The organism is Pseudomonas entomophila, assembly GCF_013523165.1.
Taxonomy (GTDB): Bacteria; Pseudomonadota; Gammaproteobacteria; order Pseudomonadales; family Pseudomonadaceae; genus Aquipseudomonas; species Aquipseudomonas entomophila_A.
Window position 1 is genome coordinate 114,072 of sequence record NZ_JAAMQI010000004.1, and the last position, 115,343, is coordinate 229,414.

96 protein-coding genes and 1 pseudogene (2 of these 97 cut by a window edge) are annotated in these 115,343 nt (G+C 65.1%); 46 read left to right on the forward strand and 51 right to left on the reverse strand.

Features of this window, described 5'->3' with window-relative positions; all coding sequences use genetic code 11:
* Positions 1–223 carry the beginning of a type 1 glutamine amidotransferase domain-containing protein gene (locus G7Z99_RS04520; protein ID WP_181092393.1) on the reverse strand. Its footprint begins 314 nt before the window's first position, so only the first 223 of its 537 coding nucleotides appear in the window; its start codon is at positions 221–223; its stop codon lies off the left edge, out of view.
* A 195-nt stretch (positions 224–418) separates the two neighbouring features.
* On the opposite strand from G7Z99_RS04520, the gene G7Z99_RS04525 reads away from it, so the two are divergent.
* Together G7Z99_RS04525 and mutM are read left to right on the forward strand one after the other, a co-directional pair.
* A complete protein-coding gene (locus G7Z99_RS04525; RefSeq protein ID WP_181092500.1) occupies positions 419–1,231 on the forward strand; it encodes an HDOD domain-containing protein in 813 nt (270 codons plus the stop codon).
* Positions 1,232–1,234: 3 nt separating this feature from the next.
* Positions 1,235–2,047 carry a bifunctional DNA-formamidopyrimidine glycosylase/DNA-(apurinic or apyrimidinic site) lyase gene (gene mutM / locus G7Z99_RS04530; RefSeq protein WP_181092394.1) on the forward strand — a complete coding sequence of 271 codons (813 nt, stop codon included), beginning with the start codon at positions 1,235–1,237 and terminating at the stop codon, positions 2,045–2,047.
* Between the two features lie 40 nt (positions 2,048–2,087).
* On the opposite strand, the gene G7Z99_RS04535 is transcribed toward mutM, so the two are convergent.
* Together G7Z99_RS04535 and coaD are read right to left on the reverse strand one after the other, a co-directional pair.
* Positions 2,088–2,339: a YfhL family 4Fe-4S dicluster ferredoxin gene (locus G7Z99_RS04535; protein WP_181092395.1), complete on the reverse strand. Its 252-nt coding sequence runs from the start codon at positions 2,337–2,339 to the stop codon at positions 2,088–2,090.
* 109 nt (positions 2,340–2,448) lie between these two features.
* Complete coding sequence (gene coaD / locus G7Z99_RS04540) at positions 2,449–2,928, reverse strand: pantetheine-phosphate adenylyltransferase (RefSeq protein ID WP_181092396.1); 480 nt, start codon at positions 2,926–2,928, stop codon at positions 2,449–2,451.
* Positions 2,929–3,225: 297 nt separating this feature from the next.
* Between coaD and G7Z99_RS04545 the strand changes: the two genes are divergently transcribed.
* Positions 3,226–4,080: a sulfurtransferase gene (locus tag G7Z99_RS04545; RefSeq protein ID WP_181092397.1), complete on the forward strand. Its 855-nt coding sequence runs from the start codon at positions 3,226–3,228 to the stop codon at positions 4,078–4,080.
* Positions 4,081–4,247: 167 nt separating this feature from the next.
* Here the strand turns inward: G7Z99_RS04545 and G7Z99_RS04550 are convergent, their stop codons facing one another.
* The 6 genes from G7Z99_RS04550 to G7Z99_RS04575 all read right to left on the reverse strand — a co-directional run bounded on the left by G7Z99_RS04550 (position 4,248) and on the right by G7Z99_RS04575 (position 11,555).
* Positions 4,248–5,240: a hydrolase gene (locus G7Z99_RS04550; RefSeq protein ID WP_181092398.1), complete on the reverse strand. Its 993-nt coding sequence runs from the start codon at positions 5,238–5,240 to the stop codon at positions 4,248–4,250.
* A gap of 64 nt (positions 5,241–5,304) precedes the next feature.
* Positions 5,305–6,705: a M16 family metallopeptidase gene (locus G7Z99_RS04555; protein WP_181092399.1), complete on the reverse strand. Its 1,401-nt coding sequence runs from the start codon at positions 6,703–6,705 to the stop codon at positions 5,305–5,307.
* On the reverse strand, positions 6,698–8,047 hold the full coding sequence (locus tag G7Z99_RS04560) for a M16 family metallopeptidase (RefSeq protein WP_181092400.1): 1,350 nt from the start codon (positions 8,045–8,047) through the stop codon (positions 6,698–6,700). Before G7Z99_RS04560 ends, G7Z99_RS04555 begins: the two co-directional genes overlap by 8 nt.
* Before the next feature lie 88 nt (positions 8,048–8,135).
* The gene (gene rsmD, locus G7Z99_RS04565) at positions 8,136–8,726 is read right to left on the reverse strand and encodes a 16S rRNA (guanine(966)-N(2))-methyltransferase RsmD (protein ID WP_181092401.1); all 591 of its coding nucleotides are present in this window, start codon (positions 8,724–8,726) and stop codon (positions 8,136–8,138) included.
* Entirely contained in the window at positions 8,726–10,207 is a 1,482-nt protein-coding gene (locus tag G7Z99_RS04570) for a M16 family metallopeptidase (protein ID WP_181092402.1), read from the reverse strand. The genes rsmD and G7Z99_RS04570 overlap by 1 nt, the downstream gene beginning before the upstream one ends.
* Positions 10,200–11,555, reverse strand: coding sequence for a M16 family metallopeptidase (locus G7Z99_RS04575; protein WP_181092403.1), 1,356 nt, complete (start codon positions 11,553–11,555; stop codon positions 10,200–10,202). The genes G7Z99_RS04570 and G7Z99_RS04575 overlap by 8 nt, the downstream gene beginning before the upstream one ends.
* 231 nt (positions 11,556–11,786) lie before the next feature.
* On the opposite strand from G7Z99_RS04575, the gene ftsY reads away from it, so the two are divergent.
* The 4 genes from ftsY to rpoH all read left to right on the forward strand — a co-directional run bounded on the left by ftsY (position 11,787) and on the right by rpoH (position 16,035).
* Positions 11,787–13,382: a signal recognition particle-docking protein FtsY gene (ftsY, locus tag G7Z99_RS04580; protein ID WP_219854066.1), complete on the forward strand. Its 1,596-nt coding sequence runs from the start codon at positions 11,787–11,789 to the stop codon at positions 13,380–13,382.
* Complete coding sequence (gene ftsE, locus G7Z99_RS04585) at positions 13,379–14,050, forward strand: cell division ATP-binding protein FtsE (protein WP_060395313.1); 672 nt, start codon at positions 13,379–13,381, stop codon at positions 14,048–14,050. The genes ftsY and ftsE overlap by 4 nt, the downstream gene beginning before the upstream one ends.
* The gene (gene ftsX, locus G7Z99_RS04590) at positions 14,047–15,072 is read left to right on the forward strand and encodes a permease-like cell division protein FtsX (RefSeq protein ID WP_181092404.1); all 1,026 of its coding nucleotides are present in this window, start codon (positions 14,047–14,049) and stop codon (positions 15,070–15,072) included. The genes ftsE and ftsX overlap by 4 nt, the downstream gene beginning before the upstream one ends.
* 108 nt (positions 15,073–15,180) lie before the next feature.
* Positions 15,181–16,035, forward strand: a complete 855-nt coding sequence (gene rpoH / locus G7Z99_RS04595) for an RNA polymerase sigma factor RpoH (protein ID WP_181092405.1) — start codon at positions 15,181–15,183, stop codon at positions 16,033–16,035.
* Positions 16,036–16,108: 73 nt separating this feature from the next.
* On the opposite strand, the gene mtgA is transcribed toward rpoH, so the two are convergent.
* Complete coding sequence (gene mtgA, locus G7Z99_RS04600) at positions 16,109–16,846, reverse strand: monofunctional biosynthetic peptidoglycan transglycosylase (RefSeq protein ID WP_181092406.1); 738 nt, start codon at positions 16,844–16,846, stop codon at positions 16,109–16,111.
* A 64-nt stretch (positions 16,847–16,910) separates the two neighbouring features.
* Here mtgA and G7Z99_RS04605 point away from each other — a divergent pair, with 64 nt between their 5' ends.
* The 4 genes from G7Z99_RS04605 (at position 16,911) to trmB (ending at position 19,162) form a co-directional block, all read left to right on the forward strand.
* The gene (locus G7Z99_RS04605; RefSeq protein WP_181092407.1) at positions 16,911–17,282 is read left to right on the forward strand and encodes a DUF423 domain-containing protein; all 372 of its coding nucleotides are present in this window, start codon (positions 16,911–16,913) and stop codon (positions 17,280–17,282) included.
* 102 nt (positions 17,283–17,384) lie between these two features.
* On the forward strand, positions 17,385–17,585 hold the full coding sequence (gene thiS, locus G7Z99_RS04610) for a sulfur carrier protein ThiS (RefSeq protein WP_060395308.1): 201 nt from the start codon (positions 17,385–17,387) through the stop codon (positions 17,583–17,585).
* A gap of 53 nt (positions 17,586–17,638) precedes the next feature.
* Positions 17,639–18,433, forward strand: coding sequence for a thiazole synthase (locus G7Z99_RS04615; protein WP_181092408.1), 795 nt, complete (start codon positions 17,639–17,641; stop codon positions 18,431–18,433).
* 9 nt (positions 18,434–18,442) lie between these two features.
* The gene (gene trmB / locus G7Z99_RS04620; RefSeq protein WP_181092409.1) at positions 18,443–19,162 is read left to right on the forward strand and encodes a tRNA (guanosine(46)-N7)-methyltransferase TrmB; all 720 of its coding nucleotides are present in this window, start codon (positions 18,443–18,445) and stop codon (positions 19,160–19,162) included.
* A 66-nt stretch (positions 19,163–19,228) separates the two neighbouring features.
* Here trmB and G7Z99_RS04625 read toward each other — a convergent pair whose 3' ends face one another.
* The 8 genes from G7Z99_RS04625 to G7Z99_RS04660 all read right to left on the reverse strand — a co-directional run bounded on the left by G7Z99_RS04625 (position 19,229) and on the right by G7Z99_RS04660 (position 25,682).
* Complete coding sequence (locus G7Z99_RS04625; protein WP_181092410.1) at positions 19,229–19,555, reverse strand: DUF3392 family protein; 327 nt, start codon at positions 19,553–19,555, stop codon at positions 19,229–19,231.
* A gap of 10 nt (positions 19,556–19,565) precedes the next feature.
* Positions 19,566–20,732 carry a radical SAM family heme chaperone HemW gene (gene hemW / locus G7Z99_RS04630; protein ID WP_181092411.1) on the reverse strand — a complete coding sequence of 389 codons (1,167 nt, stop codon included), beginning with the start codon at positions 20,730–20,732 and terminating at the stop codon, positions 19,566–19,568.
* Complete coding sequence (gene rdgB / locus G7Z99_RS04635) at positions 20,729–21,325, reverse strand: RdgB/HAM1 family non-canonical purine NTP pyrophosphatase (RefSeq protein WP_181092412.1); 597 nt, start codon at positions 21,323–21,325, stop codon at positions 20,729–20,731. The genes hemW and rdgB overlap by 4 nt, the downstream gene beginning before the upstream one ends.
* A gap of 105 nt (positions 21,326–21,430) precedes the next feature.
* Positions 21,431–22,051 carry a methionine biosynthesis protein MetW gene (metW, locus tag G7Z99_RS04640; RefSeq protein WP_181092413.1) on the reverse strand — a complete coding sequence of 207 codons (621 nt, stop codon included), beginning with the start codon at positions 22,049–22,051 and terminating at the stop codon, positions 21,431–21,433.
* A 7-nt stretch (positions 22,052–22,058) separates the two neighbouring features.
* Positions 22,059–23,198 (reverse strand): homoserine O-succinyltransferase MetX, encoded by a 1,140-nt coding sequence (gene metX, locus G7Z99_RS04645; RefSeq protein WP_181092414.1) that lies wholly within the window; start codon positions 23,196–23,198, stop codon positions 22,059–22,061.
* Positions 23,199–23,537: 339 nt separating this feature from the next.
* Positions 23,538–24,128 (reverse strand): YggT family protein, encoded by a 591-nt coding sequence (locus tag G7Z99_RS04650; protein ID WP_181092415.1) that lies wholly within the window; start codon positions 24,126–24,128, stop codon positions 23,538–23,540.
* Positions 24,129–24,138: 10 nt separating this feature from the next.
* Entirely contained in the window at positions 24,139–24,957 is an 819-nt protein-coding gene (gene proC, locus G7Z99_RS04655; RefSeq protein WP_181092416.1) for a pyrroline-5-carboxylate reductase, read from the reverse strand.
* Positions 24,958–24,995: 38 nt separating this feature from the next.
* Positions 24,996–25,682: a YggS family pyridoxal phosphate-dependent enzyme gene (locus G7Z99_RS04660; protein WP_181092417.1), complete on the reverse strand. Its 687-nt coding sequence runs from the start codon at positions 25,680–25,682 to the stop codon at positions 24,996–24,998.
* A gap of 66 nt (positions 25,683–25,748) precedes the next feature.
* Here G7Z99_RS04660 and G7Z99_RS04665 point away from each other — a divergent pair, with 66 nt between their 5' ends.
* Positions 25,749–26,753, forward strand: a complete 1,005-nt coding sequence (locus G7Z99_RS04665) for a type IV pilus twitching motility protein PilT (protein ID WP_181092418.1) — start codon at positions 25,749–25,751, stop codon at positions 26,751–26,753.
* Between the two features lie 57 nt (positions 26,754–26,810).
* Here G7Z99_RS04665 and G7Z99_RS04670 read toward each other — a convergent pair whose 3' ends face one another.
* A complete protein-coding gene (locus tag G7Z99_RS04670) occupies positions 26,811–27,440 on the reverse strand; it encodes a C40 family peptidase (protein WP_181092419.1) in 630 nt (209 codons plus the stop codon).
* Between the two features lie 163 nt (positions 27,441–27,603).
* On the opposite strand from G7Z99_RS04670, the gene G7Z99_RS04675 reads away from it, so the two are divergent.
* Entirely contained in the window at positions 27,604–28,020 is a 417-nt protein-coding gene (locus G7Z99_RS04675) for an NINE protein (protein ID WP_181092420.1), read from the forward strand.
* A gap of 103 nt (positions 28,021–28,123) precedes the next feature.
* Here G7Z99_RS04675 and G7Z99_RS04680 read toward each other — a convergent pair whose 3' ends face one another.
* The 3 genes from G7Z99_RS04680 to G7Z99_RS04690 form a co-directional block, all read right to left on the reverse strand.
* The gene (locus G7Z99_RS04680; RefSeq protein ID WP_181092421.1) at positions 28,124–28,831 is read right to left on the reverse strand and encodes an SPOR domain-containing protein; all 708 of its coding nucleotides are present in this window, start codon (positions 28,829–28,831) and stop codon (positions 28,124–28,126) included.
* Position 28,832: 1 nt separating this feature from the next.
* Positions 28,833–30,569, reverse strand: a complete 1,737-nt coding sequence (gene argS / locus G7Z99_RS04685; RefSeq protein WP_181092422.1) for an arginine--tRNA ligase — start codon at positions 30,567–30,569, stop codon at positions 28,833–28,835.
* Between the two features lie 195 nt (positions 30,570–30,764).
* Entirely contained in the window at positions 30,765–32,984 is a 2,220-nt protein-coding gene (locus tag G7Z99_RS04690) for a primosomal protein N' (protein ID WP_181092423.1), read from the reverse strand.
* A gap of 165 nt (positions 32,985–33,149) precedes the next feature.
* Between G7Z99_RS04690 and rpmE the strand changes: the two genes are divergently transcribed.
* The 3 genes from rpmE to G7Z99_RS04705 all read left to right on the forward strand — a co-directional run bounded on the left by rpmE (position 33,150) and on the right by G7Z99_RS04705 (position 35,613).
* Positions 33,150–33,365, forward strand: coding sequence for a 50S ribosomal protein L31 (gene rpmE, locus G7Z99_RS04695; protein ID WP_060395291.1), 216 nt, complete (start codon positions 33,150–33,152; stop codon positions 33,363–33,365).
* A 2-nt stretch (positions 33,366–33,367) separates the two neighbouring features.
* Complete coding sequence (locus G7Z99_RS04700; protein WP_181092424.1) at positions 33,368–34,189, forward strand: thermonuclease family protein; 822 nt, start codon at positions 33,368–33,370, stop codon at positions 34,187–34,189.
* Positions 34,190–34,344: 155 nt separating this feature from the next.
* Positions 34,345–35,613 carry a malic enzyme-like NAD(P)-binding protein gene (locus G7Z99_RS04705; protein ID WP_181092425.1) on the forward strand — a complete coding sequence of 423 codons (1,269 nt, stop codon included), beginning with the start codon at positions 34,345–34,347 and terminating at the stop codon, positions 35,611–35,613.
* A 124-nt stretch (positions 35,614–35,737) separates the two neighbouring features.
* On the opposite strand, the gene G7Z99_RS04710 is transcribed toward G7Z99_RS04705, so the two are convergent.
* Positions 35,738–38,188 carry a penicillin-binding protein 1A gene (locus G7Z99_RS04710; protein WP_181092426.1) on the reverse strand — a complete coding sequence of 817 codons (2,451 nt, stop codon included), beginning with the start codon at positions 38,186–38,188 and terminating at the stop codon, positions 35,738–35,740.
* A gap of 170 nt (positions 38,189–38,358) precedes the next feature.
* Here G7Z99_RS04710 and pilM point away from each other — a divergent pair, with 170 nt between their 5' ends.
* From pilM to G7Z99_RS04765, 11 genes are all read left to right on the forward strand, one after another.
* Positions 38,359–39,258: a type IV pilus biogenesis protein PilM gene (gene pilM / locus G7Z99_RS04715; RefSeq protein ID WP_181092427.1), complete on the forward strand. Its 900-nt coding sequence runs from the start codon at positions 38,359–38,361 to the stop codon at positions 39,256–39,258.
* Complete coding sequence (locus G7Z99_RS04720; protein ID WP_181092428.1) at positions 39,255–39,791, forward strand: PilN domain-containing protein; 537 nt, start codon at positions 39,255–39,257, stop codon at positions 39,789–39,791. Before pilM ends, G7Z99_RS04720 begins: the two co-directional genes overlap by 4 nt.
* Positions 39,788–40,798, forward strand: coding sequence for a pilus assembly protein PilP (locus tag G7Z99_RS04725; RefSeq protein WP_181092429.1), 1,011 nt, complete (start codon positions 39,788–39,790; stop codon positions 40,796–40,798). The genes G7Z99_RS04720 and G7Z99_RS04725 overlap by 4 nt, the downstream gene beginning before the upstream one ends.
* The gene (locus G7Z99_RS04730; protein WP_258196961.1) at positions 40,743–41,978 is read left to right on the forward strand and encodes a type IV pilus secretin PilQ; all 1,236 of its coding nucleotides are present in this window, start codon (positions 40,743–40,745) and stop codon (positions 41,976–41,978) included. Before G7Z99_RS04725 ends, G7Z99_RS04730 begins: the two co-directional genes overlap by 56 nt.
* Positions 41,979–41,982: 4 nt before the next feature.
* On the forward strand, positions 41,983–42,501 hold the full coding sequence (gene aroK / locus G7Z99_RS04735; RefSeq protein ID WP_181092431.1) for a shikimate kinase AroK: 519 nt from the start codon (positions 41,983–41,985) through the stop codon (positions 42,499–42,501).
* A 91-nt stretch (positions 42,502–42,592) separates the two neighbouring features.
* Positions 42,593–43,705, forward strand: a complete 1,113-nt coding sequence (gene aroB / locus G7Z99_RS04740) for a 3-dehydroquinate synthase (RefSeq protein ID WP_181092432.1) — start codon at positions 42,593–42,595, stop codon at positions 43,703–43,705.
* Positions 43,705–45,312 (forward strand): AAA family ATPase, encoded by a 1,608-nt coding sequence (locus G7Z99_RS04745; RefSeq protein ID WP_181092433.1) that lies wholly within the window; start codon positions 43,705–43,707, stop codon positions 45,310–45,312. The genes aroB and G7Z99_RS04745 overlap by 1 nt, the downstream gene beginning before the upstream one ends.
* A 373-nt stretch (positions 45,313–45,685) precedes the next feature.
* A complete protein-coding gene (gltB, locus tag G7Z99_RS04750) occupies positions 45,686–50,131 on the forward strand; it encodes a glutamate synthase large subunit (protein ID WP_181092434.1) in 4,446 nt (1,481 codons plus the stop codon).
* Between the two features lie 119 nt (positions 50,132–50,250).
* Complete coding sequence (locus G7Z99_RS04755; RefSeq protein WP_181092435.1) at positions 50,251–51,669, forward strand: FAD-dependent oxidoreductase; 1,419 nt, start codon at positions 50,251–50,253, stop codon at positions 51,667–51,669.
* A 173-nt stretch (positions 51,670–51,842) separates the two neighbouring features.
* Entirely contained in the window at positions 51,843–52,907 is a 1,065-nt protein-coding gene (gene hemE, locus G7Z99_RS04760) for a uroporphyrinogen decarboxylase (protein ID WP_181092436.1), read from the forward strand.
* Between the two features lie 111 nt (positions 52,908–53,018).
* Complete coding sequence (locus G7Z99_RS04765) at positions 53,019–53,366, forward strand: YgiW/YdeI family stress tolerance OB fold protein (protein WP_181092437.1); 348 nt, start codon at positions 53,019–53,021, stop codon at positions 53,364–53,366.
* A gap of 231 nt (positions 53,367–53,597) precedes the next feature.
* On the opposite strand, the gene G7Z99_RS04770 is transcribed toward G7Z99_RS04765, so the two are convergent.
* Positions 53,598–54,851 (reverse strand): MFS transporter, encoded by a 1,254-nt coding sequence (locus G7Z99_RS04770; RefSeq protein ID WP_375139135.1) that lies wholly within the window; start codon positions 54,849–54,851, stop codon positions 53,598–53,600.
* Between the two features lie 110 nt (positions 54,852–54,961).
* Here G7Z99_RS04770 and G7Z99_RS04775 point away from each other — a divergent pair, with 110 nt between their 5' ends.
* A complete protein-coding gene (locus G7Z99_RS04775) occupies positions 54,962–55,843 on the forward strand; it encodes a LysR family transcriptional regulator (RefSeq protein WP_181092438.1) in 882 nt (293 codons plus the stop codon).
* A gap of 61 nt (positions 55,844–55,904) precedes the next feature.
* Positions 55,905–56,188: pseudogene (locus G7Z99_RS19835) on the forward strand (helix-turn-helix domain-containing protein).
* Positions 56,189–56,212: 24 nt separating this feature from the next.
* Here G7Z99_RS19835 and selO read toward each other — a convergent pair.
* The 6 genes from selO to betI all read right to left on the reverse strand — a co-directional run bounded on the left by selO (position 56,213) and on the right by betI (position 67,538).
* The gene (gene selO / locus G7Z99_RS04780) at positions 56,213–57,673 is read right to left on the reverse strand and encodes a protein adenylyltransferase SelO (RefSeq protein WP_181092439.1); all 1,461 of its coding nucleotides are present in this window, start codon (positions 57,671–57,673) and stop codon (positions 56,213–56,215) included.
* 119 nt (positions 57,674–57,792) lie between these two features.
* Positions 57,793–61,107, reverse strand: coding sequence for a mechanosensitive channel MscK (gene mscK / locus G7Z99_RS04785; RefSeq protein ID WP_181092440.1), 3,315 nt, complete (start codon positions 61,105–61,107; stop codon positions 57,793–57,795).
* 35 nt (positions 61,108–61,142) lie between these two features.
* Positions 61,143–62,885, reverse strand: a complete 1,743-nt coding sequence (locus G7Z99_RS04790) for a potassium/proton antiporter (protein ID WP_181092441.1) — start codon at positions 62,883–62,885, stop codon at positions 61,143–61,145.
* Positions 62,886–63,528: 643 nt separating this feature from the next.
* Positions 63,529–65,220 carry a choline dehydrogenase gene (gene betA / locus G7Z99_RS04795; RefSeq protein WP_181092442.1) on the reverse strand — a complete coding sequence of 564 codons (1,692 nt, stop codon included), beginning with the start codon at positions 65,218–65,220 and terminating at the stop codon, positions 63,529–63,531.
* 148 nt (positions 65,221–65,368) lie between these two features.
* The gene (betB, locus tag G7Z99_RS04800; protein WP_181092443.1) at positions 65,369–66,841 is read right to left on the reverse strand and encodes a betaine-aldehyde dehydrogenase; all 1,473 of its coding nucleotides are present in this window, start codon (positions 66,839–66,841) and stop codon (positions 65,369–65,371) included.
* Between the two features lie 31 nt (positions 66,842–66,872).
* Complete coding sequence (betI, locus tag G7Z99_RS04805) at positions 66,873–67,538, reverse strand: transcriptional regulator BetI (protein ID WP_181092444.1); 666 nt, start codon at positions 67,536–67,538, stop codon at positions 66,873–66,875.
* Between the two features lie 422 nt (positions 67,539–67,960).
* On the opposite strand from betI, the gene G7Z99_RS04810 reads away from it, so the two are divergent.
* Positions 67,961–69,964 (forward strand): BCCT family transporter, encoded by a 2,004-nt coding sequence (locus G7Z99_RS04810; RefSeq protein WP_181092445.1) that lies wholly within the window; start codon positions 67,961–67,963, stop codon positions 69,962–69,964.
* A 139-nt stretch (positions 69,965–70,103) separates the two neighbouring features.
* Positions 70,104–74,756, forward strand: coding sequence for a dermonecrotic toxin domain-containing protein (locus G7Z99_RS04815; RefSeq protein ID WP_181092446.1), 4,653 nt, complete (start codon positions 70,104–70,106; stop codon positions 74,754–74,756).
* A 16-nt stretch (positions 74,757–74,772) separates the two neighbouring features.
* Here the strand turns inward: G7Z99_RS04815 and G7Z99_RS04820 are convergent, their stop codons facing one another.
* From G7Z99_RS04820 to gpmI, 4 genes are all read right to left on the reverse strand, one after another.
* Entirely contained in the window at positions 74,773–75,537 is a 765-nt protein-coding gene (locus G7Z99_RS04820) for a divergent polysaccharide deacetylase family protein (protein WP_181092447.1), read from the reverse strand.
* Between the two features lie 8 nt (positions 75,538–75,545).
* A complete protein-coding gene (locus G7Z99_RS04825) occupies positions 75,546–76,859 on the reverse strand; it encodes a S41 family peptidase (protein WP_181092448.1) in 1,314 nt (437 codons plus the stop codon).
* Between the two features lie 90 nt (positions 76,860–76,949).
* Positions 76,950–78,257 (reverse strand): murein hydrolase activator EnvC family protein, encoded by a 1,308-nt coding sequence (locus tag G7Z99_RS04830; RefSeq protein ID WP_181092449.1) that lies wholly within the window; start codon positions 78,255–78,257, stop codon positions 76,950–76,952.
* A 150-nt stretch (positions 78,258–78,407) separates the two neighbouring features.
* Positions 78,408–79,943: a 2,3-bisphosphoglycerate-independent phosphoglycerate mutase gene (gpmI, locus tag G7Z99_RS04835; protein WP_181092450.1), complete on the reverse strand. Its 1,536-nt coding sequence runs from the start codon at positions 79,941–79,943 to the stop codon at positions 78,408–78,410.
* Positions 79,944–80,150: 207 nt separating this feature from the next.
* On the opposite strand from gpmI, the gene G7Z99_RS04840 reads away from it, so the two are divergent.
* From G7Z99_RS04840 to secB, 3 genes are read left to right on the forward strand one after another with little or no spacing between them, the layout of a single operon-like run.
* Complete coding sequence (locus G7Z99_RS04840; protein ID WP_181092451.1) at positions 80,151–80,564, forward strand: rhodanese-like domain-containing protein; 414 nt, start codon at positions 80,151–80,153, stop codon at positions 80,562–80,564.
* A gap of 1 nt (position 80,565) precedes the next feature.
* Positions 80,566–80,820 carry a glutaredoxin 3 gene (grxC, locus tag G7Z99_RS04845; protein ID WP_181092452.1) on the forward strand — a complete coding sequence of 85 codons (255 nt, stop codon included), beginning with the start codon at positions 80,566–80,568 and terminating at the stop codon, positions 80,818–80,820.
* A gap of 40 nt (positions 80,821–80,860) precedes the next feature.
* A complete protein-coding gene (secB, locus tag G7Z99_RS04850) occupies positions 80,861–81,343 on the forward strand; it encodes a protein-export chaperone SecB (protein WP_181092453.1) in 483 nt (160 codons plus the stop codon).
* 255 nt (positions 81,344–81,598) lie between these two features.
* Here the strand turns inward: secB and trmL are convergent, their stop codons facing one another.
* The gene (trmL, locus tag G7Z99_RS04855) at positions 81,599–82,054 is read right to left on the reverse strand and encodes a tRNA (uridine(34)/cytosine(34)/5-carboxymethylaminomethyluridine(34)-2'-O)-methyltransferase TrmL (protein WP_181092454.1); all 456 of its coding nucleotides are present in this window, start codon (positions 82,052–82,054) and stop codon (positions 81,599–81,601) included.
* On the opposite strand from trmL, the gene G7Z99_RS04860 reads away from it, so the two are divergent.
* A complete protein-coding gene (locus G7Z99_RS04860; RefSeq protein ID WP_181092455.1) occupies positions 82,053–82,490 on the forward strand; it encodes a hypothetical protein in 438 nt (145 codons plus the stop codon). The genes trmL and G7Z99_RS04860 overlap by 2 nt on opposite strands.
* A gap of 212 nt (positions 82,491–82,702) precedes the next feature.
* On the opposite strand, the gene ntrC is transcribed toward G7Z99_RS04860, so the two are convergent.
* The 4 genes from ntrC to glnA form a co-directional block, all read right to left on the reverse strand.
* Positions 82,703–84,133, reverse strand: coding sequence for a nitrogen regulation protein NR(I) (gene ntrC / locus G7Z99_RS04865; RefSeq protein ID WP_181092456.1), 1,431 nt, complete (start codon positions 84,131–84,133; stop codon positions 82,703–82,705).
* Positions 84,130–85,215, reverse strand: coding sequence for a nitrogen regulation protein NR(II) (gene glnL, locus G7Z99_RS04870; protein ID WP_181092457.1), 1,086 nt, complete (start codon positions 85,213–85,215; stop codon positions 84,130–84,132). The genes ntrC and glnL overlap by 4 nt, the downstream gene beginning before the upstream one ends.
* Before the next feature lie 254 nt (positions 85,216–85,469).
* Entirely contained in the window at positions 85,470–86,012 is a 543-nt protein-coding gene (locus G7Z99_RS04875) for a chorismate mutase (RefSeq protein WP_181092458.1), read from the reverse strand.
* Between the two features lie 146 nt (positions 86,013–86,158).
* Complete coding sequence (glnA, locus tag G7Z99_RS04880) at positions 86,159–87,565, reverse strand: glutamate--ammonia ligase (protein ID WP_181092459.1); 1,407 nt, start codon at positions 87,563–87,565, stop codon at positions 86,159–86,161.
* A gap of 330 nt (positions 87,566–87,895) precedes the next feature.
* On the opposite strand from glnA, the gene thiI reads away from it, so the two are divergent.
* Positions 87,896–89,350: a tRNA uracil 4-sulfurtransferase ThiI gene (gene thiI / locus G7Z99_RS04885; protein WP_181092460.1), complete on the forward strand. Its 1,455-nt coding sequence runs from the start codon at positions 87,896–87,898 to the stop codon at positions 89,348–89,350.
* Between the two features lie 127 nt (positions 89,351–89,477).
* A complete protein-coding gene (gene typA, locus G7Z99_RS04890) occupies positions 89,478–91,298 on the forward strand; it encodes a translational GTPase TypA (RefSeq protein WP_181092461.1) in 1,821 nt (606 codons plus the stop codon).
* Positions 91,299–91,453: 155 nt separating this feature from the next.
* Here typA and G7Z99_RS04895 read toward each other — a convergent pair whose 3' ends face one another.
* From G7Z99_RS04895 to G7Z99_RS04950, 12 genes are all read right to left on the reverse strand, one after another.
* A complete protein-coding gene (locus G7Z99_RS04895; protein ID WP_181092462.1) occupies positions 91,454–92,803 on the reverse strand; it encodes a TolC family outer membrane protein in 1,350 nt (449 codons plus the stop codon).
* Positions 92,804–92,823: 20 nt separating this feature from the next.
* A complete protein-coding gene (locus tag G7Z99_RS04900) occupies positions 92,824–94,338 on the reverse strand; it encodes a DHA2 family efflux MFS transporter permease subunit (RefSeq protein WP_181092463.1) in 1,515 nt (504 codons plus the stop codon).
* Entirely contained in the window at positions 94,335–95,402 is a 1,068-nt protein-coding gene (locus G7Z99_RS04905) for an HlyD family secretion protein (RefSeq protein ID WP_181092464.1), read from the reverse strand. Before G7Z99_RS04905 ends, G7Z99_RS04900 begins: the two co-directional genes overlap by 4 nt.
* A gap of 56 nt (positions 95,403–95,458) precedes the next feature.
* The gene (locus G7Z99_RS04910) at positions 95,459–96,268 is read right to left on the reverse strand and encodes a DUF3050 domain-containing protein (RefSeq protein ID WP_181092465.1); all 810 of its coding nucleotides are present in this window, start codon (positions 96,266–96,268) and stop codon (positions 95,459–95,461) included.
* Positions 96,269–96,317: 49 nt separating this feature from the next.
* Positions 96,318–97,163 carry a fatty acid desaturase family protein gene (locus G7Z99_RS04915; RefSeq protein WP_258196955.1) on the reverse strand — a complete coding sequence of 282 codons (846 nt, stop codon included), beginning with the start codon at positions 97,161–97,163 and terminating at the stop codon, positions 96,318–96,320.
* Between the two features lie 98 nt (positions 97,164–97,261).
* Positions 97,262–98,089: an SDR family NAD(P)-dependent oxidoreductase gene (locus G7Z99_RS04920; protein ID WP_181092467.1), complete on the reverse strand. Its 828-nt coding sequence runs from the start codon at positions 98,087–98,089 to the stop codon at positions 97,262–97,264.
* Positions 98,086–99,228: an acyl-CoA dehydrogenase family protein gene (locus tag G7Z99_RS04925; RefSeq protein WP_181092468.1), complete on the reverse strand. Its 1,143-nt coding sequence runs from the start codon at positions 99,226–99,228 to the stop codon at positions 98,086–98,088. Before G7Z99_RS04925 ends, G7Z99_RS04920 begins: the two co-directional genes overlap by 4 nt.
* A gap of 4 nt (positions 99,229–99,232) precedes the next feature.
* On the reverse strand, positions 99,233–99,676 hold the full coding sequence (locus G7Z99_RS04930) for a type II toxin-antitoxin system RatA family toxin (RefSeq protein WP_181092469.1): 444 nt from the start codon (positions 99,674–99,676) through the stop codon (positions 99,233–99,235).
* Entirely contained in the window at positions 99,673–100,851 is a 1,179-nt protein-coding gene (locus G7Z99_RS04935) for an aspartate aminotransferase family protein (protein WP_258196956.1), read from the reverse strand. The genes G7Z99_RS04930 and G7Z99_RS04935 overlap by 4 nt, the downstream gene beginning before the upstream one ends.
* Positions 100,852–100,955: 104 nt before the next feature.
* Positions 100,956–102,029: an SDR family oxidoreductase gene (locus tag G7Z99_RS04940; RefSeq protein ID WP_181092471.1), complete on the reverse strand. Its 1,074-nt coding sequence runs from the start codon at positions 102,027–102,029 to the stop codon at positions 100,956–100,958.
* 181 nt (positions 102,030–102,210) lie between these two features.
* Positions 102,211–102,936, reverse strand: coding sequence for an AraC family transcriptional regulator (locus G7Z99_RS04945; protein WP_181092472.1), 726 nt, complete (start codon positions 102,934–102,936; stop codon positions 102,211–102,213).
* Between the two features lie 243 nt (positions 102,937–103,179).
* A complete protein-coding gene (locus tag G7Z99_RS04950) occupies positions 103,180–103,584 on the reverse strand; it encodes a YkgJ family cysteine cluster protein (protein ID WP_060395248.1) in 405 nt (134 codons plus the stop codon).
* 180 nt (positions 103,585–103,764) lie between these two features.
* Between G7Z99_RS04950 and G7Z99_RS04955 the strand changes: the two genes are divergently transcribed.
* The 9 genes from G7Z99_RS04955 to mdoH form a co-directional block, all read left to right on the forward strand.
* Positions 103,765–106,215 carry a glycogen/starch/alpha-glucan phosphorylase gene (locus G7Z99_RS04955; RefSeq protein ID WP_181092473.1) on the forward strand — a complete coding sequence of 817 codons (2,451 nt, stop codon included), beginning with the start codon at positions 103,765–103,767 and terminating at the stop codon, positions 106,213–106,215.
* A 222-nt stretch (positions 106,216–106,437) separates the two neighbouring features.
* Entirely contained in the window at positions 106,438–107,448 is a 1,011-nt protein-coding gene (locus G7Z99_RS04960) for a class 1 fructose-bisphosphatase (protein ID WP_181092474.1), read from the forward strand.
* Between the two features lie 3 nt (positions 107,449–107,451).
* Positions 107,452–108,048: a DUF924 family protein gene (locus G7Z99_RS04965; RefSeq protein WP_181092475.1), complete on the forward strand. Its 597-nt coding sequence runs from the start codon at positions 107,452–107,454 to the stop codon at positions 108,046–108,048.
* A gap of 391 nt (positions 108,049–108,439) precedes the next feature.
* The gene (gene bamE / locus G7Z99_RS04970; RefSeq protein ID WP_181092476.1) at positions 108,440–108,697 is read left to right on the forward strand and encodes an outer membrane protein assembly factor BamE domain-containing protein; all 258 of its coding nucleotides are present in this window, start codon (positions 108,440–108,442) and stop codon (positions 108,695–108,697) included.
* Positions 108,694–109,266: a lipocalin family protein gene (locus G7Z99_RS04975; protein ID WP_181092477.1), complete on the forward strand. Its 573-nt coding sequence runs from the start codon at positions 108,694–108,696 to the stop codon at positions 109,264–109,266. Before bamE ends, G7Z99_RS04975 begins: the two co-directional genes overlap by 4 nt.
* Before the next feature lie 134 nt (positions 109,267–109,400).
* Entirely contained in the window at positions 109,401–110,372 is a 972-nt protein-coding gene (gene pip / locus G7Z99_RS04980) for a prolyl aminopeptidase (RefSeq protein ID WP_181092478.1), read from the forward strand.
* Positions 110,369–110,806, forward strand: coding sequence for a D-aminoacyl-tRNA deacylase (gene dtd / locus G7Z99_RS04985; RefSeq protein WP_181092479.1), 438 nt, complete (start codon positions 110,369–110,371; stop codon positions 110,804–110,806). The genes pip and dtd overlap by 4 nt, the downstream gene beginning before the upstream one ends.
* 262 nt (positions 110,807–111,068) lie before the next feature.
* Positions 111,069–112,793 (forward strand): glucan biosynthesis protein G, encoded by a 1,725-nt coding sequence (locus G7Z99_RS04990; RefSeq protein WP_308812278.1) that lies wholly within the window; start codon positions 111,069–111,071, stop codon positions 112,791–112,793.
* On the forward strand, positions 112,786–115,343 hold the 5' portion of the coding sequence (gene mdoH / locus G7Z99_RS04995; protein WP_181092481.1) for a glucans biosynthesis glucosyltransferase MdoH. 19 nt of this gene lie beyond the right edge of the window; only the first 2,558 of its 2,577 coding nucleotides appear in the window; its start codon is at positions 112,786–112,788; its stop codon lies off the right edge, out of view. The genes G7Z99_RS04990 and mdoH overlap by 8 nt, the downstream gene beginning before the upstream one ends.

Below are 115,343 nucleotides of genomic sequence, written 5' to 3' on the forward strand. Positions count from 1 at the left end.
CGTCGTAGACGTTGGCCTGCGCAGCGTCGAAGGTGGCATCGACGGCGAAGTCATCTGCAGGTTTGTCGTGGTTCCAGCCTTTCACCTGGCCGGCTTTCTCGCTCAGAATGTCGACGGTGGCGCCTGCTTGCAGCAAGGCGTCGCGTGGACCGGTAAGCTCGACTTGTTCGAAACCATCGGTGACCAGGAAGGCCACGCGCTTACCGCTCAATGAAGTCGTCATGAATTGCTCCTCGGTTTTCAATGGGACCTCAAAGACAGGCCCGCGCCGAGGTCTGAAAGTTCCTGAAACTCAAGTGAGCGGTTAGTGCGCGCCTGGCGTCAGAGGTTAGAATCGCGTGTCATTACCGAGTAGCCGTTCATGTCCCATCAGGAACTCACCGCCGAGCAGATCCAACAGGCCTTGCAGGGCATCAGCATCCCGCCGCAGCCGCAGATTCTGGTCGACCTTCAATTCGAGCAATACATGCCCGATCCAGACCTGGGGGCGATCGCCAAGTTGATCTCCCAGGACCCGGGGCTGTCCGGCGCGCTGCTCAAGCTGGTCAATTCGGCGCATTTCGACCTGTCCAACAAGATCGGCTCGATCCAGCGTGCGGTGAACCTGCTGGGCAGCCGGTCGATCATCAACCTGATCAACGCCCAGTCGATCAAGGGCGAGATGAGCGACGAAACCATCGTCACCCTCAATCGGTTCTGGGACAACGCCCAGGACGTGGCCATGACCTGCCTGACCCTGGCCAAGCGCACCGGGTTGCAGGCCGTCGACGAAGCCTACACCGTCGGGCTGTTCCACGATTGCGGCGTACCGCTGATGCTCAAGCGCTTTCCCACGTACATGACGGTGCTGGAAGAGGCCTACGCCAGTGCCACTGCCGACTACCGCGTGGTGGACACCGAAAACCGGGCCTTCAACACCAACCATTCGGTGGTCGGCTATTTCACTGCCAAGTCCTGGCGCCTGCCCGAGCACCTGACCGCGACCATCGCCAACCACCACAACGCGCTGGCGGTGTTTCGCGATGAGTCATCGCACAATACCCAGCTCAAGAACCTGCTGGCCGTGCTGAAGATGGCCGAGCACATCTGCGCTTCCCACCAGGTGCTGGGCAACCAGGTCGTCGACCACGAGTGGAACGCCATCGCGCCGCTGGTGCTGGACTACATCGGCCTGTCGGAGTACGACTTCGAGAGCCTCAAACAGACCCTTCGTGAACTGAGCGGACGTTGACCCATGCCGGAATTGCCAGAAGTCGAAACCACACGACGCGGGATCGCACCCTTCCTCGAAGGTCAACGCGTGCAGCGGGTGGTCGTGCGTGACCGCCGACTGCGCTGGCCGATCCCCGAGGATCTGGACGTTCGCTTGTCCGGCCAGCGCATCCTGAGCGTGGAGCGGCGCGCCAAGTACCTGCTGATCAACGCCGAGGCCGGGACGCTGATCAGTCACCTGGGCATGTCCGGCAACCTGCGGCTGGTGGAGCTGGGCCTGGCGCCCGCGCGCCATGAGCACGTGGACATCGAGCTGGAGTCGGGGATGGCCCTGCGCTATACCGACCCACGGCGCTTCGGCGCCATGCTCTGGAGCCTGGATCCGCACAATCATGAACTGCTCGCGCGCCTGGGCCCGGAGCCATTGACCGACCTGTTCGACGGCGAGCGCCTGTACCAGCTGTCCCGAGGCCGGGCCATGGCGGTCAAGCCGTTCATCATGGACAACGCCATCGTGGTCGGCGTAGGCAACATCTATGCGACCGAAGCGCTGTTCGCTGCGGGTATCGACCCACGCCGTGCAGCGGGCGGCATCTCACGGGCGCGCTATCTCAAACTGGCCGTGGAGATCAAGCGCGTGCTGGCAGCTGCCATCGAGCGGGGCGGTACGACGCTGCGCGACTTCATTGGCGGCGATGGGCAGCCGGGGTATTTCCAGCAGGAGCTGTTCGTGTACGGGCGTGGCGGCTTGCCGTGCAAGGTCTGCGCGACGCCGCTGCGTGAGGTACGCCTGGGGCAGCGGGCGAGCGTCTACTGCCCGCGCTGCCAGCGCTGAGCACGGGGTGTCTTGAAGGCGGTATGCCCGGCAGGCCGCGTCAGGCCTTGCCGGTGATCCGGCGGTACTTGGCCATCAGCTCGTCCTGACTCTCGGGATGAGCCTCGTCCAACGGGATGCAGTCGACCGGGCAGACCTGCTGGCATTGGGGTTCGTCGTAGTGGCCGACGCACTGGGTGCACAGGTTCGGGTCGATCACGTAGATCTCTTCGCCTTGCGAGATGGCGGCGTTCGGGCACTCAGGTTCGCAGACGTCGCAATTGATGCAATCGTCGGTGATGATCAGGGACATGGAGACTCCGGCCGGGGCACTCGGGCCCGGGCATGTAGATACCGATGCGCGCAATTGTGCCGTATTCGCGCCCGCAGTGCACGCGGGCGCGACGTTCAGGCAGGTGGCGTCACTTCCTGAAGCGCTCGGTCAGCGCCTGGGCGACGGCCGGATGCACGAACTTGCTGATGTCTCCGCCCAGCGCGGCGATCTCGCGCACCAGGGTCGAAGAGATGAACGAGTAGCGCTCGGAAGGCGTGAGGAACAGGCTTTCGACGTCCGGGGCCAGTTGCCGGTTCATGTTGGCCAGCTGGAACTCGTATTCGAAGTCCGACACCGCGCGCAAGCCGCGCAGCAGCACGTTGGCCCCTTGCTCCTTGGCGAAGCTGGCCAGCAGCGTCGAAAAGCCGATGACCTCGACGTTGGGCAGGTGCCGGGTGACTTCCCGCGCCAGCTCGACCCGCTGCTCGAGAGGGAACAGTGGGTTCTTCTTGGGGCTGGCCGCCACTGCGATGATCACGTGATCGAAGAGCCGCGAGGCGCGTTCGACCAAGTCGCCATGGCCTCGGGTGATAGGGTCGAAAGTACCCGGGTACAACACTCGGTTCATCGCGTCATCCTGGCTGGAGTGCGTGGGGGACTCGGATGGTAGCGCAGCGACCGCGCCCGGCCAAGTCGCGTGGCTCGCTGTCGGTACGTCAGGCCGTTGAATGCCCTCCGTAGAGCCGCGTGTCGAGCGGACGTTACGACCAACGTCTAGAGGGAGCGATGAAATCACCTTCGAGGCTTGGCAGTGCGCCGCAGGGCGTGTCACCGTACGGCCTGCCGCCCCAGGGATGCAGGCCCCGCCGCGCTGGGTACGATGGATGCCTGCGGCCCGGGCACTTTCGCCCTTCAGGAGACTGACATGCCCCTTGCGCACCTGATCACCGCCGAGCGCCTGGCCGAACGCCTGGAAACGCCCGGGCTAGTGATACTCGATTGCCGCTTTGCACTGGAAGACCGCGACCATGGCCCGCGCAGCTATGCGCAAGGGCATATCGCTGGCGCCCATTATGCTGATCTCGAGCGGGACCTGAGCGGCCCGGTGAGCAAGGGCCGAACGGGTCGACACCCACTCCCGGACCCGCAGCGCCTGGTCGAGCGCCTGCGCGCATGGGGCGTGGACGATGACAGCGAGATCGTGCTGTACGACGACGGCCCTGGCGCTTATGCCGCGCGGGCCTGGTGGCTGCTGGCCTGGCTGGGCAAACGGGAGGGCGTCAGCCTGCTGGATGGTGGCTTGAAAGCCTGGCATGCGGCGCACCTGCCGCTGAGCCTGGACCCGCCCGGCAAACGGGTGGGAACGTTCACAGGAGAACCTGACCCCAGCCTGCTCATCGATGCCGAGCGCTTGAGCAAGCACCTGCAGCGTCCGGAGCAGACCTTGCTCGATGCCCGTGCCCTGCCGCGGTTCCGGGGCGAGGTCGAACCCATCGACCCGGTGGCCGGGCATATCCCCGGCGCGCAGTGCGCCGCGTTCACCGACAACCTGGGGCCGGAGGGGCGATTCCTGCCCGCCGACCGCCTGCGCCAGCGCTTCGAGACCTACCTGGCAGGGCGCCCGCCGGAGTCTGTGGTCGCCTATTGTGGTTCGGGCGTCACCGCCTGCCACAACCTGTTCGCACTGGCTTTGGCAGGCTATCCGCTGGGCCGCCTGTATGCCGGCTCGTGGAGCGAGTGGATCAACGAGCCGACACGCGCCATCGCCACAGGAGACTGACTGGCCCTCTAGAGAGCAGGTTTGCTCGCGAGGCAGGCGGCGCCTGACCGGGCGCTATCGCTGGCAAGCCAGCTCCCACCGGCCCTCATTCCAAGCCGCTGCCTGGCATCAGCCTGCTGACAGGCCTCTGTGGGAGCGGGCTTGCCAGCGAGGCAGGCGGCGCCTGATCAGGCCTGCTCGAGCAACCACTGTGGAATGCGCCGTTCCAGGTAGTAAGTGGGGCGCCGTACGCTACCCTCGACGAACCCCACGTGTCCGCCACGCTCATGCAGCTCGAAGGACGTGCCGGGCGCCAGTTCCTCCGCCGTCGGCAAGCTGTGGGCGAAGATGAAGGGGTCATCGTGCGCCTGGATGATCAGGGTCGGGGTCTCGATCTGGCCCAGGTAATAACGGCTGGAGGCCCGCCGATAATAGTCTTGGGCGCTGTCGAATCCATTGAGCGGTGCGGTGACCTTGCCGTCGAAATCCCAGAACGTGCGCATACGTCCGAGTGGTCCCAGGCGCTCCAGTGCCGCCAGCCCGTCCATCTGGCCCTGTTGGCGCAGGTAGTCGTGCTTGGCCGACAGGTGCGCTGACAGTTCGCGCATGAAGTGCGCCTGATACACCCTGGAAAACCCCAGCGCGATACGGTCGGCACATTGATCGAGGCGAAAGGGCACCGACACCGCCACCGCGGCGCGCAAGCCACTGTCCGAGCCTTGTTCACCCAGGTACTTGAGCAGCACGTTACCGCCCAGCGAATACCCCACGGCGTACAACGGGGCCAGGGGGCGTGCGCTGCGCAGGTGGTCGACGACCTGCGCCAGGTCTTCGCTGATCCCCGAGTGGTAGCTGCGCGCCAACCGGTTCGGCTCGCCCGAGCAGCCGCGCCAGTTGACGGCCACGCTGACCCAGCCGAGGGCCGCCAGGGCGCGTTGCAGGCCGATGACGTAGGGCGATTGCGAAGACCCCGTCAACCCATGCAGCACCACGACCACGGGGGCCTGCGCCGAATGCGGGCCATGCCAGTCCAGGTCGAGGAAGTCCCCGTCGGCCAGCCATAGACGCTCGCGCGTTCGGGTCAGTCCGGGCTGGCGCCGGATGAACGGCCCCCACAGCGTCTGCAGGTGGGGGTTGCTCAAGCCGATGGCAGGGCGGAAAGAGGATGACTCGACGGGCATGCAGTGGACTCCAGGCGATGCGTGGCAGCATCCCATGGATCGACCCGCCGAGCGAGTGAGCGGTTCAGGGCAACGGCACCTGTGGCACGTCCGGTCCTGCGCTGACCGCTACCTGGCGTGCCCGATGGACGTGCAGGGCGAAGGCCTCGCGCACCTGCCGGGGCTCCACGGCTGCCAGGCGATCCAGGTAGGTCGTGAGGTAGGTTTCATCCAGGCCTTGCTGATTGACATAAGCCAGCAGGTTCACCAGACGGCCGTTCTCAGCCACCTGCTTGAGCCACTGGCCAGCGATCTGCTGGCGCGCGATGCCCACTTCCCGCTCGCTGGGGCCTTCTTCGACGAAACGGTCCACCAGCGCCTCGACCAGCGTCTGCGATGCATCGGTGTACTGAGGCGCGACATCCCAGTAGATGCCCAGGAATCCAGCCGCACGCAGCTGCTGCGGGACCGAACGGATGCCATAGGTCAACCCGCGGCGCACACGCAGCTCCTGCATCAGGCGTGAGTTCAGGCCCTCGCCCAGTACCTGGTTGCCCAGCAGCAAGGCCAGGTCCGCATCGGAGCCCGGCACTGTGTCGATCGGGCAGGCGATCGCGATCTGGCTCGTGGCGCCCGCCTGCTCCAGATGAACGATCTCCTGCTCGCGGGGCTGTACCGCGGGCAGCTCGATGGAGGCCCAGTTCTGGTTGAGCCCCAGGCTCAGCCGGTGCGCGATCGCCTGCGCACGCTCGCGTGACAGATCGCCGACGATCGACACCTGCAGGTTGCGCGCCGAATAGGCACGTCGATGGTAGGCCCGCAGATCGTCCACGGTCAGGCGCGACAAGCTGTCTGGCACGCTGCCGTAGTAATGGGCATACGGATGCCCGGCGAACAGGTGGCTGGGCACGGCGGCCCTGACCCGGTGATAGGCGAGCTGCCGCCGACCTTGTTGATAGGCGCGGAACTGGCCCTTGACCGTGGCCAGCAGGGCAGGCGCGAAGGCCGGGCGCGCCAGCACGTCTTCGAACAAGCCGAGCGCCGTTTCACTGAACGTGGCCTCGCTCAGGGTGCGCAGTGTCAAGGTGGCATGGTCGGCGTCGATGGTCTTGCCCAGCAGGGCGCCGGAGCCCTCCAGTGCCTGGGCGAAGGCTGCCGCGTCATGGCGCTGGGTGCCTTTGTCGAGCATGTGCAACGTCATGGCCGCCAGGCCTGGCAGGTCGCCGTCGTAGGCAGCGCCCGCCGCGAAGCGCACGGTCACGTCGATCATCGGGACGGTGGACGACGGCACGAAGAGCACGCGGCTGCCCGCGTCGGTCTGCCAGGCCTGCACGGGAATATCGAGGCGTTCCAGCCTGTCGAGGTCCAGGTGGGCGGCCGACGTCAGCAGGGCCAGTGGGTTCTCTTCGGCCAGTGCGGCTGGACGAGGGGAACAGCGCGCGTCGGCAGTCGACGACGCTGGGGCGCAGGGCGGCACGTTACTCATGAGGAGTGTCCTCGGTCATCAGGTAGGTGATGGTGCGTCGTTCAGCGGTCAGGTAACGCTGGGCCACTGCGCGAAGCGTTTCGCCTTGGAGGCCATTGATCAGGGTGGTCTGGTCGACATGTTGCAGGGGGTCCAGGGCAACGGTGGCGCGCAGACCGACCAGGCGAGCCTGCCCATCGATAGCGTCTTGGGCATAGATGCGCGCGGCCAGCTGGCGCGCCTTGGCCCTGGACAGTTCCGCTGCGGTAGGTGGTGCCGTGCCCAGTGCCTCGACGATGTCGAGGATGCGCGCCGCCGCCTGCGCCGGCGTGGCGATCGCCGGGTTGGAGAACGCGCTGATGGTCAGCAGCGAGTCGCCGCGCATCAAGGACCGGTAGGCAACGGAAAGGGCCTGCAGCACCCCCTCCTCGAGGACCAGTTGTGTATACAGACGAGAGCCCTTGCCATTGCCCAGCCACTCGGTCAGCAGGCTCAGCGCCACGGCCTGCTCCGGGGCATCGGCTGTGCCCAGGCTGGGAACGTTGAAACTCATGACCAACCCAGGGCGCAAGCCTGGCAGCGTCACGGTCTGGATGCGTGCATCGGTCGTCGCCTCGTAGCGTGGCCTGGGCCGCTCGGGCAATGCACGTGCAGGCAGCATGGCGAAATGACGCTCGACCATCGCCCGCAGGCTGTCCAGCTCGGCATGGCCTGCCACGACCAGCGTGGCGTTGTTGGGGTGGTACCAGGTCTTGTACCAGTCGCGCACGGCAGCCAGGTCGAGCTGCTCGATCTCCTCCGGGTGTCCGATCAGGGGGGCCGCGTAGGGACTGGCCCCATGGGCCAGGCTGTTCGCGCGTTCCAGGGCCAGCGCCACGGGGTTGTCATCGACCTGTGCCCGGCGCTCGGCCAGGACCACGTCACGTTCGGTCGTCCACTGGGTGGGCGCAAGGGTCGCCGTGGCCATCGAATCGGCCATGGCCTCCAGGATGACCTCCATGCGGCTCGACGGCAGCGTTGCGTGAAACACCGTGGCGTCTTCGTAGGCGAAGGCGTTCCAGTCCGCGCCCAGGCGCGACAAGGTTTGCGTGTAGTACCCTGCGGGCAGCTTGGCGCTACCTTTGAACACCAGGTGCTCGAGGTAGTGTGACATCCCGGAGCGCCCTGGCGGTTCATCGCTCGAGCCGACGTGGTACCACAGCTGGACGGCGACCAAGGGGGCACGATGGTCTTCGAGCAGATAGACCTGGAGGCCGTTATCCAGCGTGAATCGCTGAGGCTGGCGAGCCGAGGCACCGCCTGGCAGTGAGGCGCCTTCGCCCAGAGGGGCGAGCAAGGCAGGCAGTAGAGGGGATCGAGGCATGGCCGAAGCTCCTGAGGGGGTCCCCCAGGAGTGTCGACAGGACGGGCGTGCCGCCTGCGTTAATTAGTTATGCAGGGGCGATGGAGCGTCAGTGCTTTTGCCACAAGGCGTAGTAGACCTGGCCGGTTTTCTTTTCCCGGTGCAGGCGCCAGCGCTCGGGCATGGACAAGGTGGACGGCGCCGCCTCGCTCTCGGTATAGATCCAGGCATGCTCACGCAGCCACTCGCGTTCGTCGAGCAACGTGCAGACGGTGGCGAGCAGACCTTCGTGGAACGGCGGATCGAGGAAGACCACGTCGAACGTCTGTTTCACCGGACCCTCCAGGTAGCGCACCGCATCGGTCTGCAAGAGTTGCCCGCGCGGGCAGCGCAGCACTTCCAGATTGTCCCGCAGGTTGGCGATGGCGGCAGGGTTGGTGTCCAGGGCCACGGCATCCGCCGCGCCTCGAGACAGCGCTTCGAGCACCAGGGCACCGCTGCCGGTGAAGGCATCGAGCACGCGCGCGCCCTCGATGCTGGGCGCCAGCCAGTTGAAGACGGTTTCACGCACGCGGTCCGGGGTGGGCCGCAGGCCCGCACCCTCCGGGACGTTCAGGCGGCGGCTGCGCCATTCGCCAGCGATGATCCGCACATGGCCCTGGCCTCGGACAGGGCGGGCGGGTTGAGACGATCGTGCCATCAGTGCTCCGGTACGCCGAGAGGTTGCTCGGCAGGTGTGTCGGTAGGGGCGGGCAGCGGCTTTTGGGGCACCTTCGGGCCCACGGTGACGATGACCAGCTTTTCGGCGCTCAGGTGACGACGCATCGCGTCCCGAACCTGCGCCACGGTCAACGCCTGCGACTGCTGCATGAAATCTTCCAGCCAGGTCAGCGGCAGGTTGTAGAAGCCGATCACGCCCAGCTGCCCGACGACGCTGGCATTGCTGGCGTTCGACAGCGGGAAGCTGCCGGCCAGCTCACGCTTGGCGGCGTCCAGCTCCTGCTGGGTCGGGCCGTCCTTCAGGTAGGTGGTGAGGATGTCGCGCACCAGGCCCAACGTGCCCTCGCTCAGCTCGGCGCGGGTCTGCAGGTTGATCATGAACGGACCACGCACCTGCATCGGGCTGAACATCGAATAGACGCCGTAGGTCAGGCCACGCTTCTCGCGCACCTCGCTCATCAGGCGCGTGCCGAAACTGCCGCCACCGAGGATCTGGTTGCCCAGCGACAGCGCTGGCCAGTCCGGGTCGGCGCGGTCGATGCCCAGTTCGGCCAGCATCAGATGCGTCTGCTTGGACGGGAAGTCGAGATGCGTCATCCCGGCCTTGGGTTCGCTTGGCATGGCAGGCGCGGGCAGGGCAGGGCCCTTGGGCAGGGACGATGACACGCGCGCAGCGACCTGCTCGGCCTGCTGGCGGTCCAGGTCGCCCACGATCGCGATCACCGCGTTGCCGGCCGCGTAGGCCTTGGCATGGAACGCGCGCAGTTGCTCGAGGGTGATCGGCGGTACGCTCTCGGGCGTTCCGTCGCTCGGGTGCGCGTAGGGGTGCGATGCGTAGAGGTGGCTGAACAGCGCCTTGCTGGCGATCTTCTCGGGGCTCTGCTTCTCGTACTCGAAGCCGGCCAGGATCTGGTTCTTGATCCGGGCGAGGGAGTCCTGCGGGAAGGTCGGCTGGCCGACCACCTGTGCGAACAACGCCAAGGCCGGTTCGCGTTTGTCGGCAGCGCTCAGGCTGCGCAGCGAGACGATGGCCATGTCGCGGTACGCGCCGTTGCCGAACTCGGCGCCCAGCCCCTCGAACCCTTGGGCGATGGCCGTGACGTCCTTGCCGGGTACGCCTTCGTTGAGCATCGCGTTGGTCAGCGTGGCCACGCCTGGCGTGTCGCCATCCTGGCTGCTGCCTGCGGCGAAGGTCACTTGAAGGTTGAACATCGGTAGCTCGCGGGCCTCGACGAACAGCACCCTGGCCCCTTCCTGGGTCTTCCAGGACTGGATGTCGAAGGTGCGTCGAGCGGGGGCCTTGCCGTCCAGCTCGGCCAGCGAGTGCAGGGCGCCACCAGGGCGCGGCGCGTCCGGCTTGGTGCTGTCGGCCTGGGCCGGGCCGACCAGCAGCAGAGCCAGGGCCAGGGTGAGGCCGCCCAGGCCCAGGGGTAACGAGCGCAGTGCGCGACGATCATTCATGGGCCGATGCCTCCGGCAGGACGTGGGCGACGCTCAGGCGTTCGCGGGTGAAATAGGTACGTGCGGCGTTCTGGACGTCCTGAGGCGTCACCTGCTTGAGGGCGTCGAGTTCCTGGTCGATCAGCTTCCACGACAGGCCGACGGTCTCCAGCTGGCCGATGGTGGTGGCCTGGCTGCTGATCGAGTCGCGATCGTAGACCAGCCCGGCGATCACCTGCGCGCGCACGCGCTCGAGCTCTTCGGCACTGGGCGGCGTGGTCTTGAGCTCATCGAGCTGTTGCCAGAGCCCCTGCTCGACGTCGGCCAGGGATTTGTGCTTCTGCACGTTGGGCGTGGCCGAAATCATGAACAGGCTGTCGCCACGCGTGAAGGCGTCATAGTTCGACGAGGCGCCGGCGACCAGTTCCTGGCCGCGTTCCAGGCGCGCCGGCAGGCGGGCGCTGTAGCCACCGTCCAGCAGGGCCGAGATCAGGCGCAGGGCATGCACCTCGCGCGGGTCCTTGGCGGTGGCCAGGCCCGGTACGTTGAAGCCATAGAGCAGCATCGGCAGTTGAGTCTGCAGGTGCAGGGTCAGCTGCCGCTGGCCGGCATCGGCCAGTTCGATCGGCAGCTTGGCCGGCGGTACCTCACGCTTGGGAATCGCGCCGAAGTACTGCTGCGCCAGGCCCTTGACCTCGTCGGCCGTCACGTCGCCGACCACCACCAGGGTGGCGTTGTTGGGGGCGTACCAGGAGGCGTACCAGTGGCGCAGTTCCTCGACCTTCATGCGCTCGAGGTCGGCCATCCAGCCGATGGTCGGCGTATGGTAGCCGCTGGCCGGGTAGGCCATGGCGCGGAACCGCTCGAAGGCCTTGCCAGCCGGCCTGTCGTCGGTGCGCAGGCGACGTTCCTCTTTGATCACCTCGATTTCACGGCTGAACTCATCGGCCGGCAGACGCAGGCTGGACATGCGATCGGCCTCCAGCTCCAGGGCGACCGGCAGGCGGTCGCGCGCCAAGACCTGGTAGTAGGCGGTGTAATCGTCGCTGGTGAAGGCGTTTTCCTCGGCGCCCAGGTCACGCAGGACCCGCGAGGCTTCGCCAGGCCCGAGCTTGGCGCTGCCTTTGAACATCATGTGCTCGAGGGCGTGGGACAGGCCGGTCTGGCCTGGCGTCTCGTAGCTCGACCCGACCTTGTACCAGATCTGGGACACCACCACGGGCGCGCGATGGTCCTCGCGCACGACCACCTTGAGGCCGTTGTCCAGGGTGAATTCATGGGTGGGTTGAGCGGTGGCGGCATGGCCCGTCAGGGGCAAGCAGAGCGCGCTGAGCAACAGGCCAGCGGCGCGGCGAGCGAGAGCATTCATACGTTGTTTAACCTGTAGGGCGGCCAGCGCGGACTTAGCGTCCGTGGGCCAGGAGGTGCTAGGATACTGATCCGCTTGCCTGGCGACCATGCCTGTTGCCGTTCTCGCCCCGCAGGCCTCACGACAAAACATTGCGCATGAACCAGGCGGATTCAAAATAGTCTGTTCTGCATTTGAAGAATTCCGATGCGCCACTGGTGGCGGATCGCTTGCCTGAGATAGCCGTCTCCCATGTTTGGTTCCAACGACGACAAGAAAGCCCCGGCCGATGCTGGTGGTAAAAAAGGCCTGTTCAGCTGGTTTCGCAAGAAGCCGCAGACCCCTGTCGCCGAGCCGTCGGCACCCGAGCCTGTAGCCCCATCGGCCGCCGAGGCGCCGGCCGTCACCGCGGATGCACCGACGGTGGCGCCGACCGAGCCGCCTGCCATTCCCCCCCGTGCCGAGCCGTTGCCAGAGGCCCCTGTGCAGGCGATGCCCGAGCACATCGACCCTGACGAGCCGCCGACCGGCAGCCTGGTGCTGCCCGTGGCCGAGGAACCGGTTGCGCTGGTGAGCGACCTGACGCCGCAGCCACCGCCGCAGATCCCCGAGCGCCCGGCGTCCGTGTTCGTCGAGCCTACCCCGGTGGAGCCCTCTCCGGTGGCCGTCGAGGTGGCGCCAGAGACGCTGGCCGCATCGCCCGTACCGACGGCGCGCATGCCCGAGCCGGCTGTCGTGCCTCCCGTTCCGGTGGCGCCCGTGCCTGTTGCCTCCCCGCCGCCTGTGCCTGCAGCGCCCACGCCGCGTGAGCCCTCGCCAGCGGCACCCGCGCCCGTCGTTCCACCTGCGCCTGCCGCAACGCCTGAGCCGGAGGTCGAGCCGGCCCCTGCTGCGCCGGCACGTCAGGAGGAGGCCAAGACCGGTTTCTTCGCCCGCCTCAAGCAAGGCCTGAGCAAGACCAGCGCCAGCATCGGCGAGGGCATGGCCAGCCTGTTCCTGGGGCGCAAGGCGATCGACGACGACCTGCTCGAGGAAATCGAAACACGCCTGCTGACGGCCGACGTCGGTGTCGAGGCGACCTCGGTGATCGTCCAGAGCCTGACGCAGAAGGTCGCACGCAAGCAGTTGGCCGATGCCGATGCGCTGTACAAGTCCCTGCAGGACGAACTGGCCGGCCTGCTGCGCCCTGTCGAGCAGCCCCTGCGCATCCAGTCGCAGAACAAGCCGTTCGTGATCCTGGTCGTCGGGGTCAACGGCGCCGGCAAGACCACCACCATCGGCAAGCTGGCCAAGAAGCTCCAGCTCGAAGGCAAGAAGGTCATGCTGGCCGCCGGCGACACCTTCCGCGCCGCAGCGGTCGAGCAGTTGCAGGTCTGGGGTGAACGCAACAGCATTCCGGTCATCGCCCAGCACACCGGTGCCGACTCGGCCTCGGTGATCTTCGACGCCGTGCAGGCCGCCAAGGCGCGCAACATCGACGTGCTGATCGCCGACACCGCCGGGCGCTTGCACACCAAGGACAACCTCATGGAGGAGCTCAAGAAGGTTCGCCGCGTCATCGGCAAGCTGGACGCCGACGCGCCCCACGAGGTGCTGCTGGTGCTCGATGCCGGTACTGGCCAGAACGCCATCAACCAGGCCAAGCACTTCAACCAGAGCGTCGAACTGACCGGCCTGGCGCTGACCAAGCTCGACGGTACCGCCAAGGGCGGCGTGATCTTCGCCCTGGCCAAGCAGTTCGGGTTGCCGATCCGCTTCATCGGCGTGGGCGAAGGCATCGACGACTTGCGCACCTTCGAGGCCGAGCCGTTCGTCAAGGCGCTGTTCGCCGAGCGAGAGCACCCATGATTCGCTTCGAACAGGTTGCCAAGCGCTACCCCAACGGCCACATCGGCCTGCACGAGCTGAGCTTTCGTGCGCGCCGCGGCGAATTCCTGTTCGTGACCGGCCACTCCGGCGCCGGCAAGAGCACCTTGCTGCGCCTGCTGTTGGCGATGGAGCGACCGACCAGCGGCAAGTTGCTGCTGGCCGGGCAGGACCTGGGCCAGATCACCAATGCACAGATCCCGTTCCTGCGGCGCCAGATCGGTGTGGTGTTCCAGAACCACCAGTTGCTGTTCGATCGCACGGTCTTCAACAACATCGCCCTGCCATTGCAGATACTCGGCCTGTCCAAGGACGAAATCGCCAAGCGTGTCGATTCGGCGCTCGAGCGGGTCTCGCTGAGCGACAAGGGCGAGCTGTTCCCGGCGGACCTGTCCACCGGGCAGCAGCAGCGCGTCGGGATCGCCCGTGCCATCGTTCACCAGCCGGCCTTGCTGCTGGCCGACGAACCGACCGGTAACCTCGACCCGCGCCTGGCGGCCGAGATCATGGGCGTGTTCGAAGACATCAACCGGCTGGGCACCACCGTGCTGATCGCCAGTCACGACCTGGCCCTCATCGCCCGCATGCGCCACCGCATGCTGACCTTGCAGCGCGGCCGACTGATCGGCGACGGGGAGGCCGGACAATGAGCGAGATTCGTAGCCCCAAGGTGTCCGAGCGCGTCGCGCCGAAGGCCGCCGATGCCAAGCCTGCCAAGAAGCGCGGCTCGCACGACGACGATGGGCCGGAGTTCAAGGCCCTGCTGCGTGCCTGGGTGGAAAGCCACCGGGCCAGCCTGGCCGACAGCCTGCGGCGCCTGGGCAAGCAGCCGATCGGCAGTTTCTTCACCTGCCTGGTGATGGCCGTGGCGCTGAGCATGCCCATGGGTCTGTCGCTGCTGCTGAAGAACGTCGAGCGCCTGGGCGGCTCCTGGCAACGCGCCGCGCAGATTTCCCTGTACCTGAAACTCGACGCCACTGGCGCCCAGGGCGAAGCCCTGCGGTCGCAGATCGCTGGCATGCCGGGCGTCGCGGATGCGCACTACGTCAGCCGCGAGCAGGCGCTGGACGAGTTCCAGCAGCAGTCGGGGCTTGGCGAAGCATTGCGCGAGCTGCCGGACAACCCGCTGCCTGGCGTGGTGGTGGTGACCCCGACCGAGGTCGACAAGCCGGCGCTCGAGGCCTTGCGTCAGCGCCTGGCGGAACTGCCGCGGGTCGAGGTCGCGCAGCTCGACCTGGTCTGGGTCGAGCGCCTGGCCGCGATCCTCAAGTTGGGCGATCGCTTCGTCTTCGGCCTGGCCGTGCTATTGATTTCCGCCTTGCTGTTAGTAATTGGTAACACTATTCGTCTACACATCGAGAACCGCCGGATCGAGATCGAAGTGATCAAGCTGGTGGGCGGTACCGACAGCTACGTGCGTCGGCCTTTTCTGTACATGGGCGCGCTCTATGGCCTGGGTGCGGGCGTGCTGGCCTGGGGTATCCTGGCCTTCGCGTTGAACTGGCTCAACGATGCCGTGGTGGGGCTTTCCGACCTCTACGGCAGCGACTTCGCCCTGGCAGGTGTGCCAGGAGCCGATGGACTTTCACTCTTGATCGGTGCTGTACTGTTGGGGTATATCGGTGCATGGATCGCCGTGGCTCGTCACCTGAACGAGCTGGCGCCACGTTAAGTCTGTTCGCCAACATTAAGCCTTTTTCACGACCGGAACTTGCCCTGCGGGTTCTGGTCAATGTTGGCAGTGCCATGAGCACATTTTCAGTGAGTCGGAGGTTCTTGAATGACCACTTCGTTGCAACCTGCCTATGCCCTGGTGCCCGGTGCGAACCTGGAAGCCTACGTGCACACGGTCAACAGCATCCCGCTGCTGACGGTCGAGCAGGAGCGTGAACTGGGCGAGCGTCTCTACTATGAGCAAGACCTGGAAGCCGCTCGGCAGATGGTGATGGCGCACCTGCGCTTCGTCGTGCACATCGCCCGCAGCTATGCCGGTTACGGGTTGGCCCAGGCCGACCTGATCCAGGAAGGTAACGTCGGCCTGATGAAGGCCGTGAAACGCTTCAACCCGGAAATGGGCGTGCGGCTGGTGTCCTTTGCCGTGCACTGGATCAAGGCCGAGATCCACGAATTCATCCTGCGCAACTGGCGCATCGTCAAAGTGGCGACCACCAAGGCGCAGCGCAAGCTGTTCTTCAACCTGCGCAGCCAGAAGAAGCGTCTGGCCTGGCTGAACAACGACGAGGTCCATCGCGTCGCCGAGAGCCTGGGCGTGGAACCGCGCGAGGTGCGCGAGATGGAAAGCCGCCTGAGCGGTCAGGACATGGCGTTCGATCCGGCGGCCGAAGCCGACGACGACAGCGCCTTCCAGTCGCCTGCGCACTACTTGGAAGACCACCGCTACGACCCGGCCATGCAGCTCGAGGACGCCGACTGGAGCGACAACTCCAGCAGCAACCTCCACGAGGCGCTCAATGGCCTGGACGACCGCAGTCGCGACATCCTGTACCAGCGCTGGCTGGCTGAAGAGAAGGCGACCCTGCACGAGCTGGCGGACAAGTACAGCGTCTCGGCCGAGCGTATTCGGCAGCTGGAAAAGAACGCCATGAACAAGGTCAAGGCGCTGATCGCGGCCTGATCGTTCGGGCAGCAGGACGAAGGGGAGCAGGCCGGGTATCGGCCTGCTCCCCTTCGTCGTTTCGGGTGGTCGCTCAGCGTTCGTTGGCCAGTTCGCTTGAGCGCGATGGGCGCGTGCCTTGCAACTGCAGCAGATAGGCGGAACCGCCAAGCTGGCTCATCTGCCGCTGGATCCAGCTGGCCCGGCCTGCCACGTATGTGCTGGGTCGGCTGGCGCTCCAGCGCAGCGGGCTGGGCAGCACGGCGGCCAACTGGCTGGCCTGCTGGCGAGAGAGCCGGTCGGCGTCGACCTTGAAGTGGTACTGCGCCGCAGCCTGGGCGCCGAAGACGCCAGGGCCCCATTCGACGCTGTTGAGGTAGACCTCCAGGATCCGTTCCTTCGACCAGAACAGCTCGATCAGCCCGGTGAACCAGGCCTCCAGGGCCTTGCGGGGCCAGCTGCGCCCCGGCCACAGGAACAGGTTCTTCGCCACCTGCTGGCTCAAGGTACTGGCCCCGCGCAGGCTGCCGCCCTGTTCGTTGTGCAACAGCGCTGCGCGGATGGCCGGGATGTCGAAGCCGTGGTGCTCGGCGAACTTCTGGTCTTCACCGGCGATCACCGCCAGCTTCAGCGGGTCGGCGATGCGCTCCAGGGGGCGCCACTCGCGCTGCAGGTCGATGGGCGCGTCGCCGAACCATGACTGCACCTTGCGCTCGACCATCAACGCGGTGCCAGGCGGCGGTAGCCAGCGCAGCAGGATCACCAGCACGACGCTGGCGGCGGCGAACCAGAGCAGGACGAAGGCGAGTCGGCGAAGCAGGGAGGTCAGCATGGCGGTGACTTGGCCGGACGGATGGAACCGGCCATTATACAGACCCCTTTGAAGGAGTCGCCCCATGCTTCGCAGCTTCCTGATGCTCGCCGCATTCTTCGGTTTCACCGGCGTCGCGCTGGGCGCCTTCGCCGCCCACGGGCTGAAGAACCGACTGAGCGCCGAGTACCTGGCGATCTTTCACACCGGTGTGCTCTACCAGCTGGTCCATGCGCTGGCCCTGTTGGGTGTCGCCGTGCTGTGCGCCCACCTGCCAGGGCGACTGATGGGCTGGGCCGGTGGCCTGTTCACGCTGGGCATCGTCCTGTTCTCCGGCAGCCTGTACCTGCTGACCCTGACCGGCGTGAGCAAGCTGGGCATCATCACGCCCTTCGGCGGCCTGTGCTTGCTGGGCGGTTGGTTCTGCCTGGGGCTCGCGGCCTGGCGCCTGGTGTGAGCCAGGGAGCCGGCCCGTGGGACGAATGGCGTGGGGCGCCCTTGGGTTCAGGTGCGGATCGGGGCTAGAATGCGGGCCCCAAAGAACAGTGGTGCTCGTGCCATGCGCATTCAACTGAACGGTGAACCCTACGACGTCCCGGAGGGCGAGAGCGTCTCGGCCCTGCTGGCTCGGCTCGACCTGGCCGGTCGCCGGGTCGCCGTGGAACTCAACCAGGACATCGTGCCGCGCAGCCTGCATGAAGGCACGCTGCTCACCGAAGGCGACCACGTCGAGGTGGTTCACGCCATTGGCGGCGGCTGAGCCGGCGGACGCCGACGGCCCGCAGGCCCTGCAACCTTTTCAGAGGAACAATGATGAGCAACCTTCGCAGCGACACGCCGTTCACCCTGGCCGGCCGCACCTTCGGCTCGCGCCTGCTGGTCGGCACGGGCAAGTACCGTGACTTGGAAGAGACCCGTCTGGCCATCGAAGCCTCGGGGGCCGAAATCGTCACCGTGGCCGTGCGTCGCACCAACATCGGCCAGAACCCGGGCGAGCCCAACCTGCTGGACGTGCTGCCGCCGGACCGTTACACCATCCTGCCGAACACCGCAGGCTGCTATGACGCCGTCGAAGCCGTGCGCACCTGCCGTTTGGCCCGCGAACTGCTCGATGGGCACAACCTGGTCAAGCTGGAAGTGCTGGCCGACCAGAAGACCCTGTTCCCCAACGTCATCGAGACCCTCAAGGCCGCCGACGTGCTGGTCAAGGACGGTTTCGACGTGATGGTCTACACCAGCGACGATCCGATCATCGCCCGCCAGCTGGCCGAAGCCGGCTGCATCGCGGTGATGCCGTTGGCGGGCCTGATCGGCACCGGGCTGGGCATCTGCAACCCCTACAACCTGCAGATCATCCTCGAAGAATCCAAGGTGCCGGTGCTGGTCGATGCCGGCGTCGGCACCGCGTCCGATGCCACCATCGCCATGGAAATGGGCTGCGAGGCCGTACTGATGAACTCGGCCATCGCCCACGCCCAGCAACCGGTGATGATGGCCGAAGCCATGAAGCATGCCATCGTCGCCGGGCGCCTGGCCTACCTGGCCGGTCGCATGCCGAAAAAACTCTATGCCAGCGCGTCCTCGCCGCTGGAAGGCCTGATCAAGTAAGAGCCCCTGATGACTGAATCGCAAGAAACGCTGATCCCCGAAGACGGCGAAGCGCGCCCCCAGCGCCGTATCAAGAGTTTCGTGATGCGCGCCGGGCGCATGACCGAAGGCCAGCAGCGCGGCCTGGACCAGGGCGGGCCGCTGTACATCCTGCCGCTGGCGGACAGTGTCGTGGACTACGACCAGGTGTTCGGGCGCTCGGCGCCGCGCACCCTGGAGATCGGTTTCGGCATGGGCCATTCCCTGCTGGAGATGGCCGCCGCCGCGCCTGAGCAGGACTTCATCGGCGTCGAGGTGCATCGGCCCGGTGTCGGTGCACTACTCAATGGGGTGCTGACCCAGGGGCTGACCAACCTGCGCGTGTACGACTGCGACGCCATCGAGGTGCTCAACCGCTGCGTGGCGGATGACAGCCTCGACCGCTTGATGCTGTTCTTCCCCGATCCGTGGCACAAGGCGCGCCATCACAAGCGCCGCATCGTCCAGGCCGGCTTCGCCGAACTGGTGCGTCGCAAGCTCAAGGTCGGCGGCGTGTTCCACATGGCGACCGACTGGGAGCCGTATGCCGAGTACATGCTGGAGGTGATGCAGGCCGCACCGGGCTATCGCAACCAGGCGGCCGACGATGCCTACGTGCCTCGTCCGCCGGAGCGGCCGATCACCAAGTTCGAGCGCCGCGGCGAGCGGCTCGGTCATGGTGTCTGGGACTTGAAATTCGAGAAGGTCTAGGGCGGCAAGGACGCTGATCGATCGGCGCGGTCAGCGACGGGTCGGGGAAGTGCACCGCCAGGTGCTTCAGCCCCGTCGGTCCGCGACGACCCCGATCAGCACGACCACCACCAGCAAGACCGGCCCCAGCGCGTAGTTGCCGAACTGCGCCAGCCCCTTCTCCACCCACGGTGTCGCATGGATCAGTGCGGCGCCGCAGCCAACCAGCATCAGGGCCGCCATGGCCGGCACCCGCAGCGCGCCGTTCACCCCACCCAGGCGTTGCTCTACCGCGCCCTTGAGGTCTGCGCCGAACAGCACCAGCATACAACCGACCAGCGCCAGCGAAATCTCCGACAGGTGACCGCGACTCCAGTGCGACACGTTCGAGAGCAGGTCCAGCATCACATCCATGGAAGGTTCCTCAGGTCAGGAAGTACTGCAACAGGTCGTTCAGGAACAGCTGTCCGCGTGGCGTGGCGACCAAGCGCTGCGGTTCGACCCGTAAAAGCCCCTTTTGTTCGGCCTCGCGCCGTGCGCTATCCAGCTGCGCAAGCGGCACGCCTGTCCGCTCCGTGAACAGCTGAGCGTCGACGCCGTCGGTCAGGCGCAGGGCGTTCATCAGGAATTCGAACGGCAACTCGTCCAGGGGCAGTCGTTTTTCCCCTGCCTGGAACGGCTTGGCCGGGTTCAGGTAGTCCTTGGGCAGGCGCGTCTTCCAAGTGCGCAGGATACGCCCGTCCAGGTAGCTGAGCTTGCCGTGCGCCCCGGCACCGATACCGATGAAATCGCCGAAGCTCCAGTAGTTGAGGTTGTGCCGGGCGGCCCTTCCTGGACGCGCGTACGCCGAGACCTCGTACTGAGCGAAGCCCTGCTCGGCCAGCAACGCCTGGCCGGCCTCCTGGATGTCCCAGAGGATGTCGTCTTCCGGCAGCGCGGGAGGCTGGTTCCAGAACACGGTATTGGGCTCCAGGGTCAACTGGTACCACGACAGGTGGGTAGCGCCCAGGTCGATGGCCTGGCGCAGATCGCCCAAGGCTTCTTCGAGCGACTGCCCAGGCAGCCCGTGCATCAGGTCGAGGTTGAAGTTGTCGAACCCGGCCGCCTGTGCCATGCCGGCAGCGCGTACCGCCTCGCCGCCGTCATGGATGCGCCCCAGGGCCTGCAGCTTGGCCTGCTGGAAGCTCTGCACGCCGATCGACAGGCGATTGATGCCCAGTTGCCGGTAGGCCTTGAACTTGTCCTGCTCGAACGTCCCTGGGTTGGCTTCCAGAGTGATTTCGATGTCCGGGCTGAAGGCGATGCGGGCTTCGATGCCACGCAGCAGCCGGCCCAGCGCCTCGGCACTGAACAGGCTGGGCGTACCACCCCCGAAGAAGATCGACGTCAGCGGGCGACCTTGGGCGGCCGGCAGGTCCTGCTCGAGGTCGGCCAGCAGCGCATCGACATAGGCCTGCTCGGGCAACTCGGGGCCGGCCGTGTGCGAGTTGAAGTCGCAATAGGGGCACTTGCGCACGCACCAGGGGATATGGATGTACAGCGCCAGCGGTGGCAGGGTCATCAGCGCGGGTGTCGAAACGTTTGCCGTCATGCCAGCCCCAGGCGCTGACGCAGCAGGGCCATGGCGCGTGCGCGGTGGCTGAGCTGGTTCTTCTCGGCAGGGCTCAGCTCGGCGCTGGAGCAATCGCGTTCCGGTACCCAGAACAGCGGGTCATAGCCGAAGCCGTGCTCGCCGCTGGCCTGGAACAGGATGCGCCCGTGCCAAAGCCCTTCGCAAAGGATCGGCAGCGGGTCGTCGGCATGCCGTACCAGGGCCAGCGCGCACACGAACTGCGCGGTGCGCTGTGCCTCGGGCACATCCTTGAGGGCCGCGAGCAGCTTGGCGTTGTTGGCAGCATCGCCCTGGCCATCGGCATAGCGGGCCGAGTAGATGCCCGGCGCGCCGCCCAGGTGGTCGACCGCCAGCCCGGAGTCGTCGGCCAGCGCCGGCAGACCAGAAAGGCGCGCGGCATTGCGTGCCTTGAGGATGGCGTTCTCGACGAACGACAGGCCGGTCTCTTCGGGTTCGACCTGGCTGAACTCGCCGACCGAGCGCAGCTGCACGGAGGCGCCGAGCATGGCTTGCAGTTCCTTGAGCTTGCCAGCGTTGTGGCTGGCCAATACGAGTTGCGGGAAATTCATCATGGGCCTGGAAGTCTGTCTGGGTTGAAGCGCAGGACGCACCGCGCGGCAATGACGCGCGGGGTCTGCAGTGTCGGAAGGCGAGCCCGTGTGCCGACGGGCGTCGGCTCAGACCGCGACCTTGTGCCCCTGAAGGCCTGGGCTGCTCAGCCGGTAGATGCCGATTTCGCCAAGCAGGTTGGGCCACAGCCGGCTGGCCCAGCCGTGTCGATGCAGGCGGTCGACGGCCAGGCGATCGATGATCCTCGCTTGACGTTCGACGCACAAGCTCTCGAAGTCGGCGAAGGTGCAGAAGTGGATGTTCGGCGTGTTGTACCAGGTGTACGGCATGAAGTCCGAGACCGGCATGCGGCCCTTGGTCGCCAGGTACCAGCGGCAGCGCCAGTGGCCGAAGTTGGGGAAGGTGATCACGCACTGGCGACCGACCCGCAGCATCTCTTCGAGGATGCGATCGGGGTACTCCACCGCCTGCAATGCCTGGGTCATGATCACCACGTCGAAGCTGTCGCTGGCGAAGTTGCCCAGGCCCTTGTCCAGGTCCTGCTCGATGACGTTGACGCCCTTGGCCACGCACGCTGCGATGTTGTCCGGGTCGATCTCCAGGCCATAGCCGGTGACCTGCTTGTGTGCCTGCAGCGATGCCAGCAGCTCGCCATTGCCGCAACCGAGGTCGAGTACCCGGCTACCGGCGGGAATCCACTGTTGGATGATTTCCAGATCGGCTCTCATGGGGTCCTCAGATGTCGATGCGGTTCATGTAGTTCGAGAACCCCTGCATGTAGCGCGGGGACGGGATCAGGAACGCGTCGTGGCCGTAAGGGGCATCGATCTCCAGGTAGCAGACGTTCTTGCGCGCGGCCATCAGGGCATCGACCATCTCCCGCGAGCGGGCAGGCGAGAAACGCCAGTCGGTGCTGAAGGAGATCACGCAGTAGTTGGCCTTGACGTGGGCCAGGGTCGCTGCCAGGTCGCCACCATGAGCCGCCGCCGGATCGAAGTAGTCCAGTGCCTTGGTCATCACCAGGTAGGTGTTGGCATCGAAGCGTCCGGAGAACTCTTCGCCCTGGTAGCGCAGGTAGCTTTCCACCTGGAACTCGACGCTGTGGAAGTCGTAGTTGAGCTTGTCGCTCTTGAGTTCGCGGCCGAATTTCTCGCCCATCGAATCGTCGGACAGGTAGGTGATGTGGCCGACCATGCGCGCCAGCATCAGGCCGCGCTTGGGAATCACGCCCTGGTCCTGGAACGAGCCACCATGGAATTCCGGGTCGGTCAGGATGGCCTGGCGGGCCACCTCGTTGAACGCGATGTTCTGCGCCGACAGCTTGGGCGCCGAGGCGATGTTCACGCAATGGCGCACCCGGTCGGGGTAGGTCATGGTCCATTGCAGCGCCTGCATGCCGCCCAGGCTGCCGCCGACCACGGCGGCCCACTGGGTGATGCCCAGACGGTCGGCCAGGCGCGCCTGGCTGTGTACCCAGTCTTCCACGGTCAGCACCGGGAAGTCGGCACCGTAGGGCTTGCCGCTGGCCGGGTTGAGGCTGCTCGGGCCGGTGCTGCCGTTGCAGCCGCCAAGGTTGTTGAGGCTCACCACGAAGAAGCGTTCGGTGTCGATCGGCTTGCCAGGGCCGATGCAGCTGTCCCACCACCCAGGCTTGCGGTCTTCAGGCGTGTGATAGCCCGCTGCGTGGTGATGGCCCGACAGCGCATGGCAGATCAGCACCGCATTGCTGGCGCTGGCATTGAGCGTGCCATAGGTTTCGTAGACCAGCTCGTAACCGGCCAGCGAACGACCGCAGGCCAGGGTCAGGGGGTCGTCGAACCGCGCCAGTTGCGGCACGACCAGACCGACGGAATCTTTGGGGAAGGCAGTGGACATCGACCCTGCTCACGCGTGAATGAGGCGTAAGTCTAAAGACCCCTCCCGGCAGCGGCAAGGCGCATGAGGGGGATGGGGCGCGATGAGACCACGGGCGGCGGCCGGGCGGCCGATCGCGGGCAAGCCCGCTCCCACACGGGCCAGTCATTCTGCTGAGGGCAGGTCGTTGCTTGGAGCAGGCGTTGATAGCGAACGGGCCTGATCAGGCGTCGTCTGCATCGCGGGCAAGCCCTGCAAGACCGCGCTTGCCTGGAAGGCCGCGGTGGCGCTACGGGTGTGGGAGCGGGCTTGCCCGCGATCGGGCTGCAACGCAGCCCTTTCAGCGGGTCATTGGCCGATTCAGATCATCCGCCACAGCTCTTGCGGCATGCCGGCATAGGCAGCCAGGGGCGGCATGACGAACGACTGGATCACCTGGATCGCCAGGAAGGCGAAGATCGGCGAGATGTCCATGCCGCCCAGGCTGGGCAGGATCCGGCGGAAGGGCGCCAGTACCGGTTCGCTGATCTGGTAGGCCAGTTCGGCGGCCGGGTTGTGGCTGTTCGGGGCGATCCACGACACGATCACCATGACGATCATCGCCACCCAGAAGATCTTCAGGAACAGCGAGGCGATGCCGAGCAGCGCCCACATCAGCAGGTGCGGGACATCGCCGAAGGTGCCATAGCTGACCATCAGCACGAAGGCCATCAGCAATGCCTGGATGACGATCGCCAGCAGCAGCGAGGAGGTGTCGAGGCCGGCGATGCTCGGCACGATCCGGCGGATGGGCTTGAGCAGCGGCTGGGTAGCCCGCACCGCGAACTGGCTCAGGGGGTTGTAGAAGTTGGCCTTGACCAGTTGCAACACGAAGCGCAGCAGGACGATCACCAGGTACAGGCTGACCAGGGTTTGCACCACGAAGATCGCGGCGCCAGACAGTGCATTCATCGAGGGCTCCTCATTTACCCAGTTGTTCGGCCAGTTCGGCAGAGCGGTGCGCAGCGGCCTGCAGGGCCTGTTCGACCAGGGCCTCGAAGCCGTTGTCTTGAAAGGACCGGATCGCCGCTTCGGTGGTGCCGGCCGGCGACGTGACGCGCCGGCGCAGCTCGGCGGCATCGACGTCGCTGGCCACGGCCATGTGCGCCGCACCGAGCGCGGTCTGCAGCGTCAGCTGCGAGGCGGTCTCGCGTGACAGGCCAAGCTTCTCGCCCGCTGCGGTCATGGCCTCGATCATCAGGAAGAAGTAGGCCGGGCCGCTGCCCGACACGGCGGTCACGGCGTCGATCTGTTGCTCGTGATCCACCCAGACGACCGTGCCGACCGCCGAGAGCAGCTGCTCCGCCTGTTGACGCTGCAGGTCCGATACCTCGGCGGTGGCGTACAGGCCGCTGACGCCCTGGCGCAGCAGAGAGGGCGTGTTGGGCATGCAGCGCACTACCGGGCAGTCGCCCAGCCAGGCCTGCAGGCTCTGGCAGGTGATCCCGGCAGCGATCGAGACGACCAGCTGGCCGGGTTGCAGGTCAGGCTGCAAGCGTTGGCACACGGCCTTCATCACCTGGGGCTTGACCGCCAGCACGATCACGTCGGCACCGGCGATGGCCTGGGCATTGTCTTCGAACACCTCGATGCCCTGCTCGGCCTGGATGCGCGCACGGGTCTCGGCGCCCGGGTCACTGGCGCGCAGGCGCGATGCCTCCACGCCTTGGGCGCGCATGCCGCCGATCAGGCTCGCCGCCATGTTGCCCGCGCCGATGAAAGCGATACGTGTAGTGCTCATGTCAGGTCCTTGAAGGAAAGAGTGAGTAAAGCATGGAATCAGGCGTGCCCGTAGTCGCGTGCCCCGAACAGGGCGGTGCCGATGCGTACCCAGGTCGCACCTTGGGCGATCGCCGCTTCCAGGTCGTGGCTCATGCCCATCGACAAGGTGTCCAGTGCCAGGCCGAGGCCATCGCGCAGCGTGCGCAGGCGTGCGAAGGCAGCGTCTTGGGCCGCGCGATCGTCGGTGGGCTCGGGGATCGCCATCAGCCCACGCAGGCGCAGGCCGGGCAATGCCGCGACGGCAGCGGCCAGCGCTGCCAGCTCGTCCGGGCTGCACCCGGACTTGCTGTCCTCGCCACTGACGTTCACCTGCAGGCAGACGTTCAGTGCCGGCAGGTGCGCCGGCCGTTGCGCCGACAGGCGCTGCGCGATCTTCAGGCGGTCCACGGAATGCACCCAGTCGAAGTGTTCGGCGATGGCGCGTGTCTTGTTCGATTGAATGGGGCCGATGAAGTGCCAGGTCAAGGTCAGATCGGTCAGCGCCTGTTGCTTGTCCAGGGCTTCCTGAAGGTAGTTCTCGCCCACGTCGCGCACGCCGGCCGCGTAGGCCTGGCGCACCGTTTCGGCGGGTTTGGTCTTGCTCACCGCCAGCAGCCGAACCTCGGCAGGGTCGCGGCCCGCAGTGGTCGCGGCGTGCTCGATGCGGGTGATGAGGGCGGAATACGTGTCTGCTAGTGTGGACATTGGATCGCTGCCGACGGCCTGAGGGTCTGCGGCATTCTACCTGCTTGCTCGCCGTTGAGGAGTCTCATGGACGTGACTGTACTCGTGGGCCAAGCCGCCGCCGCCGGCGCTTGCGACCTGCACCTGGCTGCCGGACATCCCCCTTGCGTACGCGTGGACGGCGACCTGCGCCGACTCGACCTGCCACCGCTGGCCGACGCTCAGGTGTTCGCCAGCCTGTGCCCCTGGCTCCAGGATGACCAGCGTACACAGTGGCGCGAGGGTGACGAGCTGGACCTGGCCCTGACCTTGCCCGACGCACGGCGAGTACGGGTGAACCTGTTCCGCCAGCAATGCGGCCCTGCCGCCAGCCTGCGCTTGCTGCCCTCGGAGGTGCCCAGCCTCGAAGCCCTGGCACTGACCAATGTGTTTCGTCCTGTTTCGCAGTGGCTGGATGGGCTGCTGCTGGTCGGCGGCCCCACCGGCAGCGGCAAGTCCAGCACCCTGGCGGCACTGGTCGATCACCTGAATCGAACGCGCCCGGCCCATGTGATCACGCTGGAAGACCCCATCGAAATCCTTCACCACAGCCAGCGCAGCCTGGTCACGCAGCGCGAGGTGGGCCGGCACACCCGTGACTTCGCCCAGGCCTTGCGCAGCGCCTTGCGCCAGGACCCCGACGTGATCCTGTTGGGCGAGTTGCGTGACCTGGAGAGTATTCGTTTGGCCTTGCGGGCCGCGCAGACCGGTCATCTGGTGCTGGCGACCGTCCACGCTCGCTGTGCAGTGAGCAGCCTCGATCGCCTGGTCGATATGTTCGACGCGCAGGAGAAAACCTTGGTGCGCAGCCTGTTGGCCGAGTCACTGCGCATGGTCGTGGTGCAGCGATTGGTCAAGCGCAAGGGCGGCGGGCGCGTGGCCGCGCGCGAGGTGCTGGTGGCCACGTCTGCGGTGCGCAACCTGGTTCGAGAAGGACGTTTGGCGCAGCTGCAATCGGTCATGCAGACTGGCGCAGGGCAGGGGATGCAGACCCTGGAAGACGCCTTGTGCGCCTTGCAGGCGCAAGGGCTGGTCGACAGGCAGGAGGCATGAACGAAACGAGGCGCCACAGGGGCGCCTCGGATACCGCACGTGGCAAGGCCTTTGCCTTCAGCGCTTGACCACCTGCAGGCCTGCGGTACCGGTGTCCTTCGGCAGGACCCGCTTGGCGACCACGTAATGCTGCTTCCAGTAGGGCTTGTTCAGCGTGTCGATGCTGACCCGCTTGCCGCGACGTGGCGCATGGATGAAGCGGTCGTTGCCCAGGTAGATGGCCACGTGGTTGACCCGGCGGCTCTTGATGTTGAAGAAGATCAGATCGCCCGGCTTCAGGTCGCCGCGTGCTACCTTCACACCATGTCCCTGGGCCATGGCGCTGGAGGTGCGTGGCAGGTTCACGTTGGCGACGTCGTCGAAGGCGTATTTCACCAGGCCGCTGCAGTCGAAGCCTTTGCTCGGGCTGCTGCCGCCCCAGCGGTAAGGCGTGCCGATCGCGTTGACCGCGCGCTTGAGCACGGCGCTGCTCTGCTTGTTGGCGGAGGCGACGGTCGGACCGGCCTTGAGCTTGGCGGCGTTGCTCGGCTTGGCACGAAGCGGCGCATGGGCGACCTTGGCCGACGTGCCGTAATGGACGGTATAGCCGGTAAAGCCGTTGGGAAGACGTTGCTCACGGTTGGTGGCGTGGGCGGCCAGGGGCAATAAGAGACAGAGGGTCAGCCATGTCTTGAACAAAGGTGGCATAGGTGAAGCTCTTGTGGGTGTCTGTTTAGGCGGGCAACTCTATAACACCTTCTGATCAAATAATGATCCGTTGGTCGATCCAAGACCGCCATACGTCGGCAAGGTTCACAAAAGTCACATGAACGTTTAGAAATTTTTAGGATTACACAGCGAGATTTTACGAATGAATGGTTATCAGCACACCGCACCCCACGACACCCACAGCAAGGTCATGGGCTACCTGCTCTGGATCTTCGGCTTCACGGGCGCGCACCGTTTCTACTACGGCAAGCCCATCACCGGCACGATCTGGTTTTTCACCCTGGGCCTGCTCGGCATCGGCTGGATCATCGACTTCTTCCTGATTCCTGCCATGGACCGGGAAGCCGACATGCGCTTTCAGCCAGGGTCTGTGAACTACAGCCTGGCCTGGATCTTTCTGACCTTCCTCGGCATCTTCGGCGTGCATCGGCTGTATCAGGGCAAGTGGATCAGCGCCCTGGTCTACCTGCTGACCGGCGGCGTGTTCCTGCTGGGCGTGCTCTACGACTTCTGGACGCTCAACGGACAGGTGTCTCAGGTCAACGGGCAGCGACGCTAGGCGCAGGCGCCAGCGGCAGGTGAAGCGGCGGGGCGGGGGAGAGGGGCATGGGGCAAAGCCTCGTCGCTTCGCCCCATGCTGTAGCTTGCAGCGCGTTGCCGCCTTACTGGCGAATCTGGCGCTGCTGCAGCAGGAGGTTGTTGAAGCCGGCGCCGCCCAGCTGCTTCTGGGCCACGGTCAACTGCTCGCGGTTGCTGAACGGGCCGACCAGCACGCGGTACCAGGTCTCTTCCTTCACGGTGCCGGACTCGACCTTGACCGCCTGACCGAGCAGGATGATCTGCGCGCGGACCTTGTCGGCGTCGGCCTGCTTGCGGAACGAGCCGGCCTGGAGGAAGTACTGGGTGGTCGCGGCAGGCTTGAGCACCGGTGGCGCAGGCGGTGGCGTCTGCCCGGAGAGGGCGGCCTGGGCACGCGCGGTGTCGATCTTCGCCGCTTCCTCGGCGGTAACCGGCTTGGTCGGCGGCGGTACAGGCTGGGCAGGCACCGGTGGCGTCTTCTCAGGCACGGCCTCTGGCGGCACGATGACTTCCGATTCCGGGAGCAGCGTGTAGAAATCGTACTTGGGCTTGACCGGCTGCTCGGGCGAAGGCGGCGTCTTGGCCGCTTGCGCGGCTCTCTCGGCCTGCTGCTGCTCGGGCTGGGTGCGCTTGACGTCGCCGCTGCCGGGCTCGAGCTTCATCAGGAACACCACGAACGCACCGATCGTCAGTCCTGCCGCCAGCCATACCCATCCAGGGATGGGCTGTTTGGCAGGGGCTTGAGTCCGGCTGGCGCCACGCTTGGGTGCAGGCTTCTTCTTGGCGGCCACCTTACATGCGCTCCAGGGTTTCCAGGCCTAGCAGCTCCAGGCCCTGTTTGAGGGTCCGTCCGGTCAGCGCCGCCAGGCGCAGGCGGCTCTGTTGCTGCTCGGGCGTTTCGGCAGCGAGGATCGGGCAATTCTCGTAGAAGCTCGAGAACAGGCCGGCGATGTCGTACAGGTAGGCGCACAGCACGTGCGGCGTGCCCTTGTCGGCGACGCTGTTGAGCACTTCGCCGAACTGCGCCAGGCGGGCGCCGAGGTCCTGCTCCTGAGGCGCCTGCAGGACGATACGGCCTTCGACATCGTCGAACTGCTTGCCCAGCTTGCGGAAGATGCTGGCGACGCGGGTGTAGGCGTACAGCAGGTAGGGCGCGGTGTTGCCATCGAAATTGAGCATCAGCTCGAAGTTGAAGCTGTAGTCGCTGGTGCGGTGCTTGGAGAGGTCCGCGTATTTGACCGCGCCGATGCCGACGACTTCGCCGATCTGGCGCAGGGCCTGCTCGTCCAGGTCGGTGTTCTTTTCCTTGACCAGCGCGTAGGCGCGCTCCTTGGCTTCCTGGAGCAGGTCCACGAGCTTGACGGTACCGCCATCACGGGTCTTGAACGGACGGCCGTCGGCGCCGTTCATGGTGCCGAAGCCCATGTGCTCCATGCGCATCGGATGGCCGACGAAGCCGGCCCGGCGGGCGACCTCGAACACCTGGTTGAAGTGCAGCGCCTGGCGCTGGTCGACGAAGTACAGCGCACGGTCGGCCTTGAGCACGTTGCTGCGATAGCGCACGGCTGCCAGGTCGGTGGTGGCGTACAGGTAGCCGCCGTCGGCCTTCTGCACGATCACCGGCAGCGGCTCGCCTTCAGCGGTCTTGTACTCGTCGAGGAACACGCATTGCGCGCCCTGGCTCTCGACCAGCAGGCCCGTGGCCGCCAGGTCCGCGACCACGTTGGCCAGGTCGGCGTTGTAGGCGCTTTCGCCCATGACGTCGGCCATGCTCAGCTTGACGTTGAGCTGTTCGTAGGTCTTCTGGCAATGCGACAGCGAAATGTCCTTGAAGCGTGTCCACAGCGCCAGGCAGTCAGGGTCGCCGGCCTGCAGCTTGACCACCAGACCGCGGGCGCGGGTGGCGAATTCCTCGGACTCGTCGAACCGCTTCTTGGCCGCGCGGTAGAAGTTTTCCAGGTCCGACAGCGCGTCGCTGGTGATGGGGTTTTCCTGCAGGTACGCCAGCAGCATGCCGAACTGGGTGCCCCAGTCGCCGACGTGGTTCTGACGGATCACCTGGTCACCGAGGAATTCCAGCACACGGGCGACGCTGTCGCCGATGATCGTCGAGCGCAGGTGGCCGACGTGCATTTCCTTGGCCAGGTTCGGGGCCGACAGGTCGACCACCACCTTCTCGGCAGGGCCTGCCTTGCGCACATTGAGGTGCGCATCGGCCAGTGCAGCGTCCAGACGATTGGCCAGGGCCTGGGTGTTCTGGAAGAAATTGAGGAAGCCGGGGCCGGCGATCTCGACCTTGCTGACGTCTTCACACGCCGGCAGCGCAGCGATCAGCTTCTCGGCCAGGTCGCGCGGCTTCATGCCGGCAGGTTTGGCCAGCATCATGGCGATGTTGCTGGCGAAGTCGCCGTGGGTCTTGTCCCGGGCGTTCTCCACCTGGATCGACGGCGTCAGCCCATCAGGCAGCACACCGTCGGCGACGAGTTGGGTGAGGGCTTGCTGGATCAGCTGGCGAATGGTGTCTTTCATCAGGTTCTCTTTCGACCGCACGCGCGGCGGGCGCTTCGAGGCGCAGGTGGAAAAACTGGGCATTATCCGGTCGCAGGCGGCAGGCGGCAAGTCGTAAGCGGTAAGTGGCAGGCGGCAAGCTGAACGGCCCAGGCGGTGAGCCCGGCTCGATCCGCCGGGCAGCGCCGCTTTTGCTTGCAGCCTGCAGCTCGCTCCTCAGTAGAGATCCACAGGGTCCACATCGAGCGACCAGCGCACCTGGCGGCCTGATGGCATCTGTTCGAGCTCCAGCAGCCAGCTGGCGAGCAGGCGGTGCAAGGCAGCCCTGGCGTTGGCTTGCAGCAGCAGTTGCGCCCGGTAGCGACCGGCGCGGCGCTCCATGGGCGCCGGCACCGGCCCGAGCAATTCGATGCCGCCGGCGCCCTGCACGGCGAGCAGGCGCTCGGCGGCCGTGCAGGCTTCGTCGAGGAAGGCTTCGGCCTGACCCGGCTTGTGCGCCTCGGCACGCAGCAGGGCCAGGTGCGAGAAAGGCGGCAGACCCGCGGCGCGGCGTTCGCTCAAGGCCTGGTCGGCGAAAGCGAAGTAACCTTGCTCGGTGAGTTGCACCAGCAAGGGGTGCTCGGCCAGGTGCGTCTGCACGATCACCTTGCCCGGCTCTTCGGCCCGCCCGGCGCGGCCGGCCACCTGCACGATCAGCTGCGCCATGTGCTCGCTGGCGCGGAAGTCGCCCGAGAACAGGCCGCCGTCGGCATCGAGGATCGCCACCAAGGTCACGCGGGGGAAGTGGTGGCCCTTGGCAAGCATCTGGGTGCCGACCAGGATGCAGGGCTGGCCTCGCTGGATGGTGGCGAACAGGTTCTGCATGGCATCCTTGCGGGCGGTGCTGTCGCGGTCCACACGTAGCACGGGGTACTCCGGGAACAAGGTGCTCAGGCGCTCCTCGGCGCGCTCGGTCCCCGCGCCGACCGGGCGCAGGTCCACGTGGTTGCACTGGGGGCACTGGTGCGGGATGCGCTCTTCATGGCCGCAATGGTGGCAGCGCAGCAGCCCCGAACGCTGGTGCACGGTCATGCGCGCATCGCAGCGTGGGCAGCCGGACAGCCAGCCGCAGTCGTGGCACAGCAGGGTCGGTGCGAAGCCGCGCCGGTTGAGGAACACCAGCACCTGCTGACCGGCCGCGAGGGTCTGGCCGATCGCCTGGTGCAGCGGGCCACTGATGCCGCTGTCCAGGGGGCGGCTCTTGACGTCCAGGCGCAGGAAGCGCGGCTGTCGGGCGCCGCCGGCGCGTTGCTGCATGCGCAGCAGGCCGTAGCGGCCACCGTGGGCGTTGTGCAGGCTTTCCAGTGACGGGGTGGCCGAGCCTAGCAGGATCGGCACGTCTTCCTGGCGCGCACGCACCAGCGCCAGGTCCCGGGCGTGGTAGCGCAGGCCTTCCTGCTGTTTATAGGAGCCGTCGTGCTCTTCGTCGATGATGATCAGGCCGGGGTGCTTCATCGGCGTGAACAGCGCCGAGCGTGTACCGATGATGATGTCCGCCTCGCCGTCGCGCGCCGCCAGCCAGGCGTCGAGCCGCTCGCGGTCGTTGACCGCCGAGTGCAGCAGGGCGATGCGGGCGTTGAAGCGCTGCTCGAAGCGCGCCAGGGTCTGCGGCCCCAGGTTGATCTCGGGGATCAGCACCAGTGCCTGCTTGCCGGCCTCGAGGGTTTCGCGGATCAGTTGCAGGTACACCTCGGTCTTGCCGCTGCCGGTCACCCCGGCCAACAGAAACGCCTGGAACCCGCCGAACGAGGAGCGCACGGCGTCGAACGCGGCGCGCTGCTCGTCGTTCAGCGGCAGCTCGGGTTGGGCGAGCCAGTGCTCGTGGCGCGTGGCAGGCAGGTGACGGCGCAGCTCGATCTCCACCAATTGCTTGGCCAGCAGCAGGTCGAGGCTGTCCTTGCTCAGGCCCAGCTTGCTCAGGACCGCATGGGCCACGCCGTGGGGATGCTGCGCCAGGGTCTGCAAGGCCTCGCGCTGGCGCGGTGCACGGGCGATGCGCGGATCGTCCAGGCGTGCGCCGGGGGCGATCTGCCAGAACCGCTCCTGGCGCATTTCGGCCGGTTCGCCCTGGCGTAGCAAGGTCGGCAGGGCCCAGTTGAACGTGTCGCCCAGGCTGTGCTGGTAGTACTGGGCCGTCCACAGGCACAGCTTGAGCAGGGACGCGGGCAACGGCGAGACCGGATCGAGCAGTGCCGTGGCCGGGCGCAGCTTGTCGGCCGGCACGTCGCTGGTGTCGGCCACCTCGACCAGGACCCCGATCAGTTCTCGCCGCCCGAACGGCACGCGCAGGCGCATGCCCGGCACGAAGGTCTTGCCCGAGGCGCCTGGCGGCGCGCGGTAGTCGAACAACCTGCGCAGCGGCGAAGGAAGGGCAAGGCGCAGGATGACGTCGGGCACGCGGCAGATCTCTGAAAAGGAAGCGAATGGCCTGGCGAGCCTAGCACGACGGTCGGTGGGTGCGGCAACTTGCGCTGGCGCATGGCTCTGCTATCATACGTCGCCTGATTCCGTGCGGTATTCAACAATGGTGTTGGATGGCGGCACGCAGCCGAGGAAGTGACCATGAAAGCAGATATCCATCCGAATTACGAAGTTGTAGAAGTTACCTGCAGCTGCGGCAGCAAGTTCGAAACCCGTTCGACCCTGGCCAAGCCGCTGGCGATCGACGTGTGCTCGCAGTGCCACCCCTTCTACACCGGCAAGCAGAAAGTCCTGGACACCGGTGGTCGCGTACAGAAGTTCGCCGACCGCTTCGGCATGTTCGGTACCAAGAAGTAAGCATGCGCCTGGCGAACCCCCTGGGCTTCGCACCGCTGCACAAGAAGGCGCCCCTCGCGGGCGCCTTTTTCATGGCCGTGATCTGGGGTGCGTCGGTCCGGGCCGAGGTGCACTGCACCCCGCCGGGCCTCTTGCAGCCGGTCACCGTTCGCCAGGTGGTGGACGGCGATACCTTGAGGTTGACCGATGGGCGCAGTGTTCGCCTGATCGGGATCAATGCGCCCGAAATCCGTCGGCGTGGCCAGCGTAGCGAACCACTCGCCGACGCAGCCCGGCAGCGCCTGCGGGCGTTGGTCAAGGCCAGTGGCGGGCGTCTCGGCCTGGTGGTAGGCAAGGAGCGCAGCGACCATTATGGCCGGCTGCTGGCCCATGCCTATGGCCGCGACGGTCGGAATCTCGAGGCCCGGTTGCTCAGCGAAGGCCTGGGTTACCGCGTGGCTATCGCGCCCAACGTGGCGCTGACCCGCTGCCATCGGCAGGCCGAGCGTCAGGCGCGGGAGGCGGGTGCCGGGCTGTGGCGACGACCGGTCGTGCGCCAGGCCGCCGGGCTGCGGCGTCCCGGCTTTGCCGTGGTCACGGGCCGTGTCGTGCAGGTCCGGCGTCAGCGTTCGGGCGTGTCACTGACGATCGATGATCGGTTGGTGGTGACGGTGCCTGCCAGGCTCCAGCGGCGGTTGTCGGTGAGCACGCTCGAGCGCCTCGAAGGCCGCCAGGTGGAAGTGCGTGGCTGGGTCCGCGAGCGCGTCGCTGCCGGTTCAGGCAGGCGCGGCGGGCCACGCTGGACGGTGTCGCTGACCGATCCGAGCATGCTCGAGGTGCGCTGACGGGCAGTGCCGACGGCCTCAGGGCAAGCGAGGCACCTAGCGTAAAGTCGTAGGACGAAGGTCTTGACACAAGTGACCGGGCAGTCTTGTCGCCCCTTGGCTCTTTGCGTATCCTCGGCGGTCCGTCAGAACAGTCCAATTAGCGGAAAGCCCTCATGTCAGATCTCAAAACCGCCGCCCTCGAATACCATGCCCAGCCTCGCCCAGGGAAACTGAGCGTCGAACTCACCAAGCCGACCTCCACCGCCCGTGACCTGTCCCTGGCCTACAGCCCAGGCGTCGCCGAGCCGGTACGCGAGATCGCCCGTGACCCTGAGCTGGCTTACCAGTACACCGGCAAGGGCAACCTGGTGGCGGTGATCTCCGATGGCACCGCCATCCTGGGCCTTGGCGACCTGGGCCCGCTGGCCTCCAAGCCGGTCATGGAAGGCAAGGGCGTGCTGTTCAAGCGTTTCGCTGGCGTGGACGTGTTCGACATCGAAGTCGATGCCGAAAGCCCGCAAGCCTTCATCGACACCGTCAAGCGCATCTCCATCACCTTCGGCGGCATCAACCTGGAAGACATCAAGGCCCCGGAGTGCTTCGAGATCGAGCGCGCGCTGATCGAACAGTGCGACATCCCGGTCTTCCACGATGACCAGCACGGCACCGCGATCGTCACCGCGGCCGGCATGATCAACGCCCTGGAAATCGCCGGCAAGCAACTGGACGACGCGAAGATCGTCTGCCTGGGCGCTGGTGCTGCCGCGATCTCGTGCATGAAGCTGCTGGTCAGCATGGGCGCCAAGGTCGAGAACATCTTCATGATCGACCGCAGTGGCGTCATCCACGCCGGCCGTGAAGACCTCAACCAGTACAAGGCCCAGTTCGCTCACGCCACCGACAAGCGTACCCTGGCCGATGCCCTGGCAGGCGCCGACGTGTTCGTCGGCCTGTCCGGCCCGAACCTGCTGAGCGCCGAAGGCCTCGCGTCCATGGCGGCGAACCCGATCGTCTTCGCCTGCTCCAACCCGGACCCGGAAATCAAGCCCGAGCTGGCGCACGCCACCCGTGACGACGTGATCATGGCGACCGGCCGCTCCGACTACCCGAACCAGGTCAACAACGTACTGGGCTTCCCCTTCATCTTCCGCGGTGCCCTGGACGTGCGCGCCAAGCGCATCAACGAAGAGATGAAGATCGCCGCCGCCATCGCCCTGAAGGACCTGGCCAAGCTGCCGGTGCCCAAGGACGTCTGCGACGCCTATGGCGTCGAGTCGCTGAGCTTCGGTCGCGAGTACATCATTCCCAAGCCGATGGACGCACGCCTGATCACCGTGGTGTCGGATGCCGTGGCCAAGGCCGCCATCGAGTCCGGCGTCGCCACCCTGCCGTACCCGAAGCACTACCCGCTCAAGAGCGTGGATGACGTGTTCAACGGCTGATCAGTCGACCCGTCATGAAAAAAGCCCTGGTGCGTGAGCGCCAGGGCTTTTTCGTTGGTGGCCGGTCGGTCCTGAAGGGTGGGGCGAGGGGCGACCGGGCCCGAAGGCCCTGGAGCGCACGCCGTCAGAACAGGTCCATCGGCGTCGCTTCGTCGGCCGGCAGAGGGCTGCCCGGCGCCACGCCATTGCCCAGTTCGCCCGACGACGGCGGCGAGTCCTCGGCCTTGAACAGCTCGAAGTAGGCGTTGGGCGTGTCCGGCCTGGCTGCGCGACCACTGACCGGATCGACGCGCAGGCTCAGGATGCCTTCGGGCTCTGCCGGGGCATGGCTGGGCTTGCCCTTGAGCGCCGCCCCCATGAAGTGCATCCAAATCGGCAGCGCCACGGTGCCGCCGTATTCGCGTCGGCCCAGGGTCTCGGGCTGGTCGAAGCCGGTCCAGACCGTGGTCATGTAGTCGGCGTTGTAGCCGGAGAACCAGGCATCCTTGGACTCGTTGGTGGTGCCGGTCTTGCCGGCCAGGTCGTCACGGCCCAATGCCAGGGCGCGACGCCCGGTGCCGCGCTTGATGACGTCCTGCAGCATGCTGGTCAGGATGTAGGTGGTGCGACCGTCGATGATCCGCTCGGCCACCTGGGGCGGTTGTGCGGCAGCGGCCGGCTGGGCATTGGCCGGTGCAGCTTCCCCTGGCAACTGGACGTTGAACGGCTGTTCCGGCGCGGCGATGCCTGCCTGGTCCTGCTGAACGGACGGCACGCGCGCGGGGTTGGCGGTGAACAGCGTGTCGCCCGAGCGGCTTTCGATGCGTTCGATCAGGTACGGGCTGATCTTGTAGCCGCCGTTGGCGAACGTGCTCCAGCCGGTGGCGATCTCCATGGGCGTCAGCGTCGCGGTGCCCAGTGCCAGGGACAGGTTGCGTGGCAGGTCCTGCTTGTTGAAGCCGAACTGCGCGATGTAGTCGATGGTCTTGTCCACGCCCATCGCCTGCAGCAGGCGGATGGACACCAGGTTGCGCGACTTGTACAGCGCCTCGCGCATGCGGATCGGGCCCAGGAACGTGTTGGTATCGTTCTTCGGGCGCCAGACCTTGTCCACGGACGGGTCGACGAAGACGATCGGGGCGTCGTTGACCAGGCTGGCGGCGGTGTAGCCGCTGTCGAGCGCCGCGCTGTAGATGAACGGCTTGAAGCTCGAGCCCGGCTGACGCTTGGCCTGCATCGCGCGGTTGTAGTTGCTCTGCTCGAACGAGAAGCCACCAACCAGGGCGCGGATGGCACCACTGGTCGGGTCCAGGGTCACCAGGGCGCTCTGCGCGCCGGGCACCTGGCTGAATTTCAGGGTACCGTCGGCCAGCCGTTGCACGCGGATCAGGTCGCCGGCCTGGGCGACGTCGGCCGGTGAGGTGGGTGCGCGCCCCAGGCTGTTGACGTTCAGGTGCGGGCGAGCCCACTTCAGGGTCTCCCACGGCACCTGCTCTTCCTTGCCGCCTCGGGTCAGCACCAGCAGGCCGGTCTTGGTGACCTGCATCACGATGGCCGGTTCCAGGCCGCCCAGGTTGCGCTGCTTGCCCAGGACACGCTGCCATTCGGCGAAGGTCTTGCCCGGATAGCGCGCCTCCGGGCCGCGATAGCCATGGCGCTCATCGTAGGCCGTCAGGCCATCGAGCACGGCACTGTTGGCCATCTCCTGCAAATCGCTCGGTACCGTGGTGGTGACGCGGAAGCCTTCGGTATAGGCCTCGCTGCCGTAGCGGCCGACCATTTCCGCGCGTGCCATCTCGGCGATCCAGGGCGCGTTCACCTCCGGCGTCGGGACGTGGTAGCTGGCATTGAGCGGCTCGGCCAGGGCGGCCTGGTAGCTGGCCTGGTCGATCTTGCCCAGGCGGTACATGCGCCCGAGAATCCAGTCGCGACGCTCCTTGGCGCGCACCGGGTTGGCCAACGGGTTGAAACGCGAAGGTGCCTTGGGCAGGCCAGCGATCATGGCCATCTGCGCCAGGCTCACGTCGCGAATCGACTTGCCGTAGTACACCTGCGCGGCGGCCTCGATCCCGTAGGCACGGTTGCCCAGGTAGATCTTGTTGACGTACAGCTCGAGGATCTCGTCCTTGGTCAGCTCGCGCTCGATCTGCAGGGCCAGCAGGATCTCGGTGGTCTTGCGCGAGAAGCTGCGTTCGCTGCTCAGGAAGAAGTTCTTCGCCACCTGCATGGTGATCGTGCTGCCACCGGTCTGGATGTGCCCGGATTTGACCAGCTGGGTGGCCGCGCGCATCAGGCTGCTGGGGTCGACCCCGTAGTGGTTGAGGAAATTGTCGTCCTCGGCTGACAGAAGCGCCTGAATGAACTGTGGGGGGATTTCATCGAAGCGGATCGGCGAGCGGCGCATTTCGCCAAATTCGGCGATCAGCTTGCCGTCGCTGCTGAAGACCCTCAGCGGTATCTGCAACTGGATGCTTCGCAGCGCATCGACCGAAGGCAGGCTCGGGCTAAGGTAGAGAAACGCACCGCTCACACCGAGTACCAGCGCACAGATGACAGCGACGAAAGACCACCAGAAGAACTTCAGCAGGCGTATCAAGGCTTTTGGGTGTCCAGGTTGGGAAGTGGAGGGCGCGCGAGGGCCGGCGAACAGGAAAAATCGCTGGGCATTATAAGCATTTTTCACCGGGCGGGGTGACCGGCCGACGGGCTCGGTCTGTGCCTCGAGAGGTGTGATGCCTGAACCCGAATACGCACAAGGACGTCACGATGCTCGGATGCTTCGGCAGGGGATGCAGTTCCATCGTGGGACTGGAAATGGAGGCCGACGGTGTGCGCATGGTCCGCGCACGTCGGCGCCATGGGCGCGTTCATCTGCAAGGTTGGGCGATCGAACCCTGCGTCGACATGGGCACCGCGACACGCGAGACGTCCGTGGCCGATGCCATGGCCACGGCGCTGCGGCGGGCCCGCCAGCGCGTCGGCGAGGGGCGTCTGGTCGTGTCCTTGCCCGCCAGCCAGGTGATCGTCAAGCCGCGCCGGGTGCCACGAGGGCTGGATGAAGAGGCCATGGAAGCCTGGCTGTTGGCCGATGCGGACCGCTTCGTGCCCTTTGCCCTGGACGAGGTCGCCCTGGACTTTTGCATCGCCGACGCTGCGTGCTCCACCTCGGAAGACCTCGGGGTCTGGGTGGCGGCCTGCCGGCAGGCGCAACTCGACCAACTGGCGAGCCGCCTGGGCGGCGCAGGGCTCACGCCCTCGGTCGTGGACGTCGACGCAGTGGCCTTGTGGCCGCTGACGACCGGGTTGCCCGGGCAGCGACCTGCACTGCTGCGGCTGCAGAAACGCTGGGCAACCCTGTATGCATGGCCTGGCGAGCAGGCCCCGCAGTCCCAGGTGTGGGCCATGGACGAGCAAGGCAGCTGGCGCCAGGCCGCCCGCCACTGGCTCGCGCCGCGCCTGGGTTGGCCGGGCGTGGATGTCGTGGGCGTCATCGGCGTCGAGGAGCCGCGCCTCGAGGCGATCGCCGCGCAATTGGCGGTCCCCTGCCATGCCATCGACCCCTGGGCAGGCTTCGTCCTGGACGTCGAATCACCGCCGCCCGACAGCGAGGCCAGGGCCTGCCTGGCCTTGGCCAGTGGTCTCGCCGTGCGGGGGCTGATGCGATGACGGGTTTCAACCTGCTGCCGTGGCGCGCGCAACGACGCCGTGCCGCCCTGCGTCAGAGGCTGGTCGCGCTGGCCGGTGCCTGCCTGTTGGCCGTGATGATGCTGACGGTCTGTGCGCATCACCACCGTCAGCGCCTTCAGCAGCAGCAAGAGACCAACGCGGCCTGGGTCGTACGCCTGGAGGCGCTCGAGAGGTCCCGGCAGCAGGCCGCCGAGGTGAAGGCTACGCTCGAGGACCTGACGCGACAGCTGGCCGAGCTGTCCGCGCTGCGTGCCGACGGCGATGGTCTGCCGGCCCTGCTCGGGCCACTCGAGGACGCGCTTCCCGCGGGCCTTCGCCTGACGGCGCTGGTGTTCGAGCAGCGACGCCTGCAGGTGTCCGGGCAGGCGCCCTCGGGCCTGCTGGTTGCCGAGCTGATGCAGGCGCTCCAGGCCCTGCCGCAGGTGGGCTCGGTGACCTTGCAGGACCTGCAGGCGCAGGGCGATACCCAGGTCTTCAGTGTGTCGCTGGACGCGTACGGGAGTCGCTCGTGAGTCTGTGGCGTCGCGGGGTGCAGTCGCTGCTCACGCTGCCCTGGCCACTCAGGCTGCTCGGGTGGGGTGGCGTTCTGCTGGCGATACTGGGCGTGGGTTATCCACTGAGCATCGGCCCTGTCCTGGAGCGGCTCCAAGGCGCCCGCGCGGTAGGTGAGTCGCTCGAGGCACGGTACGCCACCGAACGCGCTGCCCTCGAGTCGTTGCAGATGCTCGACGAGCAGGTCCGGCAGGCCAGGCAAGCACTGCACGAGGCGCATTGGCGACTGGCGGGCGGTGACGGTACCAGCGAACTGATCGCGCAACTGGCCAGTCACGCGCACCGGTACGGGCTGCGTTTCGAACGACTCGACGTCAAGGCTGCACACCTTGGCGAAGGGTACCGTGTCGTCCCCGTGCACCTCGAGGTCACGGGCGCCTACCCGAGGCTGCGCCGTTGGCTCGACGCCTGGCTCGACCAGCTGCGGCTGCTGCGGTTGGAGCGCCTTGACGCGCGGCCGGTCGACCCGGCATCGACGATGTTGCGCTGGCAGCTGGTGGTGCATGCCTACCAGAGCGAGATGGCCTCGCTGCCCGTGCCCGCCACGCTGGCGCACCAGCCTGCCCGTGCAGACGAGCCGTGGACAGGCCGCGATCCCTTTCAGGTCACCCTCCCTCCTGAAGGGCAGGGCCTGGCTGACGTGCCGCTCGAACGATTGAACATGGTCGGTGTGCTGGCGCGACGTGGCCAATACCAGGCGGTCCTCGACGCAGACGGGTACCTGCACCGGGTCGCCGTGGGGGACCGTCTGGGCGGCGGAGGTGGGCGCGTGCTGAGCATCGATGCACGGCGCGTGGTGGTCGGCGAGCCTGTGGGCGAAAGGCGGGAGGATCAGCTCGCACGCCAGCGCGAGCTGCGATTACGTGACGGCATAACCAGGGATGGAAGGGATGAGCGTACATGGATGGGCAATGGGCGCGGTGATGATGGGCGCGATGGCGACGAGTCAGGCCGACGGTCGGGATGAGCCATTGTCCCTGCATTTTCAAGACGTGGAGGTCCGCGCGGCCCTGCAGGTGCTGGCGGACCACGCCGATATCAATCTGGTGGCCAGCGACACGGTGCAGGGCCATGTCACCCTGCGCCTCCAGGATGTGCCCTGGGAGCAGGCGCTGGACCTCATCTTGAGCAGCAAGGGCCTGGGGCGTCGACGCCAGGGCAACGTGTTGCTGGTCGCGCCGCTGGCGGAACTGGCCGAACAACGGGGCGGTGTCGAGGTGGGCAATCACCTGGAGCCTCTGGAGCGCGCGCTGGTGCCCATTCACCACGCCAAGGCCAGTGAACTGGCCAGCCTGGTCATGGCTGCCTTCGAGGAGGAGGGTGTGCTGGCGGGGCGGGGTGGCATCGGGGTGGATGAACGCACCAATACGCTGGTGGTGACGCAACCCGCCGCGCGCCTGGCGCAGATCCGTGCGCTGGTGGCCCAGCTCGACGTGCCGATGCGCCAGGTGATGATCGAAGCCCGTATCGTCGAGGCGGACGTGGACTTTCAACGGGCCCTGGGCGTGCGCTGGGGCGGGCCGCTGTATGGCGAGAAGGCCAGGCTGGGCAGCGAGCTGTTCGTCGACCTGGGCGTCCAGCAGGCGACTGCCGGGCTCGGTCTGGGGCTGCTGCGTGGTGACGTGCTGCTCGACCTCGAACTCAGCGCCATGGAAAAGAACGGCCATGGCGAGATCGTGTCGCAGCCCAAGGTCTTCACGGCCGACAAGGAGACCGCACGTATTCTCAAGGGCGCCGAGATCCCCTACCAGGAGACCAGCGGCAGCGGCGCCACGTCGGTGTCGTTTCGCGAAGCCTCGCTGTCGCTCGAGGTCACGCCGCAGATCACCCCCGATGACCGGGTCGTCATGGCGGTGCGCGTCACCAAGGACGAACCCGACTACATCAATGCGCGCAACGATGTGCCGCCGATTCGCAAGAACGAGGTCAATGCCAAGGTGCGCGTCGGCGACGGCGAGACCGTCGTGATCGGCGGCGTGTACTCCACGGTGCGAAACAATGTCGTCGACAAGGTGCCATTTCTGGGCGATCTGCCGTATGTTGGGCGGCTGTTCCGACGTGAAGCGGTCCAAGAAAAAAAATCCGAGCTGCTGGTCTTCCTGACTCCGCGTATCATGGACGACCGGGCGATTGTCGTGAGTCGTTGATTCTGTGCAAAATTTGATACTCGTAGGCCCCATGGGTGCAGGCAAAAGCACCATCGGGCGGCTGCTGGCCAAAGAGCTGCGCCTGTCGTTCAAGGACTCCGACAAGGAGATCGAGCAGCGCACCGGCGCCAATATCCCATGGATCTTCGACAAGGAAGGCGAGCCTGGTTTTCGTGATCGCGAAGAGGCAATGATCGCCGAACTGTGCGCGCTCGACGGTCAGGTCGTGGCCACCGGCGGCGGTGTGGTGATGCGCGAGGCCAATCGGCGCGCCCTGCACGCAGGCGGCCGCGTCATCTACCTGCATGCGTCGGTGGAGCAGCAGGTCGGACGCACGGCACGGGATCGCAATCGCCCGCTGCTGCGCACCGCCAACCCCGAAGCCACGCTGCGCAACCTGTTGGAGATCCGCGATCCGCTCTACCGGGAGATCGCCGACCTCATCGTGGAAACCGACGAGCGGCCACCCCGCATGGTGATGCTCGACATCCTCGAGCGCTTGCAGAAGTTGCCGCCCCGATAACCCGGTACTATCCTCGGGCCGGTAAAACAGACCAGACGTCAGTGCGCGGGTCGTGCGAACGATGCCGCGCCCAGTTCAATCGTGGGGATACATGCAGACACTAAAGGTCGACCTGGGCGAGCGTAGCTACCCGATCTACATTGGCGAAGGCCTGCTGGACCAGGCCGCGCTGCTGGCACCACACATCGCCGGACGCCAGGTGGCGATCGTCTCCAACCAGACCGTCGCACCCCTGTACCTCGAGCGCCTGAGCACGACCCTGGGGGCCTATTCGGTGCTGCCGGTGGTGCTGCCCGATGGCGAAGCCTTCAAGAACTGGGAAACGCTGCAACTGATCTTCGACGCCCTGCTCGGTGCGCGGCACGACCGGCGCACCACCGTCGTGGCCCTGGGCGGCGGCGTCATCGGCGACATGGCCGGCTTCGCCGCCGCCTGTTACCAGCGCGGGGTCGATTTCATCCAGGTGCCGACCACCCTGCTGTCGCAGGTCGACTCCTCGGTCGGCGGCAAGACCGGCATCAATCACCCGCTGGGCAAGAACATGGTCGGTGCGTTCTACCAGCCTCAGGCGGTGCTGATCGATACCACCAGCCTGTCGACCCTACCCGCGCGCGAACTCTCGGCAGGCCTGGCCGAGGTCATCAAGTACGGGCTGATCTGCGACGAGCCTTTCCTCGGCTGGCTCGAGACGCACATGACGGCCCTGCGCCAGCTCGACCCCCAGGCGCTGACCGAGGCGATCCGTCGCTCCTGCGCAGCGAAAGCCGCGGTGGTCGGGGCCGACGAGCGCGAGTCCGGCGTGCGTGCCACCCTGAACCTGGGGCACACCTTCGGCCATGCCATCGAGACGCACATGGGCTATGGCGTCTGGTTGCACGGCGAGGCCGTGGCCGCCGGGACCGTCATGGCGCTGGAGATGTCCATGCGCCTGGGGTGGATCGACCGCCAGGCACGCGACCGCGGTATCCGCCTGATGCAGGCGGCAGGGCTGCCCGTCGTGCCGCCGACGCAGATGACGCCTGCACAGTTCATGGAGCACATGGCGGTCGACAAGAAGGTCCTCGACGGCCGCCTGCGCCTGGTGCTGTTGCGCCAGCTCGGTCAGGCCGTGGTGACCGACGACTATCCGACAGAGATTCTTCAAGCCACGCTGGCGGCGGATTACCGCGCGATCGTGGCTCAGGTTGAGGGTGTGACCGCGTAATGACCAGCTTGCATGCCGATGAGGCCTTTCTCGAACACTATCAATTGAGCCATGACCCGTTCGCCGCGCGCGTGCCGGGCTTCAAGTTCTTCCCGGCGCAGCGCAAGCCGGTGCTCGGCCAGCTTCACCACCTGGCGCGCTACAGCCAGCTGCTGCTGGTGGTCACCGGGCCGATCGGCAGCGGCAAGACCCTGCTGCGTCAGGCCCTGGTGGCCAGCACCAACAAGCAGGCGGTGCAGAGTATCGTGGTGTCGGCGCGTGGCGCCGGCGACGCGGCCAGTGTCCTGGGGCACGTGGCGCAGTCCCTGGGCATCGCGCAGCCGGAAGTGCAGAGCATCCTCGCCCAGGTCGTGCAACTGGCCCTGACCGGCCAGGAAGTCTACTTGCTGGTGGACGACGCGGAACAACTCGACGAGTCGGCACTCCAAGCGTTGCTGGAATTGACGGCGGGCACGCCCGAGGCGCGCCCGCACGTGTTCCTGTTCGGCGAGCCGTCGCTGATCGCGGGGTTGGACGAGCTCAGCGAGGGCCAGGAGCGGTTCCATGTCATCGAGCTCGAACCCTACAGCGAGGACGAGACCCGCGAGTACCTCGAGCAGCGCCTGGAAGGCGCTGGTCGTGGCATCGACGTGTTCACCCGCGAGCAGATCGTCGATATCCACGAACATTCCGATGGCTGGCCTGGCACCATCAACCAGGTCGCCCGGGACACATTGATCGAAGCCATGATCGCCAGCCGAAGTTCGGCCAAGCGACCAGCCATGGGGTTCCCTATGCCTAAGAAGCACGTACTGGCACTGTCTGCCGTCGTCGTGGTGGCCGTCGCAGCCGCCGTCCTGATGCCCAAGAAAAGCGACACGCCTGCCCAGGCACCTGCCGAGCAGGCGCAATTGCCACTTGGGCAAGGCCAGCCGACTGCCGTCCAGTCCAACAATGGCAAGCCGGCCATCGAGTTCTCGGGGTCGTCGCAATCGCTGCCGATGAATGGGCAGTCGCCAGTGGTGCGCGAGCCGCTGGCCGAAGCCGCCGGCATGGGCGAAGGCGAAGAGGGCACTGCCGCGGGTTCGACCGCGCCGCAGCCCTCCACGCCGCCTACCGTGACCACCACCGCTCCGCCCCAGGGCATGGCGGCAGGCCCTGCGCCTACCCCGGTGCAGCCTTCCAGCCCCGCGCCTGCCCAGCAAGCTGCCGTGGCACCGACGCCCAAGCCTGCTCCCCAGGCGCCTGCCAAGCCCGTGGCGCCGGCTGCCAAGCCGGCTGCACCGGCCACCCAGGTCGCGGCCGCCAAACCGGCTGAAAAGCCCGCCAGTGGCGGGGCTGGCAGCAGCTGGTACGCCGGGCAGAAGTCGGGCAACTACGTGCTGCAGATTCTCGGCACCAGCTCCGAGGCCTCGGCTCAGGCGTTCGTCAAGGCGCAAGGGGGCGAGTACCGCTACTTCAAGAAAACCCTGCAAGGCAAGCCGCTGTACGTGGTGACCTACGGCAGTTTCGCCAACCGCGATGCAGCCGTGGCGGCCATCAAATCCTTGCCAGCCAAGGTCCAGGCTGGTAAACCTTGGCCACGTACCGTCGCCAGCGTCCAACAAGAGCTGTCGACCTCCCGCTGATACCTTCCGGACGGCACCACCCCAGCCGTCCTGTCGCTGAGCGATTCCGGATGTGAACGAGCCTGCCGTGCCCCACACGGCAGGCTCGTCTGTCCCAGGCTGTTGGCCATGAGCCCTCATGCAGCCCGTGTTCGATGCCTCGATCTTGCTTTCGAGAGTGCTAACACACAAAAATCGCGACAAGCATTCAAAAATGCGACATAAAGCGTAAGTGAGTCGTCACTATCGTTTGTGAGCGCGATCGCCGCTGTGCCACAATGCCCATCCATTACCCCCGCACAAAAAGCTGGCAAATGATCAGCGCGGATGGTAAGTGTTTGTTTAAAAAAGAGATTTGCCTTGGTTGAGAGGCGAACCTGGTGAGAATGTGTCTATGAAAACAGGTCTGTATCGTCCCGAAGAATTCAAGGATAACTGTGGTTTCGGCCTGATTGCCCACATGACGGGCACCCCAAGCCACCACCTGCTGCAAACCGCCATGCAAGCCCTGACGTGCATGACCCACCGTGGCGGGATCAACGCTGACGGCAAGACGGGCGACGGCTGTGGCCTGCTGATGCAGAAGCCCGACGCCTTCCTGCGTGCCGTGGCGACCGAGCAGTTCGGCGTCGCGCTGCCAGCGCAGTACGCCGTGGGCATGGTGTTCTTCAATCAGGACCCGGCCAGGGCCGAGGCGGCTCGCGCCAACATGGACCGTGAGATCCTGGCCGCCGGCCTGCAGCTGGTCGGCTGGCGCAAGGTGCCGATCGACACGCGTGTACTGGGCCAGCTGGCGCTGGAACGTCTGCCGCAGATCGAGCAGGTCTTCATCGGTGGGGAAGGGCTGAGCGATCAGGACTTCGCCATCAAGCTGTTCAGCGCACGTCGTCGCTCGTCGGTGGCCAACGCGGCCGACACCGACCACTACATCTGCAGCTTCTCGCACAAGACCATCATCTACAAAGGGTTGATGATGCCGGCGGACCTCGCCGCCTTCTTCCCGGACCTGGGTGACGAGCGCCTGCAGACCGCCATCTGCGTGTTCCACCAGCGCTTCTCCACCAACACCTTGCCCAAGTGGCCACTGGCGCAGCCGTTCCGTTTCCTCGCGCACAATGGCGAGATCAACACCATCACCGGCAACCGCAACTGGGCCATGGCCCGGCGCACCAAGTTCGCCAACGACCTGATCCCGGACCTCGAAGAGCTCGGCCCGTTGGTCAACCGCGTGGGCTCCGACTCCTCCAGCATGGACAACATGCTCGAGCTGATGGTGACCGGTGGCATCGACCTGTTCCGTGGCGTGCGCATGATCATTCCGCCGGCCTGGCAGAACGTCGAGACCATGGACGCCGACCTGCGCGCCTTCTACGAATACAACTCCATGCACATGGAGCCGTGGGACGGCCCGGCCGGTGTGGTGATGACCGAAGGCCGCCACGCAGTGTGCCTGCTCGACCGCAACGGCCTGCGCCCGGCGCGCTGGGTCACCACCACCAACGGCTACATCACCCTGGCGTCCGAGATCGGCGTGTGGGACTACAAGCCCGAGGATGTCGTGGCCAAGGGCCGGGTCGGCCCTGGCCAGATCTTCGCCGTCGACACCGAGACCGGGCAGATCCTCGACACCGATGCGATCGACAATCGGCTCAAGTCGCGCCATCCGTACAAGCGCTGGTTGCGCCAGCATGCCCTGCGCATCCAGGCCAACCTGAGCGACGACCCAGGCGTGGCCAGCTACGACGTCGACCAGCTCAAGCAGTACATGAAGATGTTCCAGGTCACCTTCGAGGAGCGTGACCAAGTGCTGCGCCCGCTGGGCGAGCAGGGCCAGGAAGCGGTCGGCTCGATGGGCGACGACACACCCATGGCGATCCTGTCGCGGCGCGTACGTTCGCCGTTCGACTACTTCCGCCAGCAGTTCGCTCAGGTCACCAACCCGCCGATCGACCCGCTGCGCGAAGCGATCGTCATGTCGCTGGAGATCTGCCTGGGGGCCGAGCGCAACATCTTCCAGGAGTCCCCCGAGCACGCCTCGCGGGTGATCCTCAGCTCGCCGGTGGTATCCCCGGCCAAGTGGCGTTCGCTGATGGCGCTGGAGCGCGAAGGCTTCGACCGTCAACTGATCGACCTCAACTACGAGCAAAGCATCGGCCTGGAAGCGGCCATCCGCAACATCGCCGACCAGGCCGAGGAGGCCGTCCGTGGCGGCAAGACCCAGCTGGTGCTCAGCGACCGTGCCATCGCCCCGGGCAAGTTGCCGGTCCATGCCTCGCTGGCCGTCGGCGCGGTGCACCACCGGCTGACCGAGCAGGGCCTGCGCTGCGACAGCAACATCCTGGTCGAAACCGCCACGGCGCGCGACCCGCATCACTTCGCCGTGCTGATCGGCTTCGGGGCGTCGGCGGTCTATCCGTACCTGGCCTACGAAGTGCTGGCCGACCTGATCCGGACCGGGGAAGTGCTGGGCGACCTGGACGAGGTGTTCAAGTACTACCGCAAGGGCATCTCCAAGGGCCTGCTCAAGATCCTGTCGAAGATGGGCATCTCGACCATCGCCTCCTACCGGGGCGCGCAGCTGTTCGAAGCGATCGGCCTGTCGGACGAGGTGGTCGGCCTGAGCTTCAAGGGCGTGCCGAGTCGTATCAAGGGCGCACGCTTCGTCGACCTCGAAGGCGACCAGAAGCTGCTGGCGGCCGAAGCCTGGAGCGCGCGCAAGCCGATCCAGCAGGGTGGCCTGCTGAAGTTCGTCCACGGCGGCGAATACCATGCCTACAACCCGGACGTGGTCAACACCCTGCAGGCCGCCGTGCAACAGGGCGACTACGTCAAGTTCAAGGAATACACCGCGCTGGTCGACCAGCGCCCGGTATCGATGATCCGCGACCTGCTCAAGGTCAAGGTCGCCGAGCAGCCGATCGCCCTGGAGCAGGTCGAACCGCTGACCGAGATCCTCAAGCGCTTCGACTCCGCCGGCATCTCCCTCGGTGCATTGTCACCCGAGGCGCACGAAGCCCTGGCCGAGGCGATGAACCGCCTGGGCGCACGCTCCAACTCCGGCGAGGGCGGCGAAGACCCGGCGCGCTACGGCACGTTGCGCAGCTCCAAGATCAAGCAGGTGGCCACGGGCCGTTTCGGCGTCACGCCGGAATACCTGGTCAACGCCGAAGTGCTGCAGATCAAGGTGGCCCAGGGCGCCAAGCCCGGTGAGGGCGGTCAGCTGCCAGGCGGCAAGGTCAATGGTCTGATCGCCAAGCTGCGCTACGCAGTGCCGGGCGTGACGTTGATCTCGCCGCCACCGCACCATGACATCTACTCGATCGAGGACTTGGCCCAGCTGATCTTCGACCTCAAGCAGGTCAACCCGCAGGCGCTGGTGTCGGTCAAGCTGGTCGCCGAGGCGGGCGTCGGCACCATCGCCGCCGGTGTGGCCAAGGCCTACGCCGACCTCATCACCATTTCTGGTTACGACGGCGGTACGGGCGCGTCGCCGCTGACCTCGATCAAGTACGCCGGGGCACCGTGGGAGCTGGGCCTGGCCGAGACGCACCAGACCCTGCGCGGCAACGACTTGCGCGGCAAGGTGCGGGTACAGACCGACGGCGGGCTGAAGACCGGCCTGGACGTGATCAAGGCGGCCATTCTCGGCGCCGAGAGCTTCGGCTTCGGCACTGCGCCGATGATCGCCCTGGGCTGCAAGTACCTGCGCATCTGCCACCTGAACAACTGCGCCACCGGCGTGGCGACGCAGAACGACAAGCTGCGCAAGGACCACTACATCGGCACCGTCGACATGGTGGTTAACTTCTTCACCTTCGTCGCCGAAGAAACCCGCGAATGGCTGGCGCGCCTGGGCGTGCGCAGCCTGGGCGAGCTGATCGGCCGCACCGACCTGCTGGACGTGCTGCCAGGCGACACCGAGCGCCAGCACCATCTGGACCTCAGCCCGCTGCTGGGCAGCAGCCACGTGCCGGCCGACAAGCCGCAGTTCTGCCAGGTCGAGAACAACCCGCCGTTCGACAAGGGCGAACTGGCCGAGCGGATGGTCGCCCTGGCCCTGCCAGCGGTACGCGACAAGGCCGGTGGCACCTTCGACCTGAACATCTGCAACTGCGACCGTTCGATCGGTGCACGGGTGTCTGGCGAGATCGCGCGTCTGCACGGTAACCAGGGCATGGCCGCCGCGCCGGTCACCTTCCGCTTCAAGGGCACGGCCGGGCAGAGCTTCGGCGTGTGGAACGCTGGCGGGTTGCACCTGCACCTGGAAGGCGATGCCAATGACTACGTCGGCAAAGGCATGACCGGTGGCAAGCTGACCATCGTGCCGCCTGCCGGCAGCCCCTTCGAGACGCAACACAGCGCCATCATCGGCAACACCTGCCTGTACGGCGCCACCGGTGGACGGCTGTTCGCCGCCGGGACGGCAGGCGAGCGCTTCGGCGTGCGCAACTCCGGTGCTCACGCGGTCGTGGAAGGCACCGGCGATCATTGCTGTGAATACATGACCGGTGGCTTCGTCTGCGTCCTGGGCAAGACCGGTTACAACTTCGGCTCTGGCATGACCGGCGGTTTCGCCTACGTGCTCGACCAGGACAACACCTTCGTCGACAAGCTCAACCACGAACTGGTGGAAATCCAGCGCATCAGTGGCGAGGCGATGGAGGCCTACCGCTCGCACCTGGCGCGCGTCCTGGCCGAATACGTCCAGGAAACCGGCAGCGAGTGGGGGCGTGAGCTCTCGGAGAACCTGGAGGACTACGTGCGGCGCTTCTGGCTGGTCAAGCCCAAGGCGGCCAACCTCAAGCACCTGCTCTCCAGCACCCGCGCCAACCCACAGTAAAGGCCGCTGCACGGGTGAAGCCTCGCGCGGCCAGCGGCCGTGCGAGCGCCCCCGGCTCTCGTGATCGATGTGCGGCTCGCAGCGTGACGCTCGCGGCTGCTGTAAAGAGGTGTTGAAACATGGCTGAACGTCTGAGTAACGACTTCCAGTTCATCGAAGTAGGGCGCAAGGATCCCAAGAAGAAGCTGCTGCGCCAGCGCAAGAAGGAGTTCGTCGAGATCTACGAACCCTTCAAGCCGCAGCAGACCACCGAGCAGGCGCATCGCTGCCTGGGCTGTGGCAACCCGTATTGCGAATGGAAGTGCCCGGTGCACAACTTCATTCCCAACTGGCTCAAGCTGGTGTCCGAAGGCAACATCCTGGCGGCGGCCGAGCTGTCGCACCAGACCAATACCCTGCCGGAAGTCTGTGGCCGGGTCTGCCCGCAGGACCGCCTCTGTGAAGGCGCCTGCACCCTGAACGACGGCTTCGGCGCGGTGACCATCGGTTCGGTGGAGAAGTACATCACCGACACCGCCTTCGCCATGGGCTGGCGCCCGGACATGTCCAAGGTCAAACCGACCGGCAAGCGGGTCGCCATCATCGGTGCCGGCCCGGCGGGCCTGGGCTGCGCCGACGTGCTGGTGCGTGCCGGGGTGACCCCGGTGGTGTTCGACCGCAACCCCGAGATCGGCGGGCTGCTGACCTTCGGCATCCCCGAGTTCAAGCTCGAGAAGACCGTGCTGAGCAATCGCCGCGAAGTGTTCACCGGCATGGGCATCGAGTTCCGCCTGAACACCGAGATCGGCAAGGACGTCACCCTGGAGCAGTTGCTCGCCGAGTACGACGCGGTGTTCATGGGCATGGGCACCTACACCTACATGAAAGGCGGCTTCCCGGGCGAGGACCTGCCGGGCGTGCACGATGCGCTGGATTTCCTGGTCGCCAACGTCAATCGCAACCTGGGCTTCGAGAAGGCGCCGGAAGACTTCATCGACATGCAGGGCAAGACGGTGGTGGTGCTGGGCGGTGGCGACACGGCGATGGACTGCAACCGCACCTCGATCCGCCAGGGCGCCAAGGCCGTCACCTGTGCCTACCGCCGTGACGAGGCGAACATGCCCGGCTCGCGCAAGGAAGTGAAGAACGCCAAGGAAGAGGGCGTGAAGTTCCTCTACAACCGTCAGCCGATCGCCATCGTCGGTGAGGATCGGGTCGAAGGCGTGAAGGTGGTCGAGACCCGTCTCGGCGAGCCGGATGCCCGTGGCCGCCGCAGCCCCGAGCCGATTCCAGGGTCCGAGCAGATCCTGCCGGCCGACGCCGTGGTGATCGCCTTCGGCTTCCGGCCCAGCCCGGCGGCCTGGTTCGAGCAGTTCGACATCCGCACCGACAGCCAGGGCCGCGTCGTGGCACCGGAGCAGGGTCGCTTCAAGCACCAGACCAGCCACCCGAAGATCTTCGCTGGCGGCGACATGGTGCGCGGGTCCGACCTGGTGGTGACGGCGATCTTCGAGGGGCGCACGGCGGCCGAGGGGATTCTGGACTACCTGGAGGTCTGAGAAGCGGCAAGCTGATCGTGTGGGGGCAGCAATGGACGTTCCCCCACCGCGGTCCCCGCTTGTAACGTGTAGCCATCCCTCCAATGTGTTGAACCAACCTGCCTTACGGCGTTCGCCGTGCCTTTTTGTCGTGCGTCTGAGAAAATACCCCCACTCTTTTCCCGGATGCCGACATGACTGCCCTGAAGAACGACCGTTTCCTGCGCGCGCTGCTCAAGCAACCCGTGGACGTGACCCCTGTCTGGATGATGCGCCAGGCCGGCCGCTACCTGCCGGAGTACCGCGCCAGCCGCGCCAAGGCCGGTGACTTCATGAGCCTGTGCAAGAACCCGCAGTTTGCCTGCGAGGTCACCCTGCAGCCGCTGGAGCGCTACCCGCTGGATGCCGCGATCCTGTTCTCCGACATCCTCACCATCCCCGATGCCATGGGCCAGGGGCTGTACTTCGAAACCGGCGAGGGGCCGCGCTTTCGCAAGGTCATCAACACCCGTGCCGACATCGAGGCGCTGCCGGTGCCGGATGCGCACCAGGACCTGGGCTACGTCATGGACGCGGTCAGCACCATTCGTCAGGCGCTCGATGGCCGTGTGCCGCTGATCGGTTTCTCCGGCAGCCCCTGGACGCTGGCGACCTACATGGTCGAGGGCGGCTCGTCGAAGGACTTCCGCAAGACCAAGGCGATGCTGTACGACGATCCGCAGGCCATGCACCTGCTGCTGGACAAGCTGGCCCAGTCGGTCACCCAGTACCTCAACGGGCAGATCGAGGCTGGCGCCCAGGCGGTCCAGATCTTCGATACCTGGGGCGGCAACCTGTCGTCGGCGGCGTATCAGGAATTTTCCCTGGCCTACATGCGCAAGATCGTCAGCGGCTTGATCCGCGAGCGTGAAGGGCGCAAGGTGCCGGTGATCCTCTTCACCAAGAACGGCGGCCTGTGGCTCGAAAGCATTGCTGACGCCGGTGCCGATGCCCTGGGCCTGGACTGGACGTGCGACATTGGCGAAGCCCGACGTCGCGTGGGTGAGCGGGTCGCCCTGCAGGGCAACATGGACCCGACCGTGCTGTACGCCAAACCCGAGGCCATTCGCCAGGAAGTGGGCCGTATCCTGGCCAGCTACGGTCGCGGCACGGGCCATGTCTTCAACCTGGGGCATGGCATCACGCCGGAAGTCGATCCCGCGCACGCCGGGGCGTTCATCGAGGCGGTGCACGAACTGTCCGCGCCTTACCACGCCTAAGACGGCCCTGAAACGCTCTGTCAGCGCAGCGCATGTGGCAGGGCGGATTAAGCTTGGTTTCAGCCTGTCTGGGTAAGCTGGCCCCATTCCCACCCAGACAGGATCCGAACCATGAAAGCACGTTACCTCACCCTGCTGCTCGCTCCACTCTTCAGCACTGCCGTCCTGGCCGCGGGCTACACCGGCCCTGGCGCTCAGCCCGTCACCAGCGTGGCCGCAGCCAAAGAGGCCGCAGACGATACCCCTGTCGTGCTGCAAGGCTTCGTGACCAAGAAGATCAACAACGACGACAAGTACGAGTTCAAGGACAACACGGGGACCATCACCGTCGAGATCGACGATGAAGACCTGCCCACGACCCCCTTCAACGACAAGACCAAGGTCAAGCTGACCGGCGAGGTAGAGAAGCACCTGGTCAATCGCGAAGTGGACGTGGATACGGTCGAGTTCGTCAACTGAACAGGCGTGGTGCGGCAAGGAGGGATGACGCCATCGTGCCTTGCCTCGCCGGCCTCGAAACCTGCGAAGACCTGCTTCGAACGCGGTGGCTTCATCGCGGGCAAGCCCGCTCCCACAAACTGCTTGCGCAGCCATGCCTAGACCGACGGCTACAGAGATCTGGGTGGGAGCTTGCCAGCGATGAAGCCTTTACGGTCCAGCTTCATTTACCAGACCAAAGCCCCGCCAGCATCAAGCCGTCTTTGGCGCCAGCCGGCTCAGGTGCAGCGCCACCAGCAAGGCCACGCTCAGCAATGCGCCGATGAACAGCCCGACCCCACTCCAGCCTCCCCAGTGCCAGAACATCCCGCCTGCCGTGCCCGCCACGCTCGAACCGGCGTAGTAGCTGAACAGGTACAGGGAAGAAGCCTGCCCCTTGGCCTTCAGCGCACGGCGTCCGATCCAGCTGCTGGCGACCGAGTGCGCGCCGAAGAAGCCGAAGGTGAACACCAGCATGCCGACGATGATCAGCGGCAGCGGGCTGGCCAGGGTGATCAGCATGCCGCCACCCATCACCAGGATACTGGCCCAGAACACCTTGCGTCGGCCCAGCCGGTCGGCCAGGGCGCCCACCTGCGCCGAGCTGTAGATGCCCGACAGGTACACCACCGAGAGGAGCCCGACCCAGGCCTGGTTCAAATGGTAGGGGTCGGCCAGCAGGCGATAGCCAATGTAGTTGAACAGCGTCACGAAGGCGCCCATCAGCAGGAAGGCCTCGAGGAACAGCCACGGCAACCCGGCGTCCTTGAAGTGCATCGTGAACCCGTCGAGCAGGCTCCGTGGCCGTAGCGGCTGAGGGCGGAAGTTACGCGACTCGGGCAGCACCTTCCAGAACACCGCCGCCGCGATCAGCCCCAGCCCGCCGATGATCAGCATCGCCGTGTGCCAGCTGACGAAGTCGATCAGCACGCCGGCGATCAACCGCCCGCTCATGCCGCCGATGGCGTTGCCGCCAATGTACAGCCCCATGGCCAGGCCGATGTGACCCGGATGGATCTCTTCACTCAGGTAGGTCATGGCCACGGCCGCCAGCCCGCTCAACGACAGCCCGACCAGCGCACGCGTGACCAGCACGCTTTCCCAGGTCGGCATCAGCGCACTGGCCACGGTCGCCACGGCGGCGCAGACCAAGGCGAAGAGCATCACCGGCTTGCGCCCGATCCGGTCGGAAATCGGCCCGGTCACCAGCAGACCGATCGCCAGCATGGCGGTGGAGACCGACAGCACCAGGCTGCTCTGCGCCGCGTTGATCGAAAACTCTCGCGACAGCAGCGGCATCATCGGCTGCACGCAGTACAGCAGCGCGAACGTGGCGAACCCACCGCTGAACAGCGCCAGCACTGTGCGCATGAAGGCCGGTGTGCCTTTCTCGATCCACACCTCAACGCGCGGTTCGGAGGTGAACGGAGCAGCGTGGGCAGGCAAAGCAACGGCAGCGGCTTTCACGACGAACACCTCAGGTATGAGCGACAGAAAAAATCATATAGCTGGCTAATGATTAGATCCAATATATTGTTCGACCTATTTGATAGGTTTTACGACTCATTGAGGTGGGCATGGAATTGCGTCATCTGCGGTATTTCATCGCGGTCGCCGAGGAGCTGCACTTCGGTCGCGCCGCGCAGCAACTGGGCATTTCCCAGCCGCCGCTGAGTCAACAGATTCAAGCCCTGGAACAGGAGGTCGGTGCCCGCTTGTTCGATCGCAACAACCGACGGGTCGAGTTGAGCGAGGCCGGACGGCTGTTCCTGGAGGAAGCACGGCAGGTGCTGGCGCAAGTCGAACGGGCTGCCGACGTCGCACGTCGGGCCCAGCAAGGCGAGTTGGGCGAGTTGAAAATCGGCTTCACCTCCTCGGCGCCCTTTACGTCCCGCATCCCCAAGGCGCTACGTACGTTCCGGCAACAATTTCCGGCCGTGCACCTCGATCTCAAGGAAATGAGCAGCCGTGAGGTGGCTGACGGGGTATTCGACGCAACGCTCGACATCGGGTTGATGCGACCGATGCCCTTGCCGGAAGGGTTGATCGTCACGTCGCTGTTCGATGAGCCCTTGATCGCTGTGCTCAATGCCAGCCATCCCCTGGCAGCGAGCGAGGAAGGCCTGTCGATGACGGCACTGGCCGAGGAGCCCTTCGTGTTCTTTCCCCGCAGTTATGGCAGCGGGCTGTACGCTCAGTTGTTGAGCCTGGCCCGCCAGGCTGGATTCACGCCACGCATCGCCCAGGAAGCCGGGGAGGTGATGACGATCATCGGGCTGGTCGCCGCAGGTTTGGGCGTGTCGGTGCTGCCTGCGTCCTACCAGCGCATGCGCATCGACGGTGTGGTTTATCGGACGCTGACCGACGAAGGCGCCGTGAGTGCCGTCTGGCTGGTACGCCGGCAGGGCGCCTTGTCTGCCATGGCCAATGCATTCGTGGAGCTGCTTGCAGGAGGCTAGAAGATCAAGAAAGATGATGATGCGTCCAGGCACCACGATGAGACAGACAGGGAGACGATCAGTGAAGAGTAAACCAATCCGTACAGAGGAGGACCTGCATGCAGCCTTTCAACGGCTCGAAGCGATTTTCCAGGCTGAGGCAGGCACGCCAGACGCTGACGAAATGGAGGCCTTGGTAACCTTGATCGAAACCTATGAGCGCCAGCACTCTCCGCTCCGCTCCACGTCCCAAGCGGCCGCGTCTACGCAGCTCTGAGCGCAAGACACGGCCTCAGCCTGGCCATGATCAAGCGTCTGCACGACGGCTTGCGGATACCGTACGAGTCCCTGCTGGCCAGCGCATGACCGCCGACGCCGCCGCGCCGAGCCTCACGACGAACAACTGATCTCCAGGTGCTTGCCCCAGGTCGGTGGCCGCTCGGCATAGGCCTGCATCCCGGGTTGCTCCTCGAAAGGCGTGCTCAGCACGTGATGCAGGCGTCGGACCTCGGTGTAGTCCCCCGCTTCGGCCGCTTCGATGGCCTGCTGCGCCAGGTAGTTGCGCAGCACGTACAGCGGGTTCACCGCATGCATGCGTGCGCGGCGGCCGGTCGCGTTGTCCGGCTCACGGGCGCAGCGCGCCAGGTACGCCTCGCCCCACTGGTCGAAACCGGCCAGGTCGACGAAGTCATCGCGCACCACGCGCAAGGCCTCGGCCACAGGCTTATCGCCCAGCTGGCGGAAGAACAGGTGGTAGTCCACGGCGCCTTTCTGCATCAGCTGCAGGAGCCGTTCGATCAGTTCCAGGTCATCCGGCTCGGCGACCGTGAAACCCAGGCGGCGGCGCATCAGGTCCAGGTAATGCGTCTGGTACAGCGGCAGGAACAGCTCCAGTGCCTGCTTCAGCGCCTCGACCTCGACGAAGGGCGTGAGGGCCTGGGCCAGAGCGCTGAGGTTCCAGTGAGCGATCGGCACCTGGTTGCTGTAGCTGTAGCGACCCCGGTCGTCGGAATGATTGCAGATGAAGTTGGCGTCGAAATCGTCGAGGAAGGCATACGGGCCGAAGTCGAAGGTGATGCCCAGGATCGACATGTTGTCGGTGTTCATCACCCCGTGGCAGAACCCATACGCCTGCCAGCGGGCGATCAGCTCGGCGTTGGCTTCGACGATGGCGTTGAACATCGCCAGGCACGGCTGCTCGGCCTCCAGGCACTCGGGGTAGTGGGCCTGCAGCACATGGTCGAGCAGCGCCTGCGCCTGCTCGGGCTGACGGGTGTAGTAGAAGTACTCGAAGTGCCCGAAGCGAATGTGACTCTCGGCCAGGCGCAGCATCATCGCCGCGGTTTCGGCCGTCTCGCGCCATACGGTCGTGCTCGAGCCGACCACGCACAGGGCGCGGCTGCTGGGGATGCCCAGCGCATGCAGGGCTTCGGAGGCGAGGAACTCGCGGATCGACGAGCGCAGCACCGCGCGCCCATCACCCATGCGCGAGTAGGGCGTCTGCCCGGCGCCCTTCAGATGCAGGTCCCAGTGCTCGCCCGCGTCGTTGACCACTTCGCCGAGCAGCAGCCCACGGCCATCGCCCAGGCGCGGGGTATAGCCCCCGAACTGGTGGCCGGAATAGACCATCGCGCGCGGATCGGCCTCTTCCCACAACTTGTGCCCGCTGAACAGCTCGGCGAACAGGGGGGTACCGGCCTCACTGGGGGCCAGGTCGAGCAACGCCATCGCCGCTTCGCTGGCCACGACCAGGCGCGGCTCGGCGATCGGCTCGGGCAGGACCTGGGTGGAGAACGCATCGCCCAGGCGGGCGAAGCGGTTGTCGAACGTCAGTTGATCGAGCGTTTTCAAGGGAGTGCTCCTTACAGGGTGCGAGGGCGGCCACCGCGACGAGCCCAAGGACCCCGCACCAACCTGCCCGATGTCGCCCAGCGTCATGTCACCGCGCGTGCATGGTCAGTGGACCGGGCTCAGACCGGTCCGGTGCCATCGACCTGACCGACGTCGCCACCCCGTGCGATGAGTTGCTGCCGGGTGCCTTGGGTGTCCATCAGGAACACTTCCACCTGGCGCACGGAGATTTTGATGCCATGGGCGCGGAATTCGCGGTCGATGTAGCGGTTGATTTCGTCGAGGGTCGGGTTGCGGTCGCCCAGGTCGCGCACGTGCATGCGCAATTCGTGTTCCAGGGCGTTCTCGCCGAAATTGAGGAAGTACACCAGCGGCTCGGGGTCCTTGAGCACGCGTGGGTTCTCGTGCGCGCCCTTGAGCAGCAGGTCGCGTACCAGTTCCAGGTCCGAGCCATAGTCGATCCCCAGCTTGAGCGTGACCCGGGTGATGGTGTCGGTCAGCGACCAGTTGATCAGTTGCCCGGTGATGAAGGTCTTGTTGGGGACGATGATGTCCTTGCGGTCGAAGTCGGTGATGGTGGTGGCGCGGATGCGGATCTTGCTGACCGTGCCCGACAGGTTGCCGATGGTGATGGTGTCGCCGATCCGGGCCGGGCGTTCGAACAGGATCATGATCCCGGAGATGAAGTTGGCGAAGATCTCCTGCATGCCGAAGCCCAGCCCCAGGGACAAGGCGGCGACCAGCCATTGCAACTTGTCCCAGCTCAAGCCGAGGGTCGACAGGGTGCTGACGAACCCGATCCCGGCGATGGCGTAGGACAGCAGGGTGGTGGTGGCGTAGGCGCTGCCCTGGGCCAGGTTGAGTCGTGACAGCACCAGCACTTCGAGCAGGCCGGGCAGGTTGCCGGCCAGGGCGAAGGTGATGCCGACGATCACCATTGCGCTGAGCAGGTCGCCCAGGCTGATCGGCACCATGCTGGCGGTCGCGCCAGTGCCGCTGGTGTACTCGTAGAGCGTGATGTTGTTGAGGTAGGAGAACACCGTGATCAGGTCCGACCAGACCCAGTACAGGCCACCGATGAAGCCGCCGAGCAGCGCCAGGCGGATCAGGCGCAGCGACTGCTGGTTGACCTGCTCGATGTCCAGCTTGGGCTCTTCGCTGATGAGGTCGCCCTCCTGGCTGTCCTTGGCCGCCTGGCGCTTGCTCAGGGCACGCTGGTAGGCCAGGCGCCGGGCCGCCACGCCCAGGCCGCGCACGAAGGCGGCTTCGATGACCAGCCAGAACAGCAGCAGGTAGAGCGTGTAGATGAGCCGGTCGGTCAGCTTGAGGGCGGTGTAGTAGTAGCCGAAGCACACGGCCACGAACAGCGCGATCGGCAGGGCGGTGAACGCGACCCCCACGGCCTTGCGGAACAGCGAGGCGTCGCGGTGGGCCGGGCTGCTGAGCAGCAGGCGGCTGAGCAGCCAGGCCATCAGCGCGTAGCAGGCCAGCACCACGCCGATGCCCAGCACGTCCTCGGCCAGGGCCGAAGGCTGGTGCTCGGCCACCGCCACGACGCCGACCAGGGCCAGCACCACCGTCCCCAGCCGTCGCACCCAGCCGCGCAGGAATTCGACCTGTGGCTTGTACCAGCGAAAGTGCACCTCGGCCACGCCGCCGGGCGAGAGGATGCGGTAGGCGGTGTAGAACACCAGCCAGGCCTGCGCCAGTTGCCACAGCGCCGCGCCCAGGTTGGCGTTCTGCCCGCGTGCATCGATCTGCAGGGCGTACCCGCACAGGGCCAGACCCAGCGCGACGGGCAACGCCAGCAGGATGTTGATCAGGATCGCCTGCGGCGTGTGCCACTGGCTGTCACGCTTGAAGTGACCGATGTCCTGGTGCACCGCACTCAAGCGCTCGTACAGGTACGTGCGCCGCCACAGCAGTGCCGCGATCAGCACCAGCAGCGGCAGGAACAGCAGCGGTCGCTGGGTCAGGCCATCGGACAGCTCCTTGAACCCGGACGCCCAGGGCAGGCTGGCGACCTGGTCGACGAAGCGTTCCGGCACGTAGCGCAGCCATTCCCAATCCAGCGGCTTGTTGCTGGGGATCCAGAACATCTGCTCGTCGAGGGTAGTGCGCAGCCCCTGGGCCGTGCTGAGCAATTGCTTCTGGTTGAGCTGCAGGGTGATCGACTCGTTGAGCAGGGCGCTGAGCTCGCGGTTCAGCCGTTCGAGCAGGTCGCTGCGGGTGATGGCGACTTCCAGCAACGCCTTGCGCAGGGCCGGCGTGACCTCTTCTTCGGGCTGGCCGGCCAGCAGGCGCTCGACGTAGCTGCCGGGCGTGCTCATCTGCTCACGCTGCTGGTTGACCTCGAACTGGTACAGGCGGATGTCGGCGATCTGGTCGGCCAGGTCGCGGTCGAGCTTGAGGTGCGGCAGCGCCTGTTTCTGCTTGTAGAGGATCTTCGACAGCAACAGGCTGCCCTTGAGCACGTTGATCTGCTCGTCGAGCGCCTGGTCGGCCTGGGTCAGTACATCCAGCTGCTGCTTGGTCTGCAGGTTCTGCTGGGTCAGCTCGTTGAGCCGATCGGTGCTCTTGAGCAGGTAGTCCGACAGGCGCAGGTTGGCGGCGCTCTCGGTGGCCAGCAAGGTGCTGCCACCGGCCTTCTGCGCTTCGATCGACTGCTGGGTGACCGTCTGCTGCGACTGCGCCAGGCGCTTGGCATTGATCAGCGACTGCAAGTCCTGGATTTCCTGCTCCAGGCGCGTGGCGCGCTCGATCAGCAGGTCATGCCGGGCATTGCCCAGGTCTTGCAGCAGGCTGTTGCCGGCCAGCTCCTGGCGGCGCAGCAGGGTCAGGGCATTGAGCGAGGCCAGCTCGGCACTGAGCTGGTTGCGCTGGTCGGCGTTGAGCGCCTTGCCGTTGTCCTTGCCGGACTTGAGGCTGCTGTTGATCTGCTGGATGCGGGTCTGGTTGCTGCTGATCTCGGCCTGGGCGCGCTCCGGTCGGGTCTGCGAATTGATGATCAGGCTGTTGGCTTCGGACAGGGCCTTCTGCAGGTCGCCCTGCTGAGTGCTGCGCTCGGCCAGCATCTGTTCGAGCTGCGGCACGCTGGCATTGGCATAGCGCTCGGCGACCGCCACGTTCGGGCTCTGCTTGAGCTTGAGCAGTGCCTGCTGGCTGTCACGGATCTCGCCAGGGGCCTGCTCGAGCTGCTGCTTGAGCGCGGCGAGCTTGTCGTCACTGTCCTGCTGGTTACCCAGCAGTGTCAGGGTCTGCTCGAGCACTTGCTGCAAGGCTTTCTGGTCGGCCTCGGGCAGCTTGCGCTCGGCGATCTTGTCCAGGCTGCTCTGGACGCCTTGGGTCGTGAGCGCCTCGGCGGCCAGGCCGAGGGCCGGAAGGGAAACGCACAGCCCCAGGAGGGCTGCGCGGAGAACTGCGCGCAGGGACATAGTCAGGATCTTGCAGAGCGGGGCGGAGACGGATTCTAGAGGAACAGACCGGGGGTCGGTCGAGCACCTTCGGGGAATTTGACGCCCACCTTGAGGATCTTGTTCCCCTCCATGGCCGCCACGGTCCACAGCGTGCCGGCCCATTCGATCTGATCGCCCACCACCGGCGCGCCTCCGACCTTCTGTCGGATGAACTGCGCCAGCGGCATGTGAGGGTCCTGGGCGTCGAGCTTGAGGCCGTACAGCGCTGCCACGGCAGCCAGTTCGGCGTCGCCTTCGAGCACGAAGTCGCCGAAAAAGCGCAGGTCCTGCCCACGTTGCGGCGGTTTGCTGAACAGCTTGCCCAGGGCCGGCAGGTGGTGCTCATGACCGATCACGCACAGCAGGTCGTCGACCTGCAGCACCGTGCTGCCCGAGGGGTGCAGCAGTTGCTCGCCACGGAACAGCGCGGCGATGCGTGTGCCTTCGGGCATTTTCAGTTCGCGCAGCGCTGCACCGATGCACCATTTCTCGGCACCCAACCGGTAGACGAACAGCTCCCATTCGCTGGTGATGTTCACTTCCAGGGCCGAGCGCGAGATCGGTGCCGGGTCGGGTGGCACGGTCACCTTGAGCAGCTTGGCCATCCACGGCAGGCTGGTGCCCTGCACCAGCAGCGAGACCAGCACGATGAAGAAGGCCAGGTTGAAGAACAGCTGGGCGTCCGGCAGGCCGGCCATCAACGGGAAGACCGCCAGGATGATCGGGACCGCGCCGCGCAGCCCGACCCAGGAGATGAACCCTTTTTCGCGGCCATGGAACGCCTTGAACGGCAGCAGCGCGACCGCCACCGAGAGCGGACGCGCGAAGAGGATCATCCACAGCGCCAGGCCCAGTGCCGGCAGGGCGATGGGCAGCAGGTCGTGGGGCGTGACCAGCAGGCCGAGCACCAGGAACATGCCGATCTGCGCCAGCCAGGCCATGCCGTCGAGCATGTGCAGGATGCCGTGGCGGCTGCGGATGGGGCGGTTGCCCAGCACAAGGCCGCACAGGTAGACGGCCAGGAAGCCGCTGCCGTGCAGGGCATTGGTCAGGGCGAACACCACCAGGCCGCCGGCGATCACCAGGATCGGGTACAACGCACTGCCCAGGTGAATGCGGTTGACCAGCTGCAGCATCAGCCAGCCACCGCCCAGCCCCACCAGCCCGCCGATGCCGAACTCGCGGATCAGGTGCGTCAGCAGGCTCCAGTGCAGGCCGGTCTGGTGGCTGGCGATCATGTCGATCAGGGTCACCGTCAGGAACACCGCCATCGGGTCGTTGCTGCCCGATTCGATCTCCAGGGTGGCAGTGACCCGCTCGTTGAGCCCCTTGCCGCCCAGCAGGGAAAACACCGCTGCCGCATCGGTGGAGCCGACGATGGCGCCGATCAGCAGCCCCTGGATCAGGCTGAGGTCGAACAGCCAGGCCGCCGCCATGCCAGTCAGGCCGGTGGTGATGAGCACCCCGACCGTGGCCAGCGACAACGCCGGCCACAAGGCCACGCGAAAGCTCGCCACCCGCGTGCGCAGGCCGCCGTCGAGCAGGATCACCGCCAGCGCCAGGTTGCCCACCAGGTAGGCGGTCGAGTAGTTGTTGAAGATGATGCCGCCGCCATCCACGCCGGCGACCATGCCGACCGCCAGGATGATCACCAGGATCGGGATACCCAGTCGTGACGAGAGGGAGCTGACCAGAATACTTGCACTCACCAGCAAAGCGCCGATCAAGAACAGGCTGTTGATGGTGCTCGCATCCAAAATGCAGGTACTCCGTGGTGGTGAGGCGGGAAGACCTGATTGACAAGCAGGTCGTGTGCCAATCGATTCTAACCTGATGAATTGGCAGGGTGTAAGGGGCGTGCAGGGGACACGGAGCGTGGCACGCGGCGAGAGAGCGAGCTGCGAGAGGGGTAGGCGTGATCGCGTGTCGGCTGGGGCCAGGATCGGACTGGACCGACGCCTCATGCGCCATGCAGCTACGCTTCGCTGTGGCGAAGACACCTCCCAGGACGACCCGGATGCGCTGTATTCTCAGCGCCGCGATCTTGGTGTGAGGGATCATTGCCTATGGTCATCCGCTTCATGCGCTACCGCATGACTACCCTGTGGGCTTGCCCGCGATGCAGGCGGCGCCTGATCGGGCGCTATCGCCGGCAAGCCAGCTCCCACTGGTCCTCATTTCAAGCAGCTACCTGGCATCAGCCTACTGATTGGCTCCCTGTGGGGCTTGCCCGCGATGCAGGCGGTGACGGATCGAACGCCAGCACTGGCAAGCCCGTGCCTACACGGGCCGTTGCAGCCTGCCAGCACCTTTGGGCCTGAACACCTCCGTCGTGGTGCCAGGATCGATCCGGCAAGTCAGATCGAGGGGCCCGCAAGCGCCCTCGATCCACAGGCGTTTTCAGCCCTGTGCGACCTCACGCATCGCCTTGCCCTTCACCGGGGCGCCCTCGGCAACGTAGTACTTGGCCGTGCTGCGAGGCAGGGGTGCGCGGTTGCGGATGCGGTCGGCGATCTTCTCGGCGATCATGATGGTGGTCGCGTTGAGGTTGCCGGTGATGATGATCGGCATGATCGACGCATCCACCACGCGCAGGCCCTGCATGCCATGGACACGGCCCTGGCCATCGACCACCGCCATGTCGTCGTCGCCCATCTTGCACGAGCAGGACGGGTGATAGGCGGTTTCGGCGTGTTCACGGATGAATTTGTCCAGCTCTTCGTCCGTCTGCACGTGCTCGCCCGGGCTGATCTCGCGACCGCGGTACTGATCGAGCGCTGGCTGGGCCATGATCTCGCGCGTCAGGCGGATGCCATCGCGGAACTCCTGCCAGTCCTGCTCGGTGGCCATGTAATTGAACAGGATGCTCGGGTGCTGGCGCGGGTCCTTGGATTTGACATGCACGCGACCGCGGCTCGGCGAGCGCATCGACCCCATGTGTGCCTGGAAGCCGTGCTCCTTCACGCCCTTGCTGCCGTTGTAGTTGATGGCCACGGGCAGGAAGTGGTACTGGATGTTCGGCCATTCGAATTCAGGACGGCTGCGAATGAACCCGCCTGCCTCGAACTGGTTGCTGGCACCGATGCCGGTGCCGTTGAACAGCCATTCGGCACCGATGGCCGGCTGGTTCCACCACAGCAACGAAGGGTACAGCGACACCGGCTGGGTGCAGGCGTACTGCAGGTACAGCTCGAGGTGATCCTGCAGGTTCTCGCCCACACCCGGCAGGTCGTGCACGACCGGGATGTCGAGGCTCTCGAGCAGGGCGCGTGGACCGACGCCGGAGCGTTGCAGCAATTGCGGCGAGGCGATGGCGCCAGAGCTGACGATCACTTCCTTGCGGGCACGGGCTTCGACGCGCTCTTCGCTGTCGCCGACCAGGTAGGACACGCCGATCGCGCGCTTGCCGTCGAACAGGATGCGGTCGCTCAAGGCGTGGGTGACGATGGTCAGGTTCGGACGCTTCTTGGCCTGGTCCAGGTAGCCGCGTGCGGTGCTGGAGCGGCGACCGTTCTTGGTCACCGAACGGTCCATCGGCCCGAAGCCCTCCTGCTGGTAGCCGTTGAGGTCGTCCGTGCGCGGGTAGCCCGCCTGCACACCGGCTTCGACCATGGCATTGAACAGCGGGTTGTTGCCCGGCTTGGGCGTGGCCACGCTGAGCGGGCCATCGCCGCCGTGGTAGTCGTTCGGGCCGATGTCGCGGGTCTCGGCCTTGCGGAAGTACGGCAGGCAGTCGAGGTAGGTCCAGTCTTCCAGGCCTGGCAACTTGGCCCAGCCGTCGAAGTCCATGGCGTTGCCGCGGATGTAGCACATGCCGTTGATCAGCGACGAGCCGCCCAGGCCCTTGCCGCGACCACACTCCATGCGACGGTTGTCCATGTGCGGCTCGGGGTCGGTCTCGTAGGCCCAGTTGTAGCGACGGCCCTGCAGTGGGAACGCCAGCGCGGCCGGCATCTGCGTGCGGAAGTCGAAACGGTAGTCCGGGCCGCCTGCCTCGAGCAGCAGCACGGTGGTGCCTGCGTCTTCGGTCAGGCGCGTGGCGAGCGTGTTACCGGCCGAGCCGGCACCGACGATGATGTAATCATATTCCATGAGGTTTCTCCGAGGGGGAGCGGCAAGCGTCAAGCGTCAAGCTGCAGGCAGAAGCAGTTGCGCGACACTCGCGAGTGAATGGGGCCATCAGTGGCGGCGGCATGACACCGCCGGCACTGTCTTGCAGCTAGCGCTGAGCCGCAGCCGTTCAGAACACCGACGCGTAGTCGCCCAGCTCGACCTGCACCGACTTGATGCGGGTGTACTGCGCCAGGGAACTGATGCCGTTCTCGCGGCCGACACCGGACTGCTTGTAGCCACCGACCGGCATCTCGGCCGGCGATTCACCCCAGGCGTTGATCCAGCAGATGCCCGCCTCGAGCTTGTGGATGATGCGGTGGGCGCGGCTGAGGTCCTGGGTGCAGACACCGGCGGCCAGGCCGTAGTCGGTATCGTTGGCGCGACGGATGACTTCGTCTTCGGTCTCGTAGCTGAGGATGCTCATGACCGGGCCGAAGATCTCTTCCTGGACGATGGTCATGTCGTCGCGGCAGTCGGTGAACACGGTCGGGGCGACGAAGGCGCCCTTGGCCAGGTCGCCCTCTTGCAGGCGCTCGCCGCCGCACAGCAGGCGAGCCCCTTGTTCCTTGCCCTTGGCGATGTAGCCCAGCACGCTTTCCATGTGGGCGAAGCTGACCAGCGGGCCGAAGTTGGTGTTCTCGTCTTCCGGGTTGCCGACGCGAATGCGCGCCACGCGCTCGAGGATCTTGGCCTCGAAGGCCTCTTTGAGCGATGCCGGGACGAACACGCGGGTACCGTTGGTGCAGACCTGGCCGGAGCTGTAGAAGTTGGCCATCATCGCGATGTCGGCGGCGCGATCCAGATCGGCGTCTTCGCAGATGATCAGCGGCGACTTGCCGCCCAGTTCCATGGTGACTTCCTTGAGCGAGGAGCTCGAGGCGCTGGCCATGACCTTCTTGCCGGTGGTGGTGCCGCCGGTGAAGGAGATCTTCTCGATGCGAGGGTGCTCGGTCAGCAGGCCGCCCACGTCGCGACCGCTGCCGGTCAGCACGTTGAACACGCCCGCAGGCAGGCCGGCTTCGGTGTAGATCTCGGCCAGCTTGAGGGTGGTCAGCGAGGTGACTTCGCTCGGCTTGAAGATCATCGCATTGCCGGCAGCGAGGGCCGGGGCGGATTTCCACAGGGCGATCTGGATCGGGTAGTTCCACGCGCCGATGCCGGCGGTCACGCCCAGCGGTTCGCGACGGGTGTAGACGAACGAGCTGTCACGCAGGGGGATCTGCTCGCCTTCGATGGCGGGCACCAGGCCGGCGTAGTACTCGAGCACGTCAGCGCCGGTGACGATGTCGACGTAGCGGGTTTCCGAGTAGGACTTGCCGGTGTCGAGGGTTTCCAGCATGGCCAGCTCGTCGTTGCGCTCACGCAGGAGGTCGACGGCACGGCGCAGGATGCGCGAACGCTGCATGGCGGTCATCGCCGCCCAGACCTTCTGGCCGCGCTCGGCGCTTTCGACTGCACGTTCGACGTCAGCCTCGTTGGCCCGCTGCACGTGAGCGAGCACTTCGCCCGTGGCCGGGTTGATGGCTTCGAAGGTGGCGTCGGTGCTGGCGTCGACATAACCGCCGTCGATGTAGAGTTTTTGCGTTCCGAAACGGGCCATAGTGTCCTCGCAAGTGCAATGGGGTGAATGGCTAGCCGCGTCGCGCGCCCGCCCATCTGGCGTTCGCGTCGCGCGGTTCTCCAGCGGCGGAGGGCATGTGGCCCGCGTCCTGCTGGGTAGCCAGTTGTAGATCCATGTATTGATAAGCGATGCGTACCGCCTGATCGGTGTCGAACGAGTCGCCCGACAACGCACCACGCAGCCACAGTCCGTCGATCAGTGCGGCCAGGCCGCGGGCTGCGACACGTGCCTGGTCCAGCGGCAGCACGCGGCGGAACTGGCAGCACAGGTTCGAGTACAAGCGGTGATCGTTGACTCGCTGCAACCGATGCAAGGTCGGTTGGTGCATGCTCGAGGCCCAGAAGGCCAGCCAGGTCTTCATGGCAGGTCCGGTGACCTGGCTGGCGTCGAAGTTGCCTTCGATGATCACCTTCAGGTGGGCACGCGGGCTGTCGTCCGTCAACGCCCGACGGCGCTGTGCGACGCCGTGGTTGAGCATGCTCAGGATATGGCGCATGGTCGCTTCGATCAGGCCGTTCTTGTCCCGAAAGTAGTGACTGATGATGCCATTCGACACCCCGGCCAGGCGGGCGATCAGCGCGATGCTGGCGTCTCCCATGCCGACCTGATCCACCGCCGTCAAGGTGGCGTCGATCAACTGCTGGCGACGAATGGGTTGCATACCGACCTTGGGCATCTCGTACTTCTCCTCAGGCCTGCGAGCGGGCGGCAAGCCGCTGTCTCGACGAGGACCAGTCTATTTTGTTTTGATTGAACGTTCAATCAATAAAGAATAAGCTCTGCGACAATTTGTGCCATTGACAGGTGTCAACGACGCCCGAGACGGTGCAGACGATTGCGATAAAAAGATCGTGAAAGCCTTGTGGTACGTGGCGTTGACAGGCCCGAGCAGCAAGCGGAACACAGCATCACCTGCGGTCATCGACCGCGCGACGAAGGTTCCGAGCGCAACGGGAAGGGTCAAGGCATCACGGCATACAGCGCAAACGCTCGATTTTCGGATCCCTTTTATAACACTTGAAGCCGTGGGGCTATTGCACCTATGGCTCGACCCCTGACTGTTAGCCTTCCCTTGCGCCTGCCCGGAGCTTTCGTGCAATGAGTTCTGCCTCCCTTACCAACCCCCCCGCCGAGCGCGTGCGGGTCAACAGCGTGGTGTTCTACACCTCGGCGTTGCTGATCCTTTCACTGACCGTGCTGCTGATTGCCGTACCCGAGACTGCAGGTCGCCTGCTGGGCGTGGCCCAATCCTGGCTGACCCGCTCGTTCGGCTGGTACTACATGCTGGTGATCTGCGGTTATCTGGTGTTCGTCGTCGCTCTGGCGTTCTCCGATTTCGGCAAACTCAAGCTCGGTGGCAAGGACGATCACCCGGACTTCAGCTACGGCGCCTGGGCCGGCATGCTGTTCTCATCGGGCATCGGCATCTCGCTGTTGTATTTCGGCGCCTCCGAACCACTGGACCACTACCTCAACCCGCCCGAAGGCACGCCAGGCAGCCTGGAAGCCGCGCGTCAGGGCCTGCAGCTGACCTTCCTGCACTGGGGGCTGCATGGCTGGGCCATCTATGCGTTGGTGGGGCTGGCCGTGGGGTACTTCGCCTACCGCCACAACCAGCCCCTGGCCTTGCGCTCGGCCCTGTTCCCCCTGTTCGGTGAACGCTGGGTCAAGGGCGGGGCAGGGCATGCCGTGGACATCTTCGGCATGTTCGTGACCCTGTTGGGCCTGGTGACCAACCTGGGCATCGGCTCGATGCAGGTGGCCTCGGGGCTGGAGTACCTGTTCGGCATGGACCACAGCAAGACCAACCTGCTGGTGGTCATCCTGGTGATGAGCGGCGTGGCGACCCTCGCTGCGGTGTCCGGCGTGGAAAACGGCATCCGTCGCCTGTCCAACCTGAACATCGTGCTGTTCAGTGGCCTGTTGCTGTTCGTGCTGATGAGCGGCCAGACCCTTCACCTGCTCAATGGCTTCGTGCAGAACCTTGGCGACTACCTCAACGGCTTCGTGCTCAAGACCTTCGACCTCTATGCCTATCAGCCCGACGGTGCCAAGTCCGAACGCTGGCTGGGCCTGTGGACCGTGTTCTACTGGGCCTGGTGGATTTCCTGGGGCCCGTTCGTGGGCATGTTCATCGCACGGATCTCCAAGGGCCGTACCGTGCGCGAGCTGGTCGCCGGCGTCCTGCTGATTCCGTTGGGGTTCACCCTGGCCTGGCTGTCGATCTTCGGCAACACCGCGTTGGACCTGGTGATCAACCAGGGGGCGGTGGAGCTGGGCAAGACCGCGGTCGAACAGCCATCGATGTCGATCTACCACCTGCTGGAGTACTTTCCGGCCGCACGCATCGTCGTGGGCGTGGCGGTGTTCGTCGGCTTCGTGCTGTTCCTGACCCCGGCCGACTCGGGTGCGGTGATGATGGCCAACCTGTCTTGCAAGGGCGGCCACGTCGATGAAGACGCGCCCAACTGGCTGCGGATCTTCTGGTCGGTGGTCATCACGCTGGTCACCATCGGCTTGTTGTTCGCTGGCAACTTCGAAGCGATGCAGACCATGGTGGTGCTGGCCGGGCTGCCGTTCTCGGTGGTCCTGGTGCTGTTCATGTTCGGTCTGTACAAGGCCATGAAGCAGGACGTGCAGATCGAGCAGGAGCGCGCCGAACTGGCTGCACGGGGTCGTCGCGGTTTCAGCGAGCGCCTCACGCAGTTGGACCTGCAGCCCACGCAGGCGGTGGTTCAGCGCTTCATGGACAAGCACGTCAGCCCAGCCCTGAAGGAGGCGGCCGTGCAACTGGGTGCGCTTGGCTATGCAGTGGAGAGCCGGTTGGGCAGCGCCCGCGCGCTGATGGGGTTGCGGGTGATGATGGATGAGGGGAACCCCTTCGTCTACGAAGTGAGCCTGGACGGCTACCAGGCGCCTGTCGGCGACACCCCGCCTGACGCCGAACCCGAGGTTCGCCAGCGCTTCTACCGTGCCGAGGTCTACCTGCACGACGGTAGCCAGGAGTACGACCTCATGGGCTTTACCGGTGAGCAGATCACGCGCGATGTGCTCGACCAGTTCGAAAGCCATCGGCAGGTCCTGGGGCGCGTCTACAGCTGACGCCACCTGAACGCCCGCTCTGGCGAGAGGGCGTTCAGGCCGTGCCGGTCGCTTCCAGGCATCGGTCACGCCTTATGTACCACCGCCGCGTCAGGTGCGCTTCGTAGCGTGTGCCGCTTCTACCCAAGGAGCCGCACACATGACCAACCGACCAGACGTCGTTCCCGATTACCAGCGTGCCGTCGCCGCCGAGTTCGCCGCACGGCCTACCCTGCGCCAGCTCATCGCGCGACAGGCGCTGGCCGTGCTCAGCGAAGCCCACACCTCGGTGGCCGCTGCAGGCCTGCCGGATGCCGAACCGCTCGTGCTGCTGATCCCCCAGCCGCATCAGTGGTCTCGCGCGTCACTGGTGGACACGTTGCTCGAGGCGTTGTTGCAGGGCGTCCCCCTGGAGCGTCTCGGTGAGCGCGACGGGGAGTTCCTGATAACGTCGAGCCCCGACTACCCATTGCGCGATCACCAAGGCCAGGCGCTCGAGGGCGCGACGTCCATCCGCGGGCAGATGGGTGCCCTCGACGAGGCCGTGCAGGCACTCATCGAAACCTTCTGCCAGGCGCAGCGCGACTATTGGGCGGCGCCAGGCAGCCTGGGGGCCAGCCGCGACCAGTGGTTGCAATTGACGCTCAAGTCGGCCCTGTTGCAGAACCTGCCCTTGCACGGCCTGGATGCACGGCAGGCGGCCTGCGTGCGTGGCGTGCTCCGAGGGGGCACTGGGCGCCCGACCGTCTTCGCCATCGAGGTCGAACTTCAGGACGCGGGAACGTCTCGACGTGTGGCCCTGCCCAACCTGCTGATCAGCGGCGAGTATGACGAACGTCAGGTACTGCTGTGGTGCGCGCCCTCCAGTACGGTGCAGGCCTTCGATTCGTTCGATGCATTCGTGCAGCGGCTGCACGAGGAGCTGGCCGAGCCCTATCGGTTCGACACGCTGACCTGGCATCGATACGTACTCGAGGGCAATGTCTTCGCACAACAGACCGCCCTCATGCTCGACAGCCTGCTGCAAGCGGCACGCAGCGTGTGGTACTGGCAGAGTGCCGATCTGCCAGCCCTGGAGGCGCTTTTCGCTCAGCTGACCGATCCGGCGGCGTTTTTCATCAGCGGTTACCAGGTCGCGTCGTCGTCTGACATGACCCTGCCGCCTGGCTTGCGAGCCGTGACGGATGCGGAGGGGTTCCTCTGTCAGGATGCGTTGTTCGAACTGGCGTTGGCGCAGGCCGAATCGCTGGGCACGACGTCCCGCGATCAGCTTCAGGACCTGCGTGAATACACGCGCCAGGCACTGCGTGAGGCGCTGCTCGGCGACCACCCCGATGACGCCAACTATTTCCCGGACGACCTGGTCCTGACCCTGAGCCTTGCACGGGGCACGCCAGGCGGGGCGGCCACAGGGCCTGGCGACAGCGCCGTCGACACGTTCGAGATGACCCTGACCGACTACGCCATCGGCGACCTTGGAGACGCACGGGACGCCACGCTCAGTGCAGTCGCTCACCGGAATGGTCAATTGATCATGCCCTGGCTGACCCTCGACTACCTCGACGCCCTGGTCAGTCGTGTAGACGTCGGCCGTCGTTACCCCGCCCATGTGGCACGCTTCATGGACGCGCCTGCGGGCAAGCCGGAACGCATTGCGTGTTTCGCCAGGGAATGGCGCAGTGCGCTGCTGTTCAGTGCCCTGCAAGGCAAGCTGGCGGGAACGCTCGACGCGGCGGCCTTGCAGTGCGTGACCGACTACTGCCGCGGCTGGCTCGACCCTGAGCTGCCGAGGATGGCGCTAATGCCGCTGGCGTTCAAGGCCGGTGAAGAGGACGACGGCGTCGATGTGGTGCGTGGCATGTACGTGCTGTTTTGCGCCGAGCCGACGTACGTGCTGCTGTACCGGCCGCTCTACGAGAATGCACCGCTCATGGTCTTCGAGACCTTCGACGCCCTCATGTCCGCGATCGCGCGCGAAGGCGCATTGCAGACCAGTGTGCTGGACTGGCTTCCCGACCAGGCCCGGCGTGTCTACGACAATGGGGGGTTTCTCGAGCCTCATCGGTTGACACCGATCCTCGACGAGGCAGGTTTTCTGCTGCCCGTGAAGCCTGCCGTCCTGCACAAACGCCTGTGGCGACAAGACGTCGACACGCGGCTGTACGAAGCCAACCGTGATCTGCTGGTGGCGCTGGCTGACCGCCGGTCGTGGTCCACTGCGGAGAAGCACTGGGCTTCGCTGGTCAGAGGGGCATGGTTGCTGTTCGATACAGTCAGCCTGGTCGTGCGCGGTCCGGTGGCGACCGTAGCCTGGCTGGCGCAAGGCATAGCGGCCTTGGGCCAGGACCTGCCGGTGCTGGCGCACGGCACGGGCGCGCAGCGCGTGGCAGCGATCGTCGACCTGATCGTCAACCTGGGCCTGGCAGTGGCTCACCTGAAGCTCCCTCGTGAGACACCGGTCCTTGCGCAGCCCGTGCTGGCAGCGAGCACCGGCAGGCTGGCCAGGCCCGAGGTCAGCGTTCCGCAGCGTACGGCCCTCGTACGGGCAGGGCACCTCGATGCGCCGTACGCCTTGGCGGCAAGGGGGGAGGCGAGCGTGGATTTCTCATGGCGTGGCGCACACGGCTTCAACGTCCTGACGCCGACCCAGCGTGCACGGCTCAGGGCCATGCGCTCGTCCGTCGATCTGCGCGATGCGCCTGAGCAGGCAGGCCTGTACAGGGTCGGTGATCGACACTACGTCTCGATGAGGGGCGATGCGTACGAGGTCCAGGTGTCTCAGGAGGGGGTGCGCATCCTCGATACGCAGGGAGAGAAAGGGCCTTGGCTGCAGCGAACCGAGGGTGTCTGGCGCGTCGATTCGGCGCTGGCGCTGCGCGGTGGCATGCCCAAGAGCCGTGTCGAACTCAGGCGTGAGCAGAATCGAGCCCGCTTGATGGCGCTCCAGGAACAGGAGAACACACTGACAACGCAGCGCAATGCACAGGCCAAGGTGTTCGAGGCGCACCGGCGCCTGTTGTTGGAGAAGGAAGATAGCATCGGCGAATTGGAGGCGATAGCGCATCCGGATGAGCTTCAGGCACGCGAGCTGGCGTTGCTCAAGGACCTGCGCCAGCGGATCCGAGAAACCGTGACGTACGACATGAAAGCGTTGGTCGACCTCGACGTGAAGAACGATCAGGTGGCAGGCGAGATCTTCGACCTCAGGCATGTCGACGCTTCCCTGGAGGAAGCCATCGCCCTGCATCGCAGGGCAGTACGCCAGGAATTGATCGGTAACTGCAAGCTGCTCTATAACGAACTGGCGTCGCTCATCAATGAGGCGGGTGCGCAGACCCTGAGCGATACCATCGCGATCCTGCCTGAGGAGGCGTCGGAGATCGAGCAATACAGGCGTTTCCGTACGACGCTGGAAAAGGTCGTGAAATGGGAGGCGGATGCAATCAGCGTTTCCCAGCACTTCGATCGTCTGCTGGAGGCGACGCTCAATGACCCGACCATCAGCTTCAAGGACCCTGATACCGGCGTCAAACTGGACAAGACCGTCTACCTGAGCGGGGTCATCGAACAGCGCAAGGTCAATGCCGTGGACTTGGAAGTTCGTCTACTGCTGGATCTGGGCGAACTGAGTCTCGATCGTCTGGCGGGAGGCGATGAGCAGACGCTTAAAGCCTTCCAGGCCTATCTGACTGGCGAATCGCTGCAAAGCGCCGCTGCCGCGCATGGGGATCTAAGCCAGAGTGAATTGAGCGTGGAAGAGCGTATCAGCGTATTGACCAGCGTCGTGGAGGCCTATGAAGAGGCGGCTGCTTCGGCAGATTACCTGCGCAGTATCTCCACCACGGTGGTACGCCTTGAAACGCTCGAGGAGTACCGCACCGTGCTGAACCGGCTCAAGGAGCAGGCCGAGCATGAGTTGGCACAGGCCGTGCGCGAGAAGGAACTCGCTTTGCCTCGCACCCGTCAGCCCAGGGTGTATGCCAGCCGAGGTGGAAAGCGCCGCGTGGTCAAGACCCAGCGGGGGCGCAGCGTGGTGGGGACCGAGGTCGAAATCGACGGCGTGCCGGTGATCGAGCAGCGCGATGCGCGCACTGACCAGGTGATCAAGACGTTCCGGCGCCAGGGTTCTCAGTGGGCAGAGGAGGTCAAGCCAGACCCGGCCGCCACTTCGGAGTCGCCTGAGACCGCCCCCGCGCCTGATGCGCTGCGCCAGCGTGGCAGGGCGCTGGTCGGTGAGGTCGAATCGATCATCCGTCTGGCTCGCCAGTACGTCAGGTCCGATGAGCCGCACGGTTTGTCTTCGGTCATCGATCTGCACGTCGAAAAACTGGAGGAGGTTCAGGCCAGGCTGCCTCGTACCGACCAGGACGCTGCCCTGCACCTGGAACTGAGCGAAAGCCGTGAACGCTTGCAGCATACGCGCCGTGATCTGTTGGTCGGCCTTTATCTGGCCACCAGTCATCCCTCGGCCAGCAGCTTGCGGTTCCTGGTCGAGCATGGCGCCGTGCGTGTCGAGCGTGCGGGGCCCCGCAAGCCGTTGTCAGAACACGACTACCTGGACGTGTACGAGATTCGACGTCAGCCTGTTTCCGGTCAGACGAAGGGCAGTGGGTTGTGGGAGGCGCACTTCCATTATCCTGAAGCGACCACCCCGGGCCCTGCCTTCAGCAAGGGTCACCTCAAGCTCTGGTCCCAGCGCAAGCTGGGCCGCGAGGCGCAACTGCGCGCGGCGACCACTGGCAAGGACCTGCTGGCGATCTACCGGGGCGATCTGAAGCCCCATGAGGTCGACGGGCTGATTCCTTTCGACTGAGTCGACCGTCCAGGCGTCAGCGACCTGGGTAGACACCCTGCCGGCCATGGGCGGGCATGGCCAGGTTGCTGCGTTGCGCGATCATCTGGTGGAGGTCGATCCACACCACCCCCTGACGCCCGAGCAAAGGCAGCTCCCTTTCCAGCACCTCGAGCGTTTGCGGGTAGGGGTGCCCGATCAGCACGACGGAGCCCTGGCGACGGGCCAGGGCGATGCCTTGACGCAACTGCGCCGCGATCGCCTCGGGAGTGCGTACGTCGTCCAGGAAGACATCGCGCGAGACGTGCGCCAGGCCGATGGCCTGGGCCTTGGCCGCCGCCACCGTGGCTGCGCTGGTGCGGCTGTCGACGAAGAACAGGCCGCGGCGCTGCAGTTCGCCCATCAGCCAGGCCATCGGTGCAGGCTGCGACGTCATGCGACTGCCCATGTGGTTGTTGAGCCCGGCAGCGTAGGGGACCTTCTCCAGGGCGCGATCCAGGCGTGCAGCCAGCACCTCGATCGCCGTTCCTGGGTGCCAGGCATAGGGACCGGTCGCCGGATCCATGGGCATGTGCAGGATCACGGTCTTGCCAGCGGCATGCCCCTGCCGCGCGAAGTCGGTGGCGTGCGGGGTATCGGGCATGATCGCCAAGGTCACCGGCCCTGGCAGGGCGAGTACCCGGTTGTCGCGCGCGACGTTCTGCCCGAGGTCATCGATGATCAGCGTCAGGTACGCCTTGTCCGGCGCCGCCTGGACGGCACCGGCCAGCAACCCGAGCAGAGCGAGCAGAAGCGCACGCATGGGCGCGGTCAGGCGCCCTTGGTGATGTTCAGGCCCTTGAGCAGGCTCAAGGCCTGACTCAGCTGGAAGTCATCGTCCTGGGGGCGTGTCTTGCGCGCACCGCCCGAGGGACGGTCGGCGCCGCCGTTGCCATTGCCCAGATGACCTTGCAGATCGGCTTCCTTGAAGTTCTCGGTGTCGGCCTCGGCGGTGAGCTTGGCCTGACGCACCTCGATGTCCGGCACGATGCCCTGGGCCTGGATCGAACGCCCGTTGGGGGTGAAGTACAGGGCCGTGGTGAGCTTCAGGGCGCGGTCGTTGTTCAGCGGCAGCACGGTCTGCACCGAGCCCTTGCCGAAGCTGTCGGTGCCCATCAGCACGGCACGCTTGTGGTCCTGCAGGGCGCCTGCGACGATTTCCGAAGCCGAGGCACTGCCGCCGTTGATCAGCACCACCAGGGGCACACGCTCGCTGGCGTCGGCCGGGTCGGCAGAGAAGCGCAGCTCGGAATTGGCGATCCGGCCCTTGGTGTAGACGATCAGGCCCTTGGTCAGGAAGTGATCCGCCACTTCGACCGCCGACTGCAGGACGCCACCTGGGTTGTTGCGCAGGTCCAGCACGATGCCGCGCAGCTTCTTGCCGTTGTCCTTGCGCAGCTTGGCCAGGGCCTTGCCGACTTCCTCACCGGTCTTGACCTGGAACTGCGTGATGCGGATGTAGCCGTAGTCGCTCTCCATGAGCTGGCTCTTGACGCTCTTGACCTGGATCACGGCGCGCGCCAGGGTCACGTCGAACGGATTGCCACCGTTGCGAATCAGGGTCAGGGTGATCTTGTCGCCGATCTTGCCGCGCATCTTGTCGACCGCCTCGGTCATGGACTGGCCGCGCGTGGGCTGGCCGTTGATCTTGACGATCAGGTCCCCGGCCTGGATGCCGGCGCGCGAGGCAGGCGTGTCGTCGATCGGCGAGACGACCTTGAGGAAGTTGTCCTCCATCCCGACCTCGATGCCCAATCCACCGAACTCGCCGCTGGTGCTTTCCTGCAGCTCCTGGAAGTCTTCAGGGCCGAGATAGGCCGAGTGCGGGTCCAGGTTGCTGAGCATGCCCTTGATGGCGTTTTCCAGCAGGGTCTTGTCGTCCACCGGTTCGACGTAGGCCGCCTTGATCCGGTCCATCACCTCGGCGAAGGTCCGCAGCTCGTCCAGCGGCAGCGGCCCCTGGGGCGTGACTTCGGTGGTCGGCACGGCGACACGAGCCGCAGGCTCGGCGGCCAGCAACGCAGGCGCACCGACCGCCAAGGCGACGGTCAGGGCCAACTGGGAAAGGCGAGGCGAATGCAGCATGTCGAACGAACTCCTGATCCTGGTAGCGCCCCTCTGGGGAGCATCGGCGCCGTGAAACGACACTGCACCGCACGATGAACGAACCGCCGGCTAGCCTCGACACCACTGGGTCGGGTCGCTCGGACGGCCTTGTTGACGGATCGCGAAGTACAAGCCCGCGCTTTCCTGCCCACCGCTGTCGCCGACGGTGGATATGGCTTCACCCGCTTTGACGATATCGCCAGCGCTCTTGAGCAGGCTCTGGTTGTGACCATACAGGCTCAGGTAGCCGTTGCCATGGTCGAGGATGACCAACAGCCCTGCGCCACGCAACCACTCGGCGAACACCACACGGCCCCCATGCACGGCGCGGACCCGCGTGCCGACCGGCGCACCGATCATCACACCGTCCCACTTGGCCCTGACATCGCCGCCGCGTGCATCGCCGAAACGTGCCAGCAGTCGACCATCGACCGGCCATGGAAGTTTTCCACGAGCGGCAGAAAAAGCCCCGCCATAGCTGGCGCCGGCACTGCTGACCACGGGGCCGGCAGACGGGCGTGGCGCGACGGGGGTGGGCGCCGGGGCGGTGTCCTGGGCCTCCCGGCTGGCCTGGGCACGGGCTTGTGCTTCACGTTGGCGGCGTTCGGCCTCCTGCTGCGCGAGCAGGGCACGCTGGCGCGCCTCTTCGGCTTCTCGCGCCTGGCGCGCCAGGGTCTCTTCAATGGTCTTGAGCACCTTGCCCAGTTCGGCCTGGTCCTGCTGACGCGCCTGAAGCTTCTGGTCACGGTCCTTCATGTCGGCGTTGAGCTTGGCCAGCACCTGGCGCCGCTCGCTGCGCACCGCCTCGAGTGCCTGGCGCCGGCTGTCGAGGTTGCCCCGTTCGGCCAGCAGTTGCGCCTGCTGTCGGGCGATGTCCTGCTCGACGCCTGCCAGTTGCTTCAAGGTCTGGTTGAAGGCATGCAGTTGCGTCAGGCGTGCCTTGCTCAGGTAATCGTAATAGGTCAGGGTGCGGGCGAAGCGCTCGGGGTTCTGCTGGTTGAGCAGCAGCTTGAGGTATTCCTCACGGCCGTTCTGGTAGGCCGAGCGCGCCTGGATGGCGATCAGGCGCTGCTGTTCGGTGCGGGCGGTCTGGAGTTTTTTTTTCTCGAGATCAAGGCGCTCCAGCTCGCCCTCGGTCTTTTTTAGCGACTCCTGCAGGGCCTCCACCTGCTTTTCCAGCGTGCCGATATCGGTTTCGGTGGCCTTGAGGTCTTTTTGCACCCCGGACTTTTCCGCTTCCAGTTTACGCAGGACCTTTTGCAGCTCGACGATATCCTGGCGAGTGGCGTCCAGCTGTTGCTGGGTCTGCGCGCGTTCGTCGGCGAAGGCCGGGCTCAGCAGGCAGGTCAGGACTAAGGGGATCAGGGCGCGAAGCATGGGGTGGGCATACCGGGGATGGAGATCGACCTAGTATGCCCGCCATGGCGCACAAAAAAAATGCTTGCCGGCATCCAGGGCGCGGGTGATGCCATCGCCAGCCGGCGTCGACGGCCTGGGCCGCCTCCGCTGGCTGGCGAACGGCACGGCTCAGGCGTCGATCAGGATCGACGTGCCGGTCATCTCGGCCGGCTGTGGCAGGCCCAGCAGCTTGAGCATGGTCGGCGCCACGTCGGCCAGGACGCCGCCGTCACGCACCTTGAGGTTGCGCTTGCCGACGTAGATGAACGGTACCGGCTCGGTGGTGTGCGCGGTGTGCGCCTGGCCGGTGCATTCGTCTTCCATCTGCTCGACGTTGCCGTGGTCGGCCGTCACCAGTGCTTCGCCGCCGACCTTGTCCAGCGCCTCGACGATGCGGCCCACGCAGGTGTCGAGTGCCTCGACCGCCTTGACGGCCGCTGCGAACACGCCGGTGTGGCCGACCATGTCGCCGTTGGCGTAGTTGACGATGATCACGTCGAACCGCTGCTGCTCGATGGCCTCGACGATGCGGTCGGTGACCTCCGGCGCGTTCATTTCCGGCTGCAGGTCGTAGGTCGCGACCTTCGGCGACGGGATCAGGATGCGCTCTTCGCCTTCGAAGGGCTCCTCGCGGCCCCCGGAGAAGAAGAAGGTCACGTGGGCGTATTTCTCGGTCTCGGCGATGCGCAGCTGGGTCTTGCCGTGCTTGGCCAGGTACTCGCCCAGGACGTTGTCCAGGCTGGCGGGTGCGAAGGCTGCGGGGGCCGGAATCTTGGCCGAGTACTGGGTCAGGCCGATGTAGGCCGCGAGCTTGGGCAGGCGCGCCCGCGGGAATTCGTTGAAGTCCGGCTCGACGAACGCGCGCGACAGTTCACGCGCACGGTCGGCCCGGAAGTTCATGAAGATCACCGCGTCGCCGTCTTCGACCGTGACCGCCTCGCCAACGCGTGTGGCCTTGACGAATTCGTCGCTCTCGTCGCGCGCATAGGCGGCTTGCAGGCCGGCCAGGGCAGTGTCGGCGCTGTAGTCGGCAGTGCTGTCGACGATCAGGTTGTAGGCCGCGCTGACACGGTCCCACCGGTTGTCGCGGTCCATCGCGAAGTAACGACCGATCAGGCTGGCGATGCGGCCCTTGCCCAGGCGGGCGAAAGTGGCGTCCATCAGCTCGATGGACGCCTGGGCGCTGCGCGGTGCGGTGTCGCGACCGTCGAGGAAGGCATGCAGGTAAATCGTCTCGGCGCCGCGCTGGGCGGCCAGCTCGACCATGGCGACCAGGTGATCCTGGTGACTGTGAACGCCCCCGTCCGACAGCAGGCCAAGCACGTGGACCGCCTTGCCGGCGCCGACGGCCTTGTCCACGGCCCCGGTCAGCACCGGGTTTTCGAAGAACTCGCCATCGCGGATCGCTTTGGTGACGCGGGTGAAGTCCTGGTACACCACACGCCCGGCACCCAGGTTCATGTGTCCGACTTCGGAGTTGCCCATCTGTCCATCCGGCAGGCCGACGTCCATCCCGGAACCCGAGATCAGCCCATGGGGCAGGGTGGCGCGCAGGCGATCGTAGACCGGCGTGTTCGCGGCATGGATGGCGTTGTACTCGGGGCTCTCGCTGTGCCCGAAGCCATCCAGGATGATCAGGACCAAGGGTTTGGGCGTACTCGTCATCGGATCCCACTCACAATTGTCAAAGAGGATAAGGACACGCATTTTAGGGCAAATTCACCCGGGCTGACGAACATTCGTCCGCCGGGGCGTCGATCGGGTCGCTTCGCCGGTGGGTGACAAGATCTTTCAAGGCGTCCGTCGGGCTTTGGTGGGTCAGGGGCGGTGTGTATACTGGCCGACATTTTCACTCGCCTGGAACACCCACCGATGGTTGCCAACCTGATTCAATTCGCTACCAACCACTTCATCCTGGTGGCGATCTTCGTCGTTCTGCTGATCCTGCTGCTGCTCAACGAAATGCGCCGCGGCGGCCAGAGCCTGAGCAACGGCCAGCTGACCGCCCTGGTCAACGCCGACAAGGCCGTGGTCGTCGACATCCGCACCGCCAAGGAATACGCCGCAGGCCACATCGTCGGCGCCTTGAACATCCCGCAGGACAAGCTGGTCGGTCGTGTGGGCGAGCTGGAAAAGCACAAGGCCAAGACCCTGATCCTGGTCGACAGCATGGGCCAGCATGCCGGTACGCACTGCCGTGAACTGCTCAAGTCCGGCTTTACTGCCGCCAAGCTCAGTGGCGGTGTGTCCAGCTGGAAAGCCGACAACCTGCCTTTGGTGAAGTGATATGAAGCCCGTCCTCATCTACTCCAGCGATTATTGCCCCTACTGCATCCGCGCCAAGCAGCTGCTTACCCGTAAAGGCGTCGACTTCGAGGAGATCAGGGTCGATGGCAAGCCGCAGTTGCGCGCCGAGATGAGCCAGAAAGCCGGTCGCACCTCGGTGCCCCAGATCTGGATCGGTGACACCCACGTCGGCGGTTGCGACGAACTCCACGCCCTCGAACGCGCCGGTCGGCTCGACACGCTGCTCGGGGCGTGATGCCTCCACTGTTCCACCTTCTTCAGGATAAGGATCTGCCATGACTGACCAACAGACCACCGGCGCGGCCGAAGACACTTCCCCGCAGTTCTCCATGCAGCGCATCTACGTGCGTGACCTGTCGTTCGAGGCCCCGAAAAGCCCGGCGATCTTCCGCCAGCAGTGGGAGCCGAGCGTCGCGCTGGACCTGAACACCAAGCAAAAAGCCCTGGAAGGCGACTTCCATGAAGTCGTGCTGACGCTGTCGGTCACCGTCAAGAACGGTGAAGAAGTCGCATTCATCGCCGAAGTTCAGCAGGCAGGCATTTTCCTGATCAAGAACCTCGATGCGGCTTCGATGAGCCACACCCTGGGTGCGTTCTGCCCGAACATCCTGTTCCCCTACGCGCGCGAAACCCTCGACAGCCTGGTGACCCGTGGCTCGTTCCCGGCCCTGATGCTGTCGCCGGTCAACTTCGACGCGTTGTACGCGCAAGAAATGCAGCGCATGCAGGAAGCCGGCGAGGCGCCGTCGCTGCAGTAAGGCACGACCCTCGGCCCGAGACGCTCGTCTCGGGCCGATACCCCTTTGTATCTGCCTTCCGGGCTTCATCACGTTGATCGTTCAGCGAAGCGACTACCGCCATCGCGGGCAAGCCCGCTCCCACAAGGCCAATCAGTAGGCTGATGCTGGGGCAGTGGCTTGGAATGAGGGACGGTTGGACTTGCCAGCGATAGGGCCGGCGACTTCACTGCCTCGCTCGTTCACTGCCGTGAACCCGTCGAACGCCGCTGCGCCTCACGCGAAGCCTTGCTGCCGCCATGCCTCATACACCGCCACCGCCACGGTATTGGACAGGTTCAAGCTCCTGCACCCAGGCTGCATCGGCAGTCGCACCCGCTGTTCGGCCGGCAGGCTGTCGAGCACGTCGGCCGGTAGCCCGCGGCTCTCCGGCCCGAACAGAAACGCATCCCCTGGCACGTAGGCCACCTCGTGGTACGGGTGCGACGCCTTGGTCGTGAACGCGAACACACGTGGCTGTCCCAGGCTTTCCAGGCACTGCGCCAGGCTTTCGTGACGCTTGAGCGTGGCATACTCGTGGTAGTCCAGCCCGGCACGGCGCAGGCGTTTGTCGTCCAGCTCGAAGCCGATCGGTTCGATCAGGTGCAGGGCGCAGCCACTGTTGGCGCACAGGCGAATGATGTTGCCGGTATTCGGCGGAATTTCAGGTTGAAAAAGGATCACGTGAAACATGCACGGCTCCAAGCACGAAGATGGCGAGCATTCTACCCCTGAACCGGACCCGCGTTATAAGGCCTGGAAGCGCATGCTGCTGTCCTTGGCGTTGTTCGGGGTGCTGGTCGGCCTGATGATCGGGCGTCTGACCACACCCCAGACGCCCGTGCTCGAACAGATCCAGGTGCAGGAAGGTGGCCTGGACCTCTGGTTCGACGAGGCGCCGAAACTGCACGGTGAGCTGGTCGACGGCACTGTGGCCGTGCTCTTCGAGGCGACGGGTACGCCGGCGCGTGGGCATGTGCAATGGCAAGGCAAGCCTGTGGCCTGGCAGGTACGTGCACGCAAGGAGGGAATGTTTCTGACTCTGGTGGCCGCTCGCCCCCTGCACGGTGACTGGCACGGTGCAGAGGAGGCGGGGCGCTGGCGGGTGCGGGTGACGCTGCGCGAATAAAAGAGGGGATGTCTCGGCCTGCCTGTACCGAGGTCCCCAAAACGGTAAGTACCTGGACTATTGCAGATGCCGTGCCAGGTTCGGAAAACCCCGTGAAACCGCCGCGCGTGGCGGTAGCTCGACCAGGATGACCCGTGAAAGTGCCTTGATGCGGTGCAGCAGGCACACGCACGGTGCATTCGGCGCCTCCCTGCGCCGTTCCTCACCCCCTGTCAGTCGGCATCATCCTCTTCCGAGCCGCCGACGTTCATTTCCAGTTCCTTGATTTTGCGCGTCAGCGTGTTGCGCCCCCAGCCCAGCAGCACGGCGGCATCGCGTCGACGCCCCGCCGTGTGCTTGAGTGCGGTCTCGATCATGATCCGCTCGAAACTCGGCACGGCGCTGTCCAGCAGGCTGGTCTGGCCGCGCGCCAGGGCCTGGTCGGCCCACTGGCGCAAGGCCTGTTCCCAGTTGGAGACCGGCGCCGCGTCCTGAGGCAGGTTCAACAGCTCAGGCGGCAGGTCGCCGATCAGCACCTCACGGCTCGACGCCATCACGGTGATCCAGCGACAGGTGTTCTCCAGTTGGCGAACGTTGCCCGGCCAGGGCAGGTTGCGCATGAACGCCTCGGTCTCCGGCTTGAGCAGTTTTGGCTCGACCGCCAGCTCCTGCGCGGCGCGACCCAGGAAGTGCCGCGCCAGGGTCGGGATGTCTTCACGGCGATCGGCCAGGCGTGGAATGTGGATGCGGATCACGTTCAGGCGATGGAACAGGTCCTCGCGGAACTTGCCCGCCTGCACCAGGGTTTCCAGGTTCTGGTGGGTCGCCGCGATGATGCGCACATCCACTTTCACCGGAATGTGCCCGCCTACCCGGTAGAACTCACCATCGGCCAGCACGCGCAGCAGTCGGGTCTGGGTGTCGGCAGGCATGTCGCCGATCTCGTCGAGAAACAGCGTACCGCCATCGGCCTGTTCGAAGCGGCCACGGCGCAGGTTGGCCGCCCCCGTGAACGCGCCTTTCTCATGGCCGAACAGCTCGGACTCCATCAGGTCCTTGGGGATCGCGGCCATGTTCAGGGCGATGAAGGGCGCGGCAGCACGTGGGCTGTGTCGGTGCAGGGCATGCGCCACCAATTCCTTGCCGGTCCCGGACTCGCCGTTGATCAGGACGGTGATGTTGGAATGGCTCAATCGCCCGATGGCCCGGAAGACCTCCTGCATCGCCGGCGCCTCGCCGATGATCTCGGGCGTACGGGCCAGGGCCGCCGGCGCGCTCAGGCCTTGTTGTTCCTGCGCATGCTGGTTGGCGCGCTTGACCAGCGCCACGGCTTCGTCGATGTCGAACGGCTTGGGCAGGTACTCGAACGCGCCCCCCTGGTAGGACGCCACGGCACTGTCCAGGTCGGAATGCGCGGTCATGATGATCACCGGCAGCCGCGGATACTGCTCGCGGATCTGCGCTAGCAGGTCCAGGCCACTGGCGCCCGGCATGCGGATATCGGAAATGATCACGTCCGGCTGCTGGCGAGCCAGGCGGCCCATGACACCGTCGGCGCTGTCGAAACTCTGGGTGTTCATGCCCTCTTGCTGCAGGGCTTTTTCCAGCACCCAGCGGATCGAGCGGTCGTCGTCGACGATCCAGACGGTTTCACTTCGACTCATGAGACGGTGGCTCCTTGTTCCAGGGGCAGGAAGATCGAGAACGTGGTGTGGCCTGGATGGCTGTCACATTCGATCAGGCCCTGATGCTGGCTGATGATGTTCTGGGTGATGGCCAGGCCCAGCCCGGTACCGTCCGGGCGTCCGCTGACCATGGGGTAGAAGAGGGTGTCCTGCAGCTCGGCAGGAATGCCGGGGCCGTTGTCGATGATCTCGACACGGGCCACCAGGCGGTGCCGGGTATGGCCGATGGTGAACTGGCGCATGGCGCGGCTGCGCAAGGTGATGCGGCCCAGGCGCAGCTCGTTCTGCGCACCGATCGCCTGCATGGCGTTGCGCACGATGTTCAGCACGGCCTGGATCATCTGCTCGCGATCGATCAGCACGTCCGGCAGGCTCGGGTCGTAGTCGCGCACCAGGGTGATGACGCCCTGGCTTTCGGCCTCCACCAGGCTGCAGACCCGCTCCAGCACCTCATGGATGTTGGTCATGGCCAGCGAGGGCAACTTGTTCGAGCCCAGCATGCGGTCGACCAGGTTACGCAGGCGGTCGGCTTCCTCGATGATCACGTTGGTGTAGTCGCGCAGGTCATCTCCGGGCAGCTGCCGGGCCAGCAACTGGGCGGCGCCACGGATGCCGCCCAGCGGGTTCTTGATCTCGTGGGCCAGGCCACGCACCAGCATCTTGGTGGTCTCCTGCTTGGACAGTTGCGCTTCTTCCTTGGTGATGCGCAGCAGGCGGTCACGCGGGTGCACTTCCAGCAGCAACAAGGTCTGGCCTTGATTGAGGATCGGCGTGACGGCGTAGTCGACGGTCAGGCTCTGGCCATTGAGCGAGGTCAGCTGCGCTTCGCGCTTGGTGAAGGGGTGGGCCTGTTCGACGGCCTGGCGCAGCGAATTGAGCGCCTCGGCCGACTCGGTGAACAGCTCGCTGATGAACTGCCCGTGGCTGCGCTGACCACTGACCGCCAGCAGCATCTCGGCGGCCGGGTTCATGTATTCCAGGCGCAGCGCACTGTCGAGCAGTAGGGTGGCGGTGGTGAGGTTGTCCAGGAGCAGACGGTGCAGCGCATCACTGATGGTCATGGGGCGTCGTCGACCTCTTTTGGCACATGGCTGCCTCGGTGCGGACCGTCGGCGGGCGCCTTGGCGATCCATGGTTCCCGAGAAATGCAAGAAACAAACCAAGGCTCCGAAAAGAAGCGGCGTTTCGATGAAAAGACCTATATTCGGGCGTGCCCTACCCAAGGTGGGCAGTGTTCTCCCGATGAGTGCCCCATAAAAGAGTGCGCGTGCCCTGGCCCTCGGGTGAAGCGCACCAAATTAGAGCATCGACTGTATCAGGCCTCTTCGCACAGTTGCAGGGTGGCAACGCCGAGCGCCGCTTGTCGGAGGATGTCGTTCGAGCGGGAAATCGTTGCGTGACCCAACCACGGTTCGCAGGCTACGGCATCGGGTTTTTCGAAGAGAGCAAAGCTGCGTAGCAGTTCGTGCTGCAAGGCGTCGAGTTGAGGTCGCAGCTCGGTGCGCAAGTCTTGGCGCGGCGTGTTGGGCGCCTGTTGGCTGTTCCTCCAACGGTCCAGCAGGATCAGCTGGATCAGCTTTCCGGCGTTTATCTGATTGACGAAGAACGCTTCTGCCCGGTCGGGATCCAGCCCATGCTTTGGCGCTTCACGGCGCACGCTGGCGATGATCTGTCGCTCGCGCTCATCGTCCTGAACGGGTTGTCCAAGGTCCCACTTGTGCAAGGCGACGGCTTCGGCAATGTCCAGCCTGCGCTCGATGAGGTCCAATAGGGGTTCCAGTCTCGATTCGACGGGCGTGGCAGAGGAGACACTGGCGAAGGCAGTCAGGATCAGCGGCAGGAGCAGGGTAGGGCGCATGGGAGCGTCTCCGGGGGGCAAGACGTCGAGTCTGCTCTTTGTGCCCAGGCGCTCAAGTCAGACGCTTCCCAAATAGCGATCGGAAAATGAAAAACGGCCTCCAGAGGAGGCCGTTTCGTATGACTCGACGTCAGGACGTCAGTGCATTACAGGCTGTAGTACAGGTCGTACTCCAGTGGGTGCACGAAGGTGCGCACCTTGATTTCTTCTTCGGACTTCAGCTCGATGTAGGCATCGATGAAGTCGTCGGAGAAGACGCCGCCCTTGGTCAGGAAGGCGCGGCCCTTGTCCAGCTCTTCCAGGGCTTCTTTCAGGCTGCCGCAGACCTGCGGGATCTGCTTGGCCTCTTCTGGCGGCAGGTCGTACAGGTTCTTGTCGGCGGCGTCGCCTGGGTGAATCTTGTTCTGGATGCCGTCCAGGCCCGCCATCAGCAGAGCGGCGAAGCACAGGTATGGGTTGGCCGCCGGGTCCGGGAAGCGCGCTTCGATACGACGGGCCTTCGGGCTGGACACGTACGGGATACGGATCGAGGCCGAGCGGTTGCGTGCCGAGTAGGCCAGCATGACCGGCGCTTCGAAGCCTGGCACCAGACGCTTGTAGGAGTTGGTGGCCGGGTTGGTGAAGCCGTTCAGGGCCTTGCCGTGCTTGATGATGCCGCCGATGAAGTACAGGGCGGTGTCGGACAGGCCGGCATAGCCTTCACCGGAGAAGGTGTTCTTGCCGTCCTTGGAGATCGACATGTGCACGTGCATGCCCGAGCCGTTGTCGCCGTACAGCGGCTTTGGCATGAAGGTCGCGGTACGACCATAGGCGTCGGCGACGTTGTGCACGCAGTACTTCAGGGTCTGGACTTCGTCGGCCTTGGCCACCAGGGTGTTGAACTTCACGCCGATTTCGTTCTGACCGGCGGTCGCCACTTCGTGGTGGTGAACTTCGACGATCTGGCCCATTTCCTCCAGGGCGTTGCACATGGCGGTGCGGATTTCGTGGTCGTGGTCGACCGGCGGCAGCGGGAAGTAGCCACCCTTGACGCCTGGACGGTGGCCCTTGTTACCGCCTTCGACGGCCTGGTCGGTCATCCAGGAACCCTGCTCGGAGTAGATCTTGAACATCGAGCCGGAGATGTCGGACTTGAACTTCACTTCGTCGAAGATGAAGAACTCAGGCTCCGGGCCGACGAACACGGTGTCGCCGATGCCGGTGGACTTGAGGTATTCCTCGGCGCGACGGGCGATGGCACGTGGGTCGCGGTCGTAGCCTTGCATGGTGGACGGCTCGATCACGTCGCAGACCAGGATCAGGGTCGGCTCTTCGGTGAACGGGTCCAGCACGGCGGTGCTGTCATCCGGCAGGAGGATCATGTCGGACGCTTCAATGCCTTTCCAGCCCTCGATGGAGGAGCCGTCGAACATCTTGCCAGCTTCGAAGAAGTCGTCTTCCAGCGCATCGCGAGCTGGCATGGTGACGTGTTGCTGCTTGCCTTTGGTGTCCGTGAAACGCAGATCAATCCACTTGACGTCATGATCTTTGATGAGTTGAACCGACTTCGACATGTTGTCCTCCGGATGGTCTAGGACGCGGTAGGCCGCTGCCCTGGAAAAGGGTGTCGCTGGGCCCGCATAGTCGGCCAAGCTTACCTGCCTCACAAGGGAGCAAATTGCATGCCAGTGCCCGAAAATGGCCAGTCAGCGCCACCTGCATGCCTGAGCGCGGCATTAGGCCGATGTGTGCGGTTGGACGCGCACCCTTTGGAGGCAAGATTTCAAATGGTCGCACCAAATTGGGGCGTGGCAAACCGTTTGTACAAAAGTTGCTCAAATCCTCAGGCATTTCCGCTATAATTCGCGCCCCTCATTTTCGGCAGGCATGCGCGCACCGCTTTCATGAAACTTATCGTCAAAGTCTTCCCAGAGATCACCATCAAGAGCCGGCCGGTGCGCAAGCGCTTCATCCGCCAGCTTGGCAAGAACATCCGTACTGTGCTCAAGGACCTGGATCCGGCGCTGTCGGTCGATGGTGTCTGGGACAATCTCGAGGTCAACACCCAGGTCGAGGACGAAAAGCTCCAGCGCGAGATGGTCGAGCGCATGAGCTGCATGCCGGGTATCGCGCATTTCCTGCAGGTCGAGGAATACCCGCTGGGCGACTTCGACGACATCGTCGACAAGTGCCGCGCGCATTTCGGCCCGCTGCTGGCCGGCAAGCGTTTCTCGGTGCGCTGCAAGCGTGCCGGGCATCATGACTTCACCTCGATGGACGTCGACCGCTACGTCGGCAGCCAGCTGCGCCAGCAGTGCGGCGCCGCCGGCATCGACCTCAAGCACCCCGAGGTGGAAGTGCGCCTGGAGATCCGTCACCAGCGCCTGTTCATCGTGCACACCCGTCACCCCGGCATCGGCGGCTATCCGCTGGGTGCTCTGGAGCAGACCCTGGTGCTGATGTCCGGCGGCTTCGACTCCACGGTCGCCGCCTACCAGATGATGCGCCGCGGCCTGATGACCCACTTCTGCTTCTTCAACCTGGGTGGGCGCGCCCACGAGCTGGGCGTGATGGAAGTCGCCCACTACCTGTGGAAGAAGTTCGGCAGCAGCCAGCGCGTGCTGTTCGTCAGCGTGCCGTTCGAGGAAGTGGTCGGCGAGATCCTCGGCAAGGTCGACGACAGCTACATGGGCGTGACCCTCAAGCGCATGATGCTGCGTGCCTCGGCCACCATCGCCGAGCGGCTGCAGATCGACGCGCTGGTCACCGGCGAGGCGATCTCCCAGGTGTCGAGTCAGACCCTGCCGAACCTCGCGATCATCGACCAGGCCACCGACAAGCTGGTCCTGCGCCCGTTGCTGGCCAGCCACAAGCAAGACATCATCGACACCGCCTACCAGATCGGTACCGCCGAGTTCGCCAAGCACATGCCCGAATACTGCGGCGTGATCTCGGTGAACCCGACCACCTGCGCCAAGCCGCACCGCGTGGTGCGTGAGGAGCAGGAATTCGACATGGCGGTGCTCGAGCGCGCCCTGGAACGCGCCCGCTTCATCTCGATCGACAACGTCATCGACGAGTTGGGCAAGGACGTGGCGGTCGAGGAGGTCGGCGAGGCGCTGCCCGGCCAGATCGTCCTCGACATCCGCCACCCCGATGCCCAGGAAGACGCGCCGCTGCTGCTCGACGGCATCGAGGTTCAGGCGTTGCCGTTCTACGCGATCAACAACCGGTTCAAGCAGCTCGATGCCAACCGGCAGTACCTGCTTTATTGCGACAGAGGCGTCATGAGCCGCCTGCATGCGCATCACCTGCTCAGTGAGGGACATGCCAATGTGCGTGTTTATCGTCCGACATAAGACGCCGGGGCTGTATGGCGGCAGTATCCGCCATCGCCCTCCCGACCAACGGGCCTGCTGAGCACTGTTTGTTCTTATTGGCCGCCTACACTGGGCGGCGACCGAATCCTCTGATCGAGATACAGTTGTGATCGAAAATCTGCGTAACATCGCCATCATCGCCCACGTCGACCATGGCAAGACCACCCTCGTCGACAAGCTGCTGCGTCAGTCCGGCACCCTGGAGCGCGGCGAGCTCAATGACGAGCGCGTCATGGACTCCAACGACCAGGAAAAAGAGCGCGGCATCACCATTCTGGCGAAGAACACCGCCATCAACTGGAACGGCTACCACATCAACATCGTCGACACCCCCGGCCACGCCGACTTCGGTGGCGAGGTGGAGCGTGTGATGTCGATGGTCGACTCCGTGCTGCTGCTGGTCGACGCTCAAGACGGCCCGATGCCGCAAACCCGCTTCGTGACCAAGAAAGCCTTCGAAGCCGGCCTCAAGCCGATCGTCGTGATCAACAAGGTCGACCGTCCGGGCGCGCGTCCTGACTGGGTTCTGGACCAGATCTTCGACCTGTTCGACAACCTCGGCGCCACCGACGAGCAACTGGACTTCCAGGTCGTCTACGCCTCGGCCCTGAACGGCATCGCCGGTCTGGACCACACCGCCATGGCCGAAGACATGACCCCGCTGTACCAAGCGGTCGTCGATCACGTGCCTGCCCCAGCGGTCGACCGTGACGGCCCGTTCCAGATGCAGATCTCCGCGCTGGACTACAACAGCTTCCTCGGCGTCATCGGCGTCGGCCGCATCGCCCGTGGTCGCATCAAGCCGAACACTCCGGTCGTTGCCATCGATGCCGACGGCAAGAAGCGTAACGGCCGTATCCTCAAGCTGATGGGCCACCACGGTCTGCACCGTGTGGACGTCGAGGAAGCCCAGGCCGGCGACATCGTCTGCATCAGCGGTTTCGACGAGCTGTTCATCTCCGACACCCTGTGCGACCCGACTGCCGTCGAGGCGATGAAGCCGCTGACCGTCGACGAGCCGACCGTTTCCATGACCTTCCAGGTCAACGATTCGCCGTTCTGCGGCAAAGAAGGCAAGTTCGTCACCAGCCGCAACATCAAGGACCGTCTGGACAAGGAACTGCTCTACAACGTGGCCCTGCGCGTTGAAGAAACCGATTCCCCAGACAAGTTCAAGGTCTCGGGCCGTGGCGAGCTGCACCTGTCGGTACTGATCGAAACCATGCGTCGCGAAGGCTTCGAACTGGCCCTGGGCCGTCCGGAAGTGATCATCCGCGAAGTGAACGGCGCCAAGCAGGAACCGTTCGAAAACGTCACCATCGACATCCCTGAGGAATCCCAGGGCAAGGTCATGGAAGAGATGGGCCTGCGTAAGGGCGACCTGACCAACATGGTCCCGGATGGCAAGGGTCGTGTGCGCCTGGAATACAACATCCCGGCTCGCGGTCTGATCGGCTTCCGTAACCAGTTCCTGACCCTGACCAACGGTGCAGGCATCCTGACCTCGATCTTCGATCGCTACGACAACGTGAAGTCCGGCCACATGTCCGGTCGCCTCAACGGCGTTCTGGTTTCGGTCGAGACCGGCAAGGCCCTGACCTACTCGCTGGAAACCCTGCAAGCGCGCGGCAAGCTGTTCGTCGAGCATGGCCAGGAAATCTACGGCGGCCAGATCATCGGTCAGAACAGCCGCGACAACGACCTGGGCGTCAACCCGACCAAGGGCAAGAAGCTCGACAACATGCGTGCTTCGGGTAAAGACGAAGTCATCGCCCTGGTGCCGCCGGTTCGCTTCACCCTGGAACAGGCGCTGGAATACATCCAGGAAGACGAGCTGTGCGAAGTGACGCCGAAGTCGATCCGTCTGCGCAAGAAGATCCTCGACGAAGGCGAGCGTACCCGCGCTGCCAAGAAAGCCAAGAACTGATTGGCTTGGTAGGGTGCCGGTCCTGAAAGGGAGCGGTGCCCAGGCCATCGGACCCACAGGTCCCTGAACGCCCGGTGCTCTGCACCGGGCGTTCTGCATTCTGGCGCAAGCCAGACGCCAGGGTTCGACAGGCGGCGCTCAGGGCGCGTAGGCGTTCACTGCAGCCAATCACTCACACGACGCAGGCTGGCATCGTCCAGGCTCCCGCTGGAGGCCAGCAGCTCGAGCTGGGCCATGAGTACGGTGTGACGCTGCTCGGCCAGCCGCTGGCGGGTGTCGCTGACACGCTGCTGGGCATCGAGTACGTCGGTATCGAGGCGTGCACCGGCCTCGAACTCGTGAGTCACCGCGCTCAGGTTGGCCTCGCTCGACACCAGCGCCTGCCTGAGTGCCTGGTAGCGACTCAGGCCACTGGTGACGCGCAGGTAAGCCTGACGCGCGCTTAGGGCCGCCGTGCGGCGCGCTTCTTCCAGTCTGTCGCGGGCTTTGTATTCCAGTGCCTGCGCTTCGCGAACCTGACTCATGGTGCGCCCGCCGGCGTACAGCGGAATGTCCAGTTTGAGGCCGACCACCGTCTGGCGGTAGCGTGCCTCTGGCAAGGTCACGTCGTACAGGTCGCCGCCTACGGCAGAAAAGCGCCCGTGGGCGGCAATCAGATCGACCGTCGGCAAGTGCCCGGCGCGCTCACGCTCGATGCCCATGTGCGCCGTACGTTGGGCGAGCTCGGCGGCCTGGACAGCCAGGCTGCTGGTCTGCGCCTGGCGTGCCCAGGCATCCATCGACGCCGGCTCCGGCGTCTGGAAACGAATGTCATGGCCAAGGCTGGCCAACGGCATGCGGCGGCTGGCGGTCAACTGCGCCAGTGCTTCGATGGCCAGGTCCAGTTGCCCTCGGGCAGCGATCTGGTCGGCCTGGGCTCCGTCATGACGGGCCTGAACCTGTGCCAGCGCGTTCTCGGTAGTAGCTCCTTCGTTCAGCAAGCGCTGGATTCGCGCGCGCTGCTGGACCAGCGTGCGTAGCTGTCGCGCACGCGTTTCCAGAACTTCCTGAGCCAACAGAACGTCGAAATAGGCGCGCGATACACGCAGCATCAGGTCCTGACGCGCCTGCTCGACCTCTATCTCACCCGCGCTCACCAGCAGTTTGCTCTGGTCGTGGGCGATCACGTTCTGCCAGCGCAGCAGCGGTTGAGTCAGCACGACCGCATAGGCACTGGAATGATCGCGGTTACGTCGATAGTGATCGCTCTCCTGCGCATCGACCCAGGCGGCGCCTCCGGTGGCCGAAAGGCTGGGCAGCAGATCGGCACGACGTTGCACCTGTTGCTCTGCCGTCGCGGCGGTCTGGGCCTGCACGGCGGCCAATGCCATGTCATGGGTGAGCGCGCGCTGGTAAAGCGCATACAGGTCGCTGCCCGATGCCGGCGACCAGACCAAGGACAATGTCAGCCCACCGAGCAGGACCAGCGAGGAGGAGAAGTCAGGGTAAAGCCTGGGAATACGCACGGGATGGCTCCATCGAATGGCTAGCGGGCAAGGGTGCTGCGACGCATGAGCAGCACCATGGGAAGACCGATTGCCATGACGGCTCCCAAGGTGCCGAACAGCATGCTGAAGGCCAGCATCTGCGCCTGCTCGCGCGCCTCCAGATAAGGCATCAGGACGATCGACTGCTGGCCTGACAGGCCCAGTGACAGGAACAGCGGATCCTTGGCGGTACCGCCCCAGCCTCCCGCCACCAGCGCTGACTCGGTGACATGCTCGGAGAGCAGGCGATAGCGCTCCCAGGCATAGCGCGTCAGCAAGGTGGCGGCGATGGCGATACCGACGCTGCCGCCCAACTGGCGCATCAGGTTGAGCACGCCAGAGCCTCCCGAGACCAGGTGCACTGGCAGTCGGCGCATGGCCAGGTTGGTCAGTGGCACGAAGATCATGCCCAACCCCAGGCCACGGATGACCAGCGGCCAGTAGAGCGTGTCGGGGTTGCTCGCCAGGGTGAACTGCGTATGCAGGTACATCGCATAGCAGTACAGGGCGATGCCCAAGGTCACGAACACGCGTTCGTCGATCTTGTTCTCTTGCGAAAGCTTGCCGATGACCAGGGTGCTGATGGCGCTGGCCACAGCGCCTGGGAAAATTACCAGCCCGCTCTGGTAGGCGCTTTGCTGGAGCAGCGTCTGCAGGAACAGCGGCACCATGAACAGTGTGCTGTACAGGCCGAAGCCGACGCAGAAAGCGCATATGCACCCCATCAGGAATTCACGGTCCTGAAACAGCGCGACGTTCACGATCGGCTGGGCCGCCCGTCGTTCCCACCAGAAGAACCCCAGCAGGCTGAAGGTGCTCAGCAACAAGCACGCCACTGTCCAGTCCGACTCGAACCAGTCCCAGTGTTCGCCGCGCTCCAGCAGGATCTGCAAGCTGCCGACGCCAACGGCCAACAGGCAGAAGCCGCTGTAGTCGACCTGGCTGGGCTTGCGCTCATTGGCCGAGTCGGTGATGCACAGCCAGCACAGCAGCAGGGCGACCGCGCCGATCGGCAGGTTGATCAGAAATATCCAGTGCCACGACAGCGCGTCGATCAGGTAACCGCCGACGCTCGGTCCCAGGGTCGGCCCCATCATCACGCCAACGCCGTACAGCGCCATGCCCGTGCTGACTTTTTCCTTGGGGAACACGTCGTAGATGATGGCTTGCGAGATCCCCAGCAAGCCGCCGCCGGCCAGCCCTTGCAGCACTCGAAAGCCCACCAGTTGCCAGAGCTCGTTGGACATCGCGCACCCCAGTGACGCGACTACGAAAGTGGCTGTCGAGACCAGGTAGTAGCGACGTCGACCGAACCAGGCCGAGAGCCAGCCGCTGGCCGGCAGAATCACGACGTTGGCTACCACATAGCCGGTCGAAACCCACGAAATCTCATCGACCGATGCGCCGTAGCTGCCCATCAGGCTGGGAATGGCGACGTTGACGATGGTGACGTCCAGCAACTCCATCATCGACACCAGCGTCACCGTAAAGGCGATCAGGTACGGCGACTTCATGGCACTGCACCATCTGGCTCATGCGCCTCGACCTCGACGAAGGCGCTCATGCCAGGGCTCAGCAAACGACTGTACGAGGTTGGAACGTCGTCCAGCGCGATTCGCACTTGGACGCGCTGGACGACCTTGGTGAAGTTGCCGGTCGCGTTTTCCTGTGGCAATAACGAGAACCGTGCGCCTGTGGCAGGCGCCAAGCTCTGTACCGTCCCGGCAAAGGTCGTGTCAGGGAACGCATCCACCGTGATTCGAGCCTTTTGTCCGATACGCACACGCCCGACCTGGGTTTCCTTGAAATTGGCCGTGATCCACAACGGTTCGATGCCGATCAGGCTCATCAGCTTCTGACCGGCCACCACGTACTGACCAGGTTCCACCTCTTTCTTGGACACGATGCTGGGCAGTGGCGCTGTCTGCCGGGTGTCTTCGAGCCGGATCCGTGCAAGCTCGAGTTCGGCCCGGGCTGCGGTGATGCGGTAGTCCTGTGCCTTGAGTTCGGCCTGATTGGCCAACGTGTTCTGAGCGGCGGCGCGCGAGTTGCCCCGTGCCACCTCCTGAGCGTGATTCAACGCATCGAATCGCGCCTTGATCGTCTCCAGGTCCTGAGTGCTGGTTGCGCCCTGGGCGTGAAGGCGACGGGCACGCTGGTAATCGTTGCGCGCCTGCTCGAGGGTCGCGTGCGACTGCGCCAGAGCGGCCTCGGCCGCCTGACGTCGCGCCATGGCACCCAGGATCTGGCTGTCCAACTGGCCTGGGCTGCCATCCTGGCCAGCTGTCACACGCAGTGCTTGCCAATGGGCCTGGCGCTGCGCAAGCTGCTGGCGGTACTCGCTGTCGCGGACCTGAAACAGCAGGTCACCGGTGGCCACTGGCATATTGTCGGCGACCGGCACCTGTGTCACCACGCCGGAGAGCTTGGCGCGGACCGGAATGATCACACCGTCGAGCTCGGCATTGTCGGTGCTGACATAGGCCTTGGCATAAGCCCACCGTTGCCAGCCTAGCAACAGCAGGCCGCCGATCACGCCTGCACAGAGCGTCAGCTTGATGAGCTTACCCTGGGTCATGTCTTGCGTACTCCATGCACATGGAAGGTGCCGTGACGTCGAGCGTCACGAGGCGATCAGACGCTGACGGCGAGCCGAGCGTGGGTCTCATGGGGACGCGTTGCTGGCGCGGCTTGTCCCATCAGGTGCTGGACACCGTCCCACAACGCAATTCGCGAGACGATCGCGCTGCGAGCGTTCTCGACCATATTGCGGTGCTGCTCTGGCGTGGTGACGATCTCCGCGATGATGCGTTTGGCGGCCGGCCCATGATCATCACCGTCCATCTCGATATGGCGCTTGAGGTAGTAAGTGAACATAGGGGCATCGGCCTCGCTGACCGACCATTCCTTGAGCAGTCCCCCGAACATGTCGGGGATGATGTCTTCACGACCGAAGAAGAAATACGCCAAGACCGCCTCGGTAGCACCGTGCTGCGCCACGTCGAGCGTCTGACAGACGAAGACCTTCGCCGGCAGTGGAATGCGCGGGTCGGCAAGGGCTTTGGCCAGGGACTCGCCAGACTGGATGGTGGCCAGGAAGCGGCGGAATACCGATGTGTCGGCGCCGATTTCTTCCATGGCGATCAGGTAAAGGTCCAAGTGACTGATGAAGCCACCGTCAGGGTGCTCGTCGGTTTCCTCGCCCACGACGATCTCGTTGATCAGGCGCGCTGCCGTGATGTGCGTAGGCGGCACCCAAGGCAGGTTCACGCATGTAAGGTCACGCTGGATGCGCTTGAGTAGCGTCATGAAGTCCCAGACTGCAAACACATGGATTTCCATCAGCGTGCGCACGTCTTCGACAGTGCGAATGCCTGCAAACAAGGGGTGCGTGAACAGTTGCTCGCGCTCATGCGCGATGTGGCTATCGATGTCGAACGACATAGGTGCTCCTGCGGCCTGATGGTCAGGCACGTTGTCCATGAGGTTGGGGTCAGTGTCTTGCGCTGTAGGGGTGGCGTCCCGAGGCATACCGGAACGCCCTGAGAAAACCGGGTTCGAGCAAATGCTGCTTGTCGGCGTACCAGCCCTGTTCGATCAGTTGTCGATGCACGCGTGGCAGGCGCCAGCAGGGCACACTCGGATAAAGGTGGTGCTCCAGGTGATAGTTCGCTCCAGCATGCAGCCACGTGCTCAGGCGCGAGGTGCGCGAGCGCGCAGGCGGCGCATCATGGTCAGAACTGAAGGCATGCTCCTGATAGGCATTCATTGCCGACACCAGAAAGGCCACCGTCAAGGCTACGGCTACGCCGGTCAGGAGGCCGTCGAATTGAAAGGTCGCCAAGCCGTACACGCTCAGCCAACTCACCTGGCCGATCAGGTTGCAACGCGCCAGGCGACGAACTTCAAGGGCCTGCATGGGAAGCGGCGATGGCGTGGCCAGGGGGCCGAACGCCAGTTTGCCGGTGGCCAGCAGGTACCGTAGCGTGGCGACCAGGCGTGACAGGGTGATCCGGCTCACGAGCGTGCGATAGCGCGAGAACAGTCGATAGTCCGGATCCTGGTCACTGTTGCTATGGCGATGATGCTGCCAGTGGTCGACGAAGTAACCGGTGACGCAGAAGCCTGGAAGTGACGAGCTGACCCAAACGCCCAGGTAGCAACTGCGCAGTGCGTTACGGCTGAGATTGAAGTGAAAGCCTTCATGACCCAGGATCGCCAGCAAGAACAATCCATAACCCGCCACCGCCAACAAAGGTGAGCACAGCAGCATCCGACCTGTCGAGCCGCCGCCGGCAAGGAATACGAAAAGCCCCAGCGGCACCAGGTAGAGCGACAAGGCGTAGGCGACGATCAGCGCCGACTCGCTCGATCGCGGCTTGAAGAGCGCACGGTCGAGGCGCAAGGGCGGTTTGAGTGCGACGGCCATGGCTGCGGTCAGTCGATCAATTCGGGCTTGAGCACCAGATGACCGCCACGGGTCAGGGTGCGCAGCCGCAGGGCGATGAAGGCATCGACCACGCTGGGCACGATCCGGGCGGTGTACATCGCCAGCGTGCCCATGAACGTCAACCCGCGGTTGCGCAACCCCTTGCGGGTACAGGCCCGCACCAGCCCATCGGAAGCCGCGTCGAGCGTTTCTTCCAGCGACAGCAACGTCCGCTCGCCGGATTTGAAGGTGACCAAGCGCTTGACGGACAACCCGACCCGCTGTGCCGGTACGTGAATGGCGGTATCGATGAAGCCTGGGAAGACGGTCACAATGTCCAGCTGCCCACGGTACTGCATGCGCAGCACGTCCGAATAGGCCGCCAGTGCGCGCTTGCTGGTGGCGTAGGCGGCGACGTAGGGGGCGTTCACCAATGCGAACAGCGAAGATACATTGACGACCTTGCCGCGTTTTCGCAGCAACCCCGGCAGCAGCTCGGAGACCAGCTGCCAAGGCGCGAACAGATTGATGTCGAGCGCCCGAGTCACGTCTGGGGTGATGCCGGTTTCAGCGCGCTCCAAGGTCAGCGTGCCCGCGTTGTTGACGAGGATGTCGATGTCGCCGACATCGGCAGTCAGCGAGGCGACCACGGCAGATACCGCCGCACGGTTCGCCAGGTCGACTTGATAGAACGCATCCAGCCCGTCGTTTGCCAGAGGCGGCAGAATGTCCAGACCGATGACCGTCGCGCCCAGTTGCTTGAGTTTGATGGCGGTCGCCTGGCCAAGGCCGCGGCTGTTACCCGTGAGGACGACGATCTTGCCTTGCAGGTTCATGGATGCACTCCGGCGATGCTGAAGGTTGAGTGAGAAAGGTAGGTATCGAGGTTGTGTGCCATCGACAGACGGGCAGGGGGATGGAACTGCAGTCCACGGCAGGCCAGCAGGCCGTTGGAACTGTCGGCGCTGGTGATGAAGGCCAGGCCACCCAGCATCGAGTGGGCCTGGTCGGACATCTCGATGAGCAATTGCTCGATGCCGTAGCGCACTAGCAGCAGGCGTGCGAGCACACCTGCCAGATCCTGGGGTCGGCGTTCGACGTCTTGCGCCAGGCCTTCCAGCGCGCTCATGGCCAACTGCAGCTTGGCCGCCAGTTCGACGCGGTGATGCGCTGTCCAGCGCTCTGCCTCGACAACGCGCTCGATCAGGCCAGCGCAGGCGCCGACATAAGAGGCGGTGATCAGCAGTTCGAACCAGACGAAACCGATCATCTGCACATCGCCGAGTCGATGCTTGTAGCCGGCTGAAAACAGCATCCGCTCAGGCACCAGAACATCATCCAGACGCACCTCGATACTCTGGGCTGCGCCCAGTGCAGCGTTGTGCCAAAACGCATGACGGCTGATTCCGGAGGCATTGGCCGGTATCAGCGCGACCATCAGTTCCTCGCCATCGACACCCTGGCGCGTATAGCTGGCGGTGAGCAGGTCCATGGACTCGCCAAGGCAGCAGGGCTTCTTGCTGCCGGTCAGTCGCACACCCTCGGGCACGGCCCGAGCACGCATGTTCGAGTCCAGGATGCCGGCGCCGGATTGACCTTCGGCGAACCCCGATGACAACAGCAGACGATTCTGGGCGATCGCGGCCAGCAGCAGCCCTTCGGCACCGCTACCGTCCTGGGTGAGCGCCAACAGGCTGGCGACCGAGAACTGGTGCATGGTGCTGGCCACGGCCAGGGAGGGCGAGCGAGCGCCCAGCGCGATCTGCACATGCACAGCGTCAGCGACGCTTGCCCCTTGGCCACCGGCTGCGGTCGCGACCAGCAGGCCGACCGGCCCATGCCGTTTGAACAGTCCGATCACATCGCTGGTAGGTGATTCGCGCTGGGCGAACTCGAGAGCGGCCAGGCGCGCATCGAACTCGGGTGCATAGCGCTCGAGCGCAGCACGGGCAGGGTTCAGCAAGGACAGGGTCATGGGGTCAAGCCTTCACGTGGCTTGTTGGGAACAAGCCGGTAATGATCGAATGGATGTTGTCCCGGATGGCCTTTTGCGCCACTGGATCGAGCATGTCGGCCAACATCGGCAGACCCAGATCGAAGTGCGACTGAAAGTGCACGAGTGTGTCCTTGCCCTCGGTCATGACGTGCCAGCTGCCCGAAAAATGATCGACATCGCCTGCGATCTGCTCGAAATGGATCGTGCGTCGCTCGGTGTCGAAGGTGTCGCGCTCTTGCCATTTGAGGATGCCGCTGTGGAAATTGACCTCCCAGGAAGTCAGCGAAACCTGGTCATCTACCGGCTCGACGACGATGCTTCTGACCGAGTCGCACAGCGTCATGTAGTTGCCAAAGTCGCGAATGACGGAAAACACCTCATCTGCGCAGGCGTGGGGAATGTGGGCGTGGACGGTGACTTCTTTCATACGGACTCCAGTGTTCGATGGGTTGGTACGCAGGCGGCCAATGCCCGGCCAAAGCCCTCGACCAGCCAGTGGCAGTCCTCGGCGCTCAGCAGTGGGGAAGGGGTGAGGCGGATCACACGATGGTCGTTGAGCGAATGGCAGACGATGATGCGTTGTTCGAGTAAGGCCATGACCATGTCTGCAGCCACCGAGGCCTCCTCGAACTCCAAGCCCAGCAGCAGCCCGGCACTGCGAAGGTGCACGCGGTCGTCGAGCCCCATACGATCGAGTAGGTCGAACAGGCGCGCATGCAGGTGCTGACCCAGCGTCTGCGCACGCTCGACCAGGCCGTCCTGTTGCATCACTTGCAACGTGGCGCGTACAGCTGCCATGGCCAACGGGTTGGCGCCAAAGGTCGTGGTGTGGAGCGTCGGATTGCGGTTGAAGGGTGCATAGACCGTAGGCGTGGCGACCATTGCCGCCACAGGTACGCAACCCCCTGAAAGGCTCTTGCCGACCAGCATGATGTCAGGCGCCACTTGTTCATGGTCGCAGGCCCACCAGCGCCCCGTGCGCCCGAGTCCGGACTGAATCTCGTCGAAGATCAGCAGGGCGTCGTACCGATCGCAGAGCGCACGCACTTCGGCCAGGTAGCCTGGTGGCGGCAGGATCACGCCGGCCTCGGCTTGAACCGGCTCGAGGATCACGCAGGCCCGCTCGGCGCTTCGTGCCAGTGTCTGTTCCAACGCACGTGCATCGCCATAAGGCACGAACGCGTGCTGCCCGATCAGGCCATCGAAGGGCGCGCGGTAGCTTTCTCTGCCGGTGACGGCAAGAGACCCCAGCGTTTTGCCATGGAACCCGCCTTCGGTCGATAGCACGCGGCGGCAACCATTGACCCGGGCCAGTTTCAGCGCAGCCTCGGTGGCTTCGGTGCCAGAGTTGCAAAAGAACACATATTGCAGATCGCCAGGGCACACGGCCGCCAGCGCTTGTGCGGCGAATGCCTGCTCGGGGTTGAGCAGCACCTTGCTCGCCAAGGCGTTACGCTGCAATTGTCGTGTGACGGCGGCTACTACGGTCGGGTGGCCGTGCCCCAGGAAAAACACCCCGTACCCGCCGACATCCAGGTAACGACGTCCCTGGTCGTCCTCGATGTAGACGCCCTGGCTCGACTGTTCGACGGGCAAGTTCATCAAGGAAGCCAATCGTGCATAGCCAGCGTTGACGTATTGACGAAAGCATTGCTCGACTGATGGCGGCTCAGTGAAGGCTGGAATCTTCTCGCTCGGCACCGGGTTCATTGCAGGGCCTCCGAGAGGGCTGAGGCACTGGTTGGCGCTGGCTGCCTGAGCATGCGCGTCAATGCGCCGAGCTTGGGCGCCAAGTGGTTCAGCGACAGCAGCAGCTCGCGGCTGACGTCACGTGCCGCCCATTGCTCAGGCGTCAACAGTTCAGCCAGGGAGCTGGGCAGTGGCTGGACGAGGCTGGCATAGCGACATAACTGATGCGCGCGTCCCAGCGCAGCGCGCACGTTCTCGCTCAGCGCAGGCAGGAACACCGGACGTACCAGCCGCTCGTAGACATCGGGTGCCATGCAGCGTGGGCGGGTGAAGGGCGCGGCCTGGCTGTGCATGGACTGACACATCAGGTCCAGCAGGCTGGTCAGCCTCAACGCACCATGGCCACTGGTGAGGTAGTAATCCTCGCCGATCAGTCTGCGCGCCAATGCATTGGCAATGGCCTGGGCTGCAACATCACGAGCGATCAGGTCGACATGGCCTTCCTCAGGGCAGGGCACGATGGGCAAGAAGCCCGACATCATCAGCCCCATGGTCATGTGAAAGCCTTGGAAGTTGGGCATGCGCCCCGTGTTGGCATCGCCGATGATGATCGATGGGCGGAATATCGAGACATCGATGCCTGACGTGCGCACCAATACCTCGGCCTGCCGCTTGGCGACCTCGTAAGGCGTTTCCGTCTGAACCCCATCTGCATACTCGCAGGGATGAGTAAATGCCGTACTGATGTGATAAAGCGGAACGCCCGCTTGCTGCACGAACCGCACGACGTGCTCGGTGCCTAGGTAATTGACTGAAAAGATCTGATCGATTTCGCCATCCAGCCGTGTAATGGCGGCGGCATGGATGACCCAGTCCACCTGAGACAGGAGACGCTCATGGGTCGCCTCGTCAAGACCAAGCCGCGGTAAGCAAATATCGCCCTGGATCGACTCAACCTTGGGATGAAGAATACGACTCTTGCGCGCCAGACAAATGAGGTGATGATCGTTCGCCAGTCGGTCGATCAACGATTCGCCGAGCACCCCGGCCCCTCCTGTCAGGAGGATGGTAAGCTTCTGAGGGTCTGACATGGGGTCGCTTCCTGCGGACTCGTCTAAGAAAAGGTCTGTGCGCCTTGCCAGGCAAAGACGAGGCTATCCATGGCATGTGCGCGAACACTCACCTCCAGGCCGTTTTCGAATGTCGCGGCGGACAGTCTTCGGTATCAGAAGTTCAGGTGAGTCGAACGCGACGCATATTGGCGCGATGACATCATGGCGTCTTGAACGAAACGCTTGTATTTCTCAACACCGACGCCGCTGTGCTGGGCGTCATGCCAATCATTCGTCGCATCATGCGCGCGAGGTGTGCTTGGTCGGCAAAGCCGCCCTCGATCGCTGCATCGGAGAGGGTGGCGCCATTGGCGAGAGATCGGGAGGCCCGTTCGAGCTTGTGCCAGATGAGCCATTGCGACAGCGAGACACCCAGTTGCCGGGTAGCCACGCAGCGCAAGCGTGGGCCCGACAGGCCGACCGCTTGTGCTACCCGCGTGACGCAACCTGGGCCACTACGATCCTGGCGGAGCAGGTGCAAGGCTTTTCGCAGTCGCTGGTCCATGGGGGTGTCGATGGCGAGCAGGCGCTCGAGCGACTCGATGGCGCCGGGAAGAGAGTCTGCTGTACGAAAGCACTCGATGAGCGCGTCGCTGGCCAGGGCGATACTGTCGTCGAGCAGCGCGCTCAAGGCACGGCCAAGGGCGATGTCGGGGCTGACGTAGATGAATGCGACCGCATGTGGACCCGGTATGGCGCGATGCTCGACGTTCGGGCCAATGATGACGCCGGGTGCATGCAGCAGGCGATCGGGCAGCTCGAGCGTGATGTCATGGCCAAGTCCGATACAGAGCTGGATGGCAACATGCGAATGGGCACTGTTTTGATCGGTGCGCCCGATATAACCTGCCCATGAATCACCGAACGTAACGCTGCCATCCCACATGTAACGCCTTCCTGCCCTGGACGATGTGAAACCCCGTGGTGACGAAGCGAGCACGCGACGCAGCTGCCACGCTTGACGAAGGCATCTCCGGTCGCCTTCGCCGCACGCCTGATCCTTCCGAAGGAAGTGAGCGGCGGCATAGTATAGGCAATCGATTATTGTTTGCGAGCACCGCCAGATGCCCGGTGTCTGGCAGCCGGCGCCCGTCTCCAGGCGATGGCCACTCCCTCTCGTGTGGCAGGGTCAGCGCGTCGCAGCCTTTGGCTTGTAGGCGCAGTAGCCTGGCCGCGGACCTACCCGCGGGTGATTGCGGCAGGTGTCCGGGCGCTTGTCATAGATGGTGCACAGGCGGCTCTTTCTGTCCAGGTACAGGCAGTCGTCGTTGCTCATGCGGGTCAGGGTGAAGATGCCGGATTTCTGATTGAAACGCTCGACGATGCCGTCCTTCTGCAGGCGCTTGGCCACGTTCTTCGGTGGCTCGTCCTTCTCGAACTCGTCCACCACGCCAATGCGGATCAGGTCGCGGATCTTCACTTCCACCGGCAGCGTGCAGCAGGTGGAATGGCAGCCACCACACATGTGGCTGGCGTAACGTTGCCAGGTGTCCAGGCGGTCCACTTCGGCGGCGGCAATCAGGGTCGGTTTCATCAGGATAGGCAAGGTCAGGCGGGGTGGGCGCGCGATCATACCGAAATCGCTCAATAAGTGAACAACCTTTCGCCGGTTGACCGCCCTGCAAGAAACTCGAACCGAGCCTGGCTGGATGTGTCGAAGCGTCTAGGCTCACTCTTTTCATCGCATGTTAGTCGGCTGGCTCGAGGACGGTGTATGTCTCAGGATCTCAATACGCGTGACGCGGAGGTGGCGGCATTCCGCGCCGCTGTACTGGATAAGTTGACCTATGCGGTCGGCAAGGACCCGGAGCATGCCTTCGAGCATGACTGGTTCGAGGCGGTCGCGCTGGCCGCACGCGATCACATGGTCGATCACTGGATGGACCATACCCGTCAGGCCTACCGACGCAGCCAGAAGCGCGTGTATTACCTCTCACTGGAGTTCCTGATCGGCCGGCTGCTGTACGACAGCCTCAACAACCTCGGCCTGCTGGACATTGCCCGTGAGGCGATGGACGGCCTGGACGTGGACCTGGAACGCATCCGCCTGCTCGAGCCCGATGCGGCGCTGGGCAACGGCGGCCTCGGGCGCCTGGCGGCGTGCTTCATGGAGAGCATGTCGACCCTGGGCATCGCTGCCCACGGTTATGGCATCCGCTACGAGCATGGCCTGTTCCGGCAGGCGCTGGTCGATGGCTGGCAGCAGGAGCAGACCGAGAACTGGCTGGATTTCGGCAACCCGTGGGAGTTCGAGCGCGCCGAGGTGATCTACCCGATCAGCTTCGGAGGCAGTGTCGAAACCGTCACCGATGCCGAGGGCCAGCAGCGGCAGATCTGGACACCGGGTGAAACGGTGCGTGCCGTAGCCTATGACACGCCTGTCGTCGGCTGGCGTGGTGCCAGCGTCAACACCTTGCGCCTGTGGCGTGCACGGGCGCTGGAGGAGCTGCACCTGGAGCGCTTCAACGCCGGTGACCACTTGGGCGCCGTGGCCGAAGTCGCGCGTGCCGAGAGCATCTCGCGCGTGCTGTACCCGGCCGACAGCACCGAGGCCGGTCAGGAATTGCGCCTGCGCCAGGAGTATTTCTTCGTCTCGGCGTCGCTGCAGGACCTGTTGCGTCGCCACCTGACCATGCACGACTCCCTGCTGAACCTGCCCGATGCGGCGGCCATCCAGCTCAACGACACGCACCCGTCGATCGCCGTGGCCGAGCTGATGCGCCAGCTGGTCGACCTGCACGAGATCCCGTGGGACACGGCCTGGGACCTGACCGTCAACACCCTGGCCTACACCAACCACACCCTGTTGCCCGAAGCGCTGGAGACCTGGCAGGTGTCGCTGATGGAGCGCATGCTGCCGCGGCACATGCAGATCATCTACCTGATCAACGCCTACCACATCGATGCCGTGCGCGCCAAAGGGCTGCACGACTTCGAACTGCTGCGCGCCGTCTCGCTGATCGAGGAAGATAACGGCCGCCGGGTGCGCATGGGCAACCTGGCGTTCCTGGGCTCGCACAGCGTCAACGGCGTCTCGGCGCTGCACACCAAGCTGATGCGCAACACGGTGTTCGCCGACTTGCACCGGCTCTACCCGGAGCGCATCAACAACAAGACCAATGGCGTGACCTTCCGCCGCTGGCTATACCAGTCCAATCCGCAACTGACCGACATGCTCGTGGAAGCACTGGGGCCGGACTTCAAGGACGACCCACAGCGGCGCCTGGTCGACCTGGCACCGTTCGCTGAAAAGACCGCCTTCCGTCGCCAGTTCGCCGAGCAGCGGCTGCACAGCAAGCGTGCCCTGGCCAGCATCATCCAGGAGCGCGTCGGCGTCACCGTCAACCCGGAGGCGTTGTTCGACGTCCAGGTCAAGCGGATCCACGAGTACAAGCGCCAATTGCTCAACCTGCTGCACACCGTGGCGCTGTACCAGGCCATGCGCGCCGAGCCGGAAACCCAGTGGGCGCCGCGGGTGAAGATCTTCGCCGGCAAGGCGGCGGCCAGCTATCACCAGGCCAAGCTGATCATCAAGCTGACCAACGACATCGCCCGGGTGGTCAACAACGACCCGACCGTGCGCGGCCTGTTGAAGGTGGTATTCCTGCCCAACTACAACGTCAGCCTGGCCGAAAGCATCATTCCGGCGGCCGACCTGTCCGAGCAGATTTCCACCGCCGGCTACGAAGCCTCGGGCACCAGCAACATGAAGTTCGGCCTCAACGGGGCCCTGACCATCGGCACCCTCGATGGCGCCAACGTCGAAATGAGCGAGCAGGTCGGGATGGACAACCTGTTCATCTTCGGCCTGACGGCCCAGCAGGTGGAGGCGCGCCGCCGCAGCGGCGACTTCGGCGCCAGCCAGGCGATCGCGGCCTCGCGTCGGCTCAGCGACGTGCTCGAGGCCATCCGCGGTGGTGTGTTCTCCCCGGACGATCCGTCGCGTTACATCGGCCTGGTCGATTCGCTGGTGGCTTACGATCGGTTCCTGGTCTGCGCCGACTTCGACGCCTACTGGGATGCCCAGCGCCAGGTCGAGGCGCTCTGGCATCAGCCTCAGGCGTGGTGGCGCAAGGCGGTGCTCAACACCGCCCACATGGGCTGGTTCTCCTCCGACCGGACCATCCGTGAGTACGCCGCCGAGATCTGGCACGCACTGGACTGAGCGCGACAGGGGAAAGGGCGCGGGGGCATGGACAGTTGCCCCCTCGAGTGCTGAACTACCCAGGCGGCGCGTCGTCAGATGCGCCGGACCCTGTCTCGCCCTCCACCTGACCCTTCGCCCAGGCGATCGCGCGGGTGGGCGGGCCGGCGACAGCTCGCTAGCCTTCGACACTCCCTGTAGACTGCATGGGTTTATCGACCCCATTCCCTTCCGGAGCCACACATGTCCCGCGTTACCCTGAGTCGCTATTTGATTGAGCAGACCCGCAGCAACAATACCCCTGCCGATCTGCGTTTCCTGATCGAAGTGGTGGCGCGTGCGTGCAAGGAGATCAGCCACAACGTGTCCAAGGGCGCCCTGGGTGGTGTGCTGGGCAGCATGGGCACCGAAAACGTGCAGGGCGAGGTGCAGAAGAAGCTCGACGTGATTTCCAACGAGATCCTGCTCGAAGCCAACGAATGGGGCGGTCACCTGGCCGGCATGGCGTCCGAAGAGATGGACAACGCTTACCAGATCCCGGGCCGCTACCCGAAAGGTGCCTATCTGCTGGTCTTCGACCCGCTCGACGGTTCGTCGAACATCGACGTCAACGTGTCGGTCGGCACCATCTTCTCCGTGCTGCGGTGCCCGAACGAGTACCTGAGCCAGAACGAAACCCTGAACGAGCAGGCCTTCCTGCAGCCAGGCACCCAACAAGTGGCGGCCGGCTACGCCATCTATGGTCCGCAGACCATGCTGGTGCTGACCCTGGGCAACGGTGTCATCGGTTTCACCCTGGATCGCGAGCTGGGCAGCTTCGTGCTGACCCACGAGAACATCCAGGTCCCGGAGACCACCGCCGAATTCGCCATCAACATGTCCAACCAGCGTCACTGGGAAGCGCCGGTGCAGCGTTACGTGGGTGAGCTGCTGGCGGGCGAGACCGGCCCGTTGAAGAAGAACTACAACATGCGCTGGATCGCCTCGATGGTGGCCGACGTGCACCGGATCCTCACCCGTGGCGGCCTGTTCATGTACCCGCGCGACGCCCGTGACCCGTCCAAGCCGGGCAAGCTGCGCCTGATGTACGAAGCCAACCCGATGTCGTTCATCATCGAGCAGGCAGGCGGTGCCTCCACCACCGGTCTCGAGCGCATCCTCGACATCCAGCCGGAAAGCCTGCACCAGCGCGTCTCGGTGATCCTCGGCTCGAAGCAGGAAGTCGAGCGCGTCACGGCCTATCACAAGGAGTAAGCCATGCTCGCACCTTGGCAGCCGTTGCTCGAGTGGTGGTTCGGTTGGGGCACCAGTGCCCAGGCCGTGGCCGACGAGAAAAGCACGCTGTGGTTCGGCAAGCACCACGATGCCGAAGCGCACGAGCGCTTCGGCGAGTGGGTCGAGCAGGCGCTGGACGGTGGCCTGGACGAATGGCAGCAGAGTCCGCAGGGTTGGCTGGGGCTGATCCTGCTGCTCGACCAGTTGCCGCGCATGATCTACCGCGACACGCCACGTGCGTTCGAGGGTGATCGTCGCGCCCAGGTGGTGGCCATGCAGGGTTTGCAGCAGAACTGGGATTACCAGCTGCTGCCGATCCAGCGAGCGTTCGTGCTGCTGGTGCTGGAGCATTCCGAGGTGCTCGACTGGCAGCAGTTGAGCGTGGAGCGCCATCAGGCCCTGCTCGGCGAGCAGCCTGACAGCCAACGCCGGCTGTTCGAAGGCTTCCTCGATTATGCCGAGCAGCACCAACGCATCATCGAACGCTTCGGCCGGTTCCCGCACCGCAACCTGGTGCTGGGACGCCCGAGTACCAGCGAAGAGATGGACTTCCTGCTGGAGCCGGGTTCACGGTTCTAGCGGCCTGTGAGTCGGTGAGCGCCCGCTGACCGACGCTCGGGCGGTGCCTATCCTGGCTATCGCTGGCAAGCCAGCTCCCACAGGGGCCATGTAGCCTGCCAGGAAGCAGGATGGCTCAGCCCTCTTGTGGAAGCCAGGAAGCAAGATGGCTCAGCCCTTTTGTGGAAGCCAGGAAACAGGATGGCTCAGCCCCCTGTGGGAGCGGGCTTGCCCGCGATGAGCGCGGCAAGCACCCGTGCAGTGCCAGACAGCCAATACCATGCAGCGCCATGGGCCGCTTCGTCACCCCAGGTCCCTCGCAAAAATCACCCTCCTCGGGAACCAATGAGTCCTCTCTGCATCCAAGGCCCCTGCAGGTCGACCGCCTGTGTCTTTTCCAGGAGCCTCGTGCATGCCTTCCTTGCGTTCCCTCATCCTCTTGTCGCTGTGCGTTGCCTTGGCGGCCTGCAGCAAGCTCACCCAGGAAAACTACGCCAAGCTCAAGGCGGGCATGACGCGTGTCCAGGTCGAGCAATTGCTCGGCAAGCCGACCGAGTGCTCCGGTGCCCTAGGCATCAGCAGCTGCACCTGGGGCGATGAGACGCGCTTCATCAGCGTGCAGTACGCATCGGACCGCGTGGTGATGTACGCAGGGCAGGGGCTCCAGTGAGCCGCCTGCGCGCCAGCGTGATCGCAGGCCTGCTCCTGCTTCTCGGCGGCTGCGCCGCGTCTGCCGTGGACAGCCTGGCGCCGCGCACGGCAGGCCACATCGATCTCAAGCGTTACCAGGGCAAATGGTTCGAGCTGGCGCACTTGCCGCTGCGCCTCGAACAAGACTGTGCCCAAGCCGAAACCCACTACAACGTCCGTGCCGATGGCTCGCTGGGTGTGCTCAACCGGTGCCGTACGCTGGACGATCGCTGGAGCAGCGCCCAGGGCGGCGCCTGGCGCCAGGCGCCCGAGCGCACCGACCGGTTCTGGATCGCGTTCGACCGGGGCCTCGCCCACCTGATACCCAGCCTGGCGAGGCGCGAATACTGGGTGCTCTATGTCGACGAGCGCTACCAGCAAGCGATCGTCGGCAGCCCCGACCGCAGGTCGCTGTGGATCCTCTCGCGCACGCCCGCGCTGGCGGTGGTCGAGCGTGAACGGCTGCTGGCCAGGGCCCGTCAGCAAGGCTATGACACCACCCGCCTGGTCTGGCGCGTGGCCGACCGCGACATCGCCCGGCTCGACTGAGCCCTTCGGTGCGCCCGGCGGACGGACCGGGCCGGGCCGCGTCGTCTGCAGGGCATGTGCACGGCACGCATGCTCAAAGCGTGATTCGGGTTTATGATGGCGATGGCCATCCAAATCCTCACACGGAGTGCGTAATGCAGACCTTGTATCCGCAGATCAAACCCTACGCCCGGCATGACCTGGCCGTGGAAGCGCCGCATGTGCTGTATGTCGACGAGAGTGGCTCGCCGGAGGGTCTGCCGGTGGTCTTCATCCATGGCGGGCCTGGCGCGGGTTGCGATGCGCAGAGTCGCTGCTACTTCGACCCCAATGTCTACCGTATCGTCACGTTCGACCAGCGAGGCTGCGGGCGCTCCACGCCGCATGCCAGCCTGGAGAACAACACCACCTGGCATCTGGTCGAAGACCTCGAGCGCATCCGCGAGCACCTGGGCATCGACAAGTGGGTGCTGTTCGGCGGTTCGTGGGGGTCGACCCTGGCGCTGGCCTACGCCCAGACGCACCCTGACCGTGTGCATGGCCTGATCCTGCGAGGCATTTTCCTGTGCCGCCCCCAGGAGATCCAGTGGTTCTACCAGGAAGGCGCCAGCCGCCTGTTCCCCGATTACTGGCAAGACTACATCGCACCCATCCCGCCCGAAGAGCGCGGCGACCTGGTCAGCGCCTTCCACCGTCGCCTGACCGGCAATGACCAGATCGCCCAGATGCACGCGGCCAAGGCCTGGTCGATCTGGGAGGGCCGGACCGCTACCCTGAGGCCCAACCCCCTGGTGGTCGACCGCTTCTCCGAGCCGCAGCGCGCCTTGTCGATCGCTCGCATCGAAAGCCACTACTTCATGAACGACGCTTTCCTCGAGGACAACCAGCTGATCCGCGACGTCCACAAGATCGCCCACCTGCCGGCAGTGATCGTGCACGGGCGCTACGACGTCATCTGCCCATTGGACAACGCCTGGGAACTGCACCAGGCCTGGCCCAACAGCGAGCTGAAGGTCATCCGGGACGCCGGTCATGCCGCCTCCGAGCCGGGCATCACCGACGCGCTGGTCCGGGCCGCCGAGCAGATGGCGCGTCGCCTGCTCGACTTGCCGCTGGACGAAGCATGAAGGCGTTGATCCAGCGGGTGCGTCAGGCCAGGGTCGAGGTGGCGGGGGAGGTGGTCGGCGCGATCGATCAGGGGCTGCTGGCCCTGGTCGCGGTCGAACCGGACGATACGCGCGAGCACGCTGACAAGCTGCTGCACAAACTGCTCAACTACCGTGTGTTCAGCGATGCCCAGGGCAAGATGAACCTGTCGCTCAAGGACTGTGCAGGCGGGCTGCTGCTGGTCTCGCAATTCACCCTGGCTGCGGACACCCGAAGCGGCATGCGTCCGAGCTTTTCCAGCGCCGCGCCACCGGCCCTGGGCGCCGAGTTGTTCGACTACCTGCTGGCCCAGGCCCGGGCCGCACACGACCCGGTGGGCAGTGGCCGTTTCGGTGCCGACATGCAGGTTCACCTGGTCAACGATGGCCCGGTCACCTTCCTGTTACAAATATGAAGCAGGCATCCGCCGCAGGGACTTGGAAAACGGCCGTTTAGGCGTTAAATAGTTCGTCGCGCCTGATGCGTTGTCACGCGGGCTGCTGGATAATCGCGCGCTGCGTGGGCCTGCGTTCGCAGGTTCGTTTCATTCTGACTCGAGTACCGTCCGCGACCGTATGGGGAATCATTCAGCCCTTTCGGGGTCGGAACAGTGCTCGCCAACCCGGCATTGATCGCTGGCAGTTGGTTTCATGATCCGTTTTCGGCGAGGGTTGCTCGTGATTGTAAGTCCCTGTAACGCACCAAGAACCCCTGGCAATCGTCTGCGCAAGGCCCTGATGGCGAGTATCGCCCTGGCAGGTCTGTTGGGCAGTACCCCGCTGTGGGCGTTCAATCTTGATGATGTCGCAGCCAAGGCCAAGGATCTGGCTGGTCAGAAATTCGAGGCGCCCAAGAGCAATCTGCCCGCCGTGTTCCGCGACATGAAATTCGCGGACTACCAGAAGATCCACTTCCTGCGTGAAAAGGCCGAGTGGGCGGGCGACAAGACCCCGTTCAAACTGTCGTTCTATCACCAGGGCATGCACTTCGACACACCGGTGAAGATCAACGAGGTCACCGCCAGTACGGTCGAGGAAATCAAGTACGACCCGAGCCGTTTCGACTTCGGCGACCTGCAGTTCGACGCCAAGGCCACCGATCAGCTGGGCTACGCGGGCTTCCGTGTGCTCTACCCGATCAACAAGGCCGACAAGCAGGACGAGATCATGACCTTGCTCGGCGCCAGCTACTTCCGCGTGGTCGGCAAGGGTCAGACCTATGGCCTGTCGGCGCGTGGCCTGGCCATCGACACCGCCTTGCCCTCCGGCGAGGAGTTCCCGCGATTCCGCGAGTTCTGGATCGAACGTCCGAACCCGGGCGACAAGCACCTGGTGATCTACGCGCTGCTCGACTCGCCGCGTTCCACCGGGGCCTACAAGATGATCCTGCGGCCGGGTGACGACACCGTCGTCGACATCAAGTCGCGCGTCTACCTGCGTGACAAGGTCACCCGCCTGGGTGTCGCGCCGCTGACCAGCATGTTCCTGTTCGGCAGCAACCAGCCTTCCAAGGTACTGAACTACCGTCCGGCCCTGCACGACTCCGAAGGCCTGTCGATCCAGGCCGGCAACGGCGAATGGCTATGGCGCCCCCTGAACAACCCCAAGCACCTGGCCGTGAGCAACTTCACCGTGGAGAACCCGCGCGGGTTCGGCCTGCTGCAGCGTCAACGCGACTTCAGCCACTTCGAGGACCTGGACGACAACTACCAGACCCGTCCGAGCGCCTGGATCGAGCCGCGTGGCGACTGGGGCAAAGGCACCGTCGACCTGGTCGAGATCCCGACCGCCGACGAGACCAACGACAACATCGTGGCGTTCTGGAGCCCGCAGACCCTGCCGGAGCCAGGCCAGCCGATCGAGCATGACTACCGCCTGCACTGGACCCTCAACGAGGCGCAGTTCCACGCTCCCGAACTGGCCTGGGTCAAGCAGACGTTGCGTTCGACCGGTGACGTGAAGCAGTCCAACCTGATTCGCCAGCCCGATGGCAGCATCGCCTTCCTGGTCGATTTCGAAGGCCCGGTGCTGGCCGCCCTGCCGGAAGATACCGCCCTGCGTAGCCAGGTCAGCGTCGGCGACAACGCCGAGGTGGTCGAGAACAACCTGCGTTACAACCCGCAGACCAAAGGCTGGCGCCTGACGCTGCGCTTGAAGATCAAGGACGCGACCAAGGCCACCGAGATGCGCGCGGCGCTGCTGCGCGACGTGCCGGTCGAAGCCCCCAAGGACGCCCAGCCGGCCAAGGATGCCAAGCATGACAAGGCCGCAGCCAAGCATGCCAAGGCGACCAAGCCTGCCGAGCAACCTGCTGCCGAGGCAGCGCCCACCGACGGGAAACCGGCCACCACCGAAACGGTGCTGACCGAGACCTGGAGCTACCAGTTGCCTGCCGATGAGTAATGTGAGCGCGACATCCCAATCCCTGGGCGAGTACCTCGCCCACCTGCCGCTGAGCGATGAGCAGCGCGCCGAACTGGCCGACTGCACATCGTTCGACGAACTGCACCAGCGCCTGGCAGGCGTCACGCCGGGCCAGGTGGACGATGCCGCCCAGGGGTCGGTGGCGAGCCGCCTGACCCTGGGCACGGCGGCCGAGCTGGAAGACGCCGAGCTGCTGGGCGTCGACAGCCAGGGCCGTGTGAGCCTGAAGGTCGCGCCGCCGATCAAGCGTACCCACGTGCTGCCTGAACAGTGGCGCACCAACGTGCTGGTGCGCATCTGGCGCCGGCTCACGGGCAAGTCGGTCGACGCACAACCGCCCAAGCGCGACCCGGAGCTGCCCGCCGCGCGCTGGCGCTGGGTCGGCTCGGTGCGACGCTACATCCTGCTGGCTCTGATGATCGGCCAGACCTTGGTGGCTGGCTGGTACATGAAAGGCATCCTGCCTTACCAGGGCTGGTCGTTCGTCGACCTCAACGAAGTGGTCAACCAGCCGCTCTGGGACACCGTGGTGCAGGTCTGGCCGTACGCCTTGCAGACCAGCATCCTGATCCTGTTCGGGATTCTGTTCTGCTGGGTGTCGGCGGGCTTCTGGACGGCGCTGATGGGCTTTTTGGAACTGCTTACCGGGCGGGACAAATACCGTATTTCCGGCAGCAGCGCCGGCACCGAGCCGATCGCCCCGACGGCGCGTACCGCACTGGTGATGCCGATCTGCAACGAAGACGTGCCACGCGTGTTCGCCGGGCTGCGGGCGACCTTCGAGTCGGTGGCGCGCACGGGCGACCTGGATCGCTTCGACTTCTTCGTGCTGAGCGACACCAACGACCCCGACATCGCCGTCGCCGAGCAGCAGGCCTGGCTCGACCTGTGCCGCGAGACCAAAGGCTTCGGGCGCATCTTCTATCGCCGCCGTCGTCGTCGGGTCAAGCGCAAGAGCGGCAACCTCGACGACTTCTGCCGTCGCTGGGGGGGTGAGTACAAGTACATGGTGGTGCTCGACGCCGACAGCGTCATGAGCGGCGACTGCCTGACCAGCCTGGTGCGCCTGATGGAGGCCAACCCGGACGCCGGGATCATCCAGACCGCGCCGAAAGCCTCGGGCATGGACACCCTCTATGCACGCCTGCAGCAGTTCGCCACGCGGGTCTATGGCCCGCTGTTCACGGCCGGCCTGCACTTCTGGCAACTGGGTGAGTCGCACTATTGGGGGCACAATGCGATCATCCGCATGAAGCCTTTCATCGAGCACTGTGCGCTGGCACCGCTGCCGGGCAAGGGCGCGTTCGCTGGCGCCATCCTGTCCCACGACTTCGTCGAAGCGGCGCTGATGCGTCGGGCCGGCTGGGGCGTGTGGATCGCCTACGACCTGCCGGGCAGCTACGAAGAGCTGCCGCCAAACCTGCTCGACGAGCTCAAGCGTGACCGTCGCTGGTGCCACGGCAACCTGATGAACTTCCGCCTGTTCCTGGTCAAGGGCATGCACCCGGTGCACCGTGCGGTGTTCCTGACCGGCGTGATGTCCTACCTGTCGGCGCCGTTGTGGTTCTTCTTCCTGGTGCTGTCGACGGCGTTGCTGGCGACCAACACCTTGATGGAGCCGCAGTACTTCCTCGAGCCGTTCCAGCTGTATCCGTTGTGGCCGCAATGGCACCCGGAAAAGGCCATCGCCCTGTTCTCCACCACGGTCGTGCTGCTGTTCCTGCCCAAGCTGCTCAGCGTGGTGCTGATCTGGGTCAAGGGCGCCACCGAGTTCGGCGGGCGGATCAAGGTCACCCTGTCGATGCTGATCGAGATGCTGTTCTCGATGCTGCTGGCGCCGGTGCGCATGATCTTCCACACCCGGTTCGTGCTGGCCGCGTTCCTGGGCTGGGCCGCGACCTGGAACTCGCCGCAGCGTGACGACGACTCCACACCGTGGAGCGAGGCGATCAAGCGGCACGGCCCGCAGACCTTGCTCGGCTTCGCCTGGGCGGCGTTGGTGGCCTGGCTCAACCCGAGCTTCCTGTGGTGGCTGGCGCCCATCGTCGGTTCGCTGGTGCTGTCGATCCCGGTGTCGGTGATTTCCAGCCGCACGGGCCTGGGCCTGCGCGCCCGGGACGAAAAGCTGTTCCTGATCCCGGAGGAGTACGCACCGCCTCAGGAGCTGGTGGCCACCGATCAGTACACCCACGAGAACCGCTGGCATGCCCTGCGCGACGGCTTCGTGCGTGCCGTGGTCGACCCGGTGCAGAACGCCCTGGCCTGCGCCATGGCGACCGCTCGCCACGGCCAGGCCGAACCGATCGAAGCGCAGCGCCGACGCCATGTGGATAAAGCGCTGGAAGCCGGTCCCGAGCGTCTGGACGGGGCGACCCGCCTGGCCCTGCTCAGTGACCCGGTGGCGCTGTCGCGGCTGCATGCCGGTGTCTGGAGCGCGTACCCCTCGACCTGGATCGAGCGTTGGCGGTCGATCACCACCGACGCCCATTCGCCGAGCCTGCCGCTGCACCCTGAAGGCGAGCCAGCCTC

Bases quoted from the DNA above. Each gene is read 5' to 3' on its own strand.
- pip (WP_181092478.1), top strand. From the start codon at position 109,401: ATGCAGACCTTGTATCCGCAGATCAAACCCTACGCCCGGCATGACCTG.
- secB (WP_181092453.1), top strand. From the start codon at position 80,861: ATGACTGACCAACAGACCACCGGCGCGGCCGAAGACACTTCCCCGCAG.
- G7Z99_RS04875 (WP_181092458.1), bottom strand. From the start codon at position 86,012: ATGCGCCCTACCCTGCTCCTGCCGCTGATCCTGACTGCCTTCGCCAGT.
- argS (WP_181092422.1), bottom strand. From the start codon at position 30,569: ATGAAAGACACCATTCGCCAGCTGATCCAGCAAGCCCTCACCCAACTC.
- ftsY (WP_219854066.1), top strand. From the start codon at position 11,787: ATGTTTGGTTCCAACGACGACAAGAAAGCCCCGGCCGATGCTGGTGGT.
- G7Z99_RS04775 (WP_181092438.1), top strand. From the start codon at position 54,962: ATGGAATTGCGTCATCTGCGGTATTTCATCGCGGTCGCCGAGGAGCTG.
- G7Z99_RS04825 (WP_181092448.1), bottom strand. From the start codon at position 76,859: ATGCTGCATTCGCCTCGCCTTTCCCAGTTGGCCCTGACCGTCGCCTTG.
- G7Z99_RS04860 (WP_181092455.1), top strand. From the start codon at position 82,053: ATGCACGGCTCCAAGCACGAAGATGGCGAGCATTCTACCCCTGAACCG.
- trmL (WP_181092454.1), bottom strand. From the start codon at position 82,054: ATGTTTCACGTGATCCTTTTTCAACCTGAAATTCCGCCGAATACCGGC.
- G7Z99_RS04675 (WP_181092420.1), top strand. From the start codon at position 27,604: ATGAATGGTTATCAGCACACCGCACCCCACGACACCCACAGCAAGGTC.
- G7Z99_RS04820 (WP_181092447.1), bottom strand. From the start codon at position 75,537: ATGCGTGCGCTTCTGCTCGCTCTGCTCGGGTTGCTGGCCGGTGCCGTC.
- G7Z99_RS04570 (WP_181092402.1), bottom strand. From the start codon at position 10,207: ATGAATGATCGTCGCGCACTGCGCTCGTTACCCCTGGGCCTGGGCGGC.
- G7Z99_RS04935 (WP_258196956.1), bottom strand. From the start codon at position 100,851: ATGAACTTGCCCGTCGAACAGTCGAGCCAGGGCGTCTACATCGAGGAC.
- mscK (WP_181092440.1), bottom strand. From the start codon at position 61,107: ATGTCCCTGCGCGCAGTTCTCCGCGCAGCCCTCCTGGGGCTGTGCGTT.
- G7Z99_RS04745 (WP_181092433.1), top strand. From the start codon at position 43,705: ATGACCAGCTTGCATGCCGATGAGGCCTTTCTCGAACACTATCAATTG.
- G7Z99_RS04925 (WP_181092468.1), bottom strand. From the start codon at position 99,228: ATGACCCTGTCCTTGCTGAACCCTGCCCGTGCTGCGCTCGAGCGCTAT.
- metW (WP_181092413.1), bottom strand. From the start codon at position 22,051: ATGAGAGCCGATCTGGAAATCATCCAACAGTGGATTCCCGCCGGTAGC.
- G7Z99_RS04545 (WP_181092397.1), top strand. From the start codon at position 3,226: ATGCCCCTTGCGCACCTGATCACCGCCGAGCGCCTGGCCGAACGCCTG.
- mutM (WP_181092394.1), top strand. From the start codon at position 1,235: ATGCCGGAATTGCCAGAAGTCGAAACCACACGACGCGGGATCGCACCC.
- G7Z99_RS04910 (WP_181092465.1), bottom strand. From the start codon at position 96,268: ATGTCGTTCGACATCGATAGCCACATCGCGCATGAGCGCGAGCAACTG.
- G7Z99_RS04900 (WP_181092463.1), bottom strand. From the start codon at position 94,338: ATGAAGTCGCCGTACCTGATCGCCTTTACGGTGACGCTGGTGTCGATG.
- coaD (WP_181092396.1), bottom strand. From the start codon at position 2,928: ATGAACCGAGTGTTGTACCCGGGTACTTTCGACCCTATCACCCGAGGC.
- G7Z99_RS04840 (WP_181092451.1), top strand. From the start codon at position 80,151: ATGGTTGCCAACCTGATTCAATTCGCTACCAACCACTTCATCCTGGTG.
- ftsX (WP_181092404.1), top strand. From the start codon at position 14,047: ATGAGCGAGATTCGTAGCCCCAAGGTGTCCGAGCGCGTCGCGCCGAAG.
- pilM (WP_181092427.1), top strand. From the start codon at position 38,359: ATGCTCGGATGCTTCGGCAGGGGATGCAGTTCCATCGTGGGACTGGAA.
- glnL (WP_181092457.1), bottom strand. From the start codon at position 85,215: ATGACCATCAGTGATGCGCTGCACCGTCTGCTCCTGGACAACCTCACC.
- trmB (WP_181092409.1), top strand. From the start codon at position 18,443: ATGACTGAATCGCAAGAAACGCTGATCCCCGAAGACGGCGAAGCGCGC.
- G7Z99_RS04960 (WP_181092474.1), top strand. From the start codon at position 106,438: ATGTCCCGCGTTACCCTGAGTCGCTATTTGATTGAGCAGACCCGCAGC.
- hemE (WP_181092436.1), top strand. From the start codon at position 51,843: ATGACTGCCCTGAAGAACGACCGTTTCCTGCGCGCGCTGCTCAAGCAA.
- G7Z99_RS04535 (WP_181092395.1), bottom strand. From the start codon at position 2,339: ATGTCCCTGATCATCACCGACGATTGCATCAATTGCGACGTCTGCGAA.
- rpoH (WP_181092405.1), top strand. From the start codon at position 15,181: ATGACCACTTCGTTGCAACCTGCCTATGCCCTGGTGCCCGGTGCGAAC.
- G7Z99_RS04730 (WP_258196961.1), top strand. From the start codon at position 40,743: ATGGGCGCGGTGATGATGGGCGCGATGGCGACGAGTCAGGCCGACGGT.
- G7Z99_RS04665 (WP_181092418.1), top strand. From the start codon at position 25,749: ATGGACGTGACTGTACTCGTGGGCCAAGCCGCCGCCGCCGGCGCTTGC.
- aroB (WP_181092432.1), top strand. From the start codon at position 42,593: ATGCAGACACTAAAGGTCGACCTGGGCGAGCGTAGCTACCCGATCTAC.
- G7Z99_RS04720 (WP_181092428.1), top strand. From the start codon at position 39,255: ATGACGGGTTTCAACCTGCTGCCGTGGCGCGCGCAACGACGCCGTGCC.
- gpmI (WP_181092450.1), bottom strand. From the start codon at position 79,943: ATGACGAGTACGCCCAAACCCTTGGTCCTGATCATCCTGGATGGCTTC.
- hemW (WP_181092411.1), bottom strand. From the start codon at position 20,732: ATGACGGCAAACGTTTCGACACCCGCGCTGATGACCCTGCCACCGCTG.
- bamE (WP_181092476.1), top strand. From the start codon at position 108,440: ATGCCTTCCTTGCGTTCCCTCATCCTCTTGTCGCTGTGCGTTGCCTTG.
- G7Z99_RS04945 (WP_181092472.1), bottom strand. From the start codon at position 102,936: ATGTGGGATGGCAGCGTTACGTTCGGTGATTCATGGGCAGGTTATATC.
- betB (WP_181092443.1), bottom strand. From the start codon at position 66,841: ATGGCCCGTTTCGGAACGCAAAAACTCTACATCGACGGCGGTTATGTC.
- G7Z99_RS04965 (WP_181092475.1), top strand. From the start codon at position 107,452: ATGCTCGCACCTTGGCAGCCGTTGCTCGAGTGGTGGTTCGGTTGGGGC.
- thiS (WP_060395308.1), top strand. From the start codon at position 17,385: ATGCGCATTCAACTGAACGGTGAACCCTACGACGTCCCGGAGGGCGAG.
- G7Z99_RS04955 (WP_181092473.1), top strand. From the start codon at position 103,765: ATGTCTCAGGATCTCAATACGCGTGACGCGGAGGTGGCGGCATTCCGC.
- betI (WP_181092444.1), bottom strand. From the start codon at position 67,538: ATGCCCAAGGTCGGTATGCAACCCATTCGTCGCCAGCAGTTGATCGAC.
- thiI (WP_181092460.1), top strand. From the start codon at position 87,896: ATGAAACTTATCGTCAAAGTCTTCCCAGAGATCACCATCAAGAGCCGG.
- G7Z99_RS04700 (WP_181092424.1), top strand. From the start codon at position 33,368: ATGCGCCTGGCGAACCCCCTGGGCTTCGCACCGCTGCACAAGAAGGCG.
- dtd (WP_181092479.1), top strand. From the start codon at position 110,369: ATGAAGGCGTTGATCCAGCGGGTGCGTCAGGCCAGGGTCGAGGTGGCG.
- gltB (WP_181092434.1), top strand. From the start codon at position 45,686: ATGAAAACAGGTCTGTATCGTCCCGAAGAATTCAAGGATAACTGTGGT.
- G7Z99_RS04555 (WP_181092399.1), bottom strand. From the start codon at position 6,705: ATGAGTAACGTGCCGCCCTGCGCCCCAGCGTCGTCGACTGCCGACGCG.
- grxC (WP_181092452.1), top strand. From the start codon at position 80,566: ATGAAGCCCGTCCTCATCTACTCCAGCGATTATTGCCCCTACTGCATC.
- mtgA (WP_181092406.1), bottom strand. From the start codon at position 16,846: ATGCTGACCTCCCTGCTTCGCCGACTCGCCTTCGTCCTGCTCTGGTTC.
- G7Z99_RS04905 (WP_181092464.1), bottom strand. From the start codon at position 95,402: ATGACCCAGGGTAAGCTCATCAAGCTGACGCTCTGTGCAGGCGTGATC.
- G7Z99_RS04605 (WP_181092407.1), top strand. From the start codon at position 16,911: ATGCTTCGCAGCTTCCTGATGCTCGCCGCATTCTTCGGTTTCACCGGC.
- G7Z99_RS04670 (WP_181092419.1), bottom strand. From the start codon at position 27,440: ATGCCACCTTTGTTCAAGACATGGCTGACCCTCTGTCTCTTATTGCCC.
- G7Z99_RS04615 (WP_181092408.1), top strand. From the start codon at position 17,639: ATGAGCAACCTTCGCAGCGACACGCCGTTCACCCTGGCCGGCCGCACC.
- metX (WP_181092414.1), bottom strand. From the start codon at position 23,198: ATGTCCACTGCCTTCCCCAAAGATTCCGTCGGTCTGGTCGTGCCGCAA.
- G7Z99_RS04765 (WP_181092437.1), top strand. From the start codon at position 53,019: ATGAAAGCACGTTACCTCACCCTGCTGCTCGCTCCACTCTTCAGCACT.
- G7Z99_RS04810 (WP_181092445.1), top strand. From the start codon at position 67,961: ATGAGTTCTGCCTCCCTTACCAACCCCCCCGCCGAGCGCGTGCGGGTC.
- G7Z99_RS04815 (WP_181092446.1), top strand. From the start codon at position 70,104: ATGACCAACCGACCAGACGTCGTTCCCGATTACCAGCGTGCCGTCGCC.
- G7Z99_RS04650 (WP_181092415.1), bottom strand. From the start codon at position 24,128: ATGAATGCACTGTCTGGCGCCGCGATCTTCGTGGTGCAAACCCTGGTC.
- rsmD (WP_181092401.1), bottom strand. From the start codon at position 8,726: ATGGCACGATCGTCTCAACCCGCCCGCCCTGTCCGAGGCCAGGGCCAT.
- G7Z99_RS04940 (WP_181092471.1), bottom strand. From the start codon at position 102,029: ATGTCAGACCCTCAGAAGCTTACCATCCTCCTGACAGGAGGGGCCGGG.
- ftsE (WP_060395313.1), top strand. From the start codon at position 13,379: ATGATTCGCTTCGAACAGGTTGCCAAGCGCTACCCCAACGGCCACATC.
- glnA (WP_181092459.1), bottom strand. From the start codon at position 87,565: ATGTCGAAGTCGGTTCAACTCATCAAAGATCATGACGTCAAGTGGATT.
- rpmE (WP_060395291.1), top strand. From the start codon at position 33,150: ATGAAAGCAGATATCCATCCGAATTACGAAGTTGTAGAAGTTACCTGC.
- G7Z99_RS04755 (WP_181092435.1), top strand. From the start codon at position 50,251: ATGGCTGAACGTCTGAGTAACGACTTCCAGTTCATCGAAGTAGGGCGC.
- rdgB (WP_181092412.1), bottom strand. From the start codon at position 21,325: ATGATGAATTTCCCGCAACTCGTATTGGCCAGCCACAACGCTGGCAAG.
- ntrC (WP_181092456.1), bottom strand. From the start codon at position 84,133: ATGAGTCGAAGTGAAACCGTCTGGATCGTCGACGACGACCGCTCGATC.
- G7Z99_RS04920 (WP_181092467.1), bottom strand. From the start codon at position 98,089: ATGAACCTGCAAGGCAAGATCGTCGTCCTCACGGGTAACAGCCGCGGC.
- G7Z99_RS04550 (WP_181092398.1), bottom strand. From the start codon at position 5,240: ATGCCCGTCGAGTCATCCTCTTTCCGCCCTGCCATCGGCTTGAGCAAC.
- G7Z99_RS04830 (WP_181092449.1), bottom strand. From the start codon at position 78,257: ATGCTTCGCGCCCTGATCCCCTTAGTCCTGACCTGCCTGCTGAGCCCG.
- betA (WP_181092442.1), bottom strand. From the start codon at position 65,220: ATGGAATATGATTACATCATCGTCGGTGCCGGCTCGGCCGGTAACACG.
- G7Z99_RS04625 (WP_181092410.1), bottom strand. From the start codon at position 19,555: ATGGATGTGATGCTGGACCTGCTCTCGAACGTGTCGCACTGGAGTCGC.
- proC (WP_181092416.1), bottom strand. From the start codon at position 24,957: ATGAGCACTACACGTATCGCTTTCATCGGCGCGGGCAACATGGCGGCG.
- G7Z99_RS04575 (WP_181092403.1), bottom strand. From the start codon at position 11,555: ATGAATGCTCTCGCTCGCCGCGCCGCTGGCCTGTTGCTCAGCGCGCTC.
- G7Z99_RS04930 (WP_181092469.1), bottom strand. From the start codon at position 99,676: ATGAAAGAAGTCACCGTCCACGCCCACATTCCCCACGCCTGCGCAGAT.
- G7Z99_RS04705 (WP_181092425.1), top strand. From the start codon at position 34,345: ATGTCAGATCTCAAAACCGCCGCCCTCGAATACCATGCCCAGCCTCGC.
- G7Z99_RS04950 (WP_060395248.1), bottom strand. From the start codon at position 103,584: ATGAAACCGACCCTGATTGCCGCCGCCGAAGTGGACCGCCTGGACACC.
- G7Z99_RS04660 (WP_181092417.1), bottom strand. From the start codon at position 25,682: ATGTCCACACTAGCAGACACGTATTCCGCCCTCATCACCCGCATCGAG.
- G7Z99_RS04560 (WP_181092400.1), bottom strand. From the start codon at position 8,047: ATGCCTCGATCCCCTCTACTGCCTGCCTTGCTCGCCCCTCTGGGCGAA.